Consider the following 115,343-nt stretch of genomic DNA (forward strand, 5'->3'; position numbering starts at 1 on the left):
CCTCATGAGAGGAAAAGAATTATCCGGTATTAGCTCCGGTTTCCCGAAGTTATCCCAGTCTTATAGGCAGGTTGCCCACGTGTTACTCACCCGTCCGCCGCTAACCTTCGGGAGCAAGCTCCCTCAGATTCGCTCGACTTGCATGTATTAGGCACGCCGCCAGCGTTCGTCCTGAGCCAGGATCAAACTCTCCAATAAAGTAGTGTTTGATTAAGCTCTAATTGTCTTTTTAAAAAAGACATTGAATTAACGTTGACTTTTTTGTTGTTCAGTTTTCAAGGAACAATTACAAGTCACCAAAAGCGACTTTTAATAATTTATCATACTGTTGTTATTAAGTCAATGTTTTTTTAAAAATATCTTTTAAAAAAACAGTCCATTTTACTGACTTGAATTAGTATAACAGGACAGATCTATATATGCAAGACTTTTTTCAAAGATTATATATTCATGACTTCTTCAATATAAAGATTCCTACTTTCCTCCAGATTAAGAATTTCTTCAGTATTGATAAATTTTATTAACGGTCTAGTTGGCGATTTATCGTTTATGAATAGAACCTCTCCCACCTTTCCATTTGAGAGCTTAATACTGCTACCAGTCGAAAAGTTAACAATTCCGCTACTTAGTGCTCTCAGAGAAGCTAAATCAAACTGGCCAAAATAATCCTGCTCTAGCATTTCCAGGACTTTAAACGGAGATTGCTTTTTCCGATATAATCGCTCTGATGTCATCGCATGATATGTATCAGCAACCGCGATTATTTTAGCGATTGGATGAATCATACTGCTCTTTAACGAAATGGGGTACCCGCTTCCATCAAGGCGTTCATGATGCTGTAGAACAGCGATTTTCGCCCCTTCCTTTAACAAAGGTAAATCTCGGACCATTTGATAACTATATTTGGGGTGATTTTTTACCTCAGAATATTCCTGGATAGTTAAAGCGGCACTTTTTTGCAAGATTCTTGGGTTGATTTTGGCCATTCCGCAGTCAGCTAAGGTCCCAGCTAATGCTGTCTGAACAATCTCTCCTTTAGAATATTTAAGCTTCTCCGCAATAAAACCACTTAGTAAACCCACTGCAACAGCATGCTGATAAGGATATCTTTCTACTGTTGAATAATGATGCAAGGAAAAAATCTCGACTGATTTCTCCAACCCTTCATTCAATAATGGTAAAAGTAGCTGTCTGACTGTTGTTATTTCAATGGGAATTCCAGATTGCCAGAGCTGAAATTGCTTATGATATTCCTCTGCAGTATAAAGAAATAGAGAAATAAAATCCTTCCCACCGTTTTCACTCTGCGTAAAATCAGTTGCTTTTTTTACTATTTCCTCCAGGATGACTTCTACAGGAACAAATGGCTCACCCGAAATAAGCGTTTTTTCGACCTGAACAGTATGAATTAGAAATAATTTCATTATATCAATCAAATCATTTGTTAATACTGTGTTCTTTTTAACAATCGGATATCCTATCCTACCAAGGATATCTTCCGAGACAATGCAGCCTTCTATTAAATGATCTACTTTGACAAGCATCTCTTCACCTTCAGAAAGTTCGTATTGTCTTTATTTTACTGCGTTTATAAAGTATACTGCAATAATAAAAAAAAGAGAAGCACCGCTAAATGTGCCTCTCTTTTACCTTTTACTCTTCACTTGTATCAGTATTTTCCTCTGCTTGTGCTTCATCAGCTTCTTGTAGTTCAGGGTCATTAGACTCTATCTCTTCCAGCATTTCGTCTGGTTCCATTGCTTCAGGAGATGTCCGCTCTGATTCATCATCTCTTTCAACTAAAGCAACTGTCGCAACATATTCTTGGTCATGTTCATCCAAGCGAATCAGTCTTACACCCTGTGTATTTCTTCCCATTGAGGAAATATCATTAACAGCCATACGGATTAGTACTCCACCTGTTGTGATAATCATAATATCCTCTTCACCATTTACTACCTTCATGGACACAAGACTGCCGTTTTTCTCGGTAATATTGCAGGTTTTAATCCCTTTTCCACCACGGCTCTGTAAACGATATTCAGCTGCCGGTGTTCGTTTACCGTAACCATTTTGGGTAACAATCAGAACCTCTGAGTCTTCCTCAAGTACTTCCATACCAACAACCTCATCATCCTCATTCAAGGAGATACCTTTAACACCCGAGGCTGTTCTACCCATTGAACGTACATCTGTTTCAGGGAAGCGAATTAAGAGACCATTTTTCGTTCCAATAATCATCTCTTTATTTCCATCCGTTAAACGAACAGAGATAAGCTCGTCCCCTTCTCTTAGATTCAAGGCGATTAAGCCACTATTCCGAATATGGGCAAAGGAGGATAGTGGTGAACGCTTTGAGACTCCGTGCTTTGTAGTAAAGAATAAGAACCAATCATCCTCGAACTCAGAAACAGGAATAATGGCATTTACCCATTCATCCTTTTCTATTCCAAGCAGGTTAATAATTGGGATTCCTTTTGCCGTCCGACTATATTCTGGAATCTCGTACCCCTTCGCACGATACACCTTCCCTTTGTTTGTGAAGAATAGAATCGTATCATGGGTTGAAGTCGTAATTAAATGCTCGACGAAATCATCGTCATTTGTTCCCATTCCTTGAATACCCCGTCCACCTCTCTTTTGTGAGCGGTAAGTGGATACAGGGAGTCTCTTGATATAATCATTATGTGTTAGCGTAATAACGACGTTTTCGCGTGGAATTAGATCTTCATCTTCAATATCTTCAATTCCACCTGAAACGATTTCAGTGCGTCGTTTATCATTAAAACGCTCTTTAATTTCAGTTAGCTCCTCACGAATAATCTCAAGGATTTTCTCATCATCTGCCAAAATAGCCTTTAGTTCAGCAATTAGTTTAACAAGCTCTTGATATTCCTCTTCGATTTTTTCGCGTTCCAAGCCGGTTAAGCGCTGGAGTCGCATGTCAAGAATGGCCTGTGCCTGCTTTTCTGACAAGTTAAAGGTAGTCATTAAGCCTTCACGGGCAATATCCGTTGTTCTTGAACTCCGAATAAGATTGATGACTGCATCAAGGTTATCAAGGGCAATTCGTAACCCTTCTAAAATATGGGCACGCGCTTCCGCTTTACGCAGTTCAAATTCGGTTCTTCTTCTAATGATTACTCGTTGGTGATCAAGATAATAAACAAGGCATTGCTTTAAATTCAGAACCTTTGGCTCGCCGTTCACAAGGGCCAGTAAATTAACTCCGAAGGTTGTTTGTAAAGCTGTATGCTTATAGAGATTATTTAATAAAACATTGGCATTCGCATCCTTGCGAACCTCAATGACAATTCGCAGCCCCCTGCGGTCCGATTCATCGCGAAGGTCTGTTATGCCATCAATTTTCTTTTCACGTACAAGCTCCGCAATTCTTTCAATCAGCTTCGCTTTATTGACTTGGTATGGTATCTCATTAACAATGATTACTTCTTTACCATTCGATTTTTGTTCAATTTCGACCTTTGCACGAACCTTAATTGTACCTCTGCCTGTTTCATAAGCCTTTCGAATACCGCTGCGACCAAGAATTAAAGCACCTGTTGGGAAATCCGGGCCGGGAATAATATCAATTAGTTCTGGAATCGTAATTTCAGGGTCACGGCTGACTGCAAGTACCCCGTCAATCACCTCGCCAAGCTGGTGTGGTGGGATATTAGTTGCCATTCCAACTGCAATTCCGGAGGTACCATTAACAAGAAGGTTAGGGAATCGAGATGGTAATACAACCGGTTCCTTTTCTTCACCATCATAGTTATCCTGATAATCAATCGTGTCTTTATTAATATCTCTTAATAGTTCCATTGAAATCTTAGACATACGTGCTTCTGTATAACGCATCGCTGCCGCTGAGTCACCGTCAATCGAACCAAAGTTTCCATGACCGTCAACCAGCATATAGCGCTGGTTAAAATCCTGTGCCATTCTAACCATCGTTTCATATACAGCTGAATCACCGTGCGGGTGATATTTACCGATAACATCTCCAACGATACGGGCTGATTTTTTAAATGGTTTATCGGAGTGCATACCAAGATCATGCATGGCATACAATATCCGGCGATGAACTGGCTTTAATCCATCCCTTACATCCGGAAGGGCACGGGATACAATGACACTCATCGCATAATCCAAGAAGGATGTCCGCATTTCCTGACTGATATTAATCTCTTTTACCTTTGAATTTGGCGTTTCAGACAATTTATAAACCTCCCTTTTATGAAACGACATTCGTCGTTCCTGGGTCGAAATTTATTTATCATATACATTCACAGACCGTAAAAACGGCCGCAAAGCCCCAGTTTCTTTCGAATAACCATGAAAGCGGGATAGAAACATCTCTATCCCGGCTGATTAAAAGACTGCGAAATATCTACTTTTCATGCCACATTTAACGGATAATTTGCTTACAAATTATCGAAGCCCTCTTTATATATCAAGGTTTTTAACATATAAAGCATTTTCTTCAATAAACTGACGGCGAGGTTCTACTTTATCGCCCATCAGCATTTCAAAGGTTTCATCCGCTTCAATCGCATCTTCTAAGCTTACCTGCAGGAGAGTTCGAGTTGCCGGATCCATTGTGGTTTCCCACAGCTGTTCAGGATTCATTTCTCCTAATCCTTTGTAACGCTGCACATTTGGCTTTTGGTTAGGTGGGAATGTTCCCATCACTTCCTCCAGTTGCTTTTCGTTATAGGCATACTCAACTCTTTTTCCATGCTGTATTTTATATAACGGCGGCTGGGCAATATATATATAACCCGCTTCAATGATTTGTCTCATATAGCGGTAGAAGAATGTTAATAAAAGTGTCCGGATATGGGCACCGTCAACATCGGCATCTGTCATGATAACAATTTTATGATATCTCGCTTTAGAAATATCAAAATCTTCTCCAATTCCGGTTCCAGCAGCTGTAATCATAGCCCGAACCTCATTGTTTGATAGAATCCGATCCAGACGTGCCTTCTCTACGTTTAAGATTTTCCCTCTTAAAGGCAGAATCGCTTGGAAATGGCGGTCGCGTCCCTGCTTGGCGGAACCGCCTGCAGAGTCACCCTCAACAATATAAATTTCGCTGATAGCTGGGTCTTTAGAAGAACAGTCAGCAAGCTTTCCAGGCAGACTGGAAACCTCTAGGGCACTCTTACGCCTTGTTAGCTCGCGGGCCTTTTTCGCAGCCAATCTAGCTCTTGTCGCCATTAAGCCTTTTTCAACAATTTTCTTAGCCACCGAAGGGTTTTCTAGTAGAAACTTCTCAAAGTGATCCGCAAAGATAGAATCGGTAATCGCTCTTACTTCCGAATTGCCAAGCTTTGTTTTTGTTTGTCCTTCAAATTGCGGGTCTGGATGCTTAATGGATACAATCGCAACCAAGCCTTCTCTAACATCCTCACCCGATAGATTTGTTTCACTTTCCTTAATCAGCCCATTTTTTCTTGCATAATCATTGATTACCCTCGTTAGAGCCGTTTTAAAGCCGGATTCATGTGTGCCGCCCTCATAGGTGTGAATATTATTGGCAAAGGAGTAGATATTTCCTGTGTAGCTATCATTATATTGAATAGATACCTCAATCGAAATTCCCTCGCGTTCTCCCTCAATATAAATCGGCTCTTCATGAAGAACTTCCTTTGTGCGGTTTAAATGTTCAACATATGATTTAATACCACCTTCGTAGTGGTATTCCGCCCTTTTACTTTCAACGCGTTTATCTTCAATCGTTATCAATAAACCTCTGTTTAAAAAGGCTAACTCTCTAATTCTCGTTGCAAGTACATCATATTCAAATTCCGTTGTTTCCTTGAAAATTTCCGGGTCTGGTGTGAAGTGAATGATTGTACCTGTTTTATCTGTTTCTCCAACAATGGCTAAGTCGGCGCAAGGTACGCCTCTGTTAAATTTTTGATAGTGAATATGACCCTCAAGGTGGACAAAAACCTCTAATTCAGTTGAAAGAGCATTAACAACCGAAGCACCCACCCCGTGCAATCCACCGGAAACTTTATAGCCTCCTCCGCCGAATTTACCACCAGCGTGAAGCACGGTTAAAATTACCTCAACTGCTGGGCGACCAGTTTTTTCTTGAATTCCAACAGGTATTCCACGCCCATTATCCGTTACAGTAATACTATTGTCCTTTTCAATTACTACGTTAATTTCTGTACAATAACCGGCCAATGCCTCATCGATACTATTATCAACGATTTCCCATACTAAATGGTGGAGGCCTTTTGCACTTGTTGAACCAATATACATTCCGGGGCGTTTTCTTACTGCCTCAAGACCTTCTAGGACTTGTATTTGGTTGGCATCATATGCTTGTTCAGGAACTGCATTTTGCTCCATTGCCATAACAGTCACCTACACTTTCCTTTGGTGTTGATTACGTATTCTTTTTTATTGAAAAATCGACTTTTACTGGTCATGATCAAATTCGCCCGTCGAATTTGCGTCTGGATTTTTATCGAGCTCGCTCGATAAACTACCTTAAAAAATCCGTGACATCCGCCGGAGGCTTAACTTCATTCAGCCTGGGTTTATACCCCCACTAAATCGAAGTGCCATTTGCCTTCATCTCCCACTTATAGAAGGGGAGAATTTCTGCTGAATGAAGTTAAAACGATCCTTCACGATGAAAATTTTTCTGAAGGAAATAAATAATCATAAAAAGGTTAATCTATAATAAAAAGTCATAGACAAAAAAAGCTTCGTCAAGACTTTGAAATGAACTGCTTCAACACATTTGTCAGTCAGATAAGGCCCACTTTTGCGAACGTTTCTTTAATGTACTAGAAGCTAACGGGGAAAAGTAGAGTTGCTCAGTAGTTACAATAACGGATTTGAAGGATCCTTTAATTAAATGCTCTGATTGATTCTTATATTGCTGTAAAAAATCATCCATGTTTGTTGAAGAAGTAAAACTATTTTTATCTATGATAGCAATGATATCCTTTGTTTTTACAATGGTTTCCTCTCCAAAATGAATATACAATTTTCCACCTCACTGAATCTTTTCTATCGTTCCATTTTTCACATAAAAGGTTGACGCTTCTTTCAGGGTTTGATGATCAATCCCCTCCACACTTGTTGTTGTGACAAAGGTCTGCACCTTTCCTTGAATGGTATTTAGCAAATGGGATTGCCGGAAATGATCTAACTCTGATAGTACATCATCTAGTAAAAGAATAGGATATTCTCTAATTTCATCATGAATGAGCTCAATTTCTGCTAGTTTAATCGATAAGGCAGTGGTTCGCTGCTGCCCCTGTGAGCCAAAGGTTTGAACATCACGACCATTCACAAAAAAAAGAAGGTCATCCCGCTGAGGACCAAATAATGTAACTCCACGGTCAATCTCTCTCTGTTTTACTTGAGTATATTTATTTTCGTAGATACTTTTCATTTTCGACAAATCTTGTTCTTCTGATACATCAACAGAGGGTTTGTATTTTATTTTTAATGTTTCCAAGCCCCTTGATATGCCTTCATGAATGGGCGTTGCCCATTTTTGCAGCAAATGGAGAAATTCAAAGCGTTTGGATAAAATTTTTACTGCCATTTCAATAAATTGCTCGGTTAAAATATCGAGCATGGTTTCATCCTTTTGTTTCTTAGTCTGAAGCTGTTTTAAGTAATGATTACGCTGTTGTAGAACCTTGTTTAACTGGCTAATGTCATGCAGATAGACAGGCGAAATCTGCCCTATCTCCATATCAATAAAACGCCGTCTAACTTGTGGACTGCCTTTTACAAGATTAAGGTCTTCCGGTGCGAACATGACCACATTCATATTCCCGACATATTGACTGAGCTTTTTTTGCTCAATATGATTACATTTTGCCTTTTTGCCCTTTTTTGAAATGATCAGCTCCATGGGTAAGGCACCATTATGCTTTTGAACCCTACCTTCTATTTTAGCATAATCTTTATCCCAAAGAATAAGTTCTTTATCATTGGAGGTTCGATGAGATTTAGCCATTGCTAAAACATAGATGGATTCCATCACATTTGTTTTCCCATTGGCATTTTCACCTAGTATGACATTCACTTTGTTTTCGAACTGAATATCAAGCTCTTCATAATTTCGATAATTTTTCAGCTGCAATTGTTTGATAAACATTCAATTCATCCTTTGGAAAATGATCACCCTATTGGAGGATGTATGTGTCAAGACCAAGGATCTCAATTTTATCGCCGGAACGAAGCTTTCTGCCCCGTCTTTGGTCTTTTTCTCCGTTGATGAGTATTTCGTGCTCACTTAAGAACCACTTCGCCATTCCGCCGGTTGCTATAACATCTGCAGCTTTTAGAAATTGGCCAAGTGTAATATACTCGGTCTCAATTTTGATTGTTTTCATCTTGTTTCCACTCCGTCATCCATAATATCTAATACTTCATTTTACTAAATATTTACGAACTATTCAAAGGTATCAGGAACCATTTTTCATGTTTTTACACGAAAAGCCGCCGTTTGAAGCGGCAGCTTTAAAAAATGTAAGGATTTTTGCTAGGAAATCTTAATAGGTTCGTACAGGAAGAATTAACTGCAGGATCGACTCGTCATTGATTGGCTGGATAATGAATGGTCTCATCGCTCCAGTAAAGCTTACTTTAATTTCTGTGCCTTCTAAAGCCTTTAATGCATCCATCATATATTTTGCACTAAAGGAGATTTTCAATTCTTCTCCCTCAACAGAAAGACCCTTTATTTCCTCGACAACCTTTCCTACCTCAGGAGTATTCGATGAAATTTCAACAATTTGATCTTCAAGCGTTGATAGCTTCACCACATTATTTCGGCCTTCTCTTGCTAATAATGAAGCACGGTCAATCGCTTGTAAAAATTCTTTTGTTTGCAGAACAATTTCTGTTTTGCTTTCTGTTGGAATCAGTCTAGAAGTGTCAGGATAATTACCCTCTAATAGTCTCGAGAAAAACAATAGATGCTTCGCTTTAAATAAAATTTGATTTTCGGTAATGACAATATCAATCAATTCGTTGTTGTCAGCGAGGATTTTGCTTAATTCATTCAAGCTTTTTCCTGGAATGACGACATTGTAATGGGCAGCAGAATCTATTTCTACTTTGGCTTTTCTTAATGCAAGACGGTGACTATCTGTTGCAATACAGTTTAGTTCGCTGTTTTCAACCTTCCAGTTGACACCTGTCAAGATTGGGCGTGTTTCTGAGGTGGACACTGCAAAGGATGTTTGGCGAATCATCGCTTTTAGTAAATCTGTTGAGATTTTAAATACGTTTTCTTCTTCAATTTGTGGAAGATGTGGATACTCATCTGCATCAAGGCCAATTAAATTAAATTCAGAGTTACCAGAACGGATGACTGTTTGTAAATGGTTTTGGACTTCGATTTCAACCGTATCAGAAGGTAGTTTTCTCACCATTTCACTGAAAAACTTGGCTTGCAGAACAATGGCACCTGCTTGTTTAACCGTTACGATTTCTTTATCATCTTCTTCTTTTGGAATAAAGGATTCTATTGAGACATCAGAATCACTGCCGGTTAACGTAACACCTTCATCTGAAGCTACTATCTTAATTCCTGTCAAAATAGGAATAGTGGTTCTACTGGTGACGGCTTTCATAACATCCTGGACACTTTGGACTAAGTGATCCCGTTGGATTATAAATCTCATTATTTTTAATCCTCCGTTTTAGGCTAATTTATATATATATTTTTTTATTAAAAAGAATAATAGTAATAGTAGGGCCTGTGATTATGTGGATAACCCTAAGTAGGTAAGGAAACACAGCCTATCCACATGTGGATAGACTGTGCACGAATTCAGCAAAGTTATTCACACTATTTTTCTGCTTAAAGGTTAAAGTAGAGTTGATTTTGGAACAATTGAATAAAAGAAATAGTAGAATAGCTGTAAAAATTAAACCTTTAATTCCTCTTGTATATCTTTTACTTCCCTTTGCAGTTGAGAATCTGATTGAAGCAGCTTTGAAATTTTTTCATGAGCATGAATCACCGTTGTATGGTCACGTCCACCAAATTCTTCACCTATTTTCGGTAATGAAAAATCAGTCAGCTCCCTTGATAAATACATGGCAATCTGCCTTGGAAATGCAACGGATTTAGTTCGTTTTTTTGCTTTGAAATCCTCTAGCTTCACATTATAGTGCTCGCCAACTACTCGTTGAATCTCTGGAATCGTAATGATTTTAGGCTTCGAAGTAGGAATGATATTTTTCAGTGCCTCTGCTGCTAAATCTGCATTAATATCTTTATTAACCAATGAAGAATAAGCGACGACTCTAATTAGTGCACCTTCCAGCTCACGGATATTCGAATCAATTTGGTTTGCAATATACAGCATGACCTCATTTGGAATCTCAAGTCCATCTGCTTTAGCTTTTTTACGTAGAATAGCAATCCTTGTTTCCAAATCAGGTGGCGTAATATCTGTAATCAGTCCCCATTCAAAGCGTGAGCGCAGCCGTTCCTCAAGGGTTGGAATCTCCTTTGGCGGGCGATCGCTAGAGATGACAATCTGCTTACTTTCTTCATGAAGCGTATTAAAGGTATGGAAAAATTCTTCTTGTGTTGATTCTTTTCCAGCTAGGAATTGAATATCATCAATTAAAAGCACATCGACATTTCGATACTTATTTCGAAACTCCTCTGCCTTGTTATCTCTAATAGAATTAATAAATTCGTTCGTAAACTTTTCCGAAGATAGATAGACAACCTTTGCGGAAGGATTATGGTATAAAACGTAATGGCCAATAGCATGCATTAAGTGGGTTTTTCCGAGACCTACCCCTCCATAAATAAATAAGGGATTATAGGCTTTTGCAGGTGCTTCAGCTACAGCAAGTGAGGCAGCATGGGCAAAACGATTTCCCGATCCAATAACAAAGGTATCAAAGGTGTTCTTCTCATTCAGCATACTAATTGGGAATTCCGAATGATGATCAACCTTTTTCGTATCTTTAGGAGGAGACGGCAGTTTTTCCCCTTTTTCAGTCTGGCTTTGCGGAATAATGAATTTGACCGTAAACTCTTCCCCGGTAATTTCATAGAGCACCCCGGTAATGAGCGGAGAATACCGTTCTTCAAGCCAATCTCGAGCAAATTCATTTGGAGCAGTTACAACTAAAGAATCTCCTTGAAGGGAATGGGCCTTCGTAGCTTTTAACCATGTATCAAAGCTAGGCTTTGAAACCTTCTTCTCAACATTAGCTAATATACTATTCCAAAGATCCGAAATATTTTCCAACAGTTATCCCTCCTTTACTCTCGTTCGCATAAAAAACAATAGGTTATACGGTAATGTACAACCTATAGATAATCTATATACGAAATGATGATTGTGGATAAATATATTAATAAGGAAATAATATAACCTTTCGACAATATCCACTACATGTGGACAACCTTTATTAACCTAAGTGGATAACTTATTCACAACTTATCAACAGATTGTGGATAAAGACGTTTTGTGGATAACTTGCTAAGGGTGAAAACACAAATATAATATCAAATAAATGCTAGCTATGCAACGGTTTTTGAGAGTTTATCCACAAGCCGAACAAGTTGTGATTAACTAATGTCCACAGGTAGTGGTTATGTGAAAAACCTGTCAATATATGTTGTGGATAACGAGAAAAACTGTCGAAAAGAATCCACAAATAATCATGAGAAAGGTAAAATTCAAGGAAACACCCTGTTAGTGAAAAAATATTTTTTCACTAACGTTCTTGTGATGCCTACCCTTTCCGGTTATAATTCAGAAGGATAAAAAGCATCCTATATCCAATTATCATTTATATTATTTTTAACGTTGAGCTGGAACGAGATTCACGGTAATATTTGGGGGTAGAAAAATTATTTATGTGGGGTTATACTATTAAGAGTGTTGACATTTTTAGAACACCCTATATATAATTAGAATACTGTCTTTAAAGAGCAATTCCTCGAGGGAGGTGTCATATAATGAAAAGAACATATCAACCTAAAAAACGTAAACATAGCAAAGTTCACGGATTTCGTGCACGTATGAGCAGTTCAAACGGACGCAACGTTTTAGCTCGTCGTCGTCGTAAAGGAAGAAAAGTATTATCTGCCTAGACCACTGAAATGTCAGTGGTCTTTTTTCTCATTAATTGATAAAACAAACAGCATTGGTCTCTAAAATTATCTGCCAGGAAAGTTTCTGAACATGCAGAGTGGGAATAATGAATATAGAGGTCACTCCTTTAACGAATGTAAATGTAGGTGGATCCAGGATGAGAAAAGAGTATCGAGTAAAAAAAAATACGGATTTTCAAGAGGTGTTTAAAAAAGGGAAATCCGTTGCCAATAGACAGTTTGTTGTCTATACATTAAAGAAACATGAGCAAAAGCATTTTCGAATTGGTTTGTCTGTCAGTAAAAAGGTTGGCAATGCCGTGACTCGAAATCGAATTAAACGATATATACGACAGGCTTTTCACGAATTTGATGGGTTTATACATAATGATATTGACTATATTATTATTGCCCGAAGACCGACTGCTGAAATGGATTTTTCTGAGATTCAAAAGAGCCTTACGCATGTCCTGAAGCTGGCAAAGGTCTTTGTGAAGTCGCAGGAACCAAGGAAAAATCGTGAGGATGTAACTGAAAAGTAAATTTCTGCTTATATTTTTTTATATTAAAAGCGTTTACTAATAAAAGATGGTAAAATGGTTTAGGTTGGACATCTAGTGGATAAGAAATGAGCGTGTGACCTAACTTGAACAAGCAGCCATTCCTTTGTAGACTCTATTTAGTGCTTCCAAGGAGCTGGAGAATTGTTTCTTATCAAACGTGAAATTTCATAAAAAATACCTTTTGTGCTTTAAGGAGGAAAAAACGGTTGAAAAAGCGAATATTTTTATTGATCGGCTTAGTTTTTGTGGTGGCCCTTTTAGCTGGCTGTACAGAGACAAATATCCCGATTACTTCTGAAAGCGAAGGCTTTTGGAACCAGTATATTGTATATCCGCTTTCATTATTCATTGTGAAAGTTGCTGAATTTGCAGGTGGTAGTTTCGGGCTGGCGATTATTATCGTGACAATTATTCTAAGGCTAGTTATTTTGCCGCTAATGATCAAACAAACGAAAAGTTCTAAAGCAATGCAGGCGATTCAGCCTGAGCTACAAAAGCTGAGAGAAAAGTACAGCTCTAAAGACCAAAAGACACAGCAAAAGTTACAACAGGAAACAATGGAATTATTCCAAAAATATGGCGTCAATCCACTTGCGGGCTGTTTACCGCTTGTTGTCCAAATGCCAATCCTAATCGGTATCTATCATGCCATCATGAGAACACCGGAGCTACAGGAGCATGCGAACTTTCTATGGTTCGACCTTGCCGCACCGGATCCAATCTACTTATTACCAATCATTGCTGGTGTGACAACGTTCATTCAACAAAAAATTACAATGGTCGGAATGGAAAACAATCCGCAAATGGCGATGATGCTTTGGCTCATGCCGATTATGATCGTTGTATTTGCTATAAATTTCCCAGCAGCTCTTGCGCTTTACTGGGTAGTAGGTAACTTATTTATGATTGTTCAAACATATTTCATTAAAGGGCCGGACTTAAAAGCAGCAGCGGCCAGTAAATCGGGAGGAGCAAAAAAGTGAGACAGGTTACTGCTACGGGACAAACTGTCAAAGAAGCAGTTGAATCGGCTTTAGCTCAATTACAAGCAACAGAAGATCGTACAGAGATTTCGATTATTGATGAAGGCAAAAAAGGTATTTTTGGAATCTTTGGCTCACGACCTGCTGTTGTAAAGGTTTCGGTCAAAATAGACCCGATCGAGGAAGCAGAAAAGTATTTGTTAGATGTTTGTGGGAAAATGGGCGCTCCTATTTCGATTGATGTGGAAAAAAACGGAAAGCAGGTAAAAATGAAGCTTTCCGGTGAAAAAATTGCCATGCTTATCGGCAAAAGAGGACAAACGCTTAATTCCCTACAGTATTTGACCCAGCTGGTGATCAATCGTTTTTCTAATCAATATTTAAATGTCATCCTTGATGCGGAAGATTATCGTGAGAGAAGAAACGAGACGTTAATTCATTTAGCTGAAAAACTGGCGCAAAAGGCCGTTAAAACGGGAAAGGAAGTTGCACTAGAGCCTATGCCTTCCTATGAGCGTAAGGTTATTCACACTGCGTTAATGGATAACAAAAAAATAAAGACGTTCTCAAGCGGCGTTGATCCTCATCGACATATTGTGATTGCGCCGAATAAATAATTAGTTTCTTTCAAAAAGCTGAACCCTTTGGGATTCAGCTTTTTTTCTCTATCTTTGTAACAATGATAGAAAATAGTGAAAAAGTTGACTGTCTATTATTAAATGGGAAATAATATTCTCTTTAGGAAATTTCCTTAACCTATAGAAAAGTGCTTTGTTGTTATTCACATGTGGATAAGTTAAAATAAAATAATGGGTTTAAAGAGCTGTGTATAAGTATAAGAAGTTCTTTTTCGTGCTAACAATGGTAGTGGATAACTCAAAGCTCATAAGGTTGAGCTTTTACGAAAAAACGGATAGATTTCAGCAAAAGGTGCTTTTGCTTTTTTTGAGAGAGGTGAAAAGAAGTGGAATTTGATACGATTGCAGCAATTTCGACTCCAATGGGAGAGGGAGCGATTGCGATTGTCCGCTTAAGTGGAGACCAAGCTTTTTCTATCGCAGAAAGGCTTTTTCGAGGTGTGAGTGGAAAAAAGATCACGGAACAGCCATCACATACGATTCATTATGGCCATATTGTCGATCCGAACACAAATGAGGTCGCAGAAGAGGTTATGGTGTCGATTATGAGAGGACCGAAGACTTTTACAAAAGAGGACGTTGTCGAAATTAACTGCCATGGCGGCTTAGTTTCGGTGAATCGAGTGCTGCAGCTTTGTCTGAAAAACGGTGCTCGAATTGCAGAGCCTGGAGAATTTACAAAAAGAGCCTTCTTGAATGGTCGGATTGATCTATCGCAGGCTGAAGCAGTGATGGATTTGATTCGTGCGAAAACGGATCGGGCTATGAATGTAGCTTTAGGTCAAATGGAGGGCAGGCTGTCTAAGCTGATCACAAGGCTTCGTCAAGAGCTGATTGAAACATTAGCGCAAATTGAAGTGAATATTGACTATCCTGAATATGACGATGTGGAAGAAATGACTCATAAGATGCTGAGGGAAAAGGCCTCTTATGTGAAAAAGGAAATTGAGCATTTATTGCAAACCTCCTCACAGGGCAAGATTCTCCGCGAGGGCTTGTCAACGGTCATTGTCGGTCGTCCGAATGTAGGGAAATCTTCGCTTTTGAATAGTCTAGTTCAGGAAAATAAGGCCATTGTGACAGATATACCGGGTACAACCCGTGATGTTATTGAGGAATATGTGAATGTCCGCGGTGTTCCGTTACGGCTGTTAGATACGGCCGGGATACGTGAAACGGAGGACATTGTCGAGAGGATTGGTGTTGAGCGATCACGGCAGGTGTTAAAGGAAGCTGACCTCATTTTGCTTGTTTTAAATTATTCTGATGAATTAACGCAGGAGGATGAAAACCTCTTTGATGTTGTCAAAGGTATGGATGTTATTGTCATTGTGAATAAAACAGATCTTCCGCAGAAAATCGATATGGACCGTGTGAAGGCGTTGGCTAGCCATCATAAGCTGATTACAACGTCGCTCGTTGAAGAGAAAGGGATTGAGGAGCTTGAAGAAGCCATATCGGATCTCTTCTTTACAGGCTCTATTGAGGCAGGAGATATGACTTACGTATCTAACAGCCGTCATATTGCGCTATTAGACCAGGCATATACAGCTATTAATGATGTATTAGAGGGAATTGAGATCGATACTCCGGTTGATATCATTCAAATAGATTTAACGAGAACGTGGGAACTGCTGGGGGAAATTATTGGCGAGAGCGTTCAAGACAGTTTAATCAATCAATTATTTTCACAATTTTGTTTAGGGAAATAGAAAAGCGGAGGCGCCTTGCTCAGCCGCGACCAGCTTAAGGCGATTCGGGGAGAAGGTTGTCCTTTAACCTTCTCATCGAAGTGCCTTAAGACCTCGAGCGGCTAGGCGCTGTAGCTAGACCAATAGAAAAGCGGAGGCGCCTTGCGGGGCACCTCGAGATGCAAATTAGTTTAGGAGGCAACACCAATGCAATATGATGCAGGTAATTATGATGTGATTGTGATTGGAGCAGGGCATGCAGGCTGTGAGGCAGGGCTTGCTGCCGCCCGCCTTGGTGCTAAAACACTAATGATCACAATCAACCTCGATATGGTCGCTTTTATGCCATGTAACCCATCTGTCGGCGGTCCGGCTAAAGGAGTTGTCGTAAGGGAAATTGACGCACTTGGCGGGGAAATGGGTAAAAATATTGATAAAACCTATATTCAAATGAGAATGCTGAACACAGGTAAAGGCCCAGCCGTGCGTGCATTACGGGCACAGGCTGATAAGGTTTCCTATCAGTATGAAATGAAGAAAACCCTTGAAAATGAAAAGAACTTAACCTTGATTCAAGGGATGGTTGAAAACTTAATTGTCGAAGACGATGTATGTAAAGGGGTCGTTACGAAAACCGGGGCTGTGTATCAAGCCAAAACCGTCGTGATTACAACAGGCACGTTCCTACGCGGTGAAATTATTCTTGGGGAATTAAAATACTCCAGCGGACCGAATAACCAACAGCCATCCATCAAGCTTTCCGAGCATTTAGAGGAGCTTGGTTTTAATCTCGTTCGTTTTAAAACAGGTACCCCACCAAGGGTTAATAGTAACACGATTGATTATAGTAAAACGGAGATTCAGCCAGGTGATGATGAACCGCGTGCCTTCTCTTATGAAACAACAAAGTTTATTACGGATCAGCTGCCATGCTGGCTTACGTACACAAATGAACAGACTCATAAAATTATTGATGAAAACCTTCACCGTGCACCTATGTTCTCCGGAATGGTAAAAGGAACAGGAGCACGCTATTGCCCTTCCATTGAGGATAAGATTGTCCGTTTCAATGATAAGCCAAGACATCAAATTTTCCTTGAGCCTGAAGGGCGGAATACAGAAGAAGTATATGTTCAGGGTCTATCAACCAGTATGCCTGAGGACGTTCAGCATCGAATTTTACAATCCATCCCAGGCCTAGAAAAGGCGCAAATGATGCGGGCTGGCTACGCGATAGAATATGATGCCATGGAGCCTTCACAGCTGTGGCCAACACTAGAAACAAAGAAAGTGAAAAATCTATATACAGCTGGGCAAATTAACGGGACGTCAGGCTATGAGGAAGCAGCGAGTCAGGGCTTAATAGCTGGAATTAATGCTGGTTTAAATGTACTTGGCAAAGAAGAATTAATACTAAGCCGCTCCGATGCCTACATCGGTGTCTTAATCGATGACCTGGTGACAAAGGGGACGAATGAGCCATACCGTTTATTGACTTCAAGAGCGGAATACCGCTTGCTGCTTCGCCATGATAATGCCGACCTGCGTCTTACTGAATACGGCCACAAAATTGGTCTTATTTCCGAGGAACGTTACGAACGCTTTACGAAGAAAAAGGAAGCCATTGAGGCTGAAATTAACAGGCTTCGGAACCTCATTCTGAAGCCCAACCAAGAAGTTCAAGGATTAATTAAGAGTGTAGGTGGAAGTGAGCTGAAGGACGGTATCCGAGCATCTGATTTATTGAAGCGTCCTGAAATGAGCTATGAGCTTATTGAACAGATTGCGAAGGGTGATATCGAGCTTGGTCCTGAAGTAAAAGAGCAAGTAGAGATTCAAATTAAGTATGAGGGCTATATAGAGAAGTCATTGCAGCAGGTAGAGCGGTTAAAGAAAATGGAAGATAAGAAGATACCGGAAAATATCGATTATCAATCTATTTCAGGACTTGCCACAGAAGCAAGGCAGAAGCTAGAAAAGATTCGTCCGCTATCACTTGCCCAGGCATCGAGAATTTCAGGCGTGAATCCTGCTGATATTTCTATCCTGCTTGTTTACTTAGAGCAAGGGAAAATTGCCAGGGTGTCCAACGAATAATGAAGAGTAAATCAAGCCAAGAGTATGAAAGGGTTTATCGATGAATACAGAACAATTTATTAAGCTGCTTGCGGAGAAGGGAATATCCCTTACTACTAAACAAATCGAACAATATGAAACCTATTACAGGTTGCTTGTGGAATGGAATGAAAAAATGAATTTAACAGCGATTACGGATAAGGAGGATGTCTATTTAAAGCATTTCTTCGATTCCATCACTGCTGGATTTTACTTCAATTTTGACCAAGAGCTAAAGGTTTGTGATGTCGGTGCTGGTGCAGGATTTCCCAGCATCCCAATAAAAATCGCCTTTCCGAAAATCCATGTCACCATTGTCGATTCTCTTAATAAAAGAATCCATTTCCTCGAGCATTTGAGAGAGCAGCTTCAGCTCGAGAATGTACGATTTATTCATGACCGTGCGGAAACCTTTGGTCAGTTAAAGGACCATCGAGAAGCCTATGATGTCGTGACAGCCCGAGCAGTAGCGAGAATGTCGGTATTAAGTGAGCTCTGTCTTCCTCTAGTGAAGGTTGGCGGAACCTTTATTGCGATGAAGGGTGCGAGCGGAAGTGATGAGCTTCAGGCGGGGAAAAAAGCCATCACATTATTAGGTGGTGCAGTAAAAGAGTCCTTCTCCTTCTCTTTACCGTATGAAGAGAGCGAACGAAATATCTTTTTGATAAGGAAAGAAAAGCAGACACCAAAGAAATATCCACGTAAACCGGGTACACCTAATCGAAGCCCTATTGAATAGAGTTACTTTTTCCTGTCAAATATGGCATAATTCATTTATGAATGATTGTTTTTTTACTATAGCTATTAATATAGGGCTTGGTTTGTCTGTTAATTAGGTCTAGTCTAGGTGAATAAAGACGGACGACTAATGACAACCAGGCTTGAATAAGAAAATAGATAACTTAGCTTACGAAGGAAACGGTAAGGTACTTATTTCCTTTTGGGTAACAGAAGGACTTATCGTTTTCTTCAAGAATAAGTATTTAGGGAGTTTCGTAAAGGTGGTGTAGGGTGATGAAGCATTCTTTTTCACGCTTTTTTGGCCTCGGCGAAAAGGGAGATCGGTTAGGGATGGAGAATTCGGCTGATGCTGATCTTGATGAAATTGTAGAAAATGAAGAAATAAAAAAAATTCCAATCGATCAAATTGTACCAAATCGTTTTCAACCAAGAACCATTTTTGATGACGATAAAATTGAGGAATTATCCCGTACGATTCATACGCATGGGATTATTCAGCCAATTGTGGTAAGAGAATTTGGACAGGGTACTTACGAAATTATTGCCGGTGAACGCCGGTGGCGGGCAATGAAAAAACTTGGTTGGGACGTCGTTCCGGCCATTATTAAAAACTTTAATGATACAGAAACAGCCTCAGTTGCGCTAATTGAGAACCTTCAGCGGGAGGAGCTTTCCCCGATTGAGGAGGCAATTGCCTATGGGAAACTGCTAGAGCTTCATCAATTAACACAGGAGGCACTGGCTCAGAGGCTTGGAAAAGGGCAGTCAACGGTTGCGAATAAGCTGCGACTGCTTAAGCTGCCACAAGAAGTACAGGATGCTTTATTGAACAAAACCATTACAGAGAGACATGCCCGTTCACTCATTCCGCTTAAGAATCCGGAAAAGCAAGTGAAGCTATTGGAAGAAATTATCGAAAAGAATCTGAATGTGAAGCAGACGGAGGACCGTGTTGCGAAATTGCTGGAGCAGTTGGTTGTGAAGCCGAAGCCAAAACGAAAGGCCTTCAGCAAGGATATGCGAATTGCTGTTAATACTATTCGGCAATCATTATCAATGGTTACAGACAGTGGAATTAAGCTTGATACACATGAAGAGGAACATGAGGAATACTATCAATTTACTATAAAAATACCAAAGAAAAATAAATCTAAATGAGGTTTGAGTCTGATAACCTGCTATTTTCATTGTTTATATTGTTTATTCTACGTAAGAGGGTGTCCGAGCACCCTCTCTTTTTTATATGATAGGATTCTCTTTCCTTTTAACTTCATTCAGCAAATGCTTTTTGTACCGAAAGCATTTGCTGAATGAAATTAAGCCTCTGGACGCAAATTCGACAGGCGAATTTGATTCTTGAAGAAAAGTGCTATTATCCTATTTGTTTCGTGATAAAATAGATTACATGAAATTAAAAGTGGAAGCGGCTTGCCAGACCCGACAGGCATAAGATGGGGTGATGAGAAGGTTGCACTTTAACCTTCACATCGACACAGCTTATGACCCCGAGGGTCTAGCCGCTGCAGCTGGATAAATTAAAAGTGGAAGCGGCTTGCCAGACCCGACAGGCATAAGATGGGGTGATGAGAAGGTTGCACTTTAACCTTCACATCGACACAGCTTATGACCCCGAGGGTCTAGCCGCTGCAGCTGGATAAATTAAAAGTGGAAGCGGCTTGCCAGACCCGACAAGCGGCTAAGTTATATATTTTTTAATAGATTCATATTCAGAGAAAGATTTCCATGGAAATAAAGGTAGGTGGTAATATGGGAAAAGTAATTGCAATAGCAAACCAAAAGGGCGGTGTGGGTAAGACAACCACTTCTGTTAATCTTGGTGCTTGCTTAGCTTACATAGGAAAAAGGGTGTTATTGGTAGATATTGATCCGCAGGGGAATGCTACCAGTGGTGTTGGAATTGAAAAGGCGGATGTTGATCAGTGTGTCTATGATGTATTGGTTGATGATGTGGATGCAGGGCAGGTCATCAGACCGACAGCAGTAGAAAATCTTTATTCTCTCCCAGCCACCATTCAGCTTGCTGGAGCGGAGATTGAGTTGGTACCTACAATATCGAGGGAAGTCCGTCTTAAAAGGGCTTTGGAGAAAGTAATGGATGAATTCGATTATATACTAATAGACTGTCCCCCTTCACTTGGTCTCTTGACGCTTAATGCATTGACTGCTGCTGATTCTGTCCTCATCCCAGTACAATGTGAGTACTATGCATTAGAAGGGCTAAGTCAGCTATTGAATACCGTCCGTTTAGTACAAAAGCATCTAAATCATGATTTAAAGGTAGAAGGTGTTCTATTAACGATGCTTGACGCCCGAACTAATCTCGGAATTCAAGTGATTGAAGAGGTTAAGAAGTATTTTCAAGATAAGGTGTATAAGACCATTATTCCAAGAAATGTACGTCTAAGTGAGGCACCAAGTCATGGTGAACCGATTATTATCTATGATTCTAAATCTCGCGGTGCTGAAGTATATTTAGATTTAGCAAAGGAAGTGGTTATGAATGGCTAAAGGTCTTGGAAAGGGACTTGGTAAAGGATTGGGAAGAGGGTTGGATGCTTTATTACCAAAGGTTGATACAGTAGATAATAAAGAAGCCATTGAAGAAATTGAGATTAAGGATTGTAAGCCGAACCCTTACCAGCCACGGAAAATCTTTGCTGAGGAAGCGATTGAGGAGCTAAAGCAGTCTGTTATCGAGCATGGAATACTGCAGCCACTTATCGTTAGAAAAACGATTAAAGGCTATGAAATTGTTGTCGGTGAAAGGCGTTATCGTGCAGCCAAAGCAGCAAATCTGACGAAGGTCCCTGTTGTTGTCAGGGAATTGTCTGAGCAGCAAATGATGGAATTCGCTGTGCTTGAGAACCTGCAGCGGGAGGATTTAACTCCAATTGAAGAAGCTTCTGCCTATCAGCTATTAATGGAAAGGTTGAAATTAACGCAAGAGGACTTAGCGAAAAGACTTGGGAAAAGTAGACCGCATATTGCCAACCATATTCGTCTATTGTCGCTCCCTCCGAAAATCCAGGAAATGATTTCGGAAGGTAAAATTTCAATGGGACATGGTCGGGCACTACTGGGTCTGCGTAAGAAGGAAGCCATTCCAAGCGTTGTTGAAAAGGTGTTAAAGGATGGCTTAAATGTTCGGCAATTAGAGCAGTTAATCCAGCAGTTAAATAATCCTGTTCCACGTGAAACAAAGAAGCCAGTCGCAGAGAAGGACGTTTTTATTCAAGCACAGGAATCCACCTTACGGGAACGATTTGGGACAAGTGTTCATATTAAGCAAACCAAAAACAAAGATAAGGGGAAAATTGAAATTGAATTTTTCTCTAGCGAGGATCTCGAACGCATATTAGAAATGCTAGAGTCGAGATAAATGAATTAAACCATCAAAACTGGATGGTTTATTTTTTTGAATTGAGCTGACTAAATAGCATAATAACAAATAGGGAGATGTATCTCCCTTCTTCTTATGAGGTGAAAGTGATGTTTATTTTAGGGACGGCAGTGAATAGTTTGTTAATTATTGTGGGGTCAATTATCGGTAAGGTTCTAAATCGGATTCCGGAACAGATGAAAACGACTATTATGTATGCCATGGGTCTAGCCGTTATGGTATTAGGACTGCAAATGGGGTTGAAAAGTGAAAATTTCTTAATTGTCATCCTGAGTCTAGCATTTGGTACGATGATGGGCGAATTACTCAGGCTGGAGGATAGATTAAATAATTTGGGTGTATGGTTGGAAAATAAATTAGGTGCTAAGGCAAAGGGGAGTGTTGCCCAAGGGTTTGTTACAGCTACCTTAATTTTTGTCATAGGTGCTATGAGTATTCTCGGGGCATTGGACAGCGGAATTCGCGGCGATCATGCAGTCCTGTATACAAAGGGAATTCTTGATGGCATTACGGCGTTTGTTTTAACGACAACCTTGGGTATTGGGGTTATCTTTTCTGCTATTCCTGTCTTTTTATATCAGGGACTTATTGCCTTATTTGCCACTCAAATTGACCGCTTAGTTCCTGCGGCCTTAATGGATCAATTTATTCTTGAAATGACAGCAACCGGTGGAGTCATGATTATTGCCATTGGCTTAAATGTGACAGGATTAACAAAAATTCGAGTAGCCAATTTACTACCTGGTATACTAGTGACTGCAATCATTGTAACAGGAATGTATCTATTTTCATTCTAGTTGGTGTCAGGCACCACAGATGGACAAATGCCATCTAACTGTCTTTTTGTGGTGCCTGGCACCAGAGCTTATGGAGTTTGTTCCTGCTCTTGGCCTATTTGCCATTTTAGCTTGGAGAAATAGCTTGGTTCATAAAGCTTGCTTGTGTGGTAAATACCATCGGCAATGGTCCTAGCCATTTCCATGACAAGATGCAGTCTAGTGTTTTGTAGTACAAAGTATTCCATAAACCCACTAACGTTGACAATGCCTGTAATATGGATGTCACCAACAGCAGGAAGATCCTTATTTACGCCTGACCCAGGCTTGACTGGACCAGAGCCAATTTGAATAACACCGACACTTTTAAGTCTTCCTAAGCAGGCGTCAATGCCAATAATAAACGGGTTTAGATGCTTTGTTTTAATTTCTGTTAATTTCTCAGCTAAGTTTAAGGCATGTATCGGATTTTCTAAAGTACCATAGACGTGAAAGGATTGGGGTGCTCTTTCTTGGAGTAAAGTGCCAATTAGTGGACCTAATGAGTCACCGGTTGAACGGTCTGTTCCGATGCAGACAAAGACAATCGGTCTATTGCTTAGGGATGTTGGCATTAGCGCAAATAGCTCCTTTGCCACCTTGTCTGCTGCATCCTGCTCATTATGGTTCACTCTCGCTGCTTCATTTTTTACTTTATTAAAAATGCTACTTTTATAATTCAACATGCACTCTCCCCCTGTTTGAAAACTGGTGAAATAGCTGGAATCTATTGTGGATAAAGTAATGGAGATTATAATGGATAATCTATCGATGAGGTATTATTTATATATCTTTTAATAAATCGGCTCTGTTAAACATCAGTGTTGATTTCGTACCAGGCACTTCGCTTTCCTGCGGGCGACCGCCGAGCCTCCTCGACACTGTGTGTCTGCGGGATCTCGTCTGCCTCGCTTCTCCCGCGGGAGTCTGCGTGCCTTCCACTACAATCAACCTGCTGGATAATCAACATTGTACTTTAATACGGCTAATAAATTATTTCGTTTTCTATTAGTATACGGAAATATATCATTATCTATACATATATTTGCTACTTTAATTTTTCATTTAGAATTGGGAAAACTTATCATTAAAGGAAACCTAAATTTAGAAGGTCATGATTTTCTACTTCAAAGATAAAAGGATAGTTGTTAAAATGAAATTGTTTTATCAAGAATAAACATATTTAGGGTGAAAAGATGGATTATTTCGCAAAGATAATACGGAATATTTTGGAAAAAATGGCTAACGAGGATGCTTGGATTAGTATTGGTGAGGGATGTTTAAAGATTCTAGGTATTCTGCTAATCAGTATGATTGTTGTTCGACTCGGTAAGCTGGCGATTCAAAATATTTTCGCGGCTAGAAGGCATTCGCCTCTGAGAATTTCTGAGCGCAGAGAAGCAACGCTTTTAAAGCTGCTACAGAATGTATTAACGTACGTTATTTATTTCATTGCTATACTAATGATACTATCAACCTTGACGATTGATGTTGGAGCGCTCTTGGCCGGGGCTGGTATTGTAGGTCTTGCAGTGGGATTTGGCGCCCAAAGCCTTGTAAAGGATATCATCACAGGATTTTTTATCATCTTCGAGGATCAGTTCTCTGTTGGAGATCATGTTCGAATCGGTCAGTTTGAAGGGACTGTTGAGGAGATTGGCTTAAGAACAACCAAAATTAAACAATGGACAGGAGAACTTCATATCTTACCGAATGGGAGTATCATCGAGGTAACGAATTTCTCCATGCATAATAGTGTGGCGGTTGTTGACATCAGTATTTCCTATGAAGAAGATATTAAAAGAGTCGAAGAGGTGATTCGGGCGCTTCTTAGCACGATGATGGATAAATATGAGGATATTGTTTCAGAGCCTCAATTACTCGGTGTGCAAAGCCTTGGTGCATCAGAGGTGCTACTGCGGGTTACTGCTGAAACCACCCCAATGAGGCATTTCCCGATAGCGAGGGAATTAAGAAAGGAAATTAAGCTTTGTCTTGATAAACAAGGAATTGAAATCCCTTATCCAAGGCTTGTCATGTATTCCAGACAGGAGCATGAGCCTGCATTAAAACAAGGGGTTTAGCGGAATGGAGGTAACTTAAATGGAAACAAAGGAATTTGGTTTAAATGATGTTGTGGAAATGAAAAAGGCCCATCCTTGTGGAACGAACCGCTGGAAGATCATCAGATTAGGGATGGACATACGGATTAAATGTGAAGGCTGCTCACACAGTGTGCTGATTCCAAGAAAAGAGTTTGCCCGAAAAATGAAAAAAATCCTTGTAAAGCATGTGGAAGAGACCGAATAAAATATAGGCCTTTTAAATGTCTAGCGCAGGGCGTCAATGAACGGGCACCTTGCGCTTTTCAGAATAACTCTCTATAATTGTGTGAGGTTTGTATTTCTTTTTATTGGAAAAAACGAATGATACTAACATGAAAATAGAGCATGTACGATTGATTGACTAAGTTTGAGGAGTGACGAGGATGGCTTTAACAGCTGGAATAGTAGGATTGCCGAACGTCGGAAAGTCTACATTATTTAATGCAATCACACAGGCGGGGGCGGAGTCTGCGAACTACCCGTTTTGTACGATTGACCCGAATGTAGGGGTTGTAGAGGTGCCTGACCACAGGCTTAATAATTTAACAGAACTAGTTCAACCGAAAAAGACCGTACCAACGACCTTTGAATTTACCGATATTGCCGGGATTGTTAAGGGTGCAAGTAAGGGTGAAGGGTTAGGGAATAAATTCCTTTCCCATATCCGTGAAGTGGACGCCATTTGTCAGGTGGTTCGCTGCTTTGAGGATGAGAATATTACCCATGTATCCGGTAAAGTAAATCCAATTGATGATATTGAAGTCATTAATCTTGAATTGATTTTAGCGGACCTTGAATCAGTTGAAAAACGGATAGGCCGTGTTGAAAAGTTAGCGAAACAAAAAGATAAGGATGCTGTTATTGAGTTTGAAGCCCTGCAAAAGCTGAAGGAAGCCTTTGAAGCGGACAAGCCGGCGAGAACAGTAGAATTTACCGAGGAAGAGCAAAAGTATGTCAAGGCTCTTCACCTTCTGACGATTAAGCCTGTTCTTTATGTAGCCAATGTAGGTGAAGATGATGTAGCAGATCCATCAGAGAATCCTTATGTGCAAATGGTAAAGGAATATGCAGCCAAAGAAGAGGCTGAGGTTATTGTTATCTGCGCGAAGATTGAGGAGGAAATCTCTGAGCTTGAAGGAGAGGAAAAGGAAATGTTCCTTTCAGAGCTTGGAATTGCTGAATCAGGTCTTGACCAGCTGATTAGAGCAGCTTATAGCCTATTAGGACTTGCTACGTATTTTACAGCAGGTGTTCAGGAGGTTCGTGCGTGGACATTCCGTACAGGAATGAAGGCTCCACAATGTGCTGGTGTCATTCACTCCGACTTTGAAAAAGGCTTTATCCGTGCTGAAACAGTTTCCTATGAAGACCTATTAGCAGCAGGAAATATGGTTGCTGCAAAAGAGGCTGGTAAAGTACGCCTTGAAGGTAAGGATTATGTAGTAAAAGACGGAGACGTTATGCACTTCCGTTTTAATGTATAATTCGGTAAGGTGCCAGGCACCACCCAATTTCTGGGTGCTGCCTGGCGCCTTTTCAATTTTTATTTCGACATTGCTTTTCATTTTCTGCTATGCTATAATCTTATTCTGTGAGTAATTAATTAATTGCTCCTTGCCCTTTTGTGGGCCGCTTAGACCAAAAGGAGGTGAACGTGATGAGAAAGTACGAAGTAATGTACATCATCCGCCCAAATATTGAAGATGAAGCTAAAAAGGCTCTAGTTGAGCGTTTTAACACAATCTTAACTGATAATGGCGCGGAAATTGCCGAAGCAAAGGATTGGGGTAAACGTCGTCTTGCATATGAAATCAATGATTTCCGTGACGGATACTACCAACTAATCAATGTTAACGCTGAGCCAGCTGCAGTTGAAGAATTCAGCCGTCTAGCTAAAATCAACGAAGACATCATTCGTCATATTGTTGTTAAAAACGAAAAGTAAGCTTAACATAAATTTTAAAAAATCATTTGTTTCACCGTGAAACAAATAGCCGTTGAAGGAGTTGATTCTGATGTTAAATCGTGTTGTTCTTGTTGGCCGTTTAACGAAGGACCCTGAGCTGCGTTATACGCCAAGTGGTGTAGCTGTTGCTACCTTTACGTTGGCTGTGAATCGTACATTTTCAAATCAACAAGGTGAACGGGAAGCAGACTTTATTAATTGCGTTGTTTGGCGTAAACAGGCTGAAAACGTGGCAAACTTCTTGAAAAAAGGTAGTCTTGCCGGTGTGGATGGACGTATCCAAACACGAAATTATGAGGGACAAGATGGCAAACGCGTTTATGTTACAGAGATTGTAGCTGAAAGTGTACAATTTCTTGAGCCTAAAGGTGGTTCCGGTGGCGGCGGTAACAGAGGCGACTTTGGTAACGCCGGCTTTGGCGGTGGTCCGCAGGATTACGGATATGGAAACAACAATCAGAATCAGCAGCGCCAACAACCAAATAAACCTAATAACCAAGGCTATACTCGTATAGATGAAGATCCATTTGCTCAGGATGGTCAAATTGATATTTCTGACGATGATCTTCCATTCTAAGTGTTTAGCTTTCTGAACGTGATAAAAAATTTGTAAAGGAGTGAATGAACTATGGCAATGGGTGGACGCAGAGGCGGACGTGCAAAACGTCGTAAGGTTTGCTATTTCACAGCAAATGGTATCACTCACATCGACTATAAAGATGTAGATTTACTAAAAAAATTCATCTCTGAACGCGGTAAAATTTTACCTCGTCGTGTGACTGGTACAAGCGCTAAATACCAACGTAAATTAACAACTGCTATCAAACGTGCTCGTACAATGGCATTGTTACCATACGTATCTGGTGAATAATAACTAAAGTGAGGTAGCTTTGTTAGCTCCTCTTCATTAAAAGGACATCTGTATGGTGTCCTTTTTTGTTTTGTTCACAGGTTGTTCCGCTGCTCTTTCTGCTCCATGAGTAGCATGGTTGAACATCCTGCTAATAGTCGATAAAATGAAGTAATAAAGAAGAACGTATTCCTCAGTAAGGGGTGTAAAATTGAAAAATGTACATAAGCTGACAGAGGGAGCTATTTTATTAGCTGCATATACTGTTATGCTGCTTATTACGATTTATGTACCGATTCTTGGTGCATTCGTAAATCTATTCCTTTCTCTACCATTCATTATGTTCGCCGCTAAGCATAATCGGCAGTCTTCGCTTGTCTTTATAGTCGCTGCGACCTTTCTTTCACTGATTGTCGGCACTCTTTTAGCGATTCCACTAACCTTGGCTTACGGGTTAACCGGTCTCGTCATGGGTGATTTTGTACGCAATCAAAAAGGAAGAGCAGCTGTATTTCTTGCGGGTACCATTACCTTTCTGCTGAACCTAGTCGCCCAGTACGCAGTGGCTGTCGCCTTTTTTAAAATTGATATTATTGAGCAGAGCGTAGATTTAGTTAGAGAATCTGTTGATCAGTCCATGAGTATATTGAGTGCACTCGGGCAGGAGCAAAATGCGGTTCTCCTTGAACAGCTAAATGCAGGAATTGAATTGCTTCAGTCACTCGTTCCAAGCTTGTTTGTCATGATATCATTGGGGACGGTATTCCTAATCCAATTGGTTAGTTTTCCAATTATCAAAAGATTTGGGGTAAATATTGGTGAATGGAGGTCGTTTAGAGAGCTGACGCTTCCGAAGAGTCTCCTTTATTATTTTTTATTCGCACTAGTGGCTTCCTTGTTTCTTCAAACCGATGCAGGTGGCTACATCCATATAGCTTTAACAAATATCCTATTTGTACTACAATTATTAATGGTCATTCAAGGATTAGCATTTATCTGGTATTTCAGTCACTTAAAGGAGTGGCCAAAAGCCCTGCCGGTCATTGTTACCGTCCTGGTATTCATCATGCCGTTTCTTCTTTATATTGTTTGGATTTTAGGTATAATTGATTTAGGATTTGATTTAAGAAAAAGAATGATTAAATAACTAACTAAACACTACTGTTCAGGAGCTGAAATCATGCCTTTAAACTTAAAAAAGCGATCCATTCGTTATCTTTTATATGGATTGATGGGTATAACAGTGGTGCTTCTAGGGATATTAGCATATTTTAATTGGCTGTTTGGTGCTGCTGGCTTTTTCCTATCTGCTCCCTTCTTTTTTTTCATCCTCTATGTTGATAATCGCGAGAAGAGAGAAATAGAAGAATATATCTCAACCCTTTCTTACCGTGTTAAGAAGGTCGGAGAAGAAGCATTAATGGAAATGCCAATTGGGATTATGCTGATTAATGATGATTATTATATTGAATGGACGAATCCATTTATCTCATCCTCTTTCTCTGAGGATACGCTAATCGGAAGGTCATTGTATGATGTCGCAGAATCGATTGTGCCGTTAATAAAGCAAGAGGTCGAGACTGAAATTATTACACTTCACGATCGAAAGTTCCGTGTGATACATAAGCGTGATGAGAAGCTTCTCTATTTTCTAGATGTCACGGAGCAGGCTGAAATTGAAAAGCTGTATGAGGATGAACGAACGGTCATTGCGGTTATATTCCTTGATAATTATGATGATGTTACACAAGGAATGGATGACCCTACTAGAAGCAGCCTCAATAATCTGGTTACCTCCATTCTGAATCAATGGGCTCAAGTAAACGGTGTCTTTATTAAAAGGGTATCTTCTGACCGCTATATTGCCGTCTTTAATGAGTCCATTCTTCAGGATCTTGAAAAGGGTAAATTTACGATATTGGATGATGTGCGAGATGCTACAGCGAAGCAGAATGTCGGACTGACCTTGAGTATTGGGGTTGGAACTGGGGTCTCCTCCCTACCGGAGCTTGGCGCCCTAGCACAATCAAGCCTTGATCTCGCGCTCGGAAGAGGTGGAGACCAGGTAGCCATTAAACAATCGAACGGCAAGGTGAAGTTTTTCGGCGGTAAGTCCAATCCGGTTGAAAAAAGAACTAGAGTCCGAGCCCGCGTTATCTCCCATGCCTTGAAGGAATTAGTGGTTGAAAGCGAAAAGGTCATTATCATGGGGCATAAGTATCCTGATATGGATGCTATCGGTGCATCAATTGGTATTTTAAAGGTCGCGCAAATGAACCAGCGTGAGGGCTACGTCGTTGTTAATTTTAATGAAATTGATACCGGTGTCAGAAGATTAATGGAGGAAATTCAGAAACATGAAGGTTTATTTTCCCGATTTATTACTTCTGAGCAGGCGTTGGAAATTGCGACAGAAGATACACTATTAGTCATTGTGGATACACATAAGCCTTCCTTGGTTATTGAAGAACGACTATTATCTAAGATTGACCATACTGTCGTGATTGACCATCACCGTCGCGGGGAAGAATTTATTAGCCATCCCCTGCTTGTGTATATGGAGCCTTATGCTTCCTCGACGTCAGAGCTTGTGACGGAATTACTTGAATATCAGCCGAAGAACAGTAAAATTGAAATGCTGGAAGCAACGGCCTTATTGGCAGGAATTATTGTCGATACGAAAAGCTTTACGTTAAGAACGGGTTCAAGGACCTTTGACGCTGCCTCCTATTTGCGGGCCCATGGGGCGGATACCGTGTTAGTGCAGCGGTTCTTAAAGGAAGATATCGATACGTATGTAAGAAGAGCGAAGCTTATTGAGTCTGTCACCTATTACCATGAAGGGATTGCTATCGCTGCAGGTAATGAGGATGAAATTTATAATCAGGTGCTGCTTGCTCAAACCGCAGATACTCTGCTATCAATGGATGGAGTGAAGGCATCCTTCGTCCTTTCCAAGCGTTCAGAAAACATGATTGGCATTAGTGCTCGTTCCTTAGGGGAAATCAATGTCCAAATCATTATGGAGGCACTGAATGGAGGCGGCCATTTAACAAATGCTGCCACTCAGTTAACCGGTATCTCGATTGAAGAGGCTGAGCAGCGTCTTAGACAGGCAATTGATGAATATTTCGAAGGGAGAACGAAAGAATGAAAGTAATTTTTCTTAAGGATGTAAAAGGTAAAGGCAAAAAAGGTGAAGTAAAAAATGTAGCCGATGGCTATGCACATAACTTTCTATTAAAGCAGGGTTTGGCTGTTGAAGCAAACTCAGCTAATGTTAGCAGTCTAAATGCCCAAAAGAAAAAGGAAGAAAAGCTTGCGGCCGAAGAACTGGAGGAAGCTAAAAGGTTAAAAGCAAAGGTTGACGAAATCACCGTAGAATTATCTGCAAAGTCTGGTGAAGGCGGTCGTTTATTTGGCTCTATTACAAGCAAGCAGATTGCAGAACAACTACAGAAAAAGCATGGAATTAAAATCGATAAGCGCAAAATCGAGCTAGAGGATGCCATTCGCTCGTTAGGATATACGAAGGTGCCTGTAAAGCTTCATACTGAAGTAACAGCTACATTAAATGTCCATGTAAAGGAAGCTTAATAATCGTATAAATTCTGCCTATTATACTTATTTTGGAAGTTCCATTCTAATTAAAACATGTTACAATAGAAAAGTATCAGGGATGTGATCAGTCTTCTGGTCACATTTCTTTAAATCATCCTAACTAAAAGACCTTTATACAGGCTCCCTTTAGCCACAATGATTGGTAGATCATGACGATTAGAATTTATCTCGTATGATGTGCAGGATTAATTGAACTAAGGGTGCTTTTTTATATTGTGAAAAAAAACTAATGATAGATTACGATAAAAATCCGGACGCAAATTCGACGAGCGAATTTGATTATAGATTAAGTTTTATCATCATATAGATAGTAAACTAGAAAATAGATAGTAAACTAGAAAAGTTCATCATGTGCTTTTCGAAATGGGGGTTAATGAATGAGTGAATTAGTGGCGGATCGTCTTCCTCCTCAAAATATGGAGGCTGAGCAGGCAGTACTAGGGGCTATTTTTCTTGAGCCGTCATCACTTACGTTGGCATCCGAGATTTTGATTCCAGAGGATTTTTACCGTGGCGCTCATCAACGGATTTTTGATGCAATGCTTTCTTTGAATGACAAAGGAGAAGCTGTTGATTTAATTACAATTACAGAAGAGCTTGCTGCAAAGAAGCTATTAGAGGACGTTGGCGGATTTAGTTATTTGAGTGAACTAGCCGGTTCTGTACCGACAGCTGCAAATATTGAGTACTATGCGAAAATCGTTGAAGAAAAATCGATTCTACGTAGATTGATTCGAACAGCCACAAATATTGCCCAGGAAGGCTATACGCGTGAGGATGAAGTAGATGTATTGTTAAGTGAAGCGGAGAAAGATATTTTAGCTGTTTCACAAAGAAAAAATTCAGGTGCCTTTCACGATATTAAGGATGTTTTAGTTCGTACCTACGACAATATTGAGCAGATGCATAATAGTGCAGGCGAAATTACTGGTATTGCTACTGGGTTCACAGAGCTTGATAAAATGACAGCAGGTTTTCAGCGAAATGACTTAATTATTGTAGGAGCTCGTCCTTCCGTTGGTAAGACAGCCTTCGCGTTAAATATTTCACAGAGCGTTGCAACAAAAACGGGTGAAAATGTTGCTATCTTCAGTTTGGAGATGGGTGCGGAACAGCTTGTTATGCGTTTGCTTTGTGCTGAAGGGAATATAGACGCCCAGAGATTAAGAACGGGAGCATTGACTGATGAAGACTGGGGTAAGCTGACAATGGCTATGGGTAGCCTATCCAATGCGGGGATTTTCATTGATGATACACCAGGGGTTAGAGTGCAGGATATCCGAGCGAAATGCCGCCGTTTAAAGCAGGAGCATGGACTTGGCATGATTCTAATTGACTACCTGCAGTTAATTCTAGGAAGCGGCCGTTCCGGCGAAAACCGTCAGCAAGAGGTATCGGAAATTTCCCGTTCTTTAAAAGGTCTTGCCCGTGAGCTGCAGGTGCCTGTTATTGCCCTGTCACAGCTTTCCCGTGGTGTGGAGCAGCGTCAGGACAAGCGTCCGATGATGTCAGATATCCGTGAATCAGGAAGTATTGAGCAGGATGCCGATATTGTTGCCTTTTTATACCGTGATGATTACTATGACAAAGAATCTGAGAATAAGAATATCATTGAAATCATTATTGCCAAGCAGCGTAATGGTCCTACAGGAACGGTTTCTCTGGCCTTTGTTAAAGAGTACAATAAATTCGTCAATCTCGAGCGGCGGTTTGATGATACAGGCGCTCCGCCTGGTGCATAAGGATAGACTAAGTAAAATCAAGACCTGTAGCGCACCTCGCTTTCAGGTCTTTTTTTGTCTATTAATCTATAAATTGGAAAAAGGGTAATATTATGTTTTTACGAACATATTATTATAGTTATTATAAAATGTTCGGGTTTTGTTGATTTTAGGAACAATCATTGGTAAACTATAAGTTGTTTGATGATTATAACATTTATTTGTCTTGGGTCCTCGGGGAGGTTATGGTATTGACTAGCATAATCTGTGCGTCGAGGCAGGACACTGTATCATGTTGAAACCGTATACTTTTAATTAAAAATATGACCGTAACCTTTGGAGGTGCTTTTTTACATGTCATCAGTAGTAGTTGTTGGTACACAATGGGGAGACGAGGGAAAAGGGAAAATCACGGACTTCCTGTCAGAAAACGCAGAAGTGATTGCCCGTTATCAAGGCGGAAATAATGCCGGGCATACCATTAAGTTTAATGGCGAGACGTACAAGCTTCATTTAATTCCATCAGGAATTTTTTACAAGGATAAGATTAGTGTAATCGGAAATGGAATGGTTGTAGACCCTAAGGCATTAGTACAGGAATTAGCTTACTTACATGATAAAGGGGTCTCAACGGATAATCTTCGTATTAGTAACCGTGCCCATGTCATTTTACCTTATCATATCCGCTTGGATGAAGTGGAAGAGGAGCGGAAAGGTGCCAATAAAATTGGTACAACGAAGAAAGGAATCGGACCTGCTTACATGGATAAAGCAGCCAGAACAGGAATCCGAATTGCTGACCTTCTTGATCGTGAAGTTTTCGAGGAAAAGCTTGCGCAAAATTTAAAAGAGAAAAACCGGATGCTAGAAAAGTTTTATGAAACAGAAGGCTTTAAGATTGAAGAAATCTTAGATGAATATTATGAATATGGCCAGCAGGTGAAACAATATGTTTGTGATACATCTGTTGTCTTAAATGATGCTTTGGACGAAGGTCGCCGTGTACTATTTGAAGGTGCACAGGGTGTGATGCTGGACATTGACCAAGGTACATATCCATTTGTTACATCCTCTAACCCGGTTGCAGGTGGAGTGACAATTGGTTCTGGTGTAGGACCATCGAAAATCACACATGTGGTTGGTGTATGTAAGGCCTATACAAGCCGTGTTGGTGACGGTCCCTTCCCTACTGAATTAAATGATGAAATCGGCAATCAAATTCGTGAAGTTGGTCGTGAGTATGGAACAACAACAGGCCGTCCGCGCCGTGTGGGCTGGTTTGACAGTGTCGTTGTTCGTCATGCACGCCGTGTTAGCGGATTGACTGACCTATCACTTAACTCTATTGATGTATTATCTGGGATTGAGACGTTGAAAATTTGTGTGGCCTATCGCTACAATGGGGAAGTTATTGAAGAATTCCCTGCAAGCCTAAAGGTGCTTGAGGCCTGTGAGCCTGTATACGAAGAGCTACCTGGCTGGAAAGAAGATATAACTGGCTGCCGTTCACTTGACGAACTTCCAGAAAATGCCCGTCATTATGTTGAGCGTGTGTCACAATTAACAGGTATTCCGCTTACGACGTTCTCTGTTGGTCCTGACCGTACACAAACAAACGTAATCCGTAGCCCATGGCGCCAAGCTTAATAAAGTAAAGCGCGAAGCATTAGAATCGGATTGTTTCAGGGGGAGAAGCTATTTGGCATCTCCCCCCTTTTTATTATTTAGATAAAACTTTAGGTAAAAACTTTAATAAATGGTTGCATTATACTATTTTTCTATGATATTATAAAAAGCGTCGTCACGAACGACAGATATTCTAGTTAGAGCCATTAGCTCAGTCGGTAGAGCATCTGACTTTTAATCAGAGGGTCGAAGGTTCGAGTCCTTCATGGCTCACCATTTGTTAATGGCCCCTTGGTCAAGCGGTTAAGACACCGCCCTTTCACGGCGGTAACACGGGTTCGAATCCCGTAGGGGTCATTTAGAAAGCGGAAGCGCCAATTGGCGTTTCAAGCGATTTCTAAATAAAATCTGGTCCGGTAGTTCAGTTGGTTAGAATGCCTGCCTGTCACGCAGGAGGTCGCGGGTTCGAGTCCCGTCCGGACCGCCATTTATGTAAAATATTATAATTTCATATGGCTCAGTAGCTCAGTCGGTAGAGCAATGGACTGAAAATCCATGTGTCGGCGGTTCGATTCCGTCCTGAGCCACTATGTAACAAAAAGGAGTATGATTATGTCATACTCCTTTTTGTTACATAAATTTAATCTATCGGTTAGAAATAGAGGCTTTTATTCTGTTATATGAAACATAATAAAACCGTGCCATACTTTATTTTTTGTCATCATTTTGTAATATGGTTGTAGGGCTCTATTGAAAAACGTGAATATCGAGGGATAAAATGATAAAGTAAACTAGGAAACATATGTAGAATGTTACTATTATTCATAACTTTTATTGTTATGAGGAAATGATGGATATGAAATCGAAAGGAACGATAGAAAAGTATGAATAAGAAAATTCTTGTTGTTGATGATGAGAAGCCCATTGCAGATATATTACAGTTTAATTTAGTGAAGGAAGGGTATGAAGTAACCTGTGCATACGATGGTCATGAGGCATTGGAGATGGTTGATACAATCATACCTGACTTAGTGCTGCTTGATATTATGCTTCCACAGCTGGACGGGATGGAAGTGTGCCGAGAAATTCGTAAAAAATATGAAATGCCGATTATTATGCTTACAGCTAAGGATTCAGAAATTGATAAAGTACTGGGACTTGAATTGGGTGCAGATGATTATATCACAAAGCCCTTTAGTACGAGAGAGTTAATTGCTCGTGTAAAGGCTAATTTGAGACGACATCAGGCCGTTGCAGCTGTATCTGAGGAAGAAGAACGAAATGAGATAGCAATCGGCTCGTTAACGATTCACCCAGATGCATATATTGTGTCAAAACGTGGTGAAACGATCGAGCTTACACATCGTGAATTTGAACTGCTGCACTATTTAGCTCAGCATATTGGACAGGTTATGACGAGGGAGCATTTATTACAGACGGTTTGGGGCTATGACTATTTTGGGGATGTGCGGACTGTAGATGTAACCGTTAGACGCTTGAGGGAAAAAATCGAGGATAACCCAAGTCACCCGCTTTGGATTGTAACGAGAAGAGGAGTCGGCTATTATCTTCGAAACCCTGAGCAGGAGTCATAAGACTTTATGAGAAAAGTTGGTTTTTTTCAATCTGTTCAGCACAAAACGGTCCTTATTTATATGCTGCTCATCATTATTGCTATGCAGGTCATAGGTGTTTATTTTGTCAGACAGTTAGAATCAACCTTAAAGGAAAACTTTACAACATCTATAGAGGATAAGGAAAAGCTGCTTAATTATTATATTGAAGAGTTGTTGACGAAGGAGACAGAACCGGAGGAAGAGGAAGTACCATTAGAAACCAGTATTAAAAATATACTGGGTGATTATCGGTCTTCCTCAGATATTATTGAGGTTAGAGTTATCGACGGGAAATCACGTCGAATTCTTGGTACCTCTGACCTTGATAATCAGGAAATTGTCGGACAAAAAACAACGGAAACAAGGATACTAAGAGTATTGGCAACATCCCAGAAAGATGAACGGGAAATGATAGACAGAAATACTGGCAAACGGATATGGGTCTTAACAAGTCCTGTTATGGCAAATGATGAGGTCGTGGGAGCCATATACTTTGTTGCCAAAATCGAAAATGTCTTTGTACAAATGAAGCAAATTAATCAAATCTTTATCACGGGTACGGTTATTGCACTGGTGATTACAGTTGTATTAGGCTTTTTACTCGCAAGAGCGATTACCAAGCCGATATCCGATATGAGGCGGCAAGCCATAGCGCTTTCTAAGGGGAACTATTCCCGGAAGGTAAAGGTCTATGGCAATGATGAAATTGGTCAGTTGGCATTTGCCTTTAATAATTTAACGAAAAAGCTTCAGGAGGCCCAAAGCTCGACTGAGAGTGAACGGCGAAAGCTATCATCCGTTCTTTCGTATATGACAGATGGGGTAATCGCTACAGACAGAAGGGGACGCGTAATCCTGATTAATGATCAGGCTGCCTTGATGTTGAACGTTTCACGTGAAACGGTGCTTTCTACTCCGATTGTTTCACTTCTTGACCTTGAAAATGAATATACCTTTGACGAACTGGTTTCAGAAAAGGATTCTGTCATTTTGGATTATAGTACGGATGGGAGTCCGTATATTCTGCGTGCAAATTTTTCAGTTATTCAAAAGGAAACGGGTTTTGTAAATGGTCTTATAACAGTTTTACATGATATTACGGATCAGGAAAAGATTGAAATGGAGCGTCGGGAGTTTGTTGCGAATGTGTCTCATGAACTGAGGACGCCATTAACAACGATGAGGAGCTATTTGGAAGCCCTGTCGGATGGGGCATGGCAGGATAAAGAGATTGCACCGAATTTTCTAAATGTAGCTCAAAATGAAACAGAGCGGATGATTCGCCTTGTCAATGATTTATTACAGCTCTCGAAAATGGATAGCAAGGATTATAAGCTGTCAAGGGAATGGGTTGACTTTGTGATGTTTTTCAACCGGATTATTGACCGGTTTGAGCTGACAAAGGATCAAACCGTTTCTTTTGAAAGAAAGCTTCCTGACAAGCCTGTATTGCTGGAAATAGATGCTGATAAGTTGACACAGGTCATTGATAATATTATTTCTAATGCATTAAAGTACTCACCCGAGGGAGGAAAAGTTACCTTTAGGATTAAGGAACAGGATGATCTAATTGTTGTGAGTGTTACCGACCAGGGTGTGGGAATCCCGAAAGGAAACGTGAATAAAATCTTTGGCCGTTTCTATCGCGTCGATAGAGCGCGCTCCAGAAAATTGGGTGGCACCGGACTGGGATTAGCCATAGCTAAGGAAATGGTTGAGGCCCATGACGGTCATATTTGGGCTAGAAGTATTGAAGGAAAAGGAACAACGATATTCTTTAGTCTGCCCTATGAAAAGTACGAGGACGAGGAGGATGATTGGAGTTGACATATGAAAGTATTAAATCCATCATCTTAACCATTCTTGTTGGATTGAGCTTGCTGTTAACCTGGAGCCTCTGGACGTATCAGCCGAATTATGAAGAGTTAGGGAATGGTGAAACGGTTCAAGAGGTGAGCTTTAGTCCCAAGAAAACAATCAAGGAAATCGTGAAGCCTGAGCAAATTATCTTTCATTCTGCTGGGGCCTTTTATGGAACTCTTACAGAAGATAATGTGGATCAAATGATTAATGAAATAAGCACTTGGAATTATAGTGGATTTGAGCGTATTAGTTTTGAGGCAATCGATATATATTCTCTTACTGATAATCAAGAAGCAGTGGAAATTCTATTCCCCAGCCCTATCATGATGAATGTATATAAAAATGTTCTCGGAGTGAAGGAAAAAGATGTACCAAATTTCCAGTTTAGTCAAATCATTATTCCGTTGAATATTGACGAGCGTGAGCATGGGGTTGTTTATTTCGTTTCACAGGAAGACAAAACAATCTATCGAAGTATTGTTACTTTAACATTTATTGCTGATTTTAAGGGAGCTTATTATGAAGCTTCGAAAGCCTATCGTAAGTATTTCCCGCATCAAACAGCATCTGGGCACAGAATTTATCTCCCTGAGGAAGAAATTGAATTATTCAGCTACCAGCATCTCTCCGCCGAATTAGATTCTAACAAGTTTAAAAATGCACTTTTCGACGACCCTAGTCTTGTTCAGAAAAATAATACTAGCACAGGTGTAGAGTATAAAGATGCATCAAGCTTAATGAAAGTTAATCCGAGCAGTAATCTGATTACTTATATAGACCCTTCAGAGGTTGGCAGTAAAGAAATTAATACAAGCGATATGTTGAAGAGAAGTATAGATTTTGTGAATGGACATGGAGGCTGGACCGATTCGTATCGATTTGTTGGAATGGATAGTGAACTAAGAACGGTCAATTTTCGATTGTATGGACAGGAAGGCTATCCTATATTCAGTGAAAATACCCCTGCTATATCTAAAATTCAGCTAGTTTGGGGCAATACAGATATTAGCCGATATAAACGTAATAATTTTTACTTTGATATTTTGACAACAAGTTCTTCTCGGACACTGGAATCAGGGGCCGCTGTCCTTGAGAAAATTGAGAGCTTAGACCAGTTTAACTCTGATCTGCTGGAGGATATAAAAATCGGCTATAGCATGGAAATGAATGCCCAATCGCTGCTGATTGACCTTGAGCCTTGCTGGTACTACTATTATAATGGCATCTGGAAGTCGCTTGATACGAAAGAGCATGGAGGGGAAACTCATGGATTGGAGTAAAATCAAAACCATTTTCATTATCTCCTTCCTGATTCTTGATCTTTACTTAGTGTATGAATTCTTTAAAATATGGGATGAAAGTCAATATGAAGTGGTAAAGCCGGAAGTGGAAGAATCAATTGAAAAGCGGCTTAAGGTTGATGAAATTGAATATGTTACCCTCCCGAAGAGCTTTGTAGAGGATTATTATTTAAAAGCAAAACCAAAGGAATTCAAGGAAGAGGACTTAGTGGATAATAGTACATTAAAAAATCAAACCACTAAGGTTACAGCCGGAACGATATTAGAATCTGAACTTAATGAACCATTGAAGGTATCAGATAAATTCGGTCCATCCGAGTTAAACAGCTTTATTAAAAACCATATCCTGTATGGTGATGAATATCGCTACTGGGAAGAAAGCAATGACGATAAGATGATCATTTATACGCAGCATTTTGAAGGAAAGACATTATTTGAAAATGATAACGGTAAGCTTATTTTTTATTTAAATGATAATAATGAAATTGAATCGTACAGGCAGACCTATCTTGAAGAAATCGTGAAGCTTTCAAAATCGGAAAAAATTATTCAACCGATCAAGGCAATTGAGACACTATATTCAAATGACTTTATAAAGCCGAAAAGCTCAATCACAGAAGTGGAGCTCGGGTACTATACATTGGTTGATGAGTCAGCACAAGTATTGAATCCTGCTTGGTGTTTTGTCGTGGATGGTAAAGAAAAGTTATTTGTCAGTGCCTTTGAAGGGAAAATTGTTGAATTAAAAGAAAAAGAAAAAGAAAAAGACAAAAGTATAGTGGAGTGAGAAAGTATGGCGTTACAATTTAGTATTCTTGCGAGCGGAAGTACGGGGAATGCGACCTTTATCGAATCAGACAATCATTCCTTTTTAGTTGATGCCGGCTTTAGCGGTAAGCAGATGGAGGCGTTGTTTGATCAAGTTGGTCGTGATATTAGTAAGCTTTCAGGGATTTTTGTGACACATGAACATAGTGACCATATAAAAGGTGTAGGAATCCTCGCTCGTAAATATAAGCTGCCAATCTATGCAAACGCGAAAACATGGAAGGCAATGGACCATTTAATTGGAGAAGTTCCAACCGAACAGAAGTTTATTTTTGGAATGGAAACCGTCAAAAGCTTTGGTTCAGTCGATATTGAATCCTTTGGTGTATCCCATGATGCAGCAGAACCGATGTTTTATGTCTTCCATCACGAGGGTAAAAAGCTAGTTATCATTACTGATACCGGATATGTAAGTGACCGCATGAAGGGCACGATTTCGAATGCAGATGCGTATGTATTTGAAAGTAATCATGACGTCAGTATGCTGCGGATGGGGCGTTATCCCTGGAATATTAAACGAAGAATATTAAGTGATGTTGGCCACGTCTCCAATGAAGATGCAGCGCTGGCGATGAGTGATGTCATTGGAGATCAGACGAAGGGCATCTATCTTGCCCATTTAAGTCTTGATAATAATATGAAGGATTTAGCACGTATGGCTGTAACGCAAACCCTGGAGACAAAGGGCATTATTGTAGGTGAACAGGTAAGCCTTTATGATACAGATCCTAAGACGCCTACCCCGCTAAAAGTATTATAAAAAGTAGTTTATCGAGCGAGCTTAAGTAAATCCGGACACAAATTCGACGGGCGAATTTGATCAGTCATTCCTTTTCATTAGTTTTTTAAAGCATGACGAGTATAATATTGGTTAGATAGGTAAAATAAAAAGTAGAGAAATATCGGGAGAAAGGATGTGGACTCGGTGGGTTATTATGACCAGGATGACGAACATCGTGTAAGGAAGCCAAAGGGAAGAAAGGGCGGTTATTTTCTTTCTAGTCTGGCAGGTGCTGTTGTTGGAGCATTGCTTGTTACTTTAACCGTACCAACTTTATCTGATTATGGACTTCTTCCCTACTCTGTACAGCCAGCTAACCAGGTTGAAGTAAAAGAAAATAGTAATAAAGGTAATACAGTTACACAAAATGTTTCACTGGAGGTTGAAACAGGTGTGACAAAGGCTGTTGAAAAGGCAGGTGACGCTGTTGTTGGAATCACAAATATCCAAGCAGCAGGCTTTTGGTCACAGCAGGGAGATGCCAATCAGGAGGCTGGGACAGGCTCAGGAGTTATTTACAAAAAGGCAGGCGATCGAGCCTTTATTGTCACGAATAACCATGTCGTAGAAGGAGCTGACCAACTTGAGGTTACCTTATCAGATGGAACAAAGCTTTCTGCAGAAATAAAGGGCAGTGATCCTTGGACGGACCTGGCTGTTATTGAAGTCCCTGGCAATGATATTAAAACAATTGCCGAGTTTGGCGATTCAGATGCCTTAAAATCGGGTGAGCCAGTAATTGCGATTGGTAATCCTCTCGGTTTAGGCTTTTCGGGTTCTGTCACAAGCGGAATTATTTCCGGCTTAGAGCGGACGATTCCGGTGGATTTAAATATGGATGGTATGGAGGATTGGCAGGTAGAGGTCCTTCAAACTGATGCTGCCATCAATCCTGGAAATAGCGGCGGTGCCTTAGTGAATATTGCCGGACAGGTTATCGGCATCAATTCAATGAAGATTGCTCAGGAGGCAGTTGAAGGGATAGGACTTTCCATCCCCATCAATTCGGCTATTCCTATTATTGAGGACTTAGAGCAATATGGCGAGGTTAGAAGACCTGCAATGGGTGTTCAGCTTCGAAATTTAACGGAAATCTCCTCTTATCACCAGCAGGAAACATTGATTCTGCCGCGTGATGTGAAAGAAGGCGTAATGATTGAAAGAGTCGTTCCTAACTCACCAGCTGATAAAGCCGGCCTTCAGGAACTAGATGTAATTGTTGAAATGGATGGAGAAACCATCACCGATGTGATTTCATTACGAAAGCATCTTTATAATGAAAAGCAGATTGGTGACCAGATGAGCGTTACCTATTATCGTGAAGGAAAGAGACAGGAAGCAACGTTAACCTTGGTTGGTGAAACCTACTAATCGTAGAAATTGGACAGGAAGGCTCGAGTAGCTTTCCTGTTTTTTTGTGGACTATGATATGATGGGTGATGGAATATTTAAGAGAGTTTATCCACATGAAAAAGCGATAATAAACCCGTGACTGCGTTCATCCACAGGTGTATAACTAAAATATTCGTCAGTAATCGCAGGAAATGGCTAAAATAGTTATTAACAGGGTGTGAATAGTGTCGAATTGCCACGATATATCTTGTAGGGAACGGATGGTCTCATACAAGATGTGGATATAAAATGTGGATATGTGGATAACTTCTGTGGATAGCTTGTTTATAAAGTGAGGGTAAAATGTGAATATCTCAATTTTAACGGTTGGAAAACTAAAGGAAAAATACTTAAAGGCAGGAATTGATGAATATTTAAAACGATTATCGAGCTATGCGAGGGTTGAAGTGATTGAAATACCTGATGAAAAGGCACCTGAAGTATTAAGTGCTGCAGAGATGGAACAAGTAAAGAACAAAGAGGGTGAAAAACTGCTAGTTAAATTATCTCAAGAAACTTATGTGATTGCACTAGCAATTGATGGGAAAATGAAGTCCTCTGAAGAATTGGCGGACTCTATTGATAAACTAGCTACATACGGTAAAAGTAAGATTGCCTTTGTCATTGGTGGTTCACTAGGGTTAAGCGACGAAGTATTAAAACGTGCAGATGAAAAACTTTCCTTCTCGAAAATGACCTTTCCACACCAGCTCATGCGACTGATTTTGCTGGAGCAAGTGTATCGAGCATTTCGGATCAATCGGAATGAACCGTATCATAAATAGATGAGGTTTCATAACAAAACAAGCAAAGGAAATCACGGACACACTTGTAGAAGCAAATTGTGATGCATTAGGAATCGGAAGGAAACTAGCAAGTTATTACCCTGAAGTATGGAAGAAAATCAATTGGAAAATGGAATATAAAAATGTAAAGATAGAACCAAAAGTAACAGTAAACATTATAAAAACAGGGAATGTTTTTTAAAAGGATTGGTTAGCTTTTACCATAAGTAGAGGCGGAGTTTTTGCTAATTTTTGCTTTGTGCTATGGCTTGAAGAAAAGCACCAATGGTTTGAATCCAGCTGCCGACAAAATTAATTGTTTGCCCGTTTCCCCCGGTTTGCTCGATATTCCCTGCAATAGCTTGTAGCGAGTTTCCAATCATTTGAAGAACTGAACCATAAATATTCAATAGTTCATCAATAGTTCTTTTCTTACTATTTAATAAATCGGGTAAAGACATTGCACTTCCGAGAGCTTGAAGTAAATTTCCTTTTATATTTAACTCTGATTTTGCTTCTTCGTTAAACGGAATCACGATTCCCGTAATGGAGGTAGAGTTTCCAATAGCTTGTATCTGGTTTCCGAGCTTACCTAAAGTAATCTCCTTTTCGCTATCAGCAACTAAAGCATTTCCTGTTGCTTGCATTACATTCCCTAATAATGACAAATTGGTTTGCATCGTTTCATTAATTTTAGCAGAGGGAGTGTCGCTTATAGCAGAAAGAAGCGTACCTAGGGCTTGCTCCCACGAACCAATTATTGCTTTAAGATTACTATCCATAATAAACCCTTTCTTAAATCTCATTTGGATAGTATACGCAGCTGAAAGTGATTGGGTTATAGCTGCAAAAATACTGCGGATAGGATATATACTGTGAGCCGTACATAAATAAGTATGGTGAAAAAGAACCACCTAGAAGGCTGCTATGGCAATGTTTTAGGTGGTTTTAAGGTTTTATAAGATTTTCTAAAGTAAAAGGATGGACTTGTCTCATTTGAAGATTCAAGAGTATCCTCAGGTTACTTTTTTTTCTTCTGCCTTTTCGCTTGCTTTTTATCCTTTTCTTTTATAGCTAAAGCGGCTTTTTTCTCCTTGCTCTGACTCTTTTTATTACTATTCTTTTCTTTGTCCTTTGCTTTCCTGTTTGCGTTTTTGCTTTTTGCTGCTGTTTTATCTGCCTGTCCCTCCAATACTGTCATCTCTGCGTCTGTGAGCGGGATCGGCAGCTTTGTCCACTCTGCATGTGTCTTCGAATCCATTTGCTTAACGTGCTCGAGAAAGGTGTCTAAGAAGCCCCTTTCATGGAGGTTTTGGAAGAGCTCAAGCGGGCGATCCTGGGGCCTGGTGAAGGAATACACATGGTCAACCATTTTAAAGCCGTCATTGGTGACAAAAATATGACGTAATGGAGCATCAATTTGCTTAAAGCCTGCTTTTTTCATCAGCGTAAGGATGTCGAGGAGCCGTCTTGAAATATCCTCAGAAAGCTCCTGTTGTTTTTTTAGATAGGCGTTTAAATTAGGGCCGAGTAAATATTCCATGACTACATAATTGGGGCCAGTTTCATATACCTGTGGGATAAAGGGCAGCTTTTTGTTTTTTAACAGGACGTCCTTTTCTTGTTTGCAATGATCAATACTGCCGTAAATCTTCACACATTTATCCTCGGCAATACGGTATACTGCTCCCTGATGGCCCTTTCCAATTAATGGCTGTGTAACCGCGCTGTCGACCTTTACACCCTTTCCAGAACCACCGGAAGTAACGGGAATGTTTCGATAGTCTAAATCATTTTCTTGGAAATACTTCTCCCACATTTTAAAAGTGGTTGGCTCCAATACCTCTACCCAGGCTAAAAAGGATTCCTTTAAGAGTATAATATTTAAATCTCGTAGTAGCTTTAATGGCACTGGATGAATTCTTTTGAAGGCGTTTACGTGATCAACTATTTTTAATTCTTCATTATCTAGGACGAAGATATGACGGAGAGGAGCATCAATCATAGTGAATTTTGCCTTTTTTAATTCGCTTAAAATCGTAAGCAGCTTTTTTGCAATGGATTCAGGGATATAGGTGCAATTTCGAAGGTACTCTTTTAGTGTTGGTGCATTAAAATACTCCATGACGACATAATTTCTACCTGTTTCATATAATCGAGGGAAAAAGGGTAATTTTTGTCCAGCTTTAAGGGCCTCTGCTTCCATTTTTGCCTGTAGCTCGTCTGAATAGATTTTTACACATTTCTTTTCAGACAGTTTAAAAACGGCTCCTTGAGTACCTGCCCCGATTAATGGGTAGGGTGTGGGATTATCTATTAGCAGCGTCTTTTCACCCTTAGTGACTTTAATTGATTTAAAATCCGCCATCTATTTCTTCCCTCCTAACAATTGATTATAGTATTGAGCCTGTAATTGAAGCTGCTTTGCTTGATCAAAGGATTGTTCAATTTTGAGGCGTGCTGCACGCGTATATTTTTCCCATGACTTTCTATTAGTGAACATCTGTTCAAGGGCTGCTGCGAGCTCGTCTACATTATTTTCCTGTACGAGGAGGCCTTCCTTTTTATGAGTGACTAGCTCAGGTATCCCTGCATGAGTGGTTGAGACGACAGGAACACCTAGTGCCATCGCTTCCTTAAGTGTATTTGGAATTCCTTCCACATCACCATTAGCGGCCTCCATGCTGGCGGCAACAAATAAATCGGCATTCTCCATATGCTCTCGAACCTTGTCCTTTGGAAGGTGATTTAATAACTGAAACGAACTCCCTAACTTCAGCTGCTCTGCTAGAGCTCTAAGCTCTTCTTCAAGCTCCCCTCTACCGATTATTGTTAAGGTCGCTTGAGGATATTTTTGTTTAAACTTTTGAAAGGCTTCCATTAAAACATGGTGACCCTTTTTTTCGACTAATCTGCCTACAGATAAAATATTTTGTGTCTTTGCGGTGCTTCGCGGCGGGCTGTAAGGGTATTTACTTAAATCGACTCCTCCATAAAGCACCTTGACCTTTTTCGCTGGACAGCCCCAAGCGATTATTCTATCGGCTAAATATTGACAAACGGGATAGAATTCATCTCCCTCCTTAAACAGCATTTTCATACTATCCAAATACCCAACAGGCTGATCAGCTAATGTTCCATCTCGGCCTCGAATACTCGTAACTAACGGGAGGCCTGTCTTTCTTTTAAAAGGGAGTAATAAAATGCCCAATTGGCCATGGTGGGCATGAATAAGGGAAATTTTATTTTTCTTAACAAAATCCTTTGGAGAGAATATTTCATTTAGATATTGAACCTTTTCATTAAGCAAAGTCATGTCAATCATGTATTTGGGTTGACGTACCATGTGGATGTAATCATAGCCTGGAACTTGGCGAATTTGAGGGATATATTGAGTGGAGTCAACTCTTAAATTTAAATGTAGAGCTTTTGACAAATAAATCTACTCCTTCCGAATGATTATATTATATTGATACAGTATGCAATGCTGTGGGAATAGACTTGGACAAAATGGAAAGAAAATTGCGGCTTCCCTTTTTATAGAGGTGGTGGAGTATAAATAGAAGGTACTAGGTTTGTGTTTTTCTTCGATCATGTAGTTTTAGAATTATTTTACCGAAGGGAGCGGCAAAGGGGAGAACAATCAGTGAGACGATGATATTAAAAATGACACTGACATGTGCAAGTTGAACATCCGGCTGGGCTGATAGTGATTCACCTACTTTGGCTAGTAGTCCAATCAGTGGGAAAAAGGCAAAAACACCAATAATATTCAGCCATGTATGTGCAAGAGCAGTCAGTTTTCCTTCTTTTCCAGAACCAATAGAGGCCAATAATGCATCGACGCATGTACCAATATTGGCTCCTAATATAATGGCAATTCCAGTGTCCAAGGTCATCGTACCGGCTGATAAAAAACCCATAATAATCCCGGTAGTCGCCGTACTTGATTGAATAATAGCAGTGAGAACGGCACCAGCTAATACTGCATAGAAAAGATTGTTATCTAGAGCAAGGAGTAGTTCCTGTATATAGGCCATATCCTTTAGCGGCATTGCTAAGGCTTCAAATCCCCACATTGCGCCAAAAACAGCTGATATGCCAAGGAGTATAAGACCAGTATTACGGAAATTTGCCCGTTTTATGAAAAATAGAATAGCACCAATAATCGCTAGAGGGATAATGGAGGACTCAATATTAAAAGTGATGATTTCTGCTGTGATGGTTGTTCCAACATTTGTCCCAAGAATAATTCCAATAGATTGGGTAAACGTCAGAATTCTCGCTGCAACTAATCCGATGGTAATAATCATGACAGCTGAGCTGCTGTGTAAAAGGGCCGTAATGACGATGCCCAGAAGGAATCCCTTCCATGGTGTATCTGCAAGATGGACCAGCCAATTTTTCATCGTTTCCGCAGATAATTGGTACAGTCCAGTTCTAAGCAAATACATTCCAAACAGAAATACTCCAACAAGAAGAGAAAAAAATAATAACTGGATTATTTCTAGTCCCCTCCTTTCCTTTAGTGTCTATTTCGAGTTTGAAGTTTATTTTTCTATTTGTTTTCTCTGCTGCGATAGTCCAGTAGGCAGCTCTGCAGTAGTGGAGATTTGCTCTGTTTTCTGCTCATGCCTTGCTTCTTCTACTATATCCCTAATGATTTCTTTACTTTGATAATTCATTACGATTCTTACGATCATAATTCCGTATACAATAATTCCAATTAATATGGGGTATAGGATGATATCAATCACGTTACCACCTCCATAACATTCCTACTGTAATGTATGCATTTTAAACGGGACATGCTTAGGAATTTCCAATAAATGTGCTTTATTCCTAAAGGCAGTGGAGAGCGAATGGAGAACCGCTGCCGGCATTCTTATAGCCTATTAATAGAAAATGAAGCAAGGCTATTTTCTGATTAGGAGGGATTAATGGTATACCTAAAGGGCAAATATTAATATTTTAATATTGAATAGATGCTATTAATCAGTGGGATTTTGTCAAAGCAAGATAAGTTTTGGCGAAAATTAACATTTACTAAAATAATATTTTGACAGACAAGGGTTAACTATATATACTAAATTTATATTATAGAAAATTTTCTGAAATTATAGAAATTTTCTATTGTTCTTTCTGTTTGCAGTATAAGTTCTAAATAAAAAAGGGGGTATTACTACAATGGATAATCGTCCGCAATGGGGATCACGAGCAGGCTTTATTTTAGCTGCTGCAGGCTCGGCAATTGGGCTAGGAAATATTTGGCGATTTCCAGCTACAGCCTATGAAAATGGTGGAGGGGCATTCTTTTTACCTTATTTATTTGCCCTATTAACTGCAGGAATTCCGCTGTTAATCATGGAGTTTACGATTGGACATAAGTATCGCGGCTCGTCGCCATTATCCTTCTCTCGAATCAATAAAAAGACTGAGTGGATTGGATGGTGGCAGGTAGGAATTTCCTTCGTGATATCCGTATATTATGCAGCTATTATTGCTTGGGCCATGTCCTATTCAGTCTTTGCTGTTAACCTGAAATGGGGAGATGATACGGAGGGGTTCTTGTATGGAGAGTATTTGAAGCTGGCAGAAACCCCGGGTCAATTCGGCAGTATCGTACCAGGAGTCTTCATTCCTCTTGTGATCGTTTGGATTATTACATTAGGTGTTCTATTTAAAGGTGTTAAAAAAGGCATCGAGGCCGCTAATAAAATCTTTTTACCTGTCCTTTTTGTTTTATTTTTAATTATTGTTATTCGCGCCTTAACATTAGATGGAGCCATTGAAGGGCTAAACGCCTTTTTCAAGCCTAACTGGGATGCAATTATGAGTGGTAAGGTATGGGTTGCTGCCTATGGGCAAATATTCTTTAGCCTATCGATTGCCTTTGCGATTATGGTAACCTACTCAAGCTATCTTCCTAAGAAATCTGATATCACAAATAATGCCTTTATTACCGGCTTTGCAAATTCCGGATTTGAGCTTCTAGCAGGTATTGGTGTCTTCAGTATTCTAGGATTTATGGCCCAGCAGCAGGGTGTTGGGGTAGATGAAGTGGTTTCCGGAGGTGTGGGATTAGCGTTCGTTGTATTCCCGCAAATTATTAATCAATTCCCTGCCTTTAATGAATTTTTTGGTTTTCTATTCTTCGGCTCGTTAATTCTAGCGGGGCTTTCATCGCTGATTTCAATTGTAGAAACGTTTATTGCTGGTGTGCAGGATAAATTCAATGTCTCGCGTACTAGGTCTGTTTTAGTTGGAGGCGGACTAGCGGCGATAATTTCAATTGTATTTGCTACACAGGGAGGACTATATTTCTTAGATGTAGTGGATTACTTCATTAATAACATGGGCGTAGCGTTAGCTGGATTAGTTGAGGTTGTCGTTATTGCTTGGTTCTTACGTGAGCTTAAAAGCCTTCAGCAGCATGCGGACTCTGTTTCAGATATGAAGCTTGGAGCATGGTGGAGAATCTGTTTAAGTGTAGTAACACCTGTTGTGCTTGGCTACATGATGTACGACAATATTAAAACGAATCTTGTGGAAAACTATGGTGGATATGCAACATCCTTTGTGACTACTTATGGCTGGCTGGTTGCAGTTGCGGTTATTGTACTAGGCTTTGTATTCTCCTTTGTTAAATGGAATAAGACTGAAATTCATGTTGATGGTAGCAAGGGGGTTTCTAAATAATGGACGGAAGCGCAGTAACGATGATGGTGATTGGGATGGTAGTTATTTGGGGTGGCCTTGCGGCAAGCATCACACATGCGGTAAGAAAGGCGAAACAGAAGTAGAGCAAGAAACGTATTAAAGGTATTAAGTCTTTGTTAAGAATATTAATACGAATCAAATCAAAAGGGACTTTCCAAAGTAAATTGGAAAGTCCCTTTTAGCTTAGGTTTCTTAGATTTTTCCTACAAGATCAAGGCTTGGCTTAAGTGTTTCAGAGCCTTCCTGCCATTTAGCTGGGCAAACCTCACCGGGATTGTTACGAACATATTGTGCAGCTTTAATTTTATTAATTAACGTGCTAGCATCACGGCCAATACCATCCGCATTGATTTCAAGCGCTTGGATTACACCATCTGGATCGATGATAAAGGTACCACGATCTGCTAGCCCCTCTTCTTCGATTAAGACATCGAAGTTGCGGGAAATGGTGTGTGATGGGTCACCAATCATTGTATAGGTAATTTTACCAATTGCATCTGATGTGTCATGCCATGCTTTATGTGTGAAGTGGCTGTCAGTTGATACAGAGTAAACCTCTACGCCAAGCTCTTTAAGTGCTGGGTATTGTGCTTGTAAATCTTCAAGCTCAGTAGGACATACGAAGGTAAAGTCTGCTGGATAGAAGCAAACAATACTCCATTGACCTTTAAAGTTTTGTTCTGTTACTTCTATAAAATCACCGTTTTTATAAGCCATTGCTTTAAATGGTTGTACTTCTTTACCGATTAGAGACATAATATTGTTCCTCCTCATATATGTTAAAAGGTTATATTTGATTAGCTTGATTAGAATAATTCTAATACAATAACTATTATTATACATTAGAGGAGGAATGTCAACGGTTAAATTAAAATAATTATAAATAAATAATTGATATAATATGGTAATCTATTTATTTGAAGATTACTAGGAGGTTCTCAGCGCCAAACTGAGGGGACACAGCGAGGTGGATTAACAACAAGTATGCAGAGCCTGATTACGTTCTCTTTTTGGACTTGACCATGATTGGATGCGGCTGAATCAGGCGTATTAGATCTATTTGTTTAGCTTTAACCCGTTAATTATTAATAAACAAGTTTCTCTATCGTATGAATGTCTTCTTGTGCTGACTTGGATGTTGGATTCAGAATTAATTTCAGCCAAATTCTAGAGATGGTTCGATTCCGCTCTTTTTTACTATCAACAATAAATATAATGGGTTTGTTTTTAAAGGTGGTGGTCTGGATGAGGAGATTTGCTCTTTCTATTAGATATGGGACGCTTACCTTTTGCTGCTGATCGAATAGTTTAACCACTTCGATTTGGTCCTCAATCATTAACGGGTCACAGTCTTTTATGCGCATATCAACGATTGTACCGCTTGTGATGTTAAACTGCTTTAGGTAGCTTTGGTCGATAACATGGATGGGCAAACTCCTTTCAACAATCTTGAGCGAGAGGCGGCCATTTTGTTTCTTAATTTTTAAGCTTAGACGTTTCATATAACCAAAGACAATAACAGTCCACTCTGTTAACAGGGCAAGGAATAAACTAGCCGCAGGAACAAGGATAAATGGCTTCAAGACAAAGTCAACCGGATTGAAGCTTATGTTCCATATGTACACATTAAGGTAATTAAGAACTGCGAAGGGGATCATCATGCTTGTGATCATGAATAGAATAACCGATTCCATCTGCATTGCTTTGCTAGAATTGTTAACCATATCTACCAGCTCCTCTATTATTTTTTCTCATTGTAACATAGAGTCTATTCATTTTTGAGAAAAACCATGATTCAAATTCCTTCATTCATAGATAAGAATCAGCATGTTTAGTTGATAATAAGTAAGCAATTTGTCTAAGCATGTGTAGGAGTAGCGAATAAGTACAATTTAAAGAGAACGTTTCTTTGTATTTTGGGGTTGGGGAATGTAAGGACCAAAGAGGGGAAGGTATCATGGCTGAATTGTCCGATAGAAGGGTTCAAAAGCCCAAAGAGACAAGGATACAGGAGAGAAGTGTCCGATAGAGGGGTTCAAAAGACCAAAGAGGCAAGGATACAGGAGAGAAGTGTCCGATAGAAGGGTTCAAAAGACCAAAGAGGCAAGGATACAGGAGAGAAGTGTCCGATAGAGGGGTTCAAAAGACCAAAGAGGGAAGGATACCGGAGAGAAGTGTCCGATAGAGGGGTTCAAAAGACCAAAGAGGGAAGGATACCGGAGAGAAGTGTCCGATAGAGGGGTTCAAAAGACCAAAGAGGCAAGGTATCATGGTTGAAGTGTCCGATAGAAGGATTCAAAAGACCAAAGAGGGAAGGATACAGGAGTGAAATGTCCGATAGAAGGGTTCAAAAGACCAAAGAGGGAAGGTATCATGGTTGAAGTGTCCGATAGAAGGGTTCAAAAGACCAAAGGAGCAAGGGGTACAGGAGTGAAGTGTCCGATAGAGGGGTTCAAAAGACCAAAGAGGGAAGGATACAGGAGAGAAGTGTCCGATAGAGGGGTTCAAAAGACCAAAGAGGGAAGGATACAGGAGAGAAGTGTCCGATAGAGGGATTCAAAAGACCAAAGAGGCAAGGGTACAAGAGAGAAGTGTCCGATAGAAGGGTTCAAAAGCCCAAAGAGGCAAGGATACAGGAGAGAAGTGTTCGATAGAAGGGTTCAAAAGACCAAAGGAGCAAGGATACAGGAGAGAAGTGTCCGATAGAGGGGTTCAAAAGACCAAAGGAGCAAGGGGTACAGGAGAGAAGTGTCCGATAGAGGGGTTCAAAAGACCAAAGAGGGAAGGATACAGGAGAGAAGTGTCCGATAGAAGGGTTCAAAAGACCAAAGGAGCAAGGATACAGGAGAGAAGTGTCCGATAGAGGGATTCAAAAGCCCAAAGAGGCAAGGGTACAAGAGAGAAGTGTCCGATAGAGGGATTCAAAAGACCAAAGAGGCAAGGTATCATGGTTGAAGTGTCCGATAAAGGGGTTCAAAAGACCAAAGGAGTAAGGGGTACAGGAGTGAAGTGTCCGATAGAGAAAGGTACCAAGAACAAAAACTTCAAATCAAGCCCTATAACATGTTTAAACCGTGGGAGTGTAATGAAAAAGGAAAAAAGTCCTTCATAGTACTTAATGAAGGACAAAAATGATTGTTTCTATTAATAAGTAGTCTATCATTGATAGACTTATTTCTAACTAGTCAGCTTTTCATTCATAGTAAGTCCATCGCCGTTTCTCAATAATGTTAAAATTCCTTCCTAGTATTCTCTTAATCCTTTTCTTTGACATCACTACCTGACACCAGTTATGAATAACACTTGTCGTAATTTTTTGATCTGGAAATAGCATTTTAAACTCCTTCACATTTCGCAGTACTGCTTTCTCAACCGTTTCCTTTTCCGAGCAATCCTGACAGATACAGTAGTTTCCTTCTATCGAAATTGAAAATGAATGACATCTATCACAAAGAATTCCCTTTTGTAGCTGATGATAATCATAGGAAGGCAGTGAGGTGTGTGGGGAATTCTTGATATGCAAATTAACTAATTTATCAGCTAGCATATAATGGTTGTTTTTTAATTGTGAAGGGAACAAATTTAGCTTGTTTAGGTGGCGATGAATTTGAGTAGGAAAAATAATCGGTTTGTTGAGAGGTACTTGATATAAAGTACATTCGGAATTAATAAAGACAACTGAAGCTTCAAGTGGAAGGTTATATCCTAGGCTGAGAATCAGCTGTCGAAGCAATGATTCACTTCGGCTCAGTTGAGTGAGAGGGTTGTTGATTTCTGTTTTAGGTCTCATATAAAACTTATCTGCTTCAAAAAAATAATCCCCTTCATAGTTTTTTATTTCATAAAGAAAAATCTTATCTGCCATAATGATGAGAGAATCGAGCTGGAAATATGTGCTGTGGTGCCTTAGCCGTAAATCATTTAATATCAAGCAGTCACATTGAAGTGTTTCTGTTAACTTATCAAATAGGACTTCCCCTTTATAGCCCTTTTTTAGACTGGAGTATTGCTTCTGTTCTTTTTCAGATAATTCTACTCGATTGTAAAGAGATTCCATGATGAGTAATTCAATCGGTTCAGTACGAGATTTATAGGGCATAGTTCACCTTCCGTTTATTTACTTCCCGATGTTCGTTATATTCAGTATATCGATGCGGCTCTAGGAAGTACATGAAGATTTTGTTAACTTATTATTCTATGGTCAGGAGAAGTGACCTTTGGATCCACGACGATGTATCCCCTCTGTTAGATTCCTGCTTTCGCAAGCTGTGATGCCGCTACCCTGTATATCAGCTGCCCAAATTTCACCGTAAATATCCATATCAGCACTCCTATAGCTTCTTTTTTGTTCTTGGTATGGCTAACCAACGCAGGTATTATGTATGGATAAACCGTACCTATCTCTGAGAAATGAGCAGCAGAATGGGTACGGTTATTGGTTTCTAAAATTAGTTAGTTAGAAGTTATCTTTTATGAAAGTTACAAGTAAAAAGTGTTTGGAATTTCATATAGTTATAGATTAATTGAGCTTGTCTTCCCTTTTGGGTATGAGGATTTACTTGGGAGCGGAGGCGGCGGAGAAATAGCTGATCACATGCGCAGCGGTTATGGGATTGCCTGTAGCAGGTATCATGCTCTTTACATAAGGCATCGAGGTCATTAATGGGGGCACCAGGTCCGTTACAGCCCGGACCACACCAGTTATAGTCAGGAAAAATACAAAAACCAGGTCTTCTACGTCGATTTTCCGACAATACAATGTTCCTCCCTTCTATTATTATTTACTATCTATAGTACAAGCTATTCATTTCTATCTCATCCTGTATAAGCCGCTACCTAACGAATAAAAAAATAGTGACAGGCACCGCAAATGGACAGAACTAGTGATTTTGTCCTTTTGTGGCGCCTGTCACTTTAGGCATGATGCTTTCTTCGCCTTTTATATGCGAGTGAGAGCAGATAGCTTATAAAGGAGAGTAGCGAGACTCCTAGTGTGATTAGGAGGGTGGTTGGAACATAGCTCAATTGGATCGTGTGCTTGCCTTTATCCAGTGGAATGGCCATAAACCTTCCGACCTTCTGAATTTCAGCCTGTACACCGTTGACGTCCACCTTCCAATTTTCATCATATGGAATGCTTAAGAATAAACGTTGATTGTCCTCCTGAACAGTTATTTCACCACTTATGCTTGTATCTGAATAGTCTTTAATCTGGAACGACTGCTGCTTCAGCCTGGTTAGCTCTTGCTCTAGCATTGAATAGTTTAAGGTGTAAAAGACGGGCTTTCGCAGCTGCTCAAGGTCACCGTTTAGGCGGACCTCAATCGTCAGCTCCCCATTCTCATAGGTTCCTAAATCGACTAGATTTAACACGTCTACCTTCGAGCCCTGAATCGGTTGCTTATTGATGAATAGGTCAAGTTTGTCCTCATAGCCCTGATAGGTCAAAGGATCTAACTGCATATAAAGCTGACTTGTATCCTTCATATTGATGTTTGTCTTCATGGTCGTAGCTGGCTCTCCTGCCTTTTTGTGCAGCAGCTTCTCTCCAGAGCTAGTTGTTTGCTCTGTCAGACCGATTAAATCAGTTGGCGGAGCTTGTTTTTCATAAATGAGTTGGTCTGTTTCTCCATCCAATAATCGATTTTGAACCTGGAAAGGATTTGAATGCTTCGTATCGTTCATAAATTGGTTCGAAACCATATACCCTAATGGAAGATGATGCTTCAATTGATAGACCTTTATTTCATCTTCCTCGATTACCTTTGTATAGATTCTCCTATCAAGCTCTTCCCTTGTCACTATATACTTGAAACCTAGCAGAGCGTCACTTAAAAAGAGACCACCTTCCATTCGGATGGTACGCTCATCTGCTCGATAGCCAAGCTGGCGTAAAAAGAGATTATGGTCCGAATCGCCTGTGGAGGTATAAATCGACATGCCCTTATATTTATACCTTAATGACTCATTCTGTGAGGTTACAAGCTCGGGTTCAATCTTTGTACGATAGAAGTCCTGGTCCATCGATTGCAGCTTATGAATCGCTTTTTCATAAGCGGGGTTATGCTCGTTATACCAGCTATGCGGGTAGGAGGCTTGGATATAGTTGCCTAGTATCGCATGGCTGTTAAGCCCCAAATCGCCTAGTACTAAGAGACACAACCCTATCTTTATTAATGCTGTCATTTTTTTCGATAGGCCCCTATACATTAGCAGAAGCAGGAAGAAAGCATAAAAGATAAGCATTAGAATGTTTTGATTAACTAATCCAAGTGCAAAGGTCGTCGGCTCTAGTAGCTTGTTCGCAAGACTTAAGAAAAGAATATGAATGAGCGTGACCCAGACCACCTGCTTGATGGTCACCGCATCGATTCTCCTAACCGCTTTTACAGACAGGATAATCATAAGAAACGACACTAGGAAGGCATAGCGGTAATGAGCCCCGTTCGGCATTTCAAATACATGCCAGGCCATATTTAATAGAGTAAAGGTCAGGCTGTAGAGCAGAAAGCCTAGGAAAAGCCCATATGTAATCCTTTCACGGATAGAGTATTTTTGATTGATAAAATAGAGCGGTACCAGCAGTAAAACGCCAAGCCCTGCATAAATACTCAGGTTTTGAATGATGGTAGTACCGTTAAAAAAGCTGCCATAAACATCAAGGGGATTTAACAGATACGAGAGGATATCCACATCCTCTGGCGTATATTTATTTTTTTTCACTGCTAAATAGGTTGGAATGGTCACGAAGCTTGTAAATAAAAAAGCGAGAAACACGCTCTTGAAAAAGGCAAGGAACCGATTAAGCCGCTCCTTGCCCCTAATACGCTGCACGATACACTCGGCGATAAAGTATAGAAAAACAAAGATGCCAACCATATAAGAAATATAGAAGTTCGCCAAAAACAAAAGAGCGAGACTAAATAAGAATAGCTGGTGCTTCTCTCCCTTGATTATCCTATGGACACCGGCAATAATGATCGGTAATAAGAAAACAGCATCTATCCACATCGGTAAAAAATAATAGGTAATGGAAAAGGACATTAACGCATAGCTAATGGAAAAGATAAAAATCACCAGCTGGCTGCTAGTAAATTGCTTTTTCAATAAGTAAGACATGCTAATGGAGCTAAGGCCTACTTTTATTAGCCAGATGATCAGGATAGAGTAGGGAATATATGACCTGGGAAATAACAGAATCAGAATCGATAACGGTGATGATAAATAATAGCAAATGGTAGCCCAAAAGGGAGTCCCCATTCCGAAATTCCAGGTATAAACAGGACTAGCACTGCCCTTTAGTACATCATATAAGTGATTGTAAAACATCGTTAGCTGCGAGGGTAAGTCAATATACCAGATAGAGCTCTCACCAAAGGGCGCAACCTGCAGTCTCCATAATAGAACGAATAAAATCAAAATCGGTGTAAAAAATAAACCTATATACCCCGATATCCTTTTAACAATTTCCATACATGACAAATCCTTTCATAATGAAAGGTGTCAGGCACCACAAATGGACAGTTTCAAGTACTTTGTCTTTTTTGTGGTGCCTGGCACCTTACTTTTCCATTATTCCTTTTGAAGGCTTGAAAATGATAAATTTGCTGGCAAAGTAATTGAATATAACAACGAGAATATTGGCGATGATTTTGGCTGTCAGGCTGCTTGTCAGAACTATTTCCACGAGAATAATCATGGTGAATATGTCCAGTAAATAGGATAGTAAACGGAAAAAAAGAAATGATGTCAACTCCTTCATGATAGAGGCGAAGTCCAGCGTTTTGCTATTAAAGACAAAAAGCTTGTTGGTAATAAAGGCAAACAGCACGGATAACACCCAGGCAATCGTGGTTGCCAAGCGATAATCCATCGCAGCATACTGGTTAAGGAGCCAAAAGCTAACAATATTTACGGCAGTCGTTAAAAAGCCAAAGAAAAGGTAGCTGATGATTTCTCTTCGATTATTCATGCTCTTCCTCTGTTTAGGTGTCTAGTAAATTTACTTTCTGCCTGTGGAGTCTGGTCCTGAATTAATGCTTTTTCGTTATTATATTCATCGACAAAATAAAGCGGGCGATTTTTCGTTTCATTAAAAATCCTGCCGAGATACTCTCCGATAATGCCTAAGGAAAGGAGCTGGATGCCTCCTAGAAATAGAATAACGACCATTAGAGAGGGATAGCCTGCGACTTTCTCGCCGAAAATCAGGGTTTTGGCAATAATCCATACGATATAGAAAAAAGAGAAAAAGGAAATGACGAAGCCCAAAAAGGCGGATAGGCGTAAAGGTGTTGTTGTAAATGAAGTGACTCCCTCAATGGCTAGGTCAATTAAGCGGGGATAATTCCACTTCGTTTCCCCCGCAGCCCGAGGATCACGGTCAAATAATATTTCCTTTTTGTTAAAGCCAATCCAGCTAAACATGCCCTTTGTATATCTCTGGGCTTCACGAATCTGTTTGAGCGCCTCCACACAACGTCTGTCGAGAAGGCGGAAATCACCTGTGTTCTCCTGAATTTGGATGCGGCTCATTTTTTTTAGCACTTTATAGAAAGCGGAAGAGGACCATTTTTTAAACCATGTCTCTCCGGACCTTGTTCGACGTTTCGCGTACACATCGTCATAGCCTAATTCCCAGTATTTAATCATTTCCGGAATCAGCTCAGGAGGATCCTGTAAATCAGCATCAATAATGATGACAGCATCTCCCTTTGCATGGTCCAAGCCGGCAAGCATGGCAATTTCTTTACCAAAGTTGCGGGAGAGGTTAACATAGGAAATTCGCTTGTCCCATTCTCTTAGTTTTTTAATGATGCTTAATGTATTATCTTTACTCCCATCATTAACAAATAGAATTTCAAACTGATATGCCGGAACACTTGTGATAACAGTTTTTAATCGATCATATAGTTTATGCAATACATCTTCTTCGTTATATGCTGGTACGATTATCGTAATAAGATTCATTCGACATACTCCTTCAGAAAATTCTATATATTCATATTAACAAATAAAGTTTTAAATGAATATGTTAGGAAAGTCTCGTTTACATAATTTTACAAAATATTTAGATTGCTTAATCATGTCATGTCCTTCCAACCATTCAGTATTTCCAAGTTCAGGGATATCATTCTAAATTTTTTATGATTGAATTCAAAAAATGAATCGTGGTTGATTGTGCTAATCTCAGTTGAGATGAAATCATTTTATTGTTCGATCAAGATGTATAAGGTTATCTTAAGGCCTGATATAGTTAAAAGATGACGTTTTCATAATCTTTCAGTATAATTCAAAATTAGAAGCGCATTTAGGACGGTGAAGGGAAACGTGAAGGAAATTACGGTTGAAAACCTGGTAAAAAAGTTTTCTTTGAAAGTATTAACCGGCGAGGACAAGCTGCAGAAGCCCATTACACAATCCAGGGTACATCGTCCAGGTTTGGAGTTTGTTGGTCATTTTGATTTTTTTCCAACTGAACGTGTCCAAATTTTGGGAAAAAAGGAAATAACCTATTTACATAAGCTAAGTGATGAGGAACGAAGAATCCGAATCGGGAATATTGTTCATTATCACCCGCCGTGTTTTATAGTGACAGCTGGTGAAGAGGGACTGACCTATTTACGACATCACTGCAGCGAAGAAAAAATTCCATTGTTAGTCACAAAAAGGGTCGAAACGACTTCTGAATTTATTACGAAATTGGATGCCTATTTAGTGAAGGAATTAGCACCGGAAATTGCGATTCATGGAGTCTGTCTCAATGTATCCGGCATGGGTATTTTACTGCGTGGGAATTCCGGTGTCGGGAAAAGTGAAACAGCCCATACATTAATTGGTCGTGGACACCGTCTAGTGGCAGACGATATTGTCGTACTGAAAAAGCTCAGTCCACAGACGATTCTTGGTACCCATGATAAGAAGACGAAGGAGTTTCTTGCTCTAAGGAGTATAGGGCTGCTTAATGTTGTTCGTATGTATGGACGTAAGGCATTCCAGGAAGAAACCCGGATTGCACTTGATATTCTTTTAACGAAATGGGAAAAGGATGCTTTAAACAATGAGCTGGAGCAGGAGACTCAATTTACCGAGTATATGGGTGTTAAAATTCCATCAATTGAAATCCAACTCCAGCCTGGTCGTGATGTTGCTGGATTAATAGAGGCTGCCGCAAATAACTGGTATTTACGGCAGCAGGGCTACAGTGCAGCTGAGGAGTTTTTAAGCAGAATCGAAGCCGACTTTGCTGACCGGGATTCCAAATAGCAATTAGAAGAAAGAGGCAATCTCAAGGAGGTTGTCTCTTTCTTTCATCAAGAATCAACCATGATTCGATGAGAATGTTTCATGTGAAACATTCTGGTGCCTGACACTGTAGATGGATACATACAGTTCATTTGTCTTTTTACGGTGTCAGGCACCTTAAATAGCAATGATGCCTATAGCTAAGAGGAAGGTCGTAACAATCCCGAGGAGCGATACGATGGAAACGCCAATCCATTCAGCTTTTGTTACCTTTTCCTTTTGTTCCTTCTTTGCCTTGATAAAGGCAAACATACCTAGTGCATAGATAATAAACGAGGCAGCCAGGTAGACAATGCCGACTGCTAAGATTACATAGACAGAGTAAACGACACCAATGATGGAAATCATCATGCTTTTAGCATTTAATCGATCCTGTCGGCAGACCTTTACAGAGTAGAGAGCAGAAAGTAGGTATGGAATTAAAATACAAGTTGTTGCTAAAAGGAGAACCATATTATAAATGCTTTGAAGCTTTGTTGATAACAGGACGAGCAGAAATACCTGTGCAATTCCGTTTGTAAGCAGCAGAGCACTTACCGGTGCACCGAGCTTATTGGTTTTGACAAACATTTTCGGCATGACGCCTTCCTTTGCCGCGATATAGGGTAGCTGCGAGGCGATTAGCACCCAGCTGATTAAAGCTCCAAGTACGGACACAATAATCCCCAATTTAACAATAATGGCCCCGGCATCCCCGATGACCGTGCTGCCTAAGACACTTGCCAAGGGTGTCCCAGATTGGGCGAGCTGCTCGGCTGATAAAACTCCCATTGCCACGACGGATATAGCAATATAAATACCCAAGGTGAATAAAAGGCTAATGACGGTTGCTTTTCCCACAATCTTTTGTGATTCAGCCTTTTCGGCTAAAATGGTTGATGCCTCGACGCCAATAAAACACCAGAGGATGACACCCATGGCTCCATTGATTTGGGAACCTAGGGTAGTCGCCGCCGCCGCTGGCTCAGGAACACTTGCCAATGTAGACTGCCAGTTTGCTACAGCAAATAGCTCAGGCTTAAAGACCAAGAAACCTAATAGAACAACGAGGGTAAGCGGAATTAGTTTGGCAACCGTAACAATCGCATTAATGATACCGACACTTTTCGTCCCTCTCGTTTGGATATAGACAACACCCCATAGAACAATTGAAGCTAAAATAAATGAAACAATCGGCTGAAGCTGATACTGTGGACCAAGTAGGCTGTTTAATGTTTTGATGATCAGTGTGAAGAATGCAACGTTGCCAAATACGCCGCTCGTCCAATAGCCCCAGGCGGAAAGGAAACCCATGAAATCCCCGTAGCCTGCTCTTGCATAGGAGTATATACCGCCCTCAAGCTCCGGTCTTTTTTCGGCAAGTAGCTGAAAAATTAACGCGAGGGCTAAAACACCAAAGCCACCGATAAACCAGGAAAGTAGGATAGTCTGAGGATTTGCGACGGTAATCAAATCGGTTGGACTATTGAAAACACCTCCGCCAATCATCGAGCCGACCCCAAGGGCAATTAAAAGCCCAAGCCCCAGCTTCTTTTCCTTTTCCTCCCCTGTCTGATTCATCTTAATCCGGACATTCTCATTTCTCATTGCTTGATCCAAAAACAATCCCTCCAGTGCCATTTCATCATACGAGTTATTGTTGCTCGAGCCGATTGAATTATTCTCTCTTATTGATGGTCGGTCTATGGTCCACGTAGTGGCTACAATAAAAATTAACAATCATGTTTATGGGGAATTTGCAACAGCATAAAAAGGAATATAGCCAAATTTGTTTCATATTTAATCGATTCTAGTTTATTATGGAAGAATGACAGGAACTTTTTAGCAGAAAATTGTCGCAAAAATGAGTGAAGCCATAAAAGGAAGGTCATTTATGATAGAAGAGAATATTACAAGAATCCAGTTGGACGGGAAGGAATTTATTCTAATTGGAACCGCACATGTTTCGAAGCATAGTGCTGAGCAGGTAAAAGAGGTCATTGAGGCGGAAAAACCAGACGCAGTCTGTGTGGAGCTGGATGAACAAAGATATCAATCCATAACAGAGGGAAATAAATGGAGTGAAATGGATATCTTTAAGGTCATTAAAGAAAAAAAAGCCACACTACTATTAATGAACCTGGCACTTTCCTCCTTTCAAAAACGGATGGCTGCACAATTTGGTATTAATGCAGGCCAGGAAATGATTCAAGGCATAGAGTCAGCTAAGGAGGCGGGGGCCCAGCTCGTTTTAGCCGACAGGGACATCCAAGTTACTTTTTCCCGCATCTGGCATAATGTCGGCTGGTGGGGAAAAATGCAGCTGATTACGCAGGTCGTTTACAGTATCTTCAGTAAGGAAACCATCTCAGAGGAAGAACTAGAAAAAATGAAATCCCAGGACATGCTCAATACGATTCTGAGTGAGTTTACGGAGGGTTTTCCAAAGCTTAAAACACCGCTTATTGATGAGCGTGACCAATATTTAGCCCAGAAAATCAGAGAGGCACCGGGTACAAAAATAGTCGCTGTCTTAGGTGCTGCCCATGTTCCAGGTATTAAAGAGGAAATCAAGAAGGATCATGACTTAACATTGATAACAGAGAGGCCGCCGAAATCAAAGCTACCAAAGGTGCTTGGTTGGGCGATTCCATTATTGATTATTGCAATGATTGCTTATACCTTCTATGCAAATCCAGAGGCAGGCATGCAGCAGACCATCAGCTGGTGGCTATGGCATGGTGTCCTTTCAGCGCTCGGAACGGCGATTGCGTTTGGACATCCACTGACAATCCTAACAGCCTTTATAGCAGCCCCTATCACAGCTCTGGATCCCATTACAGCAGCAGGCTGGTTTACAGGAATCGTTCAAGCCTATTTACGGAGACCAAGTGTGAGGGACTTCGAAAATCTTGCAGAGGACGTCTACAGTGTGAAGGGGTTTTGGAATAATAAAGTGACCCGGATTCTGCTTGTTGTGGTGCTGGCAAACATCGGAAGCTCATTAGGAACCTTTATTGGCGGAATGGATGTTGTCCGTCTATTCATTAACAGTCTGTAGACGGGAAATGGTCAAGGGAGAGAGTTAAGACATGAGAAGCTATCTCATTTTAGGAATGTGTACACTGTTTATCGTGCAATATTTTCTCGATGCTGCCTGGCTGCAATATCTCGTGGTCCTGCTCTCCCTGATGGCTTTTCTTGGAAGTGCAGGCAAGGCCGACAGGTTTCCACGTATGCTTGGTTTAGTGATGATGAGCGTTGGAATTGCACTTGAATGGAGCAAAGGAACCGGTGTGGCTGGAATTAGTGAGGGAATCTTTCTGATTCTTCCCTTGCTTAGCCTGATTACACTAGCACCGCTTTTGGCGATTCCGCTGAAGCTTGGAGGCTACTTTGAAGCAGTGTCCCGCTTATTACATAACCTGCTTCACCATCCGCAAAAGTTATATGCCGGAATAACAGGAACGTTATTTTTTGTCAGTCCAATATTAAATTTAGGCTCTGTGAGAATCGTGAATGAGTTTTTAGAGGACTTGGAGCTACCATCAGAGATGTCGGCAAAAAGCTATATTGTTGGTTTTTCGACGGCTCTGATGTGGTCTCCCTATTTTGCATCAGTGTCATTGGTGCTTCATTATTTAAATGTCCCTTTTAAAGACTATTTTGTTTATGGAATGGGCATTTCGATTCTTTCTTTATTGGTTGGAAATTTATTTTTTGTCCTTTGGGAGAAAAGAAATCCGATGGTTTGTGATCAAGCTTCGATACAGCCTATTGAAAAAAAGCAGCGCAGAAAGCTGACAGAAATGGTGCTGTTTGTTGCTCTGTTAATGGCCGCCTGCTTAATCATTGAAGCTGTCACGAAATGGTCGATGATAGTCATTGTCTGTCTTATTTCAATCTCTGTTCCGCTGCTTATGACGGCTGTTACGTCTAAATGGAAGCAGGCTAAGCCGTTATGGACTGATTTCCGGGACCGTGCTGTCCCACTGATGAATAATGAAATTATGCTGTTTATGAGTGCAGGGATGCTGGCATTCGCATTAAAGGGGACCAGTGTCATGAATGGGGTCAGCCATATTCTTAAGCTGCTGGCTCATCAGTCCTTTTTCTTATTTGCGATAGCTGTCTTATTGATTGTATTCTGCTTAACCTATATCGGCATTCACCAAATTGCTGTCGTAGGTGCACTGGCAATGCAGTTGAATCCAGCAGAGCTTGGCATCAACAGTATTGCTTTGGCCTTTATTCTACTATTAACCTGGTATATTTCGACGGCCTTAAGTCCATTTTCAGGGCTGAATTTAATGGTGAGCCGTTTTTCCCATCTTTCCGGTGTTCAGGTTGGACTAAGGACAAACGGACTGTATATCTTGACGGTTGTCACAATTGGAGTGGCAGCAATTTCCTTTTTGTAATGATAGATTGCTAGTCTGAATGAAGTTAAATAGATTAGAAGGTAGAGAGACTCATATGAATCAGGTGGGTTTCTCTTTTTTTATCAAACTAGAGGGTTTGGCAACTATTTATCGAAATAGATTCATATCTTGTAATAAGGCAAACGGAAGTGGAAGGATAAGAATGTTGAAAAATAGGGAGGTAGGATATGCAAAAATCTCTAATGGGAAAGACGGCATTTGTTACAGGCTCTGCAAGTGGAATTGGTTTGGAGCTGGTTAAGCGGTTTGCTGAAGAAGGCGCAAAGGTCGTGATTTCTGACCTTAATCAAGAAAGGTGCAAGCAAATTGCAGAGGAATTAAGGGAGAATGGCTATGAAGCCTTATCAGCTCCATGTGATGTGACCAATGAGGAAGCCTATAAAAGGGCCATCGAGTATGCCCATAAAACCTTTGGTACCTTAGATATCCTTGTTAACAATGCAGGTCTTCAATATGTGGCACCTATTGAGGAATTCCCGACAGAGAAATTCGAACAGTTGTTAAAGGTTATGGTTACTGGTTCCTTTATTGGAATTAAAACTGTATTTCCGATTATGAAGGCTCAGAAGTGTGGGCGAATTATTAATATGGCTTCCATCAACGGGTTGATTGGCTTTGCTGGCAAGGCAGGCTATAACAGTGCCAAGCATGGTGTAATTGGCCTAACAAAGGTAGCCGCCTTAGAATGTGCCAGAGATGGAATTACCGTCAATGCCCTTTGCCCAGGCTATGTTGACACACCCCTTGTCCGTGGCCAAATAGCTGACCTAGCAAGGACAAGAAAGGTTAGTCTTGAGAGTGTGCTTGAGGATGTGATTTTGGCAATGGTTCCACAAAAGAGATTATTAGCAGCCACTGAAATTGCGAATTACACGATTTTTTTAGCGAGTGAAAAAGGAGCAGGCATTACCGGTCAAGCGGTTGTGTTGGATGGGGGTTATACGGCTCAGTAAAGCCTAGGTAAAAAATCCTATCTGGTAAAATAATCGCTATTTCCGATTGCTAGAATATCGGTTATATTAAAGAGGATAATGTCAAATTTGAACACAGCTTAATTCCCCTTTTGAAAAGCAAGGAGATGATTCCGTTTGAAAATCAAGAAAATATTAAATAATAATGCTGTGGTGATTAGTGATCAGAATGAGGAAAAAATTGCGATTGGGACGGGAATTGCTTTTCAAAAAGGGAAAAACGATTTAGTGAATCCAAGAAAAATTGAAAAGCTATTTGTGCTGAAGGAGAATGAGAGATTTCAACAGATGCTTAAGCAAATCCCGGCAGCGCACTTTACTATCTCAGAGGAAATTATTGACCATGCCGAGCGTTTTCTTGGGACGAAATTAAACGGCCATATCCATATTGCCCTTACCGATCACGTGTCCTTTGCGATTGAAAGAGTGAAGGATGGGGTGAATTTTACGAATAAGCTTTTCAATGAAATTAAACTCCTCTATAAGCCAGAATTTGAAATCGGGCTATGGGCACTCAAGCATATTGAAGAGAAAATGGGTGTCAAAATGCCAGTTGATGAAGCAGCCTATATTGCGATACATATTCATACCGCCAAAATCCAAGGCTCGAATATGAAGCAAACCTTGAGGCAGACCGCTATCCTTAGTCACATCATCCAGACAATTAAAGAATTTATGCAATTGAAGGTCGATGAAGAGGAGCTATCCTACCAACGGTTAATCACACATCTCCGCTTTGCTGTCACTAGAATCGGGCAATTTAATACAAATCCAATGGACGAAGAGATGTTAAGGATGATTAAGGCTAAATTTCCAATTTCCTATAAATGCGCTCTAAAGGTGGCTGACAATCTTGCTCACCAATATTCCATCTGTCTTCCAGAGCATGAGCTGGGCTACCTGACGATACATATAGAACGGTTGCAAAAATCAGAATAGAAATAAACGCTTGGAGACTAATCCTCAGTCGAGACAGTAAGGGAATCTATTGTCCGTCTTGGAAGGGTCTTCAAGCGTTATTTGTTTATTTAAGAAACGTGTTTATGATTGCGAATGAGGTCAATTTCATCGGCAACAAATTGGACATTCGTTCCGACAATGACTTGTATATTATTTTTACCAACAATCTTAATCCCCGGTATGCCCGCAGATTTAATTTTCTTCTCGTCAACGACCTCCATATCCTTTACTTCCACACGTAAACGGGTAATACAGTTGTCGACAGAAATTACGTTAGCATCTCCACCTAGGCCTTCGTAAATAATGGATGCCATAGCAGTAAATTTATTACCAGCGGTGAAACTTCCTGTACCTTCTTCTTCAAAATCGTCCTCACGACCTGGAGTCATCAGGTTGAACTTTGTGATCATGAAGCGGAACACGAAATAGTAGACAGCCGCAAACGCAAGTCCTTGAACTAACAGCATATATGGCTGGTTTGCAATTGGAATTCTCAAGCTAAGGAAAAAGTCTACAAAACCGGCACTAAAGCCAAAGCCTGCTGTCCAATGGAACATCGCTGCGATTGTTAAGGAAATACCAGTTAACACCGCGTGTACGACGTATAATAGTGGAGCAACAAACATAAAAGCAAATTCAAGTGGTTCAGTAACACCGGTAAAGAAGGCTGCAACTGCGCCTGCTAACATTAAGGCAGCTACTGTCTTTTTCTTAGCATCCTTTGCCGTATGATACATCGCTAAAGCAGCAGCAGGAAGGCCAAACATCATAACAGGGAAGAAACCGGCTTGGTACATACCCGTGATCCCCTTTTCACCTTCACTTGCCCAGAAATTACCGATATCATTAATGCCGGCAACATCAAACCAGAATACTGAGTTCAAGGCATGGTGTAATCCGACTGGTATTAATAAACGATTGAAGAAACCATAGAGACCTGCACCAATTGCACCTAAGTCACTGATTCCTTTACCAAAGGCAACTAGGCCTGAATAGACAACCGGCCAGACAAAGAATAGAACAACTGAAGCAGCTAACATCGCGACAGAAGTCATTATTGGTACAAGACGCTTTCCGCTAAAGAAGGACAAGGCATCAGGTAATTGCACATGGCTGAAGCGATTGTACATGGCAGCGGCGATTAAACCGGAAATAATACCAATGAATTGGTTACCGATTTTTCCAAATGCTGCATTTACCTCTTCAACTGGAACGGCTTGAAGCATGGCAACGGTATCGGAAGAAAGAATGGTCGTCACAACAAGGTAGCCGACCAAGCCGCTTAGTGCCGCTGATCCGTCCTTCGTTTTTGCCATACCAAGGGCTACGCCGACCGCAAATAGAACGGCCATATTGTCAATAATCGCACCACCTGCCTTAATGAAGAAGGCAGCAACTGGACTTTCAGCCCCCCAGCCGGTTGGATCGATCCAATAACCAATACCCATTAAAATCGCTGCTGCAGGTAGTACTGCAACTGGAAGCATTAAAGAGCGGCCAAGTTTTTGTAAATATTTCATCATGACTTTTTACCTCCTAAAAAGGGGATTCTGTGAAAAATGAATAAAGGAAAATAATTTCAAAAAAATTAAGTGGAGACTTGAAGGGAATCAGTATAGGAAGACAACCACCTCCTTTAATGCACGTGATATTTGTTCATGATGTAGGATGCTGGTATAGATTGGTGATAGGTAAAAATTAAAAGGCATGGAGGTACAATAAAAGGTTAAAAAACCCTCTACATTACCACCATGCCTGATCGTATCAGTAACATGTGATCCTATTAATATGAGTAAATCATACCATATAACAATAAATGTTAAAATATTACTTTTACCCTCTATTGTTACAAATTCTTGAATTTCAGCGTGTTTATCAGCCTAAATGAAAGCTTCTTCACAATCCTCCTTCTATGATATCTTTCTTAATTTTTCACTATTAAAAAAGTGATATATTTCATTATGTGATTTGAGTCCTCTTTTTGAAGGGTGTTACTAGTGTAAGATGAGTCTAGTTGATAAGAACTCTCATTACCGTTTAGGAGGATTTTTAATAGATGATGAATCATGTAGAATTAGCGAACGATATTTACTGGGTAGGAAAGATTGATAATCGCGAGGTTCCCTTTCACCGTTTAATTTTAGCGAGAGGCACGACTTATAATGCGTATTTGATTAAATCAGAAAAGCCGACTGTGATTGATACAGTAGATATAGAGTTTGGTAGAGAGTTTGTTGAATACTTAAGTGAATTAATTGATCCAAAGGAAATTCAATACATTGTCGTTAACCATACAGAGCCAGACCATTCAGGCGGAATGGCTGCATTAGCCGGTAAGGCGCCAAATGCAACGATCGTGTGTACAGAGCCTGCCGTTGAGGAACTTAAAGAAATGTACAAGTTACATAGCCGTAATTTCCTTGTAGTAAAAGATGGCGATACATTAGATATTGGCGGAAAAACATTGAAATTTAAAGAAACTCCATATTTGCATACGGCTGAAACGATGATTACCTATACAGTCGAGGATAAGATTCTATTCCCATGTGATATCTTCAGTACGCATGTGGCAGTGGAGAATATTTTTGCTGACGAAGCTGGTTTTGATATTAAGGATGATTTTGTCGGCTATTATAGTGCTATTATTCACCCGCACCGCAGATATGTTAGAACCTTAATTGATGCATTAGAAGAGCTTGATGTTCAAATGATTGCTCCTTCCCACGGCTTTATTCTAAGGAAGGATATTCAGCAGTACATTGACCTTTATGCAACAATGAGTGCGGATACTGTACAGGATAAAAAAGTGACTATCGTCTATACAACGATTAAAAATAACACGAAGAAAATGGCAAACCACCTGCAGCGAATCTTTGAAGAAAATCAGATTCAAGCAACGGTATTCAATGCGGATAAGTCAGAGAAAGCGGATATTATTGAAAGCATTAAAGCATCTGATGCCGTCTTTATTGGAAGCTCAACAAGATATGCTGACATGATTGGAAACCTTGAGGACGTTCTTAAGGAGCTTCCAGAAATGAATTTAGAAGGTAAAATTGGAGCTGCCTTCGGTTCCTATGGCTGGAGCGGAGAAGCTATTGAAGTCATTCAGGATTACTTGAATCAAACCAATATGGATGTCCAAAGTACGTCAAAGGTGATTAAAACTACAGGTATGACGCATGTTGAATTCCCGGTTCGCGTCAGATTCTCACCGAAGGACGAGCAGCTGGCTAAGATTGAACATTCAGCAGGCTTTGTAGCCGATCTATTAAGAAGTGCTATCTAAGAAAACACGGACTAGAATAGAATGTTTCACATGAAACAAGATGCTCAGGAAGCAGAAATCTGAGAGAAGCTGGTGAAAAAAATGAATAAAAACTATTGTATTATCGGATCGGGTGTCGCTGCAGTGAATGCAGCGAAGGCCATCCGTGATCATGATAAAGAAGCGAATATCCATGTCTTTGGTGCTGAAAAGTCATTACCCTATAATCGAATTAAGCTATCAAAGGATTTGTATTCCGATTTACACGCTGAAAAGGTTTTGATTAAAAAGGAAAAATGGTATCAGGATCAAAATATACTCGTCCATATCGACTCAAAAATTACGGCTCTTAACACAGATATGCATGAGATTGTAACGGAAAGCGGCGAGATTTACAGCTATGATAAGCTCCTCATTTGTACGGGCTCGCAAAACAGAAAGCTAACGATTGATGGTGCTGAAAAAAAAGGTGTCTTTACCATTCGGGAAATGCAGGAAGCGGATGATTTCAAAGCCTTTATTGAGGATAAGCAGCATGTGGTCAATATTGGCGGCGGAATACAAGGCTTGGAAACAGCCTGGTCGATTCATAAGCAGGGCAAGCAGGTGTCCATCATTGAAGCAGCCCCACGTCTAATGGCAAGACAGCTTGATGAAAAGACATCTGAGCTGCTGAAAATGAAAATAGAAGCGGCCGGTGTTCAGGTGCTTGTAAACTCTTCTATCGAAAAAATCAATGGTGAAGCAGACGTAGCAGGAATCGTTGTGAACCACCAAGAGCTGGCATGCGACAGTGTTATTTACGCAATCGGAGTAATTCCGAATGTAGAGCTAGTGAAAAATACAGACATCGCTGTTAACCGCGGTATCATCGTTAATGACCGGATGCAGACAACTGTTGCAGATGTCTACGCTGCCGGTGATGTGGCAGAGTGGAACGGTGAAGTAGCTGCCCTTTGGAATCCAGCTATGGACCAAGGCAAGGTAGCAGGAAAGAATATGGCTGCTGCCTCCTCCCTTACGTATCAAAGGAGTATCCCGCTTACCGTATTCAACGCCTTTGATTTCGCATTATTTTCCATTGGTCTTGTCGATGAAAACCAATGTGATACAACCATTATCGAGGAAGATGAAGCAGGAAATTATACAAGAGTGTTTATTAAGGATGAAAAAATGGTTGGGGCTATTTCCCTTGAAGGTGTAGTTGCTTCATTGCCGTATAAGGCAGCAATTGAAAATGAAGTGTCATTGGCGGGGATTGAGCTTGGTCAGGTTACCGTGAGTGAATTAATGAGCCAATTGAAAAAGAGACAAAAGCTGTCGGCATAAATAAGGAGATTGATTATGAAAAAGTATATTTGTATTCCATGTGGTTATATTTATGATCCTGCAATCGGAGACCCTGATGAAGATATAGCTCCAGGAACAGCATTTGAGGACCTGCCAGAGGATTGGGTTTGTCCTGTTTGCGGCGATGATAAGAGCCACTTTGCAGAAGTAGAAGAATAGAAACAAAGAGTGCCGAGAAACTAAGTCGTATTTCGGCACTTTCTTATTTGATTTAATTTTCGTCATAGGCACGAAAACTAAGACTCGTAAGGTGATTTAAAACACAATTTGTAAGAAAACACTATGCTATATTCATAATATGTACATTTTTACTGCGATATTGTTATGATTTTAGAAAAAATGGCCCAACTTCTATAACAAGGGGGATGCGAAATGAATGAACATGTTTGCAATCATATAGAGAATGAGCCCTGCACAAAAAAGGTTCCGATTTTCAGCTCGTTGTCCCATGATGAGTTTGTCAAGATAGCAAAGCTGATTCGGCATGTCCACTATCAAAAGGGACAAATGCTGATTCAGGAAGGGGAAAAGTCCGATACCTTATATATTATCCATGAGGGAAAGGTCAAATTATCCAAGTATACTGTTGATGGAAAAGAGCAGATTCTCTACCTTATGACAACAGGCGACTTCTTTGGTGAGCTGAATCTTTTTAACGATGATGAGGTCAATAACTTCAGTGTCTTTGCAATTGAGGATACGGAAATCTGCCAGCTTACGAAGGCGGATATGGATTTAATTATGCTGGAAAACCCAGAAATCTCACTAAAGCTTTTAAAGGCCATCACAAAGCGATTAGCCCACACGGAGAATCTGGCGCAAAACCTAGCGACGAAGGATCCAGAGGTTCGAATTGTCAGTATGATTCTCGAGTTTTGCCAAAAGTTTGGAACGAAGATGAATCAGGGTACCTTGATTCACTTACCGATAACGAGAGAAGAAATCGCCAGCTATGTAGGGGTTACAAGAGAAACGATTAGCCGGAAATTTAGTAAATTTGAAGACCTCGGATTAATTACCATCTCAGGTACAAAGCAAATTTTTGTAAAAGACCAGCTGAAATTAAAAGCTTATTTAGAATAGATGATTACATGAAAAAGAGCAGTCCTCGGAGACTGCTCTTTTTCATGTATTAACTCTGTTAAAGAAAAGGATCAAAATAATCATATTCCGTTACACCATTTTCAATCGGAGAGCTAATACTGCTTAGTTCTTCAACAATATCGGCTGCTTCCTTTCCGAATACAGGCAGGGGCTGGTAGTTATTTTCAGTCGTGCTGCCATCGGAATTTTCCAGTGTTGGGACAATGGTTAAGCCTTTCATGACAACAGTATCGTTTTCTTTAGCAAACCGCACTCGAAACATCGCTGTTTGCCTAGAAAGCAGGGTTGGGTCTGCACCGAAGGCATAATCACCCATGCTGTAAATAATGTATTTTCCGTTATAATTCTCGATACTTTCGAGGCGATGCGGATGTCCGCCCATAATGATATCTGCACCGGCATCAAGAATACTTCTGCCAAACTGTGTTTGATAGTAGACGGGTGTTTCACGGTATTCAACGCCCCAGTGCATATTCACAATCACTAAATTATCCTTCCGCTTATGTTGCTTTACTTCCTCGACAATCCGGGCTAAATATTCAGGGCTCTGCTGACTCATTCGGCAGTCATAGCCAAGAAAAATGGTTTCAATCTTGCCGATTTTAGTCGTAAGCGGCATTCCGTCATTAAATATGGCTACTTTATTCTCGGCAAACGCCTCAAGCGTATCCTCATAACCAACTTCAAAGTAATCCTTCGTATGATTGTTTGCTAGATTAGCAGCCTCTATGCCGCTCGCAGGTAAAAAAGCAACATGGGCTGGGTCACTTTTTATCCGCCACATTTTATTTTCAGCCTTTATCTCATTGGTAAAGGCACTTTCTGCGTTGATAATTGTATAGTCGTCTGAGTTAAACCATGGCAGGCTGTTTTTGAAGACATATTGGTTATCACCATTATTTTCCTTGAATACATGATCAAATTTCAAGTGCTCAGGCGTCTCGGGATAGGTCCCAAAGGAATTATCACCGACAAACGTCAGGGTAATTTCGCTGTCCTTTTTTCTCCCTTGCTCATAAGCTGCAGCCGCTGCATAGAACCAATCATATTGTGTAGGCTCGCTTAATTCAATTGTGGTGTCCTCCTGCATCAGTCTGTCAACTGCTGCTACATAATCGGGGTACACTTTACCTAGCTCTTTTTGCTCGGCCTTTCCCGTGCTATAGTCCATAAGGGCCTGTAAGCAGCTCTTTAAGCTCTTTACATAATGACTGAATCCGTTATTCTCATATTTGTATTGGTCCAGCTTATTCATGAGTTTGTTGACCTTTTGCTGCTCCTCCTTAGCACCTCCGGATGTGGCGAGGTTTTGAAGAATCTGCAGAGACTGTGAGGACAGCTCTTCAACCGCTTCCTTAGTGAGGCTGATTTTTTCTGCATCCTTGTCTACTTTGACAGGCTCTGTGATAGCTGCCTTGTTTGGCATACAGCCTGCAATGATAAATGATATAAATATAATAGATATAAAGCCTAGTCTCTTCATTATTAACTCCTCTCAAATAACCAGAAAAATGTCAAATACTAGTTTCTAAGAAAAGTATACAAGTCTTTTTAGACAGCGGCATTAGTTTTTTTTTTTACTAAAAAAGCGAAGTGCCTGAAACGAAAATCAACACTCCTGTTTAACGACCCAAAAACTTAGATTAATCGACCTTTTTGTAAAAATAATAGATTTATTGTATGAAAGCTTTATCGGTTTAAAAAAACTTTTCAACAATTTTCGCCGAAATTTTATGAAATTCAACGTAGCTTTCTCAATCATTTATTAATATATCTATAATCTAATAATTACTTTAAATATATTAAAGTAAATAGTATTCTTCGCTGATAATACAATAGTTTACACGGTATTTCATAGAATTTAATAAGGTTATTTCCGCCCCCAATTAACTAAAAAGTGTTTGTCAGATAGGGTTTGTAAAGTTTCTGAAATAATTTATTAATCAGAATTTGTCGAATAATTTGTCACTCAAGCGTCGTAATTTTGTAGTATTATAACAACGTCGAATATTCAGAATATAAAACGAACGCATGGGAGGAAATTCAATTGTCAAACGAAGTCGTTATTGTAAGTGCTGTAAGAACACCAATCGGTAGTTTCCTAGGAAGCTTAACAAATGTTGCTGCAACTCAGCTTGGAGCAATCGTAATAAAAGGCGCATTAGAAAAAGCAGGCGTAAGCGCTGATCAGGTAGATGACGTAATCATGGGTAACGTATTACAAGCAGGTCTTGGACAAAACCCTGCAAGACAAGCGGCATTAGCTGCGGGCGTTCCACAAGAAGCATCTGCTATTACAATCAACAAAGTTTGTGGATCTGGTCTACAATCTGTTCATATGGCAACACAAGCTATTCTAGCAGGCGACGCTGAAATCGTAGTTGCGGGCGGTATGGAAAATATGAGTGCTGCTTCTTATGTATTAAAAGGCGCTCGTAATGGATTTAAAATGGGAGATCAAAAAATTCAAGATTCTATGATCCAAGACGGATTATGGTGCGCAATGAATGATTACCACATGGGTGTTACAGCTGAAAACTTAGCTGCTAAATATGAAATTTCTCGTGAAGAACAAGATGAATTCTCTGCATGGAGCCAACAAAAAGCACAAGCTGCAATCGAAGCGAACCGTTTTGCAGATGAAATCATCCCTGTAGAAATTCCAGGACGTAAAGGCCAAGTAACAGTATTCAGCCAAGATGAATTCCCACGCTTTAACACAACTGCAGAAAGCTTAGGAAAGCTTCGTCCTGCATTCAAGAAAGATGGTTCTGTAACAGCTGGTAATGCTTCAGGTATCAATGACGGTGCTGCAGCATTTGTTGTAATGAGCCGTAAAAAAGCTGAAGAGTTAGGCGTAAAGCCATTAGTAACAGTAAAAGCGAATGCAAGTGCTGGTGTGGATCCAAGCATCATGGGTATCGGACCTGTTCCTGCAGTGAAAAAGGCGTTAGAGAAAGCTTCTGTTTCATTAGAGGATATCGATTTAGTAGAAGCGAACGAAGCATTTGCAGCACAATCTATCGCTGTAGACCGTGAGCTTCAATTCAATAAAGAAAAATTAAACGTAAACGGCGGCGCGATTGCGCTTGGACACCCTATCGGTGCAAGTGGTGCGAGAATCCTAGTATCTTTAATTCACGAAATGCAGAAGAGAGATGCTAAGACTGGTTTAGCAACATTATGTATCGGTGGCGGACAAGGTGTAGCTACAATCGTAGAAAAGGCATAATTATTCCTGACAACATAGAAAAAGCGAGGCTCAACATAGGGAGTCCTCGCTTTTTTATCAGACAAATAAGTAAAGGTAGTGGGTAGTAGTTAGTAATTAGTAGTTAGTAGTTGGTAGTTGGGAACTGCTGATCTTCCCTAACCAACTAACCCCTAACCAACTAACCCCTAACCAACTAACCAACTAACCACCAACCAACCAACTATATAACTAACCCACCATCAACACTGAGGATGGTTCCGTTTACATAATTGGCATCATCTGATGCTAAGTATAGGTAAGCATTCGCAATATCTTCCGGTTTTCCGAGTTTCTTTAGCGGTGTCTTATCCTTCATGAAATCTAAGACCTTTTGTGGTACGGCAGCTGTCATACCAGTTTCAATGAAGCCTGGTGCTACCGCATTCACGCGAATTCCCTTTGGACCAAATTCCTTTGCCCAGCTTTTTGTTAACCCGATGACGCCAGCCTTTGTTGCTGCATAATTGGTTTGACCAATATTCCCATAAAGTCCGACGACAGAAGAGGCATTTAGGATGACACCTGAGCCCTGCTGAAGCATAACGGAAGCAACCGCCTTCGTACATTTATAGACACCGGATAGGTTAACAGCAATGACCTTTTCCCAGGCTGCTTCGTCCATTTTGGTTAAAAATCCATCAACGGTAATTCCTGCATTGTTCACGAGTATATCAATTCTGCCATGTTTATTAACTGCTGCCTGAACGACTTTTGCAATCTGAGCACTATCGGTCACATCAACTTTAAAAAAGTCTGCGTTTTCATTACCGAACTCTTCAAGGGTAGCGAGGCCTGCCTTCTCGTCGTAATCACAGATAACGACTTTGGCACCTTCTTGAAGAAATCTTTTAGCTGTTTCTTTCCCAATACCTTGAGCTCCACCAGTAATTAAAGCAACCTTTTCAGTTAATTTCAAAACTACCACCTCTTTTTTGCTAATGTGTCCAGAATCAACAGCAGACAGTAAGGTGAATCCTCCATCAGAAGCGGTTAGCGACTGATGGTCAGCTGAATCAATGTAATCTTCACAGACCAATTCACGTCCATTTTATGCCTTCAGTGATGATTGAAAGCCCTGCAGCAGGAGGAATTCGGTCTATGAAGATAGAAATAATACTCACTAGATTCAATACAATGCAACTTGGCAATAGGTGAAATTTTCATTAGCCATTTTATATTATTCTTTTTTTCGAAAAAAAAGAACAGCGAAAATCCGCTGTCCTTATTTAAATAAACCAAGGGCTAATTTTGAATTGGCTTCAACGATATCGTTAAAGATTTTTTGAGAAGCTTTTACTTGCTCAGTAAGATCTTGACGAAGCTTTTGTTGTTGTTCAATTCCGTTAACGATTGTTTGTTGGAATTGCTCTTGAGATTGAACTAAAAGGTTTAAACCTTCTTTGTAAGGAGCTACTGATAATTCTTGAACGCGGCTTGCTACTTCATCAAATTGTGCATTGAATTGCTCGTATGCTTTACCAGCAGTTGGTCCAAATACACGTTGGATGTTTAATTTGATTTGCTCGCGAACTTCATCAATGAATTTCTTTTGCTCTGCTTCAATTTTAGAAAGGTCATCAGAAAGCTTAGAGTAAGTTTCTTTTTGAGTTTCTAATGCTTGAAGGAAAAGATTTTCGATTTCTTTGCGGGAATTGTAAACCAAGTCTAACCCGTTTGTCCAACTGTTGAATAGTGAATCACCAATATGAGTAGCTGCTTCTTGAGCTGCTTTAGTAGCTGTTGCTTGTGCCATTGTAAAACCTCCTGAATAAATGTAATTTATTATGATTGCAGTATTACTGCAGAATCATTAGTTTGACTGAAAGGCAAAGTGTTACTTGTCCTTGTCATCTTTGTCCTTATCTTTATATGACGATAAAGATCCTGGCATGAACATATCCATGTACATGGAGAAAAAGCGGTTAATAATGGATTGATATTGTTCTAGTGCATCTGAGCAGGTTTTTAAATAGGCTTCTCCTGCTTCTGTAATTGAATAAATGCGTTTTGCTGGGCCTCCAGTTGATGTATCCCATTCAGACTTAATCATATTATCTTTTTCTAACTGTCTTAATGTACGATATACATTCCCATGATCTATAGAAGAAAAGCCAAAGCGCGTCAACTCTTGAATGAGTCTATAGCCATGCAAATTAATATTTCGGAGACTTAACAAAAGGGCAGGAACCATTAAGTTTTTTGGCATTGATGTGAATATCTTATCGTCTTTTGGCGGCTCATTCTTATTTGTTGTCACAATGTATCACTCCTGTGTTAAAGTCCTTATGTGTAATTTACACCTATATGCTTTTAAAGTCAATCATCTTTTTAAAAATTTTTAGATAATTTAAAAAAGCATGCATTTTATGAGTGTTTTTCTTATATATATTGAGATAGGTTTTTTAAACAAATCTATTAGGTAAGAAGCTGCTTTTAAGGCTAGCAAATGGGTATTATTCAGCTTTTCTCCTCTCTTACCCGCAAGAAAAGTCAAAAAGGTCCTGTTTGTCACAGTTTTTTCATATTGTTAATCCAATGAAACGTCAAATATCAACAAATTTTATCCACCTAGTTTGCTCTAGGGTAAAGCGTTTCCAAGCAAGTGGTTAATAAACTCTGTCAATGTTTTGATAGGATTTTGCTATGGTTTTCGTATTGTCATATGAGTAGAATCATGTCGAAAAAACAATTAAAATATTTAGATAATTTTAAATAATTAGGGTTTTTTTATTTTACGAAAATTAGTATGATAAATATGGCTATGAATTGTAAATAAAAAAAAAACAACTATGGAGGCGAAAAGATGTCAAGAGATTACAATCTGTTTGAAATATGGAAAGACCTTTACGATCAATCCAGCAGCTATGTTGACGAAAAAGTAAAAGAAGACTTTCCATCCCAAGGGATCGGACAAATCCTTGAGATGAATCTTCTTTTTAAAAAATTCTTAAACGAAACAACAGAGAGTTATTTAGAGCAAGTGAATGTTCCGACACGTACGGATATTGCTAACCTATCATCATTAGTTGTAAACGTTGATGCAAAGGTTGATAGCTTAGAAGAATTATTAGAAGACACGAAAGAGCAAGCAGGTCAGCCGGAGCTGCAACGCGAAGTGGCTAATCTGAAAAAAGATATGAAGAATCTAGATTCTAAGTTAAATCAAATCCTTGACTTGTTAAAGGAAACAAAGGAAGCACCGGCTGCGAGCGCACCTGAAAAGGCTGCACCAGCTAAAGCACAAGCAGTAAAATCACAAGCTAAAAACTAATTCAACTAGCAGTTATATCAGATTAAAATCTAATCCAACTAATGGATATAAAATAAATCAAACTAAGAGATGGAGTGTACAAAAATGACAGTAGAACTTACAAACAAAGTAGCAATCGTAACAGGCGGAAGCAGAGGAATTGGATCTTCAATCGCATTAGAATTAGCTAAAGAAGGCGCAAACATCGTTATTAACTATAACAGCAACAGCGAAGCAGCTGACAAAATGGTTGCTCAAATTAAAGAATTAGGCGTAGAAGCAATTGCTGTTCAAGCAGACGTATCAAAAAGTGAAGATGCGGCAAAGCTTGTACAAGCTGCAGTTGAAAAATTCGGTAAGCTAGACATCCTAGTTAACAACGCTGGTATCACTCGCGATACTACTTTCAAGAAAATGACTGAAGAAGATTGGAGAAAAGTAATCGATGTAAACTTGAACAGCGTGTTCAATACAACGTCTGTTGCCTTACCACATCTTACTGAAGCAGAAGCTGGCCGCGTCATCAATATCTCTTCTATCATCGGTCAATTCGGCGGATTCGGACAAACAAACTATTCTGCTGCAAAAGCTGGATTACTTGGTTTCACTAAGTCTTTAGCGCTCGAAACAGCTAGAACTAATCTAACAGTTAACGCAATTTGCCCAGGATATATCGGAACTGAAATGGTTCAAGCAATCCCTGAAAAGGTTCTTGATAAGCTAGTTGCTAAAATCCCTCAACAACGTTTAGGTGCGCCTTCAGAAATCGCTCGCGGAGTTGTGTTCTTATGTAAAGATGGCGCCTATATCACTGGTCAAGAACTAAACATCAACGGCGGAATTTACATGTAAGTTCATGCAATTTGCATGAACGCTCGTTCAATTTTTACAAATGAATTAACTATGCAAGTAAGGAGTGGATCACCATTAGCGTTCTAATTAGAGAAGAGTGGAAAGAGTTTTCTGATATGCTGCCTGAGGAATATCAACAAATGTACACACGTGTTAAGAGGGCAACTCAAGTTTTAACAAAAGAGGCTGAACCTGAAGTAGGTCCAACACCAAAAGAAGTAATTTGGACAAAAAACAAAGCGAAGTTATATCGTTATATATCGGATGTACCAAAAAAACATAAAACTCCACTACTAATGGTATATGCACTTATTAATAAGCCTTATATTTTAGACTTAACTAAGGGTGGAAGCCTAATCGAATATCTAGTAAATCGCGGCTTTGATGTCTACCTTCTAGATTGGGGTACACCAGGCTACGAGGATCGCAATATGAAGCTTGATGATTACGTTATGGATTATATCCCACGTGCAGTTCGTAAAGTGTTACGTACTTCAGGTGCTGATGATGTATCGATGCTTGGTTATTGCATGGGCGGTACCATTACATCTATGTTTGCGTCCCTTCATCCAGAATTACCAGTGAAAAATATCGTTTTCATGACAAGCCCATTTGACTTTGAAGATACTGGTCTTTACGGTGCCATGCTTGATGAGCGTTATTTTGATATCGATAAAGTGGTTGAAACACTTGGTGTGATTCCTCCGGAAATGATCGACTTTGGTAATAAGCTGATTAAGCCGATGACAAACTTCTATGGTCCATATGTAAGCCTTGTTGATCGTGCCGAAAATGAGAAGTTCATCAAGAGCTTTAAGCTTTTACAAAAATGGCTGAATGACGGAATTCCTTTCCCTGGCGAAGCCTATCGCCAATGGATCAGAGATTTCTACCAACAGAATAAGCTGATCAAAGGTGAAATGGTAATTCGTGGACGTAAGGTAAGCCTGGAAAATATTAAGTGTAACGTCCTTAACCTAGCTGGACAAAGCGACCTTATCGCTCAGCCGCATATGGTTGAAGCTTTAATGGATGCTATCTCTAGTAAGGATAAGGAATATAAGAACCTTCCAGTTGGTCATACCTCCATTACGTTCGGAAGTAAAGCAAACAAAATTACTTACCCAACCATTGGAGATTGGTTAGCAGAGCGTTCAAACTAAGTAGAATAATAGCCTTCTTTGAAAAAGTGTCCCATATTCCTGGGGCGCTTTTTTATGTGGTGCAAGGGGATAAAAGGATATGAGGGTGGGCTAAAGGACAAAAGGGGTGAAGTTTGCGTGTGGGGAGTCCTTTATAAGGCTTCTAAAGGACAAAAGGGGTGAAGTTTGCGGATAGAGTGTCTTTTACAAGGCTTCTAAAGGACAAAAGAGGTGAAATCAGAGGGTGAAGTGTCTTTTATAAGGCTTCTAAAGGACAAAAGGGGTGAAATCAGAGGGTGGAGTGTCTCTTATAAGGCTTCTAAAGGACAAAAGAGGTGAAATCAGAGGGTGGAGTGTCTTTTATAAGGCTTCTAAAGGACAAAAGAGGTGAAATCAGAGGGTGAAGTGTCTTTTATAAGGCTTCTAAAGGACAAAAGAGGTGAAATCAGAGGGTGGAGTGTCTTTTACAAGGCTTCTAAAGGACAAAATGTGTGAAATCAGAGGGTGAAGAGTCTTTTACAAGGCTTCTAAAGGACAAAAGCTATGGAATCCGAGAGTTGACTGTCTATAATAGAGGTCTTAAAGGACAAAATGCACGAAAAACATGAGCAAGTTGTCCTTTACCCATCATCATGCCGTGCTTTTAAGAATCTATGACACACACTGAGCAATAAATCTCCCGACATACTGGTTAAAATACTCTTTTCTTTCAATATTGCTTAAATGTCCTGTTTTACGTAAGAGAGCTATACGTACGTTTCTAAAATAAGGTTTCATAAGAAATAGATTGCCAACAGGCGTTATACGGTCCTGTGTACCTCCAATTAACAATACAGGTTTCTTGATTGTTGGTAGTAGCGGGAAATAATTGATTCCAACTGGAGCCCAAGCTGATTGTAGATAGGTATCACGAATAAGAAAGGAATTCTTTGCCTCCTCCTGATAGGAGTGGTCATATAAGGATGACTTCACAATTTGCTCTACTAGTCTTTCACGCCTTCCCATTTTTAAGTGAAAAGAGGCGGCTCGAATGCCGTGGAAGGCCAGTAATGACGGGATATAGGATGTCGTGTTGGAAAGTATCAATCCTCTAACCATGTCAGGCTGCTACTTATACAGCTCCTGAGCAACCATTCCTCCTAGCGATAAGCCGCATATAAAGGCGTCTGGGATTCGCAGGTATTCGATTAGGTTCCGAATATCCTTTGCGAAGTTTTGCATCGTAAAGCTGTCATTAAAGCTTGTTTCACCATGTCCCCGTAAATCGGGAATAATTAGTCGATATCTTGCAGCCAGCTCATATTGTGGTTTCCAGGCTTCTTTTCTGCTGCCAAGACCGTGGATTAGGACTAGCGGTATACCACTGCCAATATCATGATATGCTAACATGCTGGAATGCTCCTTGCTTGTTTGTTAGAAGCAGTATGGACAGTAAATACACTATTTAAACGTTATAATCTATTAAAAAAACCTTCTTTTTCCTTTTTCATAGATATTTATATGGTAGATTTGCTATCTTGAAGATAAGTAAGATATAGGTTAGTGAAGGGATGATAGTGAATGAATGCACCTATGATTTATGAACTAAGAAAACCGAAACGAATTATACCTAATAAAAAATATCCAGCCCTGTTTTTAATTCATGGTAAGGGTAGTAATGAACAGAATATTTTTGATGTTGTTGAGGGATTAGAAAAGGAATTCTTTATTTTTAGCATTAGAGGTCATATTCCACAGCCGCCAGGCTACTCATTTTTTACCTTTAAAGTGTACGGACAGCCGGACCGGGACGGCTTTGATGAAGGCGTTGAACGAATAACGAGCTTTATCGATTATGCTGTGAAGGAGTATCCAGTAGACAGGAGCCACTTGTACCTCCTGGGTTTCAGTCAAGGAGCGGTTATGTCCATGACGCTTGCGTTAACATTAGGACATAAAATAAGGGGGATTGTCGCGCTTAGCGGCTATATTCCGCAGTTTGTTCTGGAGGAATATGATATTAAGCCGGTTGACGGGCAATCAGTCTTTATTTCCCATGGCGAAAAGGATCCAGTATTGCCCTATCAGTGGGGTGTTGCTGCACAGGAATATTTCAACGAAATGAAGGCTTCCGTATCGTTTCATTCCTATCAAGAGGGACATACCGTTTCCGCGAAGAATCAAGAGGATTTGACCAATTGGCTGATGAACGATCTGAAGGGTAAAGGATAAGAGATGTGGAGGCTGGGACATAACTAGCTTCTATAAATGAAAAAGGTGAAATCGCGCAGTCGATTTCACCTTTTTCATTTTATTCTTGGTTTATGCGACTGAGGGGTTACCCCCTTGCCGCATATTTTCTTAAATTCACGGCCATCAATGCGAGACCGATTTCATTCTCAACCTTCGGTTTTCCACGAACTGAAAATCGTGTGAAACCTAAATTAGCCTTCAGGAACCCGAACACTGGTTCTACATCAATTTTACGTTGACGATAAATTGAACCGGTTTCTTCTTCTGAAAGCTTATTTCGTACATATTCTTTTTGTTGTTCCCATTTCTCATTTACCATGAGCCTACGATTCGTACCTTCTCTCGCTTTTGTACATAATGATCGCAACGGACAATCTGTACACTCTTCGCATTCATAAACCTTAAATTGACGCTGGAATCCTGTTTTATCTGTACGTGTTGAATGGTATTGAAACGTCAGTTGTTTCTCATTGGGACACGTGTAGGTATCACTCGCTTCTTCATAAGCCCAGTTACTTGTTTTGAACGGATCCTTTTTGAACTTTCTTTTCTGCTCATTTAAGTAGTGATTGTATGTAATCAATGGCGTTCTATTACGTTTCGATAAAATATCTTCATAATTCTGTTCACTGCCGTAACCGGCATCCGCCACAATATGTTCTGGTAATTCAAAGTACTGTTCTTCTATTTGATCAAGGAAGGGCGTTAATGTTTTCGTATCGGTTGGGTTAGCGAAAACACCGTACGCTAATGTGTATTGCCTTTCGGTTGCGATTTGTACATTATAGCCGGGTTTTAGTTGTCCGTTTTTCATATAATCGTCTTTCATTCGCATAAACGTCGCATCTTTGTCTGTTTTTGAATAGCTGTTACGTGTGCCAAAAATCTCAAAATCCTTTTCGTACTTCTGCTTACGTGTAATCCAGTCATATACTTGTTTCACGATTTGCTTGGGTGTTTTTCGTTCACTACGTAATTGTTTACGCATAGCGACATCATCGGAGCGGTCAATTTTTTGTGAATAGTCCTCGACAACCTCTTCTAACTTTTTAGCGATTTGTGTGAGCTCTTCAATCGACAGCTGCTCCTCATCTTCACGTTTTATTTCTGGAATGATTTGTTTTTCAAGTAGCTCGTTGTACAGTTGATTTGATTTTTCAACGAGATTATTGTGATGCTTCTCCACAGCTTTCTTCCAAGTGAACGTGAATTTATTGGCATTCGCTTCAATTTTCGTACCATCAATAAAAATAGCCTCTTGATCAATGAGCTTTTCTTGGACCAATTGACAACGGAACTGGACAAAACATTGGCGAATTAGCTCTTTCATATTAGGATCAACTCGGAAACGATTAATCGTACGGTAACTTGGCTCGTAGCCTTGTGCCAACCACATCATACGGATACTGTCTTTCGTCAAGTCTTCAATTTTACGACCTGAAAAGGCGGATTGCGTATAACCACATAAAATAATTTTAAGCATCATGCGTGGGTGATAGGATGGACAACCAGTATAACGGACGAAGGAATCGAAAGCTTCGTGAGGAATACTTTCAACTAAATGGTGGATAGAAAAGGCGATATCATTTTCTTGTAATCTAACTGCTAAATCTAGAGGCAAAACTAGTTGATTCATGTTATAATCTTTAAACATAAGGACCCTTCTTTCTGATTTTATTTGGTGTGGTAACTTAATTTTATCAGAAGTGGTCCTTATTTAATGTAAAAATATTTAAAACCGGTGAAATTTTACTTGTCGTAAAATTTCACCGGTTTTTTCATTTCAGAGGAGGGTTTTGTCCCAGCCTCTTTTTCTTGAGTAAAAAATCCAACCATAAGCATCTAAAGGTGGTTCATACTCATTCTTGGTTATAATAAATGGTGCAAGGATACTGAATAGGAATTAGGATTACTTTCTCAGGATGATTTGAGAAAGTCCGCAGCCTAAAAGGAGGAATACGAAATGATGCCTTCCCTTTTTATTGCCCATGGAGCACCGCTGCTAGCGATTGAGGAGAATGAGTATACACAGTTTTTGCGTGAGCTGGGAAAAGCATGGCCAAAGCCAAAGGCTGTTGTCCTCTTTTCTGCCCACTGGGAGAGCGTAGTGCAAAAGGTAAGTGATGTAGAAGAGTTTGATACGATTTATGATTTTGGCGGCTTCCCTGAGGCGTTATACAGGATTCAATATCCGGCAAAGGGAGATCAAAAGATTACCGAGGAAATAAAAGCACTATTTGCTCAGCAGCGTATTCCCTTTGAGGTAGACACAATGCGGGGCTTAGACCATGGTGCATGGGTCGTGCTAAGAATGCTTTATCCCCATGCTGATATACCAGTTATTTCTATGTCTGTGAACCAGCGGCTAAAGCCTGAGCAGCATTATGAAATTGGCAGGGCCCTGTCAGCTTTACGAGAACAGGATATATTGATGATTGGCAGCGGGGGGACGGTTCATAACCTTCGAGCGGTAAATTGGGAAATGGACGGCAAGGGGACTGAAGCCTGGGCAGCAGAATTTGATGAGTGGATTGAACAGAAGCTGACCAGCTGGGAAACTGCTGAGCTGTTTAACTATGAAACGTTAGCTCCGCATGCTAGCTTTGCTGTTCCACCGTATGGAAAGGAGCATTTTGTTCCATTGCTTTATGCGATGGGAGCGGCGGATGCTTCGAAGAGGGCCAAGCTTCTACACCGTAGCTTCCGGTATGGAAACCTCAGCCACAGCGTGTGGCAGTTTGGCTGATAAGTTAGATAAACAGAAGATAAACGGTGTCAGGCACCACAAATGGAAAGTCGAGAATAATTGGTGGTGCCTAGTATAGTAAATAGTTATAAGTAAATAAAAAAAGGCCACCGTTTTCATTGTAAAATGGAAGTACCTATCACAGAACTTCCAACTACAATTCCCTACCACAAGGAGATGAAAATGATGGCTTATAACTTATTCAATCATATTCAGGGCAAAAACGGAAGTCGATGGGCACAATTTATTAGGGAAACAGGTACAGAGAATTTATTACTGGTGGCAGTAGATGCAGCGAAATATACACATAAGGCCATGATCTCTACATTTTATGGCGACATAATAGTAAAACCATTTGAGTTTGATGCTTCCTTAACTGGTTTTGAGGTACTAAAAAAACAAATCCAAACAGCGATTGTTCACAACGATATGAAGGTAGTTGTAGGGGTTGAAACGACAGGGCATTATTATGAGGCTCTAGTAAGAAAGTGTTATTCCGAAGCTTTTCATGTCCGTATCTTGAATGCAGCGACCACAGCTAGGGAACGAGAAGCTCTTCTAAACTGGTCAAAGACAGATAACTTAGATTTGATGGCTATACTTCAGTCGATTATTCATGGGCGGGGGACATCTAATGAGCTCCCTAGTGGAGATGTTCACAGACTACAAAAATTGACTCGTGCCCGTCGTGAGTTAGTCCAAGAACAAACGGCTACAAAAAATCTTATTCGTGTGTATGTGGACCATATATTTCGTGAGTTTCAAGGGAAAAGTGTATGGATAAATGGAAAGCGTAAACATGTACAAATTTTTTCGGATTTCTGGGGAAAGTCTTCACTCTATTTTATGCGTCATTGTCTCCATCCAAGTGACATCCTTACCCTTGGAAAAAAGGGATTACGAGCCCTTTCAAAACAAGTAAATCTTAAGTTGCGCGAACAAACCATTGATTGTCTGCTTGATTACGCAAAACATTCCATTTCTCAAGCGAAAGAACAATTAGAAGTCGAACAATTTTTACTTATTCAAAGTCTAGATCGACTAGATATGTTGGATACGCAGATTAAATTATTAGAAAGAAAAATTGAAGATTTATTTGTTCAAACGGACGGAGCCGTCATCCTTAGTGTTCCCGGAATTGGAGTTGTCACTGGAGCAGAACTATATGCCGAGATGGGGGATATTTCTGATTTCGACCATGCAGGGCAGCTAATTAAAATGGCAGGAACGAATCCTATCGTTAAGCAATCGGGAGGGAAAAAGCCCTCTTATCATGCGATATCTAAGCAAGGAAGGCGAACCTTTCGAAATATAACATATCAAGTGGGAAAATCCCTGTCTATGAACAACCCTGAAATGAAACAGAAGTATGCGGCATTAAGAGATCGTGGAAAACTTCCAGGTCAGGCGTATATCGCTCTAGGAAACCGAATGATTCGTCTAGCTTTTTCAATGATCAAACACCAAACATTATATCGTACAGACCAACCTGACTACGTTTTATACAAACAATTACGAAAGAAACTGTACAAGGCCAATGTTAAACAATTCTATGAAAGGTTTGTCATCTCAACAAGTTCCCAGATTGCCTAGACTATGTGTTTATTTCAAAAATTCTACCCTTTTGTGCCTATTACAATATTAATTTATGTAAGTAAAGTAGACTCTTAATTAGATTTGATTTTATTTAAATGGAGCTCCTCTAGGACGTTAGATCACATTGTACCTCGTGCCTGAGGCATAGACCTCGTGTGCCAGCCTTATGGATCTTGTCCTGCAAGTACGAATAATACGTGAAAACTAAGTTTATATTCACTAGGCTGTATCCTCTGCAAGATGAAAACGCAAGATCCTTTCACGTTCTAGAGGAGCTCTATATAAAAACTCTGTGATAGTTGAACTAGTTCCAAAAATTGGAAACCCTAGTTTTACTTTAGGTCGGCCTTTTTTTGATAAATTTCACGCTTGACTAATTTACCATTATACGCTGGCACCGTTGATTTACGCATGCGCTTTTATATATTTTTCTAAATTCCGTATTGCTTCACTAACGATAGCTGCGGTCATTTCACCTGGTAGGACATGAATAGATTCTTCGGGTACGACGGTTTTCTCAGCCACTGCAATGATTTTTTCCTCAGTAACCTCTTGGACACCTAAGTCTTCTAAGGATACAGGCAATGCCAGCTCTCGGTAGAATCGCAGAATACTTGCGAGCTCATCCCATTTGTCTTCCAAAATCAGTTGAATGAGAATTCCATAGGCGATCTTTTCACCATGCAGGGCATGATGGGTTTCCTCCAACACCGTCAGCCCGTTATGGACAGCGTGGGCACCGGCAACACGACCATAACGATCTCCAAAGCCGCCTACCATTCCGCCAAGCATGATAATTGCCTCGGCGACCTTGATAAAATCCTCGTTAAGAATGCCAGTCCTAGCTGCACTGACAGCGCTCTTAGAATGCTTTAACAATAGGTCCTTACATTGCTTTGCAGTAAAATAGCATATTTCTAATGGAACTGATTTATCTTCAATTGCAGCCAATTGGACATCTGCTTCATACCATTTCGCAAGAGTATCAGCAATTCCCGCAATAAGCATATCAACAGGTCCCTGGAGAAGAATCCGCGGCTCTACAAGCACGAGGGAGGCACTGACAGGATAGATGTCAAATCGCAGGAATCTACCTGAATCATCATAAATAACGCTTACCGGTGTCCATGGTGAGCAGTTGGAGGTCAGGGTCGGGATTAACACGACCGGCTTATGTGTTAGGTGTCCAGCTGATTTCGTAAGGTCGAGAACCTTACCGCCGCCAACACCAATTATGGCATCGAAGCCGCCCTCAACCGTCAGCCTTGAAACTGTCGCAATTTCCGTAAGTGAGTTCTCGCCATTGTAAATATATTCGGTGCTCTCAACTGTATCCAGTGCAGGCCAGAACGGGCTTGCTGCCTTCCATGACTTTTGCCCATGAACAATGAGGATCTTCTGAAGTCCGCGCTCCAGTAATTTAGCCTCTAATTGATCCAAAATCCCTTTTTGGAGTACATATTCACCAGGTGCTCCATGTACATAGATCGTTTCCATCATTCGATTCTCCTTTTTAAAAGGTGCCAGGCACCGTAATCCATTATTTTGCCATCCACGTTGGTTTTCCAAAGCCTTGAAAGTCTTCATCAATGGCTTTTTCGAAGGCTTCAGATTCAACGACGGCTTTAATATCCTGTGCTAGCTGTGTATCCTTGTTAGCTGTTGTTACGGCAACGACATTACGATATTTATCGTCCATATTTTCAAGCTGAAGGGCATCAAGCAGGTTCATGCCGGCAGCTAATGCGAAGTTACCTGGTACTGCTGATAAATCGGCGCTTTCCACCGCACGAGGCAGCTGGCCTGCTTCAATTGGCTGGAAGGTAAGGTTTTTCTTGTTGTCATCAATATCCTTTTCAGATACTGTCAGTGGGTCTGCGTCTTTGCTTACGGTAATTAAGCCTGCATCCTGAAGTGTATTGAAGGCACGGGCTGCATTGGTTGGATCGTTCGGAATCGCAACGGTTGCTCCATCTTGAATGTCGTCTAATGACTTAAAGCTGTTTGAATAAATACCCATTGGTGCTGTTGGTACGGAAATTAAGCCTGTTAAATCCATCTTGTTTTCCTTAGCAAAGGTTTCGAGATAAATAGAATGCTGGAATAGGTTAGCATCGATATCGCCTGTATCTAAGGCATTATTCGGCTGAATGTAGTCACTGAACTCCACTAGCTTTACTGTGTAGCCTTTTTCCTCTAAGCCTGGCTTGATGATTTTTGTAACCATGTCACTATAGGGTCCTGCTGTTGCACCAAATTTGATTTCCTTTGATTCTGTTGTCGATGCTTCTTGCGTTTCACTCTTTTCTTCATTGCCGCCGCAGGCTGCGAGGACGACTGCTGCAAGTAGTAAGATAAAACTAATAAGCCATTTTTTCATGTGTGATTCCTTCTTTCTGTTATTTAATTTTTTATTGTATTATCGTTTATCAACGGCTTTGGAGATAAAGTCTCCAAGCAGCTGGATGAGCTGAACGAGTACGATTAAGATGACGACAGTGGCAATCATTATCGTGTTGTCGTAGCGGTAATAGCCGAAGCGAATGGCTAAATCACCAATTCCACCGCCGCCGACCGTACCGGCCATCGCTGAGAATCCAATTAAACTAATTAGAGTTAGTGTAATACCAGAAATAATGCCCGATTTAGCCTCTAAGAGGAGAACATCCTTGATGATCATCCATGGAGTAGCACCAGCCGCAATGGCTGCCTCAATCACCCCTTTATCGATTTCTCGTAGGGCTGTTTCAACGATGCGGGCAAAGAACGGAATCGCCGCAACGGAAAGCGAAACACTTGCTGCTGTTGGTCCTATCGTTGTTCCGACTAATGATTTCGTCAATGGAATTAACGCGACCAGCAGGATGATAAAGGGGATGGAGCGTACCATATTCACAATAAAGCCAAGAACACTTTGCACGAGTCGGTTTTCCCAGAATAGCTCTTTATCTGTTACATAAAGCAGAACTCCAATCGGAAGACCGATGACAATCGCAATGATTAAGGAAATGCCAATCATATAAATGGTCTGGAAAAATGCAGTGTTAATATCAGGAATGAGTTCGATTAAATGGTTGAAGTCAAATGCCATTCTGAATCACCTCCACCTGTGCGGTTCGTTTTTCAATAAAATGAAGCGCCTGATTGATTTCTTCTTTTTGACCATTCAGCTCCATGACAAAGATCCCAAGCGGTGCTTCACCGATATACTCAATTGAGCCGTGAAGAAAATTGCCATTCACATTAAACCGCTGCAGTGTATCCGAAATCACACTGTCACCGGCAACATCGCCTTTGAAGGTGACTTTTACAATGATGCCTTTACACTTTTGTAAAATAGCTTCTGGAATCTCAAAGGAAACTACACTTTTAATAAATTCCTTTGCCAGGTCTGTCTGTGGGTTAGAGAAAATATCATACACAGGACCTTCTTCGATAACCCTTCCCTTTTGCATAATGGCCACCCGGTGACAGATTTCCTTTACCACGTTCATCTCGTGAGTAATTAAGACAATCGTAATATTTAATTCTCGATTAATCTTCTTTAATAGCTCAAGGATGGACCTTGTTGTCGTTGGGTCCAACGCAGAGGTTGCTTCATCACATAATAGGACGGATGGGTTATTCGCCAGTGCCCTTGCAATGCCGACACGCTGCTTTTGACCGCCACTGAGCTGTGACGGATAGACATCCTTTTTGTCAGCAAGTCCAACCATTTCAAGCAGCTCTTCAACACGTCCATTGATTTGATTTGCTGGTGTTTTGGCTGCCTTTAAGGAAAATGCAATATTTTCAGAGACGGTTTTTTGACTGATTAAGTGAAAATGCTGGAAAATCATGCCGATCCTTAAACGCTGCTTACGTAAGCTATCGCTATTTAGCTTAGTCAGGTCAATTCCATTCACACTAATGATGCCTGACGACGGTCGCTCTAGTAGATTAATGCAGCGAAGCAACGAGCTTTTTCCGGCTCCAGAATAACCGACAATCCCATAGATTTCGCCTTTTTTTATGAAAAGGGACACGTTATCTACACCTTTGACAGGGCCGCTTTTCGTTTGATAAGTCTTTGAAAGATTTTGAATATTAATCATAGAATCCCCTCCTTTTTCAAAAGTCTATTAAACCAATTTATTTAGGTGGTTTTATAAGTGAACTAGCTCCTCGTTATTAGAAAATCCCTTTCTACTAAAAAATGCTTCTTTCAATTGAAAGAAGCATCGAAACTCGGTCTATCATTTCGACTTATCTTTCAGAATGAAAGTCATTCTGCAGGATTTGGCACCTTCCCATGTGGGGGTTGCCGGACGTCATAGGGCCTTGTCCCTCGGTCACTCTGGATAAGTTAGGTATTTAGTTATGATTAGTATAGTACTAATATTATAATCATCTGTCAATATATTAAATTCACTTTTTTAAGAAAATAATAAAAGTGGATGTTTAACTTCATTCAGCAATTGCTTTTTGTACCGAAAGCTTGCGACAGGTACAGAAGTCCTCCACTTCTATCAACCTGCATAACTTTAACAGAGTCAATTATATAAGTCTGTTCGTCTGTCCTGGAAAATTGGGATGGTGCGACGGACTTTTTCCACCTCTTGTAAATCGATCTCTGCATAGTAGATGGCCTCTTCTGTATGACCGCCAATTAGAATTTCCCCCCATGGAGCAATAACCATCGAATGACCGTTAAAGGCATTGTTCGGGTCTGACCCAACGCGGTTTACGGCGACAACATAGCATTGGTTTTCAATCGCACGAGCCTGTAACAATAACTGCCAATGGTCGATCCTTGGTGTCGGCCATTCAGCTGGAATAAACATTATGTTAGCACCATTCAAGACATGGGCACGAATCCATTCAGGAAAACGGAGGTCATAGCAAATGACACCACCACATGTCGTACCGTCTAACTCAAAGGTATTCATTGTTTGACCGGCATCCAAATAGACATGTTCATCCATTAGTTTAAATAGGTGGGCTTTGTCATATTCCGAAATGATCTGTCCGTCTCGGTCCGCAATATACATCGTATTATAGAATTTACCCTGTCTTTTTGTTGAAACCGACCCACCTACAATATTTACTCTATATTCCTTTGCCAGATTTGAGAAAAGAGTTTTTGTCCGTTCACCATTAGGATCTGCTAGTATGTCAAGCTGCTTTAGGGCATAGCCGGTGTTCCACATTTCTGGCAGTACTACTACATCTGCCTGGTTTTTTGCAGCCTTTCTAATCGCTTCATCAACCTTTGGATAATTCTTTTCTGGCTGCCCATATTCGATATCCATTTGCACTACTGCTATTTTCATTTCATCACCACCGCTAGACAAGTTACTATAAAGATTATAGAATCTTACGTAAAATCGCAAACTATTTTATTCACTATTCTGTATGATAAATAATAGATTTTTCTAATCAGCTACTGCTATTTTCATAAAAAGAGGGGATGTCTCATGAATTATTCTGATCGATTAAAAAGGTTACCAGTGCAATTTTTCTCAACACTTGTAAATAAAGTGAACAAAGCGATTGGGGAGGGGAGGGATATTATTAACCTGGGACAGGGTAACCCAGACCAGCCGACACCTCCTCATATTGTTAAGGCTTTGCAGCAGGCAGCCGAGGATCCCCAGACACATAAATACTCTTTGTTTCGCGGTTTGCCCCAATTAAAAGAGGCCGCCTGTGATTTTTATTATAAACAATACGGTGTTGAATTGAATCCAGAAACAGAGGTAGCGATTCTCTTCGGAACGAAGACAGGGCTTGTCGAATTACCAATGTGCCTCCTAAATGAGGATGAATTGATGCTGCTCCCAGATCCGGGTTACCCTGACTATTTATCAGGTGTTGTGCTTGGGAATGTACAGTATGATACCTTGCCGCTGCTTGAGAAAAATCAGTTTTTACCGGATTATTCTATGCTCACCGAGGCGCAAAAGGAAGCAGCACGGTTAATGTATTTAAATTATCCTAATAATCCAACCGGTGCTACCGCTGATATTTCTTTTTTTGAAGAGACTGTCAGGTTTGCTAAGGAAAATGATATTACGGTATTACATGATTTTGCCTATGGTGCAATCGGTTATGATGGAAATAGACCTGTTAGCTTTCTTGAGGCAGAGGGTGCGAAGGATGTCGGGATTGAAATGTACACGCTATCGAAAACCTATAATATGGCAGGCTGGCGTGTTGGCTTTGCGGTTGGAAATGCTGAGATTATTGAAGCAATTAATTTGATTCAGGATCATTTGTATTGCAGTCTGTTTCCAGCTGTTCAAATGGCGGCAGTTGCTGCACTGACAGAGGATCAGCAATGTGTTGCGGAGCTTGTGGAGCGTTATGAAAAACGAAGGGATACGTTTGTGGCTGCCTGTCAAAAAATTGGCTGGGATGTAAAGCTGCAAGGAGGGTCCTTCTTTGTCTGGCTACCTGTTCCTAATGGTTATACAAGTGAAGAGTTTGCCAACCTATTATTGGACAAGGCAGATGTAGCTGTGGCCGCTGGCAATGGTTTTGGGAAATATGGCGAAGGCTATATTAGGGTAGGGTTATTACTAGAGGAGGACCGTTTAGAGGAAGCGGTAAGCAGAATAGAGAAGCTGAATCTTTTTTAAGGTCATTCAGCAGAAGTCTTCTACTTCTACACGTGGGGGATGTAGTGATGGGGTCTATTGCTTTTCTTAAGGAATGAGCAGCAGGCCCTTTTTGTTTTTGCTATAAATCTGCCTTTTTTTACAAATACTTACATGGATGTCTAGGGTCTTACAGATGGAGCACAGGTAATTCATCAATGAAAAAAATCTGTAAAAAGTTAAATATGCAAATTTGCATACAAGTATATGATTTTGTACACATGTATACGAAATGTATACAATTGTTTACGGAAAATGTTTACATGTATACAATACTGTTTGCAAGTTTACAAACCTGTAAGCATCCCTATAAATCAACATGTATACAAATTTGTATTGCAAGTTTACAAGTATCGTAAACTTGTATGCATGTAAACGTGTTTGTTTGCTTGTTACACTTTTATTACTTTTTACTTTCGTTTATTGAAAAACCTACCAATCTTGTGTAATCTAAAAGAACACAACTAGATCATTTAATAGATTTATTTGTATCCTATTTTATGGAAATGGAAAGGAAGTATGTTGATGTCAAATTCTAGAATTGCCGCTGTCGATGTAGGTAATGATTCTATTAAAGCTATTTTTGGAGTATTAGATTATGAACTGAATATCCCTAATATTATTGCGAGAGATGTCGAAGATCGCCCGGTTATCGGGATTGAAGAATTAAATAGCAAAAATCCTCTAGACGGAATCCACGTAAGAGTCCACTCCCCTGCTCTTAAAGAGAATAATGTGATTTATCGTGTGGGGAACCTTGCTACAAAGAGCAACAATACAACGGAGCTTGATCCCGGAAGCAGTAAATCCGAAGAAGATCAAACATTAATTATGCTTTTCACGACATTAGCATTGGATGCTGTGAGAGATGAAAATGCTCAGCTTTTCCGCAAGAATGGAAATGTCATTGATGCACAATATACTTTAGGTACTGGCCTCCCCCTTCGCGAAGTAAAGGAAGGAAGAGATGCAGGCTATCGTTCTAGATTGCTAGGATCTGTACACCAGGTTGAATTTTTAGTGACACCGAAATACCAAGGCATCAAGGTCAATTTGAAGTTTGATGAGGTTAAGGTGTATCCGGAAGGGTTTGCGGCTTATATTAACCTTGTTATGGATAATAATTTAAACATTATTAATAAGGATCTAATCGATAAGCGTATTCTTATTCAGGATATTGGTGGACTTTCAACTGATATCGCTGTTATTAAGAATAGAAACGTGGATGATGATAAAGCACAGGGCTTTAATCTAGGTGTTTCTGAATCATTGGAGCAGATTCGTGAGGAAATCAGACAGAAGCATGGCGTTGAATTGGACAGCCGTAGAGATGTAGTTGAAATTTTAACGAAAAAGCATGATCGCAACCATATTATGGTGAAGGGAAGCCGTACAAGCGTTCATGATATTACGGATCGAATTCTGTTAGACTTAGCTAAAAAACAGTATCGTTTATTACGTAATACTTGGCAGAAGAATTCGCAAACAGAAATTTGCTATTTTGTTGGCGGTGGTTCTAATGTGCTAAAGGATTATCTAAAGACTTTAAATAACAGCCTTGATGGCTATAATATTGATTTCTTTGAGGATGAGAAGGAAAGTATTTGGATGATGGCCAATGCTTATTACAAGCTCATTACTGACTTTATGCGTAAACAGGAAAAGGCAAAAGCAAAACAAGCTGAGCCTAAGGCAGGAGAATCGAAAAAATCAGCAAATGTAAAATAAGGTGATTAAATGAAAAGGACTTCGGCAAATGAGATTACGAGGGGGCAAACGATATCCTTTCGGATCCCTTCTGATACACCAGACCATATATTAAAACAATTGACGCGATTAAAGGAAACAGAGCGCAGGAATTTTTCTAGTAAAATCGCTGACTTCGTAATCGAAGGAGTGAACAGCTCTTCCTTAAGAGACAGAGAAATGGTTACGATTCCGCTACCGAAGAGCTTAACAAAGGCACATCGGGACTGGCTGAAGCATGAACACTCGGAAGCCTTGTTAGGTAGTATCCTCTATCAGATCATTTCAGACCCGGTTCGGGCCTCTTCCTTGCTGGCATCCTTTAACAGCAATCGGCTTGATTTGGATGAAGCGCTGTACCTTCAGGAGGAAGCAGGACTTCCGCATGTAGCAGCTGCAAAAGAAAGTTTGTTGAACGAGGATTCTGAGCTGGATGAGCAGACTGCGAATGAACCGTTACTTGATTTTGATGATGATTTAGACAGCTTTGATTGGGATAGTGCGAAACAAGAGGAAGCGGAGGAAGCAGAAGATAATGCCGAGGAACTGGACGTTGATGACCTGCTTGGCGGTTTCCTAGATAAAATGAATAGTTAATAAAAAAGGAGGCGGAATTCGCCTCCTTTTTTATGTCGTCTTCTTTAACACAGTAAAGCAGTGGGGGACTGTCCCCCACTGCTTTACTGTGTTGCAGGATTAGATGATTCCTTGTGAGATCATTGCGTCTGCTACTTTTAGGAATCCGGCGATGTTGGAGCCTACAACAAGGTTACCAGGGCTGCCGTATTCTTCAGAGGCATTTTTGCTGTTACGATAGATGTTGACCATGATTTCATGTAATTTGGCATCAACCTCTTCAAACGTCCAAGAGATTCTTGCGCTGTTTTGAGCCATTTCTAAGGCTGAAACGGCTACACCGCCGGCATTAGCTGCTTTTGCAGGTCCGAATAGAACGCCATTTGAAAGGAATACTTCAATGGCTTCTAATGTTGATGGCATGTTAGCACCTTCACCGATGGCTTTAACGCCATTTGTTACAAGTATTTTTGCAGAAGTTTCATCGATTTCATTTTGGGTTGCACATGGAAGGGCAATATCACATGGAATTAACCAAATGTTTTCACAGCCTTCGAAATAATCCGCATTTGGATGCTCTTTTACATATTCGCTAATACGTTTTCTTTCTACTTCCTTAAGGCGCTTCACCGTGTCAAGATTAATACCGTTTTTATCGTATACATAGCCGTTAGAGTCACTACATGCCACAACTTTTGCACCTAACTCAATCGCTTTTTGCATAGCATAGATCGATACATTTCCTGAACCAGATACAACAACTGTTTTATCTTCAAAGCTAAGTCCGTTATCCTTCAACATTTCCTGTACGAAATAAACCGTACCGTAGCCTGTAGCTTCTGTTCGTGCTAAGCTTCCGCCGAAGCCAACTGGCTTACCTGTTAATACGCCAGCATGGAAGGCATTTTGAAGTCTCTTGTATTGGCCGAACATATAACCAATTTCTCTTCCTCCGACACCAATATCACCTGCAGGTACGTCTGTATCAGGTCCGATATGCTTGGCAAGCTCAGTCATAAAGCTTTGACAGAAACGCATGATTTCACCATCTGATTTTCCTTTAGGATCGAAATCAGAGCCGCCTTTACCGCCACCGATTGGCTGTCCTGTCAAAGAGTTTTTGAAGATTTGCTCGAAGCCTAGGAATTTAATAATACTTGCATTTACGGATGGGTGGAAACGTAAACCGCCTTTGTATGGTCCAATTGCACTGTTGAACTCAACACGGAATCCACGGTTAACCTGTACCTTACCTTGATCATCTACCCATGGTACACGGAAGATAATTTGTCTTTCAGGTTCAACCACACGCTCTAGAACACCTTGCTCCATATAGTGCGGGTGCTTATCGAATACAGGAACAAGCGAGTCTAAAATTTCCTTTACGGCTTGGTGGAATTCATTTTCGTTTGGATTACGCTTTTTAACTGCTTCAAATACCTGCTGCACATATAGTGCTCCTTGAGTTTTTGTTACTGTATTCACAATCATCATCCTTTCGATTAGCCTACTATAGAATAGTATTAATTAATATATAAAGGTTTATAATTTAAGTTTTTATGTCTACCCATATTTTATATGCGATAAGTTATCTAAACAATATATAATATAGATATAACTAATGCCGATATGAGATAATATCTAATTTTATTGCAATTTCGACAGTGATTCATGCTATAATTAGATATAATTATGTAAAAAATTACAAAAAACTAGTCAAAAACGATACTGATGTGAATGTTATACAAATATTGTATCGGTTGTGGATTATTGATGCCGGTATGAGATTAATGGGCAATGGAGCGGTGGATATAATGGAGCTTAGACAAATTCAATACTTCATAGAAGTGGCAAAAAGAGAGCATGTAACAGATGCTGCCCTACATTTACATGTAGCACAATCAGCTGTCAGTCGTCAAATTTTCAATCTGGAATCAGAGCTTGGTGTGGATCTGTTTGTGAGGGAAGGAAGGAATGTCAAGCTGACACCTATAGGCAGGATTTTTCTTGAGCATATGGAGGAAGCTGTCACCATTCTTGAGAATGCACAGCGCGAAATAAGTGAATATTTAGACCCCGGGCAAGGAACGATTCGGGTCGGGTTCCCAAGCAGTCTGGCTACACATACAATGCCAACCGCTATATCAGGTTTCCGTGAGCGCTATCCTAATGTAAAGTTCCAGCTGAAGCAGGGTGCCTACTATCACCTTATTGAGCTAGTGGCAAAGGGAGAAATTGATATGGCGCTGCTTGGTCCAGTACCAATGGATGAAAAGAAGGTGAAGGGAAGCATCTTCTTTACCGAGGACCTTGTTGCCTTACTGCCAAAAGATCATAGACTCGCAGGGGAGACATCATTAAAGCTAAGCCAGCTGAGAGATGATTCATTTATATTGTTTCCGAATGGTTTTATTCTAAGAGAGGTCCTTGTTGAAGCCTGTGCGAAGCTTGGTTTTCAACCGAATGTATCCTTTGAGGGTGAGGATATTGATGCGATTAAGGGACTGGTTGCGGCAGGTCTAGGTGTTACGTTAATCCCGGAGGTGACCATTTTTGATAACCGGCCGAAATCAACGGTTATCATACCTGTTATAGAGCCTAAAGTAACAAGGACTGTCGGTGTAATTATTCCAAGGCACCGTCAGCTTCTGCCAACACAGAATCTTTTCTACCACTTTTTAATGGACTTTTTCTCACGACATGAGCAGTATCAGGATGAATAAACGTTTAACCAAAACAAGGATGTCACATGGACATCCTTGTTTTGGTTAGATATGTAAAATCAATGCAGTATGCTGCCTTCAGCTCTGAGCACTGCCAGACCTATCGTGAGTGCTAGCATGAATAATAAACAAAGCGTATCTCGTTTTTGCCAGTTTAATTGGCGGAAGGTTGAGCGTTTTTCGCCCGTCTGGTAGCCTCTAACCTCCATGGCATTAGCGAGCTCCTCTGCCCGGTTTAGGGAGCTGACAAACAAGGGGAGGAAGATTGGCACGAGTGTTTTCATCTGTTTTAAAAGAGAGCCTTCACCGAACTCAGTACCCCTTGCACGCTGAGCATCCATTACCTTTTGCGTTTCATCAAGCAGATTCGGGATAAATCTTAGGGAAATGGATAGCATTAAGGCAAACTCATCAACCGGTACCTTCAAAGCTCGGAGTGGCCGTAGTAAGGAGTTAATGCCGTCAGTCAGGTCAATCGGTTTGGTCGTCAATGTAACAACAGTTGAGACAAAGACAATCATGACAAATCGGCAGAAAATATAGACGCCGTTTGTTAATCCAAACTCAGAAATCGTGATCGGTCCCCAATCAATGTAAATAGTCCCACCGGATGTGAATAATATTTGTAAAAAGACCGTAAATAGGATGAGCCAAATCAACGGTCTGACACCGCGCAGATAGGTCTTAAAGCTGACCCCGGATAAATACATAACCAATAGCGTGAACGCCCAAAGCAGTACATAGGTCTGCCAGTTATTAGCTAAAAATAAGACAAAAATAAAGTATATACACGCGAGCAGCTTTGACCGTGGGTCAAGCTGATGAATCCAAGAATCACCTGGGAAATAACGTCCTAAAATTAATTTATTCATGCAAGCCCCACCTCAATAAATGCATCGGCTAAATCATCGACGGTTAGACAAACCTTTGGCAGCTTGATTCCGGTTTTTGTTTCAAAGTCGAGCTGGAACCTTCTTGCTTCAGGCACATCAAGATGCCATTTTTCCAATTGCTCCTGGTCTGCAAATACCGCTTTTACATCATCATGACGTGCAATCTGTCCCTTTTCCATCACAATCACACGGTCTGCATATGTAACGACATCCTCCATATCATGTGTCACGAGCACGGTTGTCATGCTTCTGTCACGATGCCATGAGGAAATCAAATCCATAATCTCCTTGCGGCCGTTAGGGTCAAGCCCTGCACCAGGCTCATCTAGAACAAGAATATCCGGCTGCATGGCGAGAATTCCCGCAATGGCCACTCGTCTTTTTTGGCCGCCTGACAGGGAGAATGGAGATTTTGCTAAAATATCCTCCTGCAAGCCAACCTGCTCTAAGGTCTTTCTTGCCATTTCCTTCGCCTCATCCAGGGGAATACCGAAGTTAATTGGACCAAAGCAGATATCCTTTTCAACGGTTTCGGCAAATAATTGCGATTCAGGAAACTGAAACACCATACCAACCCGTTTGCGGATCGTTTTCAAGGCCTGTTTATTTTTATCGGCCTTAATCACGATATCCCCCACTGCCACCTGCCCTTCCTTTGGCAACAGCAAACCGTTCATAGCCTTAAGTAGACTGGATTTACCGGCTCCGGTATAGCCAACTACTGCTGTATAGGAGCCGGATTCAATGCTGACATCGACAGCGTTGAGCACTAACGGGCTCCGAATGGGTCCTAATTGATAATCTGCAGATACCTTTTCAAATCTTACTTCCATAGCCATTGCACCATTTCTTCCTCTGTCATATAGCGGTTCGGAACGCCGCGGTTTCGTTCTAATAATGTTCGTCTTAACCGCTCTGCGAACGGTGGCTCCCATTCCAGCTCACCTTGAAATACAGCCTGCGGCGAACCGCACTTCACGATTCGTCCCTCGCGTAGCATGAGAATTCGGTCGGCTGCTGCTGCTTCATTCATATCATGGGTAATCGAAATAATCGTAATATTTTGCTCCGTATTGAGCTGCTTTAGTGAGGAAAGGAGCTCGCGACGGCTCTTTGGATCCAGCATCACTAGTGCTTCATCGAGCACAAGCACATCCGGCTTTAAGGCGAGAACACCTGCAATCGCGACCCGTTGCTTCTGCCCTCCTGACAGCCGAGAAGGGTCATGCTCACGAAAGGCAGACATCTCAACCAGCTCAAGTGCCTCGTTAATTCTTGCTTTCATTTCAGGATAGGACATATTAACATTTTCGAGACAGAAGGCGACATCATCCTGTACGGTAGTGCCGATGAATTGGTTATCAGGGTTTTGAAACACCATACCAATGCGACGACGCAGCTCCCATTTGCTCTTTTCATTCATTTCACTACCAGCAATCTTGATTCGTCCGCTTTGCGGAGTTAATAAGCCCACCAGCATACGGGCTAATGTGGATTTACCAGAGCCGTTGTGTCCGACAATGGCTACCCATTCTCCTTTAGGGATGGAAAAAGAAACGTCTGCCAACGTTTCCTTTTTCAAGCGTGTATCATAACGAAAGGTGAGGTTTTCCACTTCTATAATCGGTGTGGACATGTCCATACCTCCTTAAACAATAAAGGATACGACCATCATCGTAATAATGGATCCGTTCACGAGTACTAGATTTTTAATGGCGAGATGAAAGGTTTCGGATTTAATTTGTTTCTTGTTGAAGAGAGAAATATGCTTGGATACCGGGATGATAATAAATAGGCTAAGCAGCATGATGGTTGGTAAAACGTCAAATATCACTGCTGTTAAAATGGATACAAAGGTCGCAACATATAGAACATTATATAAGACAATGGCGCTTTTTTTACCAATATAATACGGTAGTGTAAAGCGGAAATTCTTGATATCATCCTCTAAATCACAAATATTATTAGCCAGCATAATATTAGCAATGGTAAAAATACAAGGCAGCGAAACCCAGATGACTTCACCTAATAGAGCTAAATTAGCTTCAAACGATAAGGTATAACCATTAATAAACAAATTGGCAATCCCCTGGTCATAGGCATTCACATAGACGACTAAGAAGAGAATTCCAAAGCCCATTGTTACCCCTGAAAATACTTCACCAAGCGGCATCCGGGATATGGGAACAGGTCCATACGTATAAAAGACACCAATAATAAAGCAAAGGATGCCAAGTAAAAGCACGAGTAAATCGGTACGGAATACTAGCCAAATACCGAGTCCTATTGCTAGTAATAGCATGGTTATGATGGTGTTGCGAACTAAGCTAACAGAGATGTTAGCTTGACCAATAATATTTTCTCGTTTGCGATATTCATCTGTCGTTGCTTTTTTATAATCCATATAGTTATTAATGGCTGTAGTCGTTAAGTCGAATATCAGCATTGATGAAAAGAAGATAATGGTATTGATTGGTTTAATCGACTCGAATCGATACATAACAAAGAGCAAGCCTACTAAGAAGGGAAAGAGGCTTGCCACCTTTGTTTGAATTTCGATGAGCTTTAAAAAGGTACGTAGTGACATATTAGGTCCTCCTTATGAGATGGCTGCTATTCAGCCATCTCGAATTCATCGTTAGTTAACTCAAAGTTATCTTTTAAGCCTGAAGTGACGTAGACTTTATTATCTGTACTAATGAAAATAGCTTCTGTATCCTCGTACTGTTCAATAAACTCAAGTCCACCCTGGATCCCCTTTGAAAAGAGGGATGTCGACAATCCGTCTCCATCAATTGACTTTTCGGAGACAATAGAAACACCGGCAATATCATTCATATAAGGATATCCGTCGTCAGGGTTTAGGAGATGGTGGTAGGTCTTTCCGCCTACTTCTAGATAGCGCTCATAAATACCAGAGGTGACAATCGATTTATTCGCCTCAGAAATTTTCCCGATGGTGGCGCCTCTTGTGGATAATGGGTCTTGAATCCCTACAGTCCATTCCCGTCCTGAAGGATTATTTCCCAAGACATAGATATTGCCACCTAGGTCGATAATGGCCGTTGTTACATCGTTTTCTTTTAACACTTCAACAACTTCATCGGCGATAAACCCTTTTGCAATCGAGCCTAAATCTAGCTGCATGCCTTGCTTTTTCAAGAAAACGGTCTGTTCCTTCTTATTTAATTCAACCTGTCCATAGTCAATCAGTGGCAAGATAGCGTCGATTTCCGCCTGCTCTGGCTTACGAGCATCAGGAAAACCAATGCGCCATAGATTTGTCAGAGGTCCGATGGTAATGTCGAAGGAACCCTTCGTATCAATACTATAGGCTTCACCCGCCTCAATTAGCTCATAAATATCCTTTGATACCTTTACCGGTTCAACGCCAGCCTGGCGGTTAATCTCATCTATTTCTGACTTCTCTTCATTTTCATTTACCGTAATATGGGCTGCTAAGTATTTAATCCGATCAAAGACTGATTCTAATACCGCTTCTTTTCCTTCATCGTAGATTTTTATCGTTACAACTGTTCCCATCATAAATTCGGTTTTCTTATAAGGGCTGGTTAGTAATTCCGGTCCCTTCGCTTCCTTTTCCTGGCCTGCACAGCCGGAAAGGAATAATAGGAACACCAAGAGTAGTGAGAGGAGCTTGTTTTTCTTCATCTTATTCAAACCTTTCTTTAGAAAAAACTTTCGAAAGAGATGCTTTCATTCATTACCGCTTTCGATGAATTGATATATGAGTGAAATCAATATTTCTGTAGATAATAACAGTAAGATTTAATAGGAATAGTATCTCCAACTATAGTGCATATATGAGGCATTTATAGCTCAGACCATTTTCCTCCTTTATATAGAATGAAGTCCTACTGTTTTTCCATTTTCGACAATAGGAATAAAGTTGCTTCAGCAGCTTCTTGTTAGGATAAAAGTCACTTGGTTGCAAGCATGCTGGATTTATGCATAGTTACCTATACTAAAGGACAAACTCATAATAGCCTTTTTTATATGAGATGTCTATGGGAGTAATACAACGATGCAAACCTGATTTTGGCTAATATAATGGTGAGATATGTATCTGTTTTAGCTAAAACATAGACTTTATTATGGTTATTATCGGGATTTTATACATTTCGTGAACATGTCGGAATTTGTTAACTTTTAGTGAACAGTATAGACAGTGTCTATCAATCGATGTAGTATATAGGTTGTGGTTGTTCATTTATTCACAAAAAGAATTAATATCAACTTTTAGAGGGGAATGAGTCAATTGGCAGAGAAAAAGATAGTGGTCATCGGAGCGGGTTATGCCGGTGTACACGCAGCCAAAAAACTTGCTAAAAAGTATAAACGTGACGATTCAGTTGAAATTACATTAATTGATCGCCATTCTTACCATACGATGATGACAGAGCTTCACGAAGTGGCTGCAAATCGTGTAGAACCAAAGGATATCCAATTTGATTTACGTAGACTGTTTAATCGTACAAAGGTTAATCTAGTTACAGATAACGTAAAGCATGTTGATCATGATAAAAAGGTAATCACAACAGAGCATGGCTCTTATAACTATGATTATTTAATCCTAGGTATGGGCGGCGAAGCAAATGACTTTGGAACACCTGGTGTTCAGGAGCATGGCTTTACGCTTTGGTCATGGGAAGCAGCTGTAAGACTGCGTGAGCATATTGAGCACACAGTTCGTAAAGCAGCAAATGTTCAAGACCCAGCAACACGCCGTGCGATGCTGACATTCACTGTCTGCGGTTCTGGTTTTACTGGAATTGAAATGGTCGGTGAACTGATTGAGTGGAAAACAACACTAGCAAAAGAGTACAAGCTTGACGAAGAAGAGTTCACTTTATATGTAGTGGAAGCTGCACCAACTATCCTAAATATGCTTGATCGTAAGGATGCTGACAAAGCAGAAGGCTATTTAGTGAAGCAGGGTGTTAAGATTCTTAAGAATGCTCCTATCGTTGAAGTAAAAGCAGAATCCATTGTATTGAAGTCTGGCGAGGAAATTCCAACTCATACTTTAATTTGGACTGCAGGTGTTAAAGCGAACTCTGATACAAAAGATTATGGTATGTCATCAGGTCGTGCAGGACGCTTAATTGTTAATGAATATATGGAAGCTGAAGGCAAAAAAGATACGTATGTTGTGGGTGACTTAGCATACTACGAGGAAGACGGTAAGCCAATTCCGCAAATCGTAGAGGCAGCTGAGCAAACAGGTGCAACAGCAGCGAAGAATATCATTGCTGAAATCAGCGGTGGAGAAAAAACAGCATTCCAAGGCAAATACCATGGCACAATGGTTTCTATCGGTGCGAGATATGGTGTGGCAAACTTAAGCGGTATGCATTTAAGCGGCTGGTTTGCAAACTTTATGAAGCATATTGTTAATATCTACTACTTCTTAACAATCTCAAGTGGATACTACATTTGGCAATATATTAAGCACGAAATTTTCCATACGAAAGATAAGCGAAATATCTTCCGTGATGTAACAACTCGTTATGGTAATGTTATTTGGAGCTTCCCATTACGTTTATTCCTTGGTTGGTTCTGGATTGAAGAAGGCGGTAAGAAGGTCTTTGGTGAAACAAACTGGGCAGCAGGGAAACTTAGCATCGGCAGCGATTCTTGGGTAAAAGATGCATCCGTAAAAATGCCTTTCGAATGGTTACAAACAGCAACAACAGGTGCCAGTGCGGCAGCTGAGGGCGGTGCGGAAGCAACAGTTATTGCACCTCCAATTTTAGATGCAATGCCAGGCTGGTTCGCAGCTATCATGAAGCTTATGATGCCTACTCCAGAAGTGGCGATTTTCATGCAGCAAATGATCGGATTTGTTGAATTGATTATGGGTATTGCGATCGTTCTTGGTCTATTCACATGGTTATTTAACTTTGTAAGTGTTGGAATGCTATGCATGTTCACACTAACAGCTATGCTTGGTTGGGATAAATTCTGGGCACTTCCTGCTTCTTTCGCCTTAATGAATGGTGCAGGCCGTTTCCTAGGCTTAGACTACTATGTATTACCTGCTTTAGCAAAAGGCCTTGGTGGCTGGTGGTACGGTAAAGAACGTTCCGTTTATAAAGATAAATAATAAAATAGTGCAACATAGTAAAGCGTGAGGTATTTATGTCTCGCGCTTTATTATCTTTACATAATAATATTCTTTATCATGATATTTTATTAGAAAAAGCTAGCTGTTATACTAAAATGTAGCTTGGATGTGAAGGAGTGAAAAGAAGTGAAGGGTTTTTCCACTATGATTAAACGCTGGGATATTATTGTGACTCTCGTTCTTGTCCTGCTTTCTTTTCTTCCTGCTGCTGTTTTTAGTTACCAGCAAGCCGAGAAAACTAACGGGAATTATAATCAAGCTCATGGTGAGGGTCTTGAGGGGCCACGGGTTACCGTCGCTGTCATTTCTGTCAATAATGAGGAAGTGAGACGTATTACATTAACAGGCAATACCGAAAATGAAGTTTTTGACGTATTTAGTTCTGATAAGGATTTTAATACGGTTGAAGTGAGAGGCGAGGAGATTCGCATAAAAGGAGCAAACTGCTCTGATCAGGTATGTGTCCAATTTGGCTTCCTTTCCAAACCTGGCGAAACAGCTGTCTGCCTGCCGCATAATTTCATCATTGAGCTGGAAACAGTCGGTGGGACCGTCATTGAGGATGAACCAATAATCAGTTCGTAGATGGGAGTATATAAAATGACAAAAAATCAGCGCATCGTATACATAGCTTTATTAGCGGCTCAAGCTGTCATTATTAGCATACTCGAACGAGCCATTCCCTTCCCCTTTGCATTTGCGCCAGGGGCTAAATTAGGTTTGGCTAATATGATTACCTGTATGGCCCTTTATACTTTATCCGTGAAGGATGTGACAAAGGTAGTGCTGATTCGCATTACACTCTCTGCGTTACTGGGTGGGAATTTGTCATCCTTTATGTACAGCGCTTCAGGTGCCATCCTAAGCTTATTGGGTATGATACTTGTCAAACAATTAGGACCATCACGAATTAGTCTAATTGGTGTAAGTGTGGCTGGTGCGATTATGCATAATGTCGGACAGCTTCTGATTGCTAGTACCATTGCCAAGACATGGACCGTGCTGCTCTACTTACCAGTTATGTCCTTCATCGGCATTCTGTCTGGAATTGCCATCGGTATTATTGCTAACTATCTGCTGACACATGTTGAAAAATTAGTATATTACCGATATTTAAATGAATAGAGACTTTGCGAAAGATTCCAGGGAGGCTTGGGGTCTTTTTTGCTTGAGGGGATTTTTTAGCAAAGTGGTAAAGGATCCAAAAAGACCTTCATCAGAGAGATAAAGGTCTTTTTGGATAATGATGCTGATTTCGTTATTTCCTGAGCAATATTCTAACCTTACTTCTGTGTCATCTCTGCAGCCGTTAGCTTAGCGATTTCCACAATCACCTTCGCAGCCAGCACCATATTATCAACAGAGACGTATTCAAAGCGTCCGTGAAAATTTTCTCCGCCAGCAAAGATGTTGGGTGTTGGTAAGCCCATATAGGATAGCTGAGAGCCATCCGTACCGCCGCGGATTGGCTTCACAATCGGCCTAATTCCGAGGTTCTCCATTGCCTTATGGGCAACATCGACAATCTCTTTTACAGGCTTAATTTTTTCTCCCATATTATAATATTGATCATTCATTTCCAGCTCGACTCTTTCCGCGCCATAAATCTTCTGAATTTCATCTACAAGTGCTTCGACGGTCTTTTTCCGTGCTTCGAACTTTTCACGGTCATGGTCACGAATGATGTAATGGAGGACGCTTTCCTCTACCTCACCGTGGAAGGAAAGCAGGTGATAGAAGCCCTCATAGCCCTCCGTATGCTCTGGTGCTTCATCGGCAGGAAGACGGTTGTTAAAATCCATCGCCATTTTCATGGAATTCACCATTTTTCCCTTTGCCGTACCGGGGTGCACATTTGTCCCTTTAAAGGTAATTTTAGCTGCTGCGGCGTTAAAGCTTTCGTACTCTAATTCTCCAAGCGGACCGCCGTCAACCGTATAGGCATGTGACGCATTAAAGGCTTCAACATTAAATTTATGCGGGCCTCTGCCAATTTCCTCATCAGGAGTAAAGGCAACGCGGATTTTGCCATGCTCAATGTCAGGATGTTGGATCAGATAATCCATTGCGGTCATAATCTCCGCAATGCCCGCCTTATCATCCGCTCCAAGCAGGGTTGTTCCATCTGTTGTAATCAGGGTGTGTCCTATGTAATTCGCTAATTCAGGGAATTTCTCACGTGTCAGCTTAATCTGTAATGCTTCATTTAGGGTGATATCTTTTCCATCATAGCTTTCCACGAGTTGAGGCTTCACGTCCTTGCCGGTAAAATCAGTGGCCGTATCAACATGGGCCAAAAATCCGATTGTCGGAACGTTCTTTTCCGTATTGGCTGGAAGGGTTGCCATCACATAGCCGTGTTCATCAATCGTTACCTCTTCCATGCCGATGGTCTTTAATTCCTCAACTAGCATATTGGCCAATGTCAGCTGCCCGGGTGTAGAGGGACAGTTCTCATCATCAGCATTTGACTGCGTATCCACCTTAACATAGGAAGTAAATCGTCTAATCATCTCATCCTTCATGCAACTATCAACTCCTATTATGTAATAGTCCTATCATACATGAAAAAGGTGCCTGACACCACAGATGGACAAACTCGGGGATTTGTCTTTTGTGGTGCCTGACACCTTAGTGTGACGCTTAGACAGTGATGGTTTTTTTGAGCCAGTTTTTACCTTCGACGATTCTTGTGACCATCATGGCGCAGACGGTGTTGCCTGTTGAGTTGAGCAGGGTTGCGGGTGCGTCAATAATGGTCGAGATGACAGCGATAATTGGCAGAACCTCTGGTGGAAAGCCAAAGACGCTAAGTATGAGCATTTCGCCGATCATACCGCCGCCTGGAATGGCACCCATGACCGCGCCTACGAGAAAGGAGACGGCAATGATGCTGATGATGCTTGAAAGGCTGGTTATATCCCGGCCGAATAAGCTAAATAGGAAGACAATTTTTAAGACGCCTCCAAATACAGAACCATCCTTATGAGTATTGGCACCGAGTGGAATAATCGTTTCGGCAATATCCTTCGGAACGCCAATCTTTTTCACGGCTGCTAGGTTAATCGGAATGCAGGCTGCGCTGGAGCAGGTAGCAATCGCAGAGATGGACGGCGTAATCGCATTTTTCCAAAAGACCTTGATTCCTTCCTTTCCTCCGGATAAAAATGCATAGAGAGTAAAAAAGCCAAAGTAATAGATGACAGAAAGGATCAAATAAAGGACAAACGCTCTGACGTAGCCCTCTAGTATCTGCGGACCGAGTTCACCAATGATAGCAGCGAAATAACAGCCAAGCCCAATTGGTGCATAGTACATCAGGATGGTGACCATCTTCATCATTACAGCTGAGCCAGCTGATAATAGAGTGGAAACAGGCTTGGCCTTTTCACCGACTAAAGCCGTCGCTAGTCCGAATAATAGAGAGAAGACAATTAACTGGAGCATATTACTTTTTGTAAAAAGGAATTGAAAGTCTCCAACAGTAAAGGTGTTGACCAGCTGTGCGAGGAGTGATATCTCTTCGGCAGGCTCGACTGCTTCTGCTGTCTCCATTAGGTCCTTAATATGGGAGGTATCAGCATTTTCGAGCGGATTCATTAGACTGGTTCCAGCAAAACCGAGGATGGCAGATACTGCAGCTGTCAGAAGAAATACAAGAAAAATACTGCCCATGATTTTGCCGAGGCGCTTCATTCCGTTCATATCGGCAATGGCAGAAGCGATGCTGAAAAAAACAAGCGGAACGATGATTGTAAACATGAGATTTAGAAAAATATCTCCGAAGGGCTTTACGATTGCTGCTTTCGGACCGAAGACGAGTCCGGCAATCCCTCCAATCAAAATTGCTGCTAACAGCAGTAGTGATGCTTTATAACTGTTGAACAGATTCTTCATACTTGCCACCTATCTTTAATATAATTATAGAACTATAATAGATTAATTATATTATGAGCCTTCTAAAATTACATTACAATAGTATTTGGAATGTAAAAGGGCATTTTATTTTACTTTTAGAATGGAAAGAATTATGGTTAAAGAAGAATCACTTCAATAAAGAAAGGTGGATGTTTATGTACGAAATCGTGATTATTGGTGGAGGCCCTGCTGGAGGAAGTGCGGCATTATTTGCTGCAAAGGCTGGTAAGAAAACCCTTTTGCTTGATTCAAATAAAAGTATGACAGCTAGAGCCTGGATGGAGAACCATTATGGTGTTGCGGCAATTTCTGGTCCTGATATGCTTGAAGTTGGTAGAAAACAAGCGGGGAAATTTGGCGCTGAAATTAAGGAAGAAACAGTTGCTAATATTACCGGTGAAGCGGGTTCATTTGTGATTGAAACGGAAAGCGGTGCAAAATATGAGGCAGGTCATATCATCATCGCAACAGGTGCATTAACAAACCTTGCTGAAGGCTTAGGCATCGAAACAAAGGATCACAGAGAGCCGAGATTCAAAACAGCTATCGCGGTTAATGCTGATGGTGAAACAAATAGAAAAGGCATTTGGGCTGCTGGAGCGGTTGCAGGTGTAAGTGTACATACGATTGTGACTGCTGGGGACGGTGCCCGCGTTGCCATCAATGTTATCAGTGAAATCAACGGTGAACGCTACGTTGACCATGATCTATTAAAGGCATAAGGAAGATAAAGAAGACTACTATCAGGGGGCGGGAATGCGGCCCGTTAAGACTGAGATAGAGTCATTCTACAGCCCGTTTCGAAACAGAACGGTGGCTGGGTTTATATATCCATTCTATAATTCTGAAAAGTATAGATACTTAAAAGTCTTGTCACTACGGTTGACAAGGCTTTTTTTATGGTTTAAATGTTAACTATTGTATATTTTATTGTGATGGAGTCATGAACCATTATGAGTTGTGAGGTGATTGAGTGGGACTTAGTAATAACCAAATTGCCAGGATTGTGGAGCTTTGTCTGCTTGCAGGTGAAATTATGATTAAAAGCGGGGCGGAAACCACCCGGGTTGAGGATACGATGATGAGAATTGCTGCATCCTTTGGAGTGCCTGAAGCGCAGAGCTTTGTCACACCGACAGGGATTGTTTTTTCCTCTAACCGGGAGGATCGAGCGAAGTTGGTCCGTGTAGCAGAGCGGTCAACCGATTTAGAGAAGGTGGCTATTGTTAATAGTATTTCCCGGCAAATAAGTAATGGTGAATTGACTGTTGAAGAGGCTTTGTTAAAGCTCAAAAAAATTGCAAAAGCAGATTTGTCGTATCCGTTATGGCTGCAAATCCTCAGTGCAGCGATTGCCAGCGGCTGTTTTTTAATTATGTTCCAAGGAGTATGGATGGATTTCATTCCGGCAATGATTGCGGGTGGAATCGGGCACATGCTTTTTATTTATTTGCATAAATACATAAAGGTTAAGTTTTTCGCTGAGGGTGTCTCCTCCTTTGTGATTGGTTTGCTTGCCGTTATGGCAGTATACAGCGGCTTTGGTACAGACCTTGATACGATTATTATTTCTTCTGTCATGCCTCTCGTTCCGGGACTCTTAATTACAAATGCAGTCCGTGATTTAATGGATGGTCATTTCATGTCCGCTATGGCCAAGGGTGCCGATGCCTTTTTGACATCCTTAGCGATTGGTTCAGGAATAGCGATTGTTGTTGCGTTTATTTAATGCTCAATAAATATCGGGACGTAAATTCGACGGACGAATTTGATTGACCTAAAAGAGAGGAGTCGGTTGACATGACTGTTATTATCCAGCAGTTAGTGACGAGCTATATAGCGTCCGCAGCGTTTGGACTGCTTTTTAATGTTCCCCAAAAACAGCTGCTGCAGGGCGGGTTGTCAGGAATGATTGGCTGGATTTTCTATTTCCTGCTCGTTCAAAACGGAATAGATTCCATCCTCGCCTCCATTTTTGCCTCCATCCTGATTGGCGGAATCGGGCAAACCTTTGCAAAGGTGTACAAGCAGCCTGTTATTGTCTTTAATGTGTCGGGGATTATTCCATTGGTGCCCGGCGGACTTGCCTATGATGCCATGCGGCATTTTGTCAGTAATGATTATGATATCGCAATCCAGTTGGCAGCAAAGGCGCTGCTGATTTCAGGCGGCATTGCGGCCGGCCTCGTGGTGTCTGAGGTGTTCACTCGTCTGATTGTCCAAAATAGACTGAAGCAAAAAAGCGCTCTAAGAGGAAAAGTAAAAGCACGCTCCTAGACAACAGATGGAGACTGTCTTTCATGGGATTTTTGCCGTTTGGTTATGCTAATAGGATAGGCGGCTTTAGATGGAACAGAGCCTGTTCATTTGGAAGCAGTCGTATTTACCTAGGAGTGATGGAATGAAGTATGATTGTCTTATTATCGGCGGCGGCATTGCTGGTTTGCAGGCGGCAATCCAGCTGGGGCGCTATATGCACAGCGTGCTTGTGATTGACTCAGGTGACGGGCGCTCCACGTTATGCCGAAGCTATCATAATATACTTGGCTATCCTGATGGGGTCAGTGGTCAGCACCTTCGACAGACAGGCCGAAAACAGGCTGAAGCATTAGGTGTCCATTTCCTGCACGGGAAAGCGGAGTCTGCAGCTAAGACTGAGGCAGGCTTTGCGGTCACGGTCTCGAATGGGGAAACCTACAGCAGTAAGCGGTTATTACTCGCAACAGGTGTGATGGACCGTATTCCAGCTGAGCTTCTGCCCTCCTTAGTACCTTGTCTTGGAATCAGCGTCTATGTCTGTCCTGACTGTGACGGCTATCAGGTAAAAGGAAAACCGGTGATTGTGATTGGGGCAGGCGTTGCGGGGGTAAATATGGTTAAAACCCTGCTTTATTGGACAAACGAATTGGTTTATATCAATCATGAGCAGAAGCTTGGAGATGATGACAGGAAATTTTTACAGGAGAATGGAATTTCTTGTATAGATGCTTCCATTAAGCAAGCAGTAGCGAAGGGTGCCGAGCTGGAAGGGTTTTTACTTGAAAATGGGGAAATAGTAAAGGGTCATCATGCCTTTACTGCGTTTGGCGGCAATGAAGTTCGATCACAGCTGGCAAAGCAGCTAGGTGTTGAGCTGCTAGAGAATAAGCATATCGTAGCTGACCCGCGGACCAAGATGACCAATGTTCACGGAGTATGGGCAGCGGGTGATGTGGCTGTCCATTCCGAGCAGGTAACGATTGCAATGGGCGAAGGCTCCCAGGCGGCGATTTGGATACATAAGGATATTATTCAGGAGCAGGGTTAGTCTGGGGATAGAAAAAAGTGAGGAGAAACAAATATGGCACAGATAAAGACAAATGCGATGCGGATTCTAGATGCGAAAAAGATTAGCTATGGGATGAAAACCTATGAGACGGCAGATGGAAAAATCGATGGCGTTTCTGTTGCTCATAAGGTGAATCGAAATCCAAACGAAGTTTATAAAACATTAGTCACCCAGGGGACGAGCATGGGAGTTTATGTTTTTGTTATTCCGGTTGAAGCGGAGCTGGACCTAAAAAAGGCAGCGAAGGCAGCGAAGGAAAAGAAAGTCGACATGATTGCGGTGAAGGATATTCAAAAGCTAACAGGCTATATTCGTGGCGGATGTTCGCCGGTCGGTATGAAAAAGCAGTATCCAACCTTCATCGATAAATGTGCCGAAGGGCTGAAGCAAATGGTTGTCAGCGGTGGAAAAATAGGTGTTCAGATTGAAATAAAGCCACAGGACCTGATTCAGGTTACAAATGGCTGGTTTGCTGAAGTAACGAAGGATGCTGTGGATTGATACATATGAGAATATCAGGTTCAGGACCCTTTAGCTAAGGGGTCTTTTTTTTTGCAACGGGCTATGTTAAAGCACATATTTGATTTTTATTGCAGGTTGATTGTAGTGGAAGGCACGCAGACTCCTGCAGGAGAAGTGAAACAGACGAGACCCCGCAGACACGTAGTGTCGAGGAGGCTCGGCGGTCGCCTGCGGAAAGCGAAGTGCCAGGAACGAAAATCAACACTCATGTTTAACAAAGCCTTCGCAAAAAAATGGAGTTAGCTTAGGCTTTCACCCATTTAGGTGGCGCTGCATATTGTAAAGAGAATGAACAAAAATGTCGAGCCTCTAATAGAGGATCTGCTGAAAGGCTAATCAGGAAAGCAGTTTGTGCTGCTTAAAAGCTATGATAACAGGGAGGAAATGTCTATGGCAGGCAATATCATCCGATACTTTGCAGGTGGCAATACTGCCCGTGGATTTTACAGCCTATTTGACTCCAGCTTAGAAGGATTAGAAAGAGTGTATATTTTAAAGGGCGGACCAGGTACAGGTAAATCAACCTTGATGAAGGAGATAGGAGAATACTGGTCGGAAAAGGATTACAGCATTGAATACTTACATTGCTCCTCAGACCCTGATTCGGTTGACGGTGTCATCATTCCTTCGTTAAAAGTGGGGATTGTGGATGGAACTGCCCCGCATGTGATTGAACCAAAGCTGCCTGGGGCTGTTGAGGATTATGTCAACCTTGGCGAGGCTTGGGATGCACAGGAGTTAGCAAAGCAAAGGCAAACGATACAGGAGCTGTCCCAACAGGTAAGCGCGGCCTTCCAGAATGCTTATAAAACCTTTGCCGAAGCGCTTCGAGTCCATGATGATTGGGAGAAAATTTATATAGAAAACATGGATTTTGAAAAAGCGAATGAGCTGACGAATCGGTTAATGAATAGCTTCTATGGGACTGTGTTATTGAATAAACAGTCGAAGGTCCGTCATCGTTTCCTCGGGGCTGCTACGCCGAAGGGGGCTGTGGATTTTGTTCCGAATCTGACAGCAGATATTCAAAAGCGGTACTTTATAAAAGGCAGACCGGGCTCAGGTAAGTCAACGATGCTGAAGCGAATTGCCGCAGAGGGTGAAAGTAGAGGGTTTGATTTGGAGATTTACCATT

The 115,343-nt window shown here is 40.6% G+C and carries 103 protein-coding genes, 4 tRNA genes, 1 rRNA gene, 1 pseudogene and 1 riboswitch (2 of these 110 only partly in view); of the genes and pseudogenes, 65 read left to right on the forward strand and 44 right to left on the reverse strand.

Annotated features, from left to right (window positions below; genetic code table 11):
• The 9 genes from BQ5321_RS02725 to dnaA form a co-directional block, all read right to left on the reverse strand.
• Positions 1-198: ribosomal RNA gene (locus tag BQ5321_RS02725) — 16S ribosomal RNA — on the reverse strand; it reaches 1,353 nt to the left of the window's first position.
• 242 nt (positions 199-440) lie between these two features.
• A complete protein-coding gene (locus tag BQ5321_RS02730; protein WP_071393102.1) occupies positions 441-1,544 on the reverse strand; it encodes an HD-GYP domain-containing protein in 1,104 nt (367 codons plus the stop codon).
• 109 nt (positions 1,545-1,653) lie between these two features.
• Positions 1,654-4,170, reverse strand: coding sequence for a DNA gyrase subunit A (gene gyrA, locus BQ5321_RS02735; protein WP_234978449.1), 2,517 nt, complete (start codon positions 4,168-4,170; stop codon positions 1,654-1,656).
• 279 nt (positions 4,171-4,449) lie between these two features.
• Entirely contained in the window at positions 4,450-6,372 is a 1,923-nt protein-coding gene (gyrB, locus tag BQ5321_RS02740) for a DNA topoisomerase (ATP-hydrolyzing) subunit B (RefSeq protein ID WP_071396749.1), read from the reverse strand.
• Between the two features lie 400 nt (positions 6,373-6,772).
• On the reverse strand, positions 6,773-7,018 hold the full coding sequence (remB, locus tag BQ5321_RS02745; RefSeq protein ID WP_071393104.1) for an extracellular matrix regulator RemB: 246 nt from the start codon (positions 7,016-7,018) through the stop codon (positions 6,773-6,775).
• A 9-nt stretch (positions 7,019-7,027) separates the two neighbouring features.
• Entirely contained in the window at positions 7,028-8,146 is a 1,119-nt protein-coding gene (gene recF, locus BQ5321_RS02750) for a DNA replication/repair protein RecF (RefSeq protein WP_071393105.1), read from the reverse strand.
• A 28-nt stretch (positions 8,147-8,174) separates the two neighbouring features.
• Positions 8,175-8,384: a S4 domain-containing protein YaaA gene (gene yaaA, locus BQ5321_RS02755; protein WP_071393106.1), complete on the reverse strand. Its 210-nt coding sequence runs from the start codon at positions 8,382-8,384 to the stop codon at positions 8,175-8,177.
• Between the two features lie 159 nt (positions 8,385-8,543).
• Positions 8,544-9,680, reverse strand: a complete 1,137-nt coding sequence (dnaN, locus tag BQ5321_RS02760; protein WP_071393107.1) for a DNA polymerase III subunit beta — start codon at positions 9,678-9,680, stop codon at positions 8,544-8,546.
• Positions 9,681-9,926: 246 nt separating this feature from the next.
• Positions 9,927-11,273 carry a chromosomal replication initiator protein DnaA gene (gene dnaA, locus BQ5321_RS02765; protein WP_071393108.1) on the reverse strand — a complete coding sequence of 449 codons (1,347 nt, stop codon included), beginning with the start codon at positions 11,271-11,273 and terminating at the stop codon, positions 9,927-9,929.
• A gap of 716 nt (positions 11,274-11,989) precedes the next feature.
• Between dnaA and rpmH the strand changes: the two genes are divergently transcribed.
• From rpmH to BQ5321_RS02820, 11 genes are all read left to right on the forward strand, one after another.
• Complete coding sequence (rpmH, locus tag BQ5321_RS02770) at positions 11,990-12,124, forward strand: 50S ribosomal protein L34 (protein ID WP_071393109.1); 135 nt, start codon at positions 11,990-11,992, stop codon at positions 12,122-12,124.
• 158 nt (positions 12,125-12,282) lie between these two features.
• Positions 12,283-12,666 (forward strand): ribonuclease P protein component, encoded by a 384-nt coding sequence (gene rnpA / locus BQ5321_RS02775; RefSeq protein WP_071393110.1) that lies wholly within the window; start codon positions 12,283-12,285, stop codon positions 12,664-12,666.
• Between the two features lie 227 nt (positions 12,667-12,893).
• Positions 12,894-13,670 carry a YidC family membrane integrase SpoIIIJ gene (gene spoIIIJ / locus BQ5321_RS02780; protein WP_071393111.1) on the forward strand — a complete coding sequence of 259 codons (777 nt, stop codon included), beginning with the start codon at positions 12,894-12,896 and terminating at the stop codon, positions 13,668-13,670.
• On the forward strand, positions 13,667-14,287 hold the full coding sequence (gene jag, locus BQ5321_RS02785) for an RNA-binding cell elongation regulator Jag/EloR (RefSeq protein ID WP_071393112.1): 621 nt from the start codon (positions 13,667-13,669) through the stop codon (positions 14,285-14,287). Before spoIIIJ ends, jag begins: the two co-directional genes overlap by 4 nt.
• Before the next feature lie 347 nt (positions 14,288-14,634).
• Positions 14,635-16,020, forward strand: coding sequence for a tRNA uridine-5-carboxymethylaminomethyl(34) synthesis GTPase MnmE (gene mnmE / locus BQ5321_RS02790; protein ID WP_071393113.1), 1,386 nt, complete (start codon positions 14,635-14,637; stop codon positions 16,018-16,020).
• A 186-nt stretch (positions 16,021-16,206) separates the two neighbouring features.
• Entirely contained in the window at positions 16,207-18,096 is a 1,890-nt protein-coding gene (mnmG, locus tag BQ5321_RS02795; RefSeq protein WP_071393114.1) for a tRNA uridine-5-carboxymethylaminomethyl(34) synthesis enzyme MnmG, read from the forward strand.
• Positions 18,097-18,136: 40 nt separating this feature from the next.
• A complete protein-coding gene (gene rsmG / locus BQ5321_RS02800; protein WP_071393115.1) occupies positions 18,137-18,853 on the forward strand; it encodes a 16S rRNA (guanine(527)-N(7))-methyltransferase RsmG in 717 nt (238 codons plus the stop codon).
• A gap of 275 nt (positions 18,854-19,128) precedes the next feature.
• The gene (gene noc, locus BQ5321_RS02805) at positions 19,129-20,013 is read left to right on the forward strand and encodes a nucleoid occlusion protein (RefSeq protein WP_071393116.1); all 885 of its coding nucleotides are present in this window, start codon (positions 19,129-19,131) and stop codon (positions 20,011-20,013) included.
• Between the two features lie 609 nt (positions 20,014-20,622).
• Positions 20,623-21,384: a ParA family protein gene (locus BQ5321_RS02810; protein ID WP_071393117.1), complete on the forward strand. Its 762-nt coding sequence runs from the start codon at positions 20,623-20,625 to the stop codon at positions 21,382-21,384.
• Positions 21,377-22,255 carry a ParB/RepB/Spo0J family partition protein gene (locus tag BQ5321_RS02815; RefSeq protein WP_071393118.1) on the forward strand — a complete coding sequence of 293 codons (879 nt, stop codon included), beginning with the start codon at positions 21,377-21,379 and terminating at the stop codon, positions 22,253-22,255. The genes BQ5321_RS02810 and BQ5321_RS02815 overlap by 8 nt, the downstream gene beginning before the upstream one ends.
• Before the next feature lie 110 nt (positions 22,256-22,365).
• Positions 22,366-23,073 carry a DUF554 domain-containing protein gene (locus tag BQ5321_RS02820; RefSeq protein ID WP_071393119.1) on the forward strand — a complete coding sequence of 236 codons (708 nt, stop codon included), beginning with the start codon at positions 22,366-22,368 and terminating at the stop codon, positions 23,071-23,073.
• Between the two features lie 68 nt (positions 23,074-23,141).
• On the opposite strand, the gene yyaC is transcribed toward BQ5321_RS02820, so the two are convergent.
• On the reverse strand, positions 23,142-23,774 hold the full coding sequence (gene yyaC / locus BQ5321_RS02825; protein ID WP_071396750.1) for a spore protease YyaC: 633 nt from the start codon (positions 23,772-23,774) through the stop codon (positions 23,142-23,144).
• A gap of 513 nt (positions 23,775-24,287) precedes the next feature.
• Here yyaC and BQ5321_RS02830 point away from each other — a divergent pair.
• The 23 genes from BQ5321_RS02830 to BQ5321_RS25055 all read left to right on the forward strand — a co-directional run bounded on the left by BQ5321_RS02830 (position 24,288) and on the right by BQ5321_RS25055 (position 43,748).
• On the forward strand, positions 24,288-25,175 hold the full coding sequence (locus BQ5321_RS02830) for a mechanosensitive ion channel family protein (RefSeq protein WP_071393120.1): 888 nt from the start codon (positions 24,288-24,290) through the stop codon (positions 25,173-25,175).
• A gap of 19 nt (positions 25,176-25,194) precedes the next feature.
• A complete protein-coding gene (locus tag BQ5321_RS02835; RefSeq protein WP_071393121.1) occupies positions 25,195-25,401 on the forward strand; it encodes a DUF951 domain-containing protein in 207 nt (68 codons plus the stop codon).
• A gap of 178 nt (positions 25,402-25,579) precedes the next feature.
• The gene (gene ychF / locus BQ5321_RS02840) at positions 25,580-26,680 is read left to right on the forward strand and encodes a redox-regulated ATPase YchF (RefSeq protein ID WP_071393122.1); all 1,101 of its coding nucleotides are present in this window, start codon (positions 25,580-25,582) and stop codon (positions 26,678-26,680) included.
• Between the two features lie 173 nt (positions 26,681-26,853).
• Entirely contained in the window at positions 26,854-27,141 is a 288-nt protein-coding gene (gene rpsF / locus BQ5321_RS02845; protein WP_071393123.1) for a 30S ribosomal protein S6, read from the forward strand.
• Positions 27,142-27,211: 70 nt separating this feature from the next.
• Positions 27,212-27,739 (forward strand): single-stranded DNA-binding protein, encoded by a 528-nt coding sequence (ssb, locus tag BQ5321_RS02850; protein ID WP_071393124.1) that lies wholly within the window; start codon positions 27,212-27,214, stop codon positions 27,737-27,739.
• Positions 27,740-27,796: 57 nt separating this feature from the next.
• Entirely contained in the window at positions 27,797-28,033 is a 237-nt protein-coding gene (gene rpsR, locus BQ5321_RS02855) for a 30S ribosomal protein S18 (RefSeq protein ID WP_071396751.1), read from the forward strand.
• A gap of 190 nt (positions 28,034-28,223) precedes the next feature.
• Entirely contained in the window at positions 28,224-29,159 is a 936-nt protein-coding gene (locus BQ5321_RS02860; protein WP_071393125.1) for a YybS family protein, read from the forward strand.
• A 33-nt stretch (positions 29,160-29,192) separates the two neighbouring features.
• The gene (locus BQ5321_RS02865; RefSeq protein WP_071393126.1) at positions 29,193-31,166 is read left to right on the forward strand and encodes a DHH family phosphoesterase; all 1,974 of its coding nucleotides are present in this window, start codon (positions 29,193-29,195) and stop codon (positions 31,164-31,166) included.
• Positions 31,163-31,609 carry a 50S ribosomal protein L9 gene (gene rplI / locus BQ5321_RS02870; protein ID WP_071393127.1) on the forward strand — a complete coding sequence of 149 codons (447 nt, stop codon included), beginning with the start codon at positions 31,163-31,165 and terminating at the stop codon, positions 31,607-31,609. The genes BQ5321_RS02865 and rplI overlap by 4 nt, the downstream gene beginning before the upstream one ends.
• 401 nt (positions 31,610-32,010) lie before the next feature.
• Positions 32,011-33,375: a replicative DNA helicase gene (gene dnaB, locus BQ5321_RS02875; protein WP_071393128.1), complete on the forward strand. Its 1,365-nt coding sequence runs from the start codon at positions 32,011-32,013 to the stop codon at positions 33,373-33,375.
• A 333-nt stretch (positions 33,376-33,708) separates the two neighbouring features.
• The gene (locus tag BQ5321_RS02880) at positions 33,709-35,001 is read left to right on the forward strand and encodes an adenylosuccinate synthase (RefSeq protein ID WP_071393129.1); all 1,293 of its coding nucleotides are present in this window, start codon (positions 33,709-33,711) and stop codon (positions 34,999-35,001) included.
• Positions 35,002-35,180: 179 nt separating this feature from the next.
• Positions 35,181-35,256 (forward strand) — tRNA-Lys (locus BQ5321_RS02885).
• Between the two features lie 9 nt (positions 35,257-35,265).
• Positions 35,266-35,337: transfer RNA gene (locus BQ5321_RS02890), tRNA-Glu, on the forward strand.
• A 53-nt stretch (positions 35,338-35,390) separates the two neighbouring features.
• Positions 35,391-35,467: transfer RNA gene (locus BQ5321_RS02895), tRNA-Asp, on the forward strand.
• A 27-nt stretch (positions 35,468-35,494) separates the two neighbouring features.
• A tRNA-Phe gene (locus tag BQ5321_RS02900) sits at positions 35,495-35,567 on the forward strand.
• A 297-nt stretch (positions 35,568-35,864) separates the two neighbouring features.
• Positions 35,865-36,575 carry a response regulator YycF gene (gene yycF, locus BQ5321_RS02905; RefSeq protein WP_071393130.1) on the forward strand — a complete coding sequence of 237 codons (711 nt, stop codon included), beginning with the start codon at positions 35,865-35,867 and terminating at the stop codon, positions 36,573-36,575.
• A gap of 6 nt (positions 36,576-36,581) precedes the next feature.
• Positions 36,582-38,423, forward strand: a complete 1,842-nt coding sequence (gene walK, locus BQ5321_RS02910) for a cell wall metabolism sensor histidine kinase WalK (RefSeq protein ID WP_071393131.1) — start codon at positions 36,582-36,584, stop codon at positions 38,421-38,423.
• Positions 38,420-39,739 (forward strand): YycH family regulatory protein, encoded by a 1,320-nt coding sequence (locus BQ5321_RS02915; protein ID WP_071393132.1) that lies wholly within the window; start codon positions 38,420-38,422, stop codon positions 39,737-39,739. The genes walK and BQ5321_RS02915 overlap by 4 nt, the downstream gene beginning before the upstream one ends.
• Positions 39,726-40,547 (forward strand): two-component system regulatory protein YycI, encoded by an 822-nt coding sequence (locus tag BQ5321_RS02920; protein WP_071393133.1) that lies wholly within the window; start codon positions 39,726-39,728, stop codon positions 40,545-40,547. Before BQ5321_RS02915 ends, BQ5321_RS02920 begins: the two co-directional genes overlap by 14 nt.
• A 6-nt stretch (positions 40,548-40,553) precedes the next feature.
• Positions 40,554-41,348, forward strand: a complete 795-nt coding sequence (locus BQ5321_RS02925) for an MBL fold metallo-hydrolase (RefSeq protein ID WP_071393134.1) — start codon at positions 40,554-40,556, stop codon at positions 41,346-41,348.
• Between the two features lie 165 nt (positions 41,349-41,513).
• The gene (locus tag BQ5321_RS02930) at positions 41,514-42,740 is read left to right on the forward strand and encodes a S1C family serine protease (RefSeq protein ID WP_071393135.1); all 1,227 of its coding nucleotides are present in this window, start codon (positions 41,514-41,516) and stop codon (positions 42,738-42,740) included.
• Between the two features lie 326 nt (positions 42,741-43,066).
• Positions 43,067-43,546, forward strand: coding sequence for a 23S rRNA (pseudouridine(1915)-N(3))-methyltransferase RlmH (gene rlmH / locus BQ5321_RS02935; RefSeq protein ID WP_071393136.1), 480 nt, complete (start codon positions 43,067-43,069; stop codon positions 43,544-43,546).
• 10 nt (positions 43,547-43,556) lie between these two features.
• Positions 43,557-43,748 carry a Ger(x)C family spore germination C-terminal domain-containing protein gene (locus tag BQ5321_RS25055; RefSeq protein ID WP_084786905.1) on the forward strand — a complete coding sequence of 64 codons (192 nt, stop codon included), beginning with the start codon at positions 43,557-43,559 and terminating at the stop codon, positions 43,746-43,748.
• A 43-nt stretch (positions 43,749-43,791) separates the two neighbouring features.
• Here the strand turns inward: BQ5321_RS25055 and BQ5321_RS02940 are convergent, their stop codons facing one another.
• The 5 genes from BQ5321_RS02940 to BQ5321_RS02960 form a co-directional block, all read right to left on the reverse strand.
• Positions 43,792-44,328 carry a DUF6944 family repetitive protein gene (locus BQ5321_RS02940; protein WP_071393137.1) on the reverse strand — a complete coding sequence of 179 codons (537 nt, stop codon included), beginning with the start codon at positions 44,326-44,328 and terminating at the stop codon, positions 43,792-43,794.
• Between the two features lie 239 nt (positions 44,329-44,567).
• Positions 44,568-45,914 carry a hypothetical protein gene (locus tag BQ5321_RS02945; RefSeq protein ID WP_071393138.1) on the reverse strand — a complete coding sequence of 449 codons (1,347 nt, stop codon included), beginning with the start codon at positions 45,912-45,914 and terminating at the stop codon, positions 44,568-44,570.
• On the reverse strand, positions 45,915-46,982 hold the full coding sequence (locus BQ5321_RS02950) for a glycosyltransferase (protein WP_071393139.1): 1,068 nt from the start codon (positions 46,980-46,982) through the stop codon (positions 45,915-45,917). It lies immediately after the preceding gene.
• 133 nt (positions 46,983-47,115) lie between these two features.
• A complete protein-coding gene (locus BQ5321_RS02955; RefSeq protein ID WP_071393140.1) occupies positions 47,116-48,051 on the reverse strand; it encodes a Na/Pi symporter in 936 nt (311 codons plus the stop codon).
• Between the two features lie 45 nt (positions 48,052-48,096).
• Complete coding sequence (locus BQ5321_RS02960; RefSeq protein WP_071393141.1) at positions 48,097-48,303, reverse strand: hypothetical protein; 207 nt, start codon at positions 48,301-48,303, stop codon at positions 48,097-48,099.
• Between the two features lie 430 nt (positions 48,304-48,733).
• Between BQ5321_RS02960 and BQ5321_RS02965 the strand changes: the two genes are divergently transcribed.
• Positions 48,734-50,245, forward strand: coding sequence for a sodium-dependent transporter (locus BQ5321_RS02965; RefSeq protein ID WP_071393142.1), 1,512 nt, complete (start codon positions 48,734-48,736; stop codon positions 50,243-50,245).
• Positions 50,245-50,349, forward strand: a complete 105-nt coding sequence (locus tag BQ5321_RS23600; protein WP_084786618.1) for a methionine/alanine import family NSS transporter small subunit — start codon at positions 50,245-50,247, stop codon at positions 50,347-50,349. Before BQ5321_RS02965 ends, BQ5321_RS23600 begins: the two co-directional genes overlap by 1 nt.
• 109 nt (positions 50,350-50,458) lie before the next feature.
• Here BQ5321_RS23600 and ahpC read toward each other — a convergent pair whose 3' ends face one another.
• The 7 genes from ahpC to BQ5321_RS03000 form a co-directional block, all read right to left on the reverse strand.
• Positions 50,459-51,022 (reverse strand): alkyl hydroperoxide reductase subunit C, encoded by a 564-nt coding sequence (gene ahpC, locus BQ5321_RS02970; protein WP_071393143.1) that lies wholly within the window; start codon positions 51,020-51,022, stop codon positions 50,459-50,461.
• A gap of 329 nt (positions 51,023-51,351) precedes the next feature.
• Positions 51,352-51,990 carry a hypothetical protein gene (locus BQ5321_RS02975; RefSeq protein ID WP_071393144.1) on the reverse strand — a complete coding sequence of 213 codons (639 nt, stop codon included), beginning with the start codon at positions 51,988-51,990 and terminating at the stop codon, positions 51,352-51,354.
• A gap of 1,469 nt (positions 51,991-53,459) precedes the next feature.
• On the reverse strand, positions 53,460-54,365 hold the full coding sequence (locus BQ5321_RS02980; protein ID WP_071393145.1) for a nuclease-related domain-containing protein: 906 nt from the start codon (positions 54,363-54,365) through the stop codon (positions 53,460-53,462).
• A 364-nt stretch (positions 54,366-54,729) separates the two neighbouring features.
• The gene (locus BQ5321_RS02985; protein WP_084786619.1) at positions 54,730-55,020 is read right to left on the reverse strand and encodes a phospholipase A2 family protein; all 291 of its coding nucleotides are present in this window, start codon (positions 55,018-55,020) and stop codon (positions 54,730-54,732) included.
• A gap of 160 nt (positions 55,021-55,180) precedes the next feature.
• Positions 55,181-57,739, reverse strand: a complete 2,559-nt coding sequence (locus tag BQ5321_RS02990) for a YfhO family protein (protein WP_071393147.1) — start codon at positions 57,737-57,739, stop codon at positions 55,181-55,183.
• Positions 57,740-57,827: 88 nt separating this feature from the next.
• Positions 57,828-58,238, reverse strand: coding sequence for a GtrA family protein (locus BQ5321_RS02995; protein WP_071393148.1), 411 nt, complete (start codon positions 58,236-58,238; stop codon positions 57,828-57,830).
• Positions 58,235-59,236 (reverse strand): glycosyltransferase family 2 protein, encoded by a 1,002-nt coding sequence (locus BQ5321_RS03000; RefSeq protein WP_071393149.1) that lies wholly within the window; start codon positions 59,234-59,236, stop codon positions 58,235-58,237. The genes BQ5321_RS02995 and BQ5321_RS03000 overlap by 4 nt, the downstream gene beginning before the upstream one ends.
• A gap of 360 nt (positions 59,237-59,596) precedes the next feature.
• Between BQ5321_RS03000 and hprK the strand changes: the two genes are divergently transcribed.
• Positions 59,597-60,532, forward strand: coding sequence for an HPr(Ser) kinase/phosphatase (gene hprK / locus BQ5321_RS03005; RefSeq protein ID WP_071393150.1), 936 nt, complete (start codon positions 59,597-59,599; stop codon positions 60,530-60,532).
• A 156-nt stretch (positions 60,533-60,688) separates the two neighbouring features.
• On the opposite strand, the gene BQ5321_RS03010 is transcribed toward hprK, so the two are convergent.
• Entirely contained in the window at positions 60,689-62,170 is a 1,482-nt protein-coding gene (locus tag BQ5321_RS03010) for a basic amino acid/polyamine antiporter (RefSeq protein ID WP_200798706.1), read from the reverse strand.
• Positions 62,171-62,444: 274 nt separating this feature from the next.
• Between BQ5321_RS03010 and BQ5321_RS03015 the strand changes: the two genes are divergently transcribed.
• The 4 genes from BQ5321_RS03015 to BQ5321_RS03030 all read left to right on the forward strand — a co-directional run bounded on the left by BQ5321_RS03015 (position 62,445) and on the right by BQ5321_RS03030 (position 66,902).
• Complete coding sequence (locus BQ5321_RS03015) at positions 62,445-63,611, forward strand: TraB/GumN family protein (RefSeq protein WP_071393151.1); 1,167 nt, start codon at positions 62,445-62,447, stop codon at positions 63,609-63,611.
• Between the two features lie 31 nt (positions 63,612-63,642).
• Positions 63,643-64,971, forward strand: a complete 1,329-nt coding sequence (locus BQ5321_RS03020; RefSeq protein WP_071393152.1) for a hypothetical protein — start codon at positions 63,643-63,645, stop codon at positions 64,969-64,971.
• Between the two features lie 188 nt (positions 64,972-65,159).
• Positions 65,160-65,945: a 3-hydroxybutyrate dehydrogenase gene (locus tag BQ5321_RS03025; protein WP_071393153.1), complete on the forward strand. Its 786-nt coding sequence runs from the start codon at positions 65,160-65,162 to the stop codon at positions 65,943-65,945.
• A gap of 135 nt (positions 65,946-66,080) precedes the next feature.
• On the forward strand, positions 66,081-66,902 hold the full coding sequence (locus tag BQ5321_RS03030; protein WP_071393154.1) for a PRD domain-containing protein: 822 nt from the start codon (positions 66,081-66,083) through the stop codon (positions 66,900-66,902).
• An 89-nt stretch (positions 66,903-66,991) separates the two neighbouring features.
• On the opposite strand, the gene nagE is transcribed toward BQ5321_RS03030, so the two are convergent.
• Positions 66,992-68,446 (reverse strand): N-acetylglucosamine-specific PTS transporter subunit IIBC, encoded by a 1,455-nt coding sequence (gene nagE, locus BQ5321_RS03035; RefSeq protein ID WP_071393155.1) that lies wholly within the window; start codon positions 68,444-68,446, stop codon positions 66,992-66,994.
• A gap of 533 nt (positions 68,447-68,979) precedes the next feature.
• Between nagE and BQ5321_RS03040 the strand changes: the two genes are divergently transcribed.
• The 4 genes from BQ5321_RS03040 (at position 68,980) to BQ5321_RS03055 (ending at position 72,624) form a co-directional block, all read left to right on the forward strand.
• Positions 68,980-70,212 carry an FprA family A-type flavoprotein gene (locus BQ5321_RS03040; RefSeq protein ID WP_071393156.1) on the forward strand — a complete coding sequence of 411 codons (1,233 nt, stop codon included), beginning with the start codon at positions 68,980-68,982 and terminating at the stop codon, positions 70,210-70,212.
• 81 nt (positions 70,213-70,293) lie between these two features.
• A complete protein-coding gene (locus BQ5321_RS03045; RefSeq protein WP_071393157.1) occupies positions 70,294-71,520 on the forward strand; it encodes an NAD(P)/FAD-dependent oxidoreductase in 1,227 nt (408 codons plus the stop codon).
• Positions 71,521-71,535: 15 nt separating this feature from the next.
• Complete coding sequence (rd, locus tag BQ5321_RS03050; RefSeq protein ID WP_071393158.1) at positions 71,536-71,700, forward strand: rubredoxin; 165 nt, start codon at positions 71,536-71,538, stop codon at positions 71,698-71,700.
• A gap of 213 nt (positions 71,701-71,913) precedes the next feature.
• A complete protein-coding gene (locus tag BQ5321_RS03055; protein WP_071393159.1) occupies positions 71,914-72,624 on the forward strand; it encodes a Crp/Fnr family transcriptional regulator in 711 nt (236 codons plus the stop codon).
• A 58-nt stretch (positions 72,625-72,682) separates the two neighbouring features.
• On the opposite strand, the gene BQ5321_RS03060 is transcribed toward BQ5321_RS03055, so the two are convergent.
• Positions 72,683-74,071 carry a CapA family protein gene (locus tag BQ5321_RS03060; RefSeq protein WP_390622178.1) on the reverse strand — a complete coding sequence of 463 codons (1,389 nt, stop codon included), beginning with the start codon at positions 74,069-74,071 and terminating at the stop codon, positions 72,683-72,685.
• 621 nt (positions 74,072-74,692) lie between these two features.
• Between BQ5321_RS03060 and BQ5321_RS03065 the strand changes: the two genes are divergently transcribed.
• Entirely contained in the window at positions 74,693-75,877 is a 1,185-nt protein-coding gene (locus tag BQ5321_RS03065) for an acetyl-CoA C-acetyltransferase (protein ID WP_071393161.1), read from the forward strand.
• A gap of 202 nt (positions 75,878-76,079) precedes the next feature.
• On the opposite strand, the gene fabG is transcribed toward BQ5321_RS03065, so the two are convergent.
• From fabG to phaQ, 3 genes are all read right to left on the reverse strand, one after another.
• Entirely contained in the window at positions 76,080-76,814 is a 735-nt protein-coding gene (gene fabG, locus BQ5321_RS03070) for a 3-oxoacyl-ACP reductase FabG (protein WP_071396753.1), read from the reverse strand.
• A 306-nt stretch (positions 76,815-77,120) separates the two neighbouring features.
• Positions 77,121-77,651: a hypothetical protein gene (locus BQ5321_RS03075; RefSeq protein WP_071393162.1), complete on the reverse strand. Its 531-nt coding sequence runs from the start codon at positions 77,649-77,651 to the stop codon at positions 77,121-77,123.
• A gap of 81 nt (positions 77,652-77,732) precedes the next feature.
• Positions 77,733-78,155 carry a poly-beta-hydroxybutyrate-responsive repressor gene (gene phaQ, locus BQ5321_RS03080; RefSeq protein ID WP_071393163.1) on the reverse strand — a complete coding sequence of 141 codons (423 nt, stop codon included), beginning with the start codon at positions 78,153-78,155 and terminating at the stop codon, positions 77,733-77,735.
• Between the two features lie 546 nt (positions 78,156-78,701).
• On the opposite strand from phaQ, the gene BQ5321_RS03085 reads away from it, so the two are divergent.
• From BQ5321_RS03085 to phaC, 3 genes are all read left to right on the forward strand, one after another.
• Positions 78,702-79,169 (forward strand): hypothetical protein, encoded by a 468-nt coding sequence (locus BQ5321_RS03085; RefSeq protein ID WP_071393164.1) that lies wholly within the window; start codon positions 78,702-78,704, stop codon positions 79,167-79,169.
• 84 nt (positions 79,170-79,253) lie between these two features.
• The gene (gene phbB, locus BQ5321_RS03090; RefSeq protein ID WP_071393165.1) at positions 79,254-80,000 is read left to right on the forward strand and encodes an acetoacetyl-CoA reductase; all 747 of its coding nucleotides are present in this window, start codon (positions 79,254-79,256) and stop codon (positions 79,998-80,000) included.
• Between the two features lie 116 nt (positions 80,001-80,116).
• Complete coding sequence (phaC, locus tag BQ5321_RS03095; protein WP_071393166.1) at positions 80,117-81,163, forward strand: class III poly(R)-hydroxyalkanoic acid synthase subunit PhaC; 1,047 nt, start codon at positions 80,117-80,119, stop codon at positions 81,161-81,163.
• 630 nt (positions 81,164-81,793) lie between these two features.
• Here phaC and BQ5321_RS03100 read toward each other — a convergent pair.
• Both BQ5321_RS03100 and BQ5321_RS03105 read right to left on the reverse strand, forming a co-directional pair.
• Positions 81,794-82,240: an alpha/beta fold hydrolase gene (locus BQ5321_RS03100; RefSeq protein WP_071393167.1), complete on the reverse strand. Its 447-nt coding sequence runs from the start codon at positions 82,238-82,240 to the stop codon at positions 81,794-81,796.
• Positions 82,241-82,249: 9 nt separating this feature from the next.
• Positions 82,250-82,531, reverse strand: a complete 282-nt coding sequence (locus BQ5321_RS03105; protein ID WP_071393168.1) for an alpha/beta fold hydrolase — start codon at positions 82,529-82,531, stop codon at positions 82,250-82,252.
• Between the two features lie 171 nt (positions 82,532-82,702).
• Here BQ5321_RS03105 and BQ5321_RS03110 point away from each other — a divergent pair, with 171 nt between their 5' ends.
• Positions 82,703-83,353 carry an alpha/beta hydrolase gene (locus BQ5321_RS03110; RefSeq protein WP_071393169.1) on the forward strand — a complete coding sequence of 217 codons (651 nt, stop codon included), beginning with the start codon at positions 82,703-82,705 and terminating at the stop codon, positions 83,351-83,353.
• Between the two features lie 115 nt (positions 83,354-83,468).
• On the opposite strand, the pseudogene BQ5321_RS03115 reads toward BQ5321_RS03110, so the two are convergent.
• A pseudogene (locus tag BQ5321_RS03115) lies at positions 83,469-85,028 on the reverse strand (IS1182 family transposase); the annotation flags it as partial.
• 309 nt (positions 85,029-85,337) lie between these two features.
• Between BQ5321_RS03115 and BQ5321_RS03120 the strand changes: the two are divergent.
• On the forward strand, positions 85,338-86,120 hold the full coding sequence (locus BQ5321_RS03120; protein WP_071392718.1) for a dioxygenase family protein: 783 nt from the start codon (positions 85,338-85,340) through the stop codon (positions 86,118-86,120).
• A gap of 186 nt (positions 86,121-86,306) precedes the next feature.
• Positions 86,307-87,713, forward strand: a complete 1,407-nt coding sequence (locus tag BQ5321_RS03125; protein ID WP_071393170.1) for an IS110 family RNA-guided transposase — start codon at positions 86,307-86,309, stop codon at positions 87,711-87,713.
• A 408-nt stretch (positions 87,714-88,121) separates the two neighbouring features.
• Here BQ5321_RS03125 and BQ5321_RS03130 read toward each other — a convergent pair whose 3' ends face one another.
• The 5 genes from BQ5321_RS03130 to BQ5321_RS03150 form a co-directional block, all read right to left on the reverse strand.
• On the reverse strand, positions 88,122-89,216 hold the full coding sequence (locus BQ5321_RS03130; protein WP_071393171.1) for an iron-containing alcohol dehydrogenase family protein: 1,095 nt from the start codon (positions 89,214-89,216) through the stop codon (positions 88,122-88,124).
• Between the two features lie 40 nt (positions 89,217-89,256).
• Positions 89,257-90,096, reverse strand: a complete 840-nt coding sequence (locus BQ5321_RS03135) for a MetQ/NlpA family ABC transporter substrate-binding protein (protein ID WP_071393172.1) — start codon at positions 90,094-90,096, stop codon at positions 89,257-89,259.
• A 39-nt stretch (positions 90,097-90,135) separates the two neighbouring features.
• Positions 90,136-90,807, reverse strand: a complete 672-nt coding sequence (locus tag BQ5321_RS03140; protein ID WP_071393173.1) for a methionine ABC transporter permease — start codon at positions 90,805-90,807, stop codon at positions 90,136-90,138.
• A complete protein-coding gene (locus BQ5321_RS03145; protein ID WP_071393174.1) occupies positions 90,797-91,810 on the reverse strand; it encodes a methionine ABC transporter ATP-binding protein in 1,014 nt (337 codons plus the stop codon). Before BQ5321_RS03145 ends, BQ5321_RS03140 begins: the two co-directional genes overlap by 11 nt.
• Positions 91,811-91,958: 148 nt before the next feature.
• Positions 91,959-92,063: riboswitch (SAM riboswitch) on the reverse strand.
• 185 nt (positions 92,064-92,248) lie between these two features.
• A complete protein-coding gene (locus tag BQ5321_RS03150) occupies positions 92,249-93,028 on the reverse strand; it encodes a carbon-nitrogen family hydrolase (RefSeq protein WP_071393175.1) in 780 nt (259 codons plus the stop codon).
• A 144-nt stretch (positions 93,029-93,172) separates the two neighbouring features.
• On the opposite strand from BQ5321_RS03150, the gene BQ5321_RS03155 reads away from it, so the two are divergent.
• The 3 genes from BQ5321_RS03155 (at position 93,173) to BQ5321_RS03165 (ending at position 96,697) form a co-directional block, all read left to right on the forward strand.
• Positions 93,173-94,336 carry a pyridoxal phosphate-dependent aminotransferase gene (locus BQ5321_RS03155; RefSeq protein WP_071393176.1) on the forward strand — a complete coding sequence of 388 codons (1,164 nt, stop codon included), beginning with the start codon at positions 93,173-93,175 and terminating at the stop codon, positions 94,334-94,336.
• Positions 94,337-94,879: 543 nt separating this feature from the next.
• Positions 94,880-96,082 (forward strand): ParM/StbA family protein, encoded by a 1,203-nt coding sequence (locus BQ5321_RS03160; RefSeq protein ID WP_071393177.1) that lies wholly within the window; start codon positions 94,880-94,882, stop codon positions 96,080-96,082.
• A 9-nt stretch (positions 96,083-96,091) separates the two neighbouring features.
• A complete protein-coding gene (locus BQ5321_RS03165) occupies positions 96,092-96,697 on the forward strand; it encodes a hypothetical protein (protein ID WP_071393178.1) in 606 nt (201 codons plus the stop codon).
• 99 nt (positions 96,698-96,796) lie between these two features.
• On the opposite strand, the gene gdhA is transcribed toward BQ5321_RS03165, so the two are convergent.
• A complete protein-coding gene (gdhA, locus tag BQ5321_RS03170) occupies positions 96,797-98,167 on the reverse strand; it encodes an NADP-specific glutamate dehydrogenase (protein ID WP_139187869.1) in 1,371 nt (456 codons plus the stop codon).
• A gap of 323 nt (positions 98,168-98,490) precedes the next feature.
• Here gdhA and BQ5321_RS03175 point away from each other — a divergent pair, with 323 nt between their 5' ends.
• Entirely contained in the window at positions 98,491-99,399 is a 909-nt protein-coding gene (locus tag BQ5321_RS03175) for a glutamate biosynthesis transcriptional regulator GltC (RefSeq protein ID WP_071393180.1), read from the forward strand.
• Between the two features lie 59 nt (positions 99,400-99,458).
• Here the strand turns inward: BQ5321_RS03175 and BQ5321_RS03180 are convergent, their stop codons facing one another.
• From BQ5321_RS03180 to BQ5321_RS03200, 5 genes are read right to left on the reverse strand one after another with little or no spacing between them, the layout of a single operon-like run.
• Positions 99,459-100,271: an energy-coupling factor transporter transmembrane component T family protein gene (locus BQ5321_RS03180; RefSeq protein ID WP_071393181.1), complete on the reverse strand. Its 813-nt coding sequence runs from the start codon at positions 100,269-100,271 to the stop codon at positions 99,459-99,461.
• Complete coding sequence (locus tag BQ5321_RS03185) at positions 100,268-101,125, reverse strand: energy-coupling factor transporter ATPase (RefSeq protein WP_071396754.1); 858 nt, start codon at positions 101,123-101,125, stop codon at positions 100,268-100,270. Before BQ5321_RS03185 ends, BQ5321_RS03180 begins: the two co-directional genes overlap by 4 nt.
• On the reverse strand, positions 101,116-101,928 hold the full coding sequence (locus BQ5321_RS03190; protein ID WP_071393182.1) for an energy-coupling factor transporter ATPase: 813 nt from the start codon (positions 101,926-101,928) through the stop codon (positions 101,116-101,118). The genes BQ5321_RS03185 and BQ5321_RS03190 overlap by 10 nt, the downstream gene beginning before the upstream one ends.
• A 12-nt stretch (positions 101,929-101,940) precedes the next feature.
• The gene (gene menA, locus BQ5321_RS03195) at positions 101,941-102,879 is read right to left on the reverse strand and encodes a 1,4-dihydroxy-2-naphthoate polyprenyltransferase (RefSeq protein ID WP_071393183.1); all 939 of its coding nucleotides are present in this window, start codon (positions 102,877-102,879) and stop codon (positions 101,941-101,943) included.
• Between the two features lie 26 nt (positions 102,880-102,905).
• Positions 102,906-103,964 (reverse strand): FAD:protein FMN transferase, encoded by a 1,059-nt coding sequence (locus BQ5321_RS03200; protein ID WP_071393184.1) that lies wholly within the window; start codon positions 103,962-103,964, stop codon positions 102,906-102,908.
• Between the two features lie 607 nt (positions 103,965-104,571).
• Between BQ5321_RS03200 and BQ5321_RS03205 the strand changes: the two genes are divergently transcribed.
• The 3 genes from BQ5321_RS03205 (at position 104,572) to BQ5321_RS03215 (ending at position 107,565) form a co-directional block, all read left to right on the forward strand.
• The gene (locus BQ5321_RS03205) at positions 104,572-106,419 is read left to right on the forward strand and encodes an FAD-dependent oxidoreductase (protein ID WP_071393185.1); all 1,848 of its coding nucleotides are present in this window, start codon (positions 104,572-104,574) and stop codon (positions 106,417-106,419) included.
• A 147-nt stretch (positions 106,420-106,566) separates the two neighbouring features.
• Positions 106,567-107,025 (forward strand): NusG domain II-containing protein, encoded by a 459-nt coding sequence (locus tag BQ5321_RS03210; protein WP_071393186.1) that lies wholly within the window; start codon positions 106,567-106,569, stop codon positions 107,023-107,025.
• A 15-nt stretch (positions 107,026-107,040) separates the two neighbouring features.
• Entirely contained in the window at positions 107,041-107,565 is a 525-nt protein-coding gene (locus tag BQ5321_RS03215; RefSeq protein WP_071393187.1) for a Gx transporter family protein, read from the forward strand.
• Positions 107,566-107,723: 158 nt separating this feature from the next.
• Here the strand turns inward: BQ5321_RS03215 and pepT are convergent, their stop codons facing one another.
• Together pepT and BQ5321_RS03225 are read right to left on the reverse strand one after the other, a co-directional pair.
• Positions 107,724-108,965, reverse strand: coding sequence for a peptidase T (pepT, locus tag BQ5321_RS03220; RefSeq protein ID WP_071393188.1), 1,242 nt, complete (start codon positions 108,963-108,965; stop codon positions 107,724-107,726).
• A gap of 118 nt (positions 108,966-109,083) precedes the next feature.
• Complete coding sequence (locus BQ5321_RS03225; protein ID WP_071393189.1) at positions 109,084-110,337, reverse strand: dicarboxylate/amino acid:cation symporter; 1,254 nt, start codon at positions 110,335-110,337, stop codon at positions 109,084-109,086.
• 176 nt (positions 110,338-110,513) lie between these two features.
• On the opposite strand from BQ5321_RS03225, the gene BQ5321_RS03230 reads away from it, so the two are divergent.
• The 6 genes from BQ5321_RS03230 to BQ5321_RS03260 form a co-directional block, all read left to right on the forward strand.
• The gene (locus BQ5321_RS03230) at positions 110,514-111,080 is read left to right on the forward strand and encodes an FAD-dependent oxidoreductase (RefSeq protein ID WP_071393190.1); all 567 of its coding nucleotides are present in this window, start codon (positions 110,514-110,516) and stop codon (positions 111,078-111,080) included.
• Between the two features lie 251 nt (positions 111,081-111,331).
• Positions 111,332-112,087, forward strand: a complete 756-nt coding sequence (locus tag BQ5321_RS03235) for a threonine/serine exporter family protein (RefSeq protein WP_071393191.1) — start codon at positions 111,332-111,334, stop codon at positions 112,085-112,087.
• Positions 112,088-112,158: 71 nt separating this feature from the next.
• Positions 112,159-112,635 (forward strand): threonine/serine exporter family protein, encoded by a 477-nt coding sequence (locus BQ5321_RS03240; protein WP_071393192.1) that lies wholly within the window; start codon positions 112,159-112,161, stop codon positions 112,633-112,635.
• A 124-nt stretch (positions 112,636-112,759) separates the two neighbouring features.
• Entirely contained in the window at positions 112,760-113,665 is a 906-nt protein-coding gene (locus BQ5321_RS03245; protein ID WP_071393193.1) for an NAD(P)/FAD-dependent oxidoreductase, read from the forward strand.
• Between the two features lie 33 nt (positions 113,666-113,698).
• Complete coding sequence (ybaK, locus tag BQ5321_RS03250; RefSeq protein ID WP_071393194.1) at positions 113,699-114,187, forward strand: Cys-tRNA(Pro) deacylase; 489 nt, start codon at positions 113,699-113,701, stop codon at positions 114,185-114,187.
• A gap of 411 nt (positions 114,188-114,598) precedes the next feature.
• Positions 114,599-115,343 carry the 5' portion of a PRK06851 family protein gene (locus tag BQ5321_RS03260; protein ID WP_071393196.1) on the forward strand. Its footprint extends 359 nt past the window's final position, so 745 of the gene's 1,104 nt are visible here — the first part of the coding sequence; the start codon lies at positions 114,599-114,601; the stop codon falls past the right edge of the window.

The sequence above is a fragment of the Bacillus tuaregi genome, assembly GCF_900104575.1.
GTDB lineage: Bacteria > Bacillota > Bacilli > Bacillales > Cytobacillaceae > Bacillus_BD > Bacillus_BD tuaregi.

Bases quoted from the DNA above. Each gene is read 5' to 3' on its own strand.
- dnaB (WP_071393128.1), top strand. From the start codon at position 32,011: ATGAGTGAATTAGTGGCGGATCGTCTTCCTCCTCAAAATATGGAGGCT.
- BQ5321_RS03230 (WP_071393190.1), top strand. From the start codon at position 110,514: ATGTACGAAATCGTGATTATTGGTGGAGGCCCTGCTGGAGGAAGTGCG.
- BQ5321_RS02925 (WP_071393134.1), top strand. From the start codon at position 40,554: ATGGCGTTACAATTTAGTATTCTTGCGAGCGGAAGTACGGGGAATGCG.
- phbB (WP_071393165.1), top strand. From the start codon at position 79,254: ATGACAGTAGAACTTACAAACAAAGTAGCAATCGTAACAGGCGGAAGC.
- phaC (WP_071393166.1), top strand. From the start codon at position 80,117: ATGCTGCCTGAGGAATATCAACAAATGTACACACGTGTTAAGAGGGCA.
- BQ5321_RS03180 (WP_071393181.1), bottom strand. From the start codon at position 100,271: ATGAATAAATTAATTTTAGGACGTTATTTCCCAGGTGATTCTTGGATT.
- BQ5321_RS03040 (WP_071393156.1), top strand. From the start codon at position 68,980: ATGATGAATCATGTAGAATTAGCGAACGATATTTACTGGGTAGGAAAG.
- gyrB (WP_071396749.1), bottom strand. From the start codon at position 6,372: ATGGAGCAAAATGCAGTTCCTGAACAAGCATATGATGCCAACCAAATA.
- dnaN (WP_071393107.1), bottom strand. From the start codon at position 9,680: ATGAGATTTATAATCCAACGGGATCACTTAGTCCAAAGTGTCCAGGAT.
- BQ5321_RS02940 (WP_071393137.1), bottom strand. From the start codon at position 44,328: ATGGATAGTAATCTTAAAGCAATAATTGGTTCGTGGGAGCAAGCCCTA.
- yycF (WP_071393130.1), top strand. From the start codon at position 35,865: ATGAATAAGAAAATTCTTGTTGTTGATGATGAGAAGCCCATTGCAGAT.
- BQ5321_RS03245 (WP_071393193.1), top strand. From the start codon at position 112,760: ATGAAGTATGATTGTCTTATTATCGGCGGCGGCATTGCTGGTTTGCAG.
- BQ5321_RS03000 (WP_071393149.1), bottom strand. From the start codon at position 59,236: ATGAATCTTATTACGATAATCGTACCAGCATATAACGAAGAAGATGTA.
- BQ5321_RS02815 (WP_071393118.1), top strand. From the start codon at position 21,377: ATGGCTAAAGGTCTTGGAAAGGGACTTGGTAAAGGATTGGGAAGAGGG.
- rpsR (WP_071396751.1), top strand. From the start codon at position 27,797: ATGGGTGGACGCAGAGGCGGACGTGCAAAACGTCGTAAGGTTTGCTAT.
- BQ5321_RS02820 (WP_071393119.1), top strand. From the start codon at position 22,366: ATGTTTATTTTAGGGACGGCAGTGAATAGTTTGTTAATTATTGTGGGG.
- BQ5321_RS03100 (WP_071393167.1), bottom strand. From the start codon at position 82,240: ATGGTTAGAGGATTGATACTTTCCAACACGACATCCTATATCCCGTCA.
- BQ5321_RS03225 (WP_071393189.1), bottom strand. From the start codon at position 110,337: ATGAAGAATCTGTTCAACAGTTATAAAGCATCACTACTGCTGTTAGCA.
- BQ5321_RS02880 (WP_071393129.1), top strand. From the start codon at position 33,709: ATGTCATCAGTAGTAGTTGTTGGTACACAATGGGGAGACGAGGGAAAA.
- BQ5321_RS03135 (WP_071393172.1), bottom strand. From the start codon at position 90,096: ATGAAAAAATGGCTTATTAGTTTTATCTTACTACTTGCAGCAGTCGTC.
- gyrA (WP_234978449.1), bottom strand. From the start codon at position 4,170: ATGCGGACATCCTTCTTGGATTATGCGATGAGTGTCATTGTATCCCGT.
- rsmG (WP_071393115.1), top strand. From the start codon at position 18,137: ATGAATACAGAACAATTTATTAAGCTGCTTGCGGAGAAGGGAATATCC.
- gdhA (WP_139187869.1), bottom strand. From the start codon at position 98,167: ATGATTGTGAATACAGTAACAAAAACTCAAGGAGCACTATATGTGCAG.
- BQ5321_RS02980 (WP_071393145.1), bottom strand. From the start codon at position 54,365: ATGCCCTATAAATCTCGTACTGAACCGATTGAATTACTCATCATGGAA.
- ychF (WP_071393122.1), top strand. From the start codon at position 25,580: ATGGCTTTAACAGCTGGAATAGTAGGATTGCCGAACGTCGGAAAGTCT.
- BQ5321_RS03140 (WP_071393173.1), bottom strand. From the start codon at position 90,807: ATGGCATTTGACTTCAACCATTTAATCGAACTCATTCCTGATATTAAC.
- BQ5321_RS03145 (WP_071393174.1), bottom strand. From the start codon at position 91,810: ATGATTAATATTCAAAATCTTTCAAAGACTTATCAAACGAAAAGCGGC.
- rpmH (WP_071393109.1), top strand. From the start codon at position 11,990: ATGAAAAGAACATATCAACCTAAAAAACGTAAACATAGCAAAGTTCAC.
- BQ5321_RS03160 (WP_071393177.1), top strand. From the start codon at position 94,880: ATGTCAAATTCTAGAATTGCCGCTGTCGATGTAGGTAATGATTCTATT.
- BQ5321_RS03175 (WP_071393180.1), top strand. From the start codon at position 98,491: ATGGAGCTTAGACAAATTCAATACTTCATAGAAGTGGCAAAAAGAGAG.
- BQ5321_RS03015 (WP_071393151.1), top strand. From the start codon at position 62,445: ATGATAGAAGAGAATATTACAAGAATCCAGTTGGACGGGAAGGAATTT.
- rnpA (WP_071393110.1), top strand. From the start codon at position 12,283: ATGAGAAAAGAGTATCGAGTAAAAAAAAATACGGATTTTCAAGAGGTG.
- BQ5321_RS03165 (WP_071393178.1), top strand. From the start codon at position 96,092: ATGAAAAGGACTTCGGCAAATGAGATTACGAGGGGGCAAACGATATCC.
- rplI (WP_071393127.1), top strand. From the start codon at position 31,163: ATGAAAGTAATTTTTCTTAAGGATGTAAAAGGTAAAGGCAAAAAAGGT.
- BQ5321_RS03085 (WP_071393164.1), top strand. From the start codon at position 78,702: ATGTCAAGAGATTACAATCTGTTTGAAATATGGAAAGACCTTTACGAT.
- yaaA (WP_071393106.1), bottom strand. From the start codon at position 8,384: ATGAAAACAATCAAAATTGAGACCGAGTATATTACACTTGGCCAATTT.
- BQ5321_RS03215 (WP_071393187.1), top strand. From the start codon at position 107,041: ATGACAAAAAATCAGCGCATCGTATACATAGCTTTATTAGCGGCTCAA.
- BQ5321_RS02830 (WP_071393120.1), top strand. From the start codon at position 24,288: ATGGATTATTTCGCAAAGATAATACGGAATATTTTGGAAAAAATGGCT.
- BQ5321_RS02990 (WP_071393147.1), bottom strand. From the start codon at position 57,739: ATGGAAATTGTTAAAAGGATATCGGGGTATATAGGTTTATTTTTTACA.
- BQ5321_RS03240 (WP_071393192.1), top strand. From the start codon at position 112,159: ATGACTGTTATTATCCAGCAGTTAGTGACGAGCTATATAGCGTCCGCA.
- BQ5321_RS02995 (WP_071393148.1), bottom strand. From the start codon at position 58,238: ATGAATAATCGAAGAGAAATCATCAGCTACCTTTTCTTTGGCTTTTTA.
- BQ5321_RS03105 (WP_071393168.1), bottom strand. From the start codon at position 82,531: ATGTTAGCATATCATGATATTGGCAGTGGTATACCGCTAGTCCTAATC.
- BQ5321_RS02835 (WP_071393121.1), top strand. From the start codon at position 25,195: ATGGAAACAAAGGAATTTGGTTTAAATGATGTTGTGGAAATGAAAAAG.
- BQ5321_RS02965 (WP_071393142.1), top strand. From the start codon at position 48,734: ATGGATAATCGTCCGCAATGGGGATCACGAGCAGGCTTTATTTTAGCT.
- rpsF (WP_071393123.1), top strand. From the start codon at position 26,854: ATGAGAAAGTACGAAGTAATGTACATCATCCGCCCAAATATTGAAGAT.
- BQ5321_RS03025 (WP_071393153.1), top strand. From the start codon at position 65,160: ATGCAAAAATCTCTAATGGGAAAGACGGCATTTGTTACAGGCTCTGCA.
- BQ5321_RS03120 (WP_071392718.1), top strand. From the start codon at position 85,338: ATGATGCCTTCCCTTTTTATTGCCCATGGAGCACCGCTGCTAGCGATT.
- noc (WP_071393116.1), top strand. From the start codon at position 19,129: ATGAAGCATTCTTTTTCACGCTTTTTTGGCCTCGGCGAAAAGGGAGAT.
- BQ5321_RS03155 (WP_071393176.1), top strand. From the start codon at position 93,173: ATGAATTATTCTGATCGATTAAAAAGGTTACCAGTGCAATTTTTCTCA.
- BQ5321_RS03045 (WP_071393157.1), top strand. From the start codon at position 70,294: ATGAATAAAAACTATTGTATTATCGGATCGGGTGTCGCTGCAGTGAAT.
- BQ5321_RS03110 (WP_071393169.1), top strand. From the start codon at position 82,703: ATGAATGCACCTATGATTTATGAACTAAGAAAACCGAAACGAATTATA.
- BQ5321_RS03190 (WP_071393182.1), bottom strand. From the start codon at position 101,928: ATGTCCACACCGATTATAGAAGTGGAAAACCTCACCTTTCGTTATGAT.
- nagE (WP_071393155.1), bottom strand. From the start codon at position 68,446: ATGATGAAATATTTACAAAAACTTGGCCGCTCTTTAATGCTTCCAGTT.
- BQ5321_RS02810 (WP_071393117.1), top strand. From the start codon at position 20,623: ATGGGAAAAGTAATTGCAATAGCAAACCAAAAGGGCGGTGTGGGTAAG.
- BQ5321_RS02730 (WP_071393102.1), bottom strand. From the start codon at position 1,544: ATGCTTGTCAAAGTAGATCATTTAATAGAAGGCTGCATTGTCTCGGAA.
- BQ5321_RS03020 (WP_071393152.1), top strand. From the start codon at position 63,643: ATGAGAAGCTATCTCATTTTAGGAATGTGTACACTGTTTATCGTGCAA.
- BQ5321_RS02865 (WP_071393126.1), top strand. From the start codon at position 29,193: ATGCCTTTAAACTTAAAAAAGCGATCCATTCGTTATCTTTTATATGGA.
- BQ5321_RS03150 (WP_071393175.1), bottom strand. From the start codon at position 93,028: ATGAAAATAGCAGTAGTGCAAATGGATATCGAATATGGGCAGCCAGAA.
- ahpC (WP_071393143.1), bottom strand. From the start codon at position 51,022: ATGTCTCTAATCGGTAAAGAAGTACAACCATTTAAAGCAATGGCTTAT.
- BQ5321_RS03060 (WP_390622178.1), bottom strand. From the start codon at position 74,071: ATGCCAAACAAGGCAGCTATCACAGAGCCTGTCAAAGTAGACAAGGAT.
- menA (WP_071393183.1), bottom strand. From the start codon at position 102,879: ATGTCACTACGTACCTTTTTAAAGCTCATCGAAATTCAAACAAAGGTG.
- BQ5321_RS03075 (WP_071393162.1), bottom strand. From the start codon at position 77,651: ATGGCACAAGCAACAGCTACTAAAGCAGCTCAAGAAGCAGCTACTCAT.
- recF (WP_071393105.1), bottom strand. From the start codon at position 8,146: ATGTTTATCAAACAATTGCAGCTGAAAAATTATCGAAATTATGAAGAG.
- BQ5321_RS03125 (WP_071393170.1), top strand. From the start codon at position 86,307: ATGGCTTATAACTTATTCAATCATATTCAGGGCAAAAACGGAAGTCGA.
- ybaK (WP_071393194.1), top strand. From the start codon at position 113,699: ATGGCACAGATAAAGACAAATGCGATGCGGATTCTAGATGCGAAAAAG.
- BQ5321_RS02975 (WP_071393144.1), bottom strand. From the start codon at position 51,990: ATGGTTAACAATTCTAGCAAAGCAATGCAGATGGAATCGGTTATTCTA.
- rd (WP_071393158.1), top strand. From the start codon at position 71,536: ATGAAAAAGTATATTTGTATTCCATGTGGTTATATTTATGATCCTGCA.
- BQ5321_RS03055 (WP_071393159.1), top strand. From the start codon at position 71,914: ATGAATGAACATGTTTGCAATCATATAGAGAATGAGCCCTGCACAAAA.
- BQ5321_RS03130 (WP_071393171.1), bottom strand. From the start codon at position 89,216: ATGATGGAAACGATCTATGTACATGGAGCACCTGGTGAATATGTACTC.
- BQ5321_RS02945 (WP_071393138.1), bottom strand. From the start codon at position 45,914: ATGGCGGATTTTAAATCAATTAAAGTCACTAAGGGTGAAAAGACGCTG.
- BQ5321_RS03200 (WP_071393184.1), bottom strand. From the start codon at position 103,964: ATGAAGAAAAACAAGCTCCTCTCACTACTCTTGGTGTTCCTATTATTC.
- ssb (WP_071393124.1), top strand. From the start codon at position 27,212: ATGTTAAATCGTGTTGTTCTTGTTGGCCGTTTAACGAAGGACCCTGAG.
- BQ5321_RS02920 (WP_071393133.1), top strand. From the start codon at position 39,726: ATGGATTGGAGTAAAATCAAAACCATTTTCATTATCTCCTTCCTGATT.
- pepT (WP_071393188.1), bottom strand. From the start codon at position 108,965: ATGAAGGATGAGATGATTAGACGATTTACTTCCTATGTTAAGGTGGAT.
- walK (WP_071393131.1), top strand. From the start codon at position 36,582: ATGAGAAAAGTTGGTTTTTTTCAATCTGTTCAGCACAAAACGGTCCTT.
- BQ5321_RS03185 (WP_071396754.1), bottom strand. From the start codon at position 101,125: ATGGAAGTAAGATTTGAAAAGGTATCTGCAGATTATCAATTAGGACCC.
- mnmG (WP_071393114.1), top strand. From the start codon at position 16,207: ATGCAATATGATGCAGGTAATTATGATGTGATTGTGATTGGAGCAGGG.
- BQ5321_RS23600 (WP_084786618.1), top strand. From the start codon at position 50,245: ATGGACGGAAGCGCAGTAACGATGATGGTGATTGGGATGGTAGTTATT.